This is a genomic window from Mucilaginibacter sp. SJ (assembly GCF_028993635.1).
Lineage (GTDB): Bacteria > Bacteroidota > Bacteroidia > Sphingobacteriales > Sphingobacteriaceae > Mucilaginibacter.
Genome location: NZ_CP118631.1, coordinates 6,052,589 through 6,167,931 on the forward strand (window position 1 = coordinate 6,052,589; position 115,343 = coordinate 6,167,931).

Sequence of the window (115,343 nt, forward strand, 5' to 3'; positions counted from 1 at the left end):
GAAGGCCCTGTTTGCATCAGCGGCTGCACCACCAGGGAGCAGATGTATGAGGACAATGCCAATCGCTGTATCCTGCTGTACATGGACAGCAGCGCTGAGCAGGACATGAAGATCATGGACTACCAGCGTAAAATGAGCGCCGGGCTGATCGACCAGCATGCAGAAAAGAAAGTTAGGGAACAGCTTAAAAACGTGCAGCGCCTGTTAAAGCCGGTCAGCGTTAAGAATCCTTACGCTCCCTATATGCAGCTACCGGAGGCTGTTTTCAAGCCACGCCGTACCATGTTATTGCTTTTGCTTTTTACCGAGACGATCACTTACTACCACCAGTACCAAAGGGAGCTGAAAACGGACGAGGATACCGGGGAGCAGTATATCGAAACCACTATAGAGGATATACAGGCCGCCTTTAGCTTACTGGAAACTACCCTGCTCAAAAAGAGCGACGAACTGAACGATGCCTGCCGGTCTTTCTTTGAAAGACTGAAGGCCTACCTGAAAGAACTGGACACGGATAGCTTTTACAGCAAGGAAGTACGGGCTGCGTTTCGCTTAAGCCCGAGCAGCCTGGGCCGTTACCTGTATGAACTGGAGCGGATGGGCTATATCAAGATCGCGCGGGGCAACCGCTATAAAGGCTATGAATATAAAATACAAAGCTGGAACGACCTGGAGAACTTAGCCAGCGATGCACAAAGCATGGTAAAATCCATCCTTGAAAACATCCAGTTAGTAACCCGTATCCCACCAGTACCCCAAAGCCTTAATGGGTTACATAAAATACAGCAGATCAGTGCAAAGGATGCAGTAACCCACGACTAACAGAAAATGCGAGGCACACTTTATAACCCGCTCTATATCCGGCTGCAGGCAGGCTTTACACAATGGCTGCGCATTCTCAACTTTGAACCGAGCAGCCCCCGCGATATGCCCAAAATCCTGACTGAGTTCCTGACCTGGCTGCAGGATCATGGCTGCCACCGCCCGCATGACGTGCAGCAGGAGCATCTGAAAAGATACATAGAACACTTGTACGAGCGGCCAAGCAAAACCGCAGCCGGAGCCATCAGCCTGAACTATATCCGCAAGCACTTGCAGGTGATCCGCAAGTTCAGCCGTTACCTCACCGAAAGCGGGCAGGAAAGCTTTAACGTAAAGCTGCGCATCAAAGGCAAAAGCACCAATGTCAAATGTATCCTGACACCGGCAGAGGTCAGCAGCTTATACGAGGCTGCCAAAGATGATACCCTGGGCCTGCGGGACAAAGCGATACTGGCCCTGTATTATGGCTGCGGCCTGCGTAAGAACGAGGGGGCGAACATCAATGTTAAAGACATCCTGCTGGATAAAGAACTGGTGTATGTGCGCAAAGGCAAGGGCTACAAAGAACGCTATGTACCACTGGCCGGAAGCGCCAAAGCTGATCTGGAGAACTATATCCTGTATGGCCGCCCGCATCTGGCAATAGATAAAAAGGAAGATGCTTTGCTGCTTAACGTTAACGGCACCCGGTTAAGCGGTCACATGGCCTATGAACGGCTGCAAAAGTTAAAAGCCATAGCGAAGATAAAAAAGCCCGCAGGCCTGCACACGCTACGGCACAGCATTGCCAGCCATCTGCTGCATTCAGGTATGGCCTTAGAGCAGATCCAGCGCTTTTTAGGGCATAGCAGCATGGAAAGTACGCAGATCTACACCCATCTAAAGCATGAAAACCAATCTTAGCGCGTTTGAAGAATACCTGATAGCGGAAGGCTTCGGGTCAGAAACAGTCTATCAGCATGTTAAATATGCAGGCCGGTTCCTGGACTGGCTGGCAGAAACAAGCCTGGCTTTACCGCAGGTGACCCATGCAGAAATGCTCGACTTTGCCGACCAGCTGAAAAAAGAAGATAAAGGCATCAACCTGATCAACCGCATCATGCTGGCGGTAAGCTATTACTTTACGTGGCTGCAGTACGAAGGTAAAGCCGGTTATAACCCTACGGCTGGTATCAGGCTGAAAGGGGCTATCCGGAACGTACCGCATGACCTGTTAACCAAACCCGAACTGGAAGCGCTTTACGAAAGCTACCCGGTAACAGATGAACGCACCCACCGCAATAAAGTGATTGTCGGCTTACTGGTTTACCAGGCATTGACGAGGGATGAAATCCATGCCCTTCGTGCTGAACACCTGAAACTCAGAGAAGGCAAAATACATATCCCTGCCACCGGCAAGCTGAACAGCCGGATACTTAGCCTTGAACCTCATCAAATCTTAGACTTGCAGGAATATATACTGGCGGTGCGGCCGAAGATACTGGCTGAACGTATGGCTGAACGTTCCGGCAGGAAACCGAATAAATACCAAGCTGTAGAAGATGTACACCGGCTCTTTGTCTCTATGAACGGGCAGGAAACGATGAAAAACAGTCTGCTTCACCTCAACTATGCACTAAGAAAAATAAACACCAGGTATAAACACGGGACGCAGATCAGGCAGAGTGTCATTACTGAATGGCTAAAGGAAAAGAACCTGCGGACCGTACAGTACATGGCGGGCCACCGCTATATCAGCAGTACCGAGCGTTATAAAACCAATAACCTTGAAGACCTGAAAGATGCGCTTAATAAGCATCATCCGTTAACTCTTTCCTAATCATCACATGGTCAGCCTATCTTCTGTTAAGCAACCCAAAGCGGAAGAAGACGGGCCTGTCAAGGGAACGTGGAATAAATGGCCTGGCGGGTCAATGCCTGCGGGTTTATGCCGCGAAAGTCCCTTTACTGGCCTGGCTTCGGAGGCTAACTTCGCTGTAACAGATGATAGGCCAACACATCCGCCACCGAAAAAGAACACCAACCAACGCCCTTGCAAATGAAAAACTATCGCTTATCTTTACCCTGCCTGAACGTTCTTTATGGCACTGAAAAAGTGCAAAGCTGAAAATCGCAGAAAATCCAAAAACTTTATGGCAGGCAATACGATTATGGCGCGAGGTTCTATGATCCGGTAATTGGACGTTGGACAAGTGTTGATCCACTGGCGGAGAAATATACCGGCATTTCTCCTTATAATTATGTTACAAATAATCCAATTAGGCGAATAGATCCAAATGGTAAAGATGTAATCTTTGACATAACGAGAGATAAAGACGGTAAAATTACAGGTGTCAAAATTAGAGCAACTGTTTATATAAAAGGTTCGGGTGCGAGTGCAGAGAGAGCCGGAGAGCTAACTAAAGCTGCTGCGAAACAATTTAAATCTAACAAAGTAGATGGTGTAAATATTTCATTTGATGTAAATTATCAATATTCGAATGATAAGCAGCGAAGTGATTTAAAGCATGGAGAAAACTTACTCACCTTTAGTGCAGAGCCAGAACATGATTCAGATGCCGATCCATCTAAAATTCGACGAAGTGAAGCAAACAACGACGATGGAGCAGGAAGCGGTAATAGCCCAGGAGATAATGGCGGAATTATCTATTCAAGTGGCAAGTCAAATTATACAGTATTGCATGAAACAGGACATCTGTTGGGCCTTAGTGATCAATACGTAGATGATCCTGTAGATAATGGAAATACATGGGCAAAAGGTTATCCAAATGATATTATGGCCGTGAATGGCGCTACGGGATTTAATAACAGCTACTACAGATCATATTTAAATACTGCCACATTCTTAAATCAAATGACACCTACAGTCTCTGATAACTTTATTTTAACGCCAAATACCAATGTTCGAGTACCTTATATAAATTCCAATAGTACAACTGCTAATTATCCTTATAGCGGGTTTGTAAACACAAATAATCGCATAACTATTCCATAAATACTATATGAAAAAGATATATATAATGTTGCTATTGTGTACGCTGGGATGCAAACAATCCAGTAAGGAGATCGATCCATTATCCTTTCAAAACCAGTGGGGTGTTGCATATTTCATATATCCAAGATATCCCACAGACGGTTGTAGTTATAAGGCATTTTTTCTCCCCTTGAAAAATGAAGTTGATATAGGAAACTTAACTAATACAGCTTCAATCTTTGATTTTGAATATCGACCGGGTATAAGCTTTAATACTTCTAACCCAATATTTTTGGATCAACTTAGATCAGCCAGTATAAAGAATATAATTCATATCAAAGGGAATACTGACCATATTGTGTTCTGGTCATTTGTGAAGCTAAAATATAGGATCAACATTGACAACATGCCGCAAATTAAGAATGACGATATAGGCAATGATACATTGACTTCGCCTAAATTAGAATTGCCTTTCCGTTATTATAAATTAAATAGGTCAATTACAATTGATACTGCCATTACAAAACAGAAATATTCCAATCCATGGAATAAACCTGATTTTAGAATGAAAATGAAACATTTCTATATGCCATGTTTTATATTACCTTACATTCGTTATTGATTCGATTCTCCACGGAAATTATGTTAAAGAAGGTGGTGTGGTAATTCCCGAAAAGAATATAGAAAAGGGTTTTTCAACGCATCAGGAATAACTGCAATATTTGAAAAGCATTCAAATGTCGACGGAACCTATACTTTATGATATAGAATCTATTTCCGATTAATATGAACATCATGACACTATAGATTGGAAACGTATTCACTGATTGCCGATTTAGAAATGAAGGTGATTTATTACTATACTAGTCGAAGGATGATTAATAAACCGGTTGCTATATGTGGCCTTTTGATGTGCTGATTTATCTCAAAAATGGAAAAACCGCCAATTTAATATTAGCCAAACATTATATTATGGAATCGTAATACGCGATGCTCGTACTAATCGGTATTTCAAGAACGATGAGATGGAAAACCTAATAATAACATTTCTAAAATACTGAAACTGGTTTAACTTTAACCAAAGCTCATCATCATGGGCTTTGGTTTTCTAATTGGAAGAGGAGCAGTTAAACAGGTTATCGAAATGCTGCATCTAATCTTACCACTCCGGTGGTATGCTTTATAGTATAGCGCTGGTTTGAATTAAGCCGAGTTTGGATTTAACGTGCTAAAGCAACATGCTCAAATTTCAAGTATGTATCTAAGCCTATCATTAAAAATGAGACAGGTTGAGTTATATGACTAAGAGGGGATTTATTGCACCATTGACTATTCGTTATGATGAAAAGCTCATTCTTAAAGATATCTCCAAACAAAACCATTCCATTGTTTATACAATCCCTTTGCTACCTCTATGATAGCTTTTTCTCCCAGGTTCACTTGCCTGGATGCTTCCTTTATACTTGGATATTTTTTGATCAGGTTTCCCTCAAGATCGTATTGCGCAACAGGTTTGCTGGTTGAATAGTTCTTTTTCCAACCGGACCTGTCGGCCGTTTTAAGATAGGGTAATACGCGGTCCCTTTGAACGGCTCGTTTTTGTTTTTCACTTTTGGTCACCAGCTTTAAATTTTCCGGGGAATTATTATATCCGTTATTATCTATATTGATCACATACAGGCCGTCTTTGCTGTAATCCAGCCGCGGATCGATAAAAGTTTTATAGATCAGCCTCCGGGTATTGAAATAATAAGCCCTGTTTTCGATGGTGAGGGTTACACGCAGGTCAATCATGGGCTCACCTGATACCAGGTTATTGTTTTTATGAACGGATTGACTTAAGATACGGCCCTTTACGAACTGCTTATACAACCGCGGGTGCGGAACGGTCCTGTCCAATGATTTTACCCTCCCCAGACTGGATGCCCGGTACGAACCTTCAAAACCCGGAATATCCTTCCAAACTTCGCCGGGCAAATCGGCTGTTGATTTATTGAGATAAATATGGTTAATATTTAAAACAGTCATATTAATTTTCCTGTGCTTTTATAAAGTCTATCTGTTAATTCTTATAAACAGATAAATCATAAATGGTCCCTTTAAAATACAATGATAAAAAGTTAAACAATTTCTGTTGCGTGATTATAGCAGAAGCATCTTTTGGGCAGAACATTTTTTTCTTTATAAAACAATCTAATTAACCTGTCGTGTCTATCTACAGTTTCATTTGCTTCTGATTGAAGGTAAATTTTAACCTTTATAGGGTTTTGTTTTAAAAAAAATAAATAAAAAAATTAACTATAACTATATTGAAAAATATTATTGTAAATTTTACACTTAAATATGTAACATTGGATATTAAACAAAATTATTGTGTATGGTTAATTTGTAACCAACCTAACAATATATAAGTTAAAACAGACCTAAAACCTATTTAGAAGGCCATGAAAAAACTTCTGCCTCTTATTATATTCTTAGCCATTTTTTCCGGCACGAATTTTTCAAATGCTCAGGCCACTTTACCTCAGGTTATCCCTTCTTCACCGGACGTATCCGCGCTGGCAAGGTATGCGGAAACCCCCGTTAGCTACAGTACTGGTGTTCCAGATATATCCGTGCCGATCTATAATTTAACCTCGGGTAAACTTTCGGTTCCGATCAGTATTTCCTACCATTCCGGCGGAATTAGGGTACGGGATATTGCAAGTATTGCGGGGTTGGGTTGGTCGCTTAATGCCGGAGGTATGGTTAGCAGGACTGTCCTTGGCCGGCGCGATGAAAGTAATGATTACGTAGCGCCATATAAAACGACCGACGACCTTCAAGCCGCACGAAACGCGGTAACCAATGATGGAGGGGCTACTAACCTGTGTTATTACTATCAGAATATGAGCAAGCTGAATTTTGAGACCCAAAGTGACCGGTATGCCTATAATTTTGGCGGTAAATCGGGGGTGTTTCGGTTTGACTGGCAGACAGGCGCTGTTCACCTTATCCCTTATGCGCCGTTAAAAGTCAGTAAGCTTTATTCGGGAACCCCTCAGACGCCGTTAAACCTGTATTACCTGATCACCGACGAAAAGGGCGATCAGTATTATTTCCAGACAGCGGAAACAACTGCTCAGAATGGCCTAAATCCTACAACAGCATGGAACCTGACCAAAATTATATCTGCTGACCAAAAGGATGAAATTGATTTTTATTATTCGACAGGTGAGATTTTTGTTCAAGTTTCGGAACAATGCAGGATGGAGAAGAGTGCAGGTAATTTAAATGGGGCACCATACAATATTCCACCGATCTCCAATTTTACAAGAACGCCAATCGGGAGCCAATATGCCCCGCAACGATTAGACAGCATTGTTTCCAAGACAGCATCAGTCAGGTTTAGTTACGCGGCAGATCGCCAGGACGGTCGCCAGATGCGGCTAACGAATATCAGTGTTTTCAGGAAAGGTACAAATGTACTGATCAGGCAGGCACAGTTAACACAGTCGTATTTCGGGACTTCCTCCGGTCATACCTTGCGCTTAAGATTGGATAACATAAAAATAGGAGGCACGGATGCAGCAAGCATGGAAAATTATTCGTTCGGGTACAATAACGGTGTAGGTCCCGGATATTATATCACCAATGGCTATGTTTTTCCGGGAGGCAACCAGTTCCCTCCTTATATTGCTGAAGACTACTGGGGCTACAGCGGACAGGGGAACGGCGGGATCCCGAGTGAGTTCTTAGGATTCTTGAATTCATCTGAACTGGCTACTTATGGCGGTAATAAAAACCCAGATTCGCTGGGGATGCAGATGGGAATCCTACAGCAAATCCAGTACCCCACTGGTGGAAAGACCGTTTTTACTTTTGAATCGAACAAAACCAGTGATCCTAATTTTTATCATTATCCCAGCCAAACCAATGCCAATAATAATATTATCGGTGGTTTGCGGGTAAAGACAATAAAAAATTACGATACCAATAATGTTTTAACTTCTCAGAAAGCTTTTACGTATGATGTTATCGGATCCCAACAGGAAATATCCGCCGTTTTGTTCCGTTATCAGCAGCCTGTTCATTATTACCGGACCGACGTATCAGGTAGTGGGTTAAGTGATCTGGGGGTACTTGCAAGTGATGTAGCAAGTTCTTCCAATGTTTATCCATTGACTGTAATGGGCTCGTCTCCGGTCATCTACAGCCAGGTAACGGAATATAATGGTACAACTACCGACAACACTGGCAAAACAACTTATACTTATTCGATTCCACCTGGAACTACCCTCGAGTCTACCAATATTTTAAGCAGCCCCAAATTTATCAATGAATTTACGATTGACCGGGGTACACCCAATCCTTTATTACAAACAAAAACTGTTTTCAAGAATGTTGGCGGTACCTATACAAAAGTCAGCCAGTTGGATAATTCCTATACCTACCTCAGGACTAACGAATTTTTGACTGGTATCAGGGTCGACCAGGAAATGACGTTTAACGACCTTAATGGCTATTATTCACCTGACCGATATGATACCCCGTATTTATGGGATTACCTGAATTCGTATACCTGGGAGGCAACCAAAGGGTATGAAGATATTCCATTACTAACAACAGAAATTGCAACTGACTATTCCGATTTAAATAATCCGGTAGCTCAGACAACCACTTATCAATACGCTAATTTAGATCATTTACAACCGACCAAAAAGACGGTTACGACAAGCCAGGGCAATGATACGTTTATAACAGATTATAAATACCCTGCTGACTTTTCATCCGGTCAACCTTACAGCGATATGGTCAATACGTATCACATTTGGAATCCGGTGATAGAAAAGCTGGATTCCAAATATGTGACATCCAGCAATACGACGAATTTCCTGCAAAGCTCAAAAACCGATTACCAGGTATTTAACAGTACCAATACCCAGATCTACCCGGCGCTTACATCGACAAAAGCCGGGAGTAACAGCTATGAGGCGCGAGTGCAATTTGGGGCCTATGATGATAACGGAAACATCCAAAGAGTATCCAAGTCGGGCGGCAGTTTGATTAGCTACCAATGGGGGTATAAAAAGAGCTACCCTGTAGCCCAGGTGCTGAACGCTGCAGAAAACGACATATTTTATGAAGGATTCGAAGAAGGTGCCGGGAACAGTTCTTTAGAGGACGATAAGACGGGCCATTACAGTCATACGGGATCTTATTCCAGAACGCTTACAGGATTAGATCCCGGAAACTATATATTGAGATATTGGCAAAGATCGGGGACTGTCTGGACGTTGATCGTGACTCCCGTTACCGTTAGCGGCACTACGTATACTATAGGTTCAAACCCTGCAATAAATGCCCAGATCGATGACGTCTGCTTTTACCCGGCATCTGCCCAAATGACGACCTATACTTATGATCCGCTTACAGGGATGACAAGCATGACCGATCCCAAAGGAATGGTGACCTTTTATGAGTATGACGACTCGCAAAGACTAAAAAACATAAAGGACAAAGACGGAAATATCGTTAAGCATATCGATTATCACTACCAGGGACAATAACAAGACCAGAAAATACAAGTATGAAAAGACTAACCTTACTCACAATTGTGTTCGTTTTTATATCGAACTACCTTTTTGCACAATGGACAACCAGCGGAAATAACGTTTATACCACCACTGTCGGCAATAGCGTAATCATTGGTGCTACAGCCCCAACGATAATCAATGCCTCTTCCGGGTTATTTCCGGGCGTGACACCCAAACAGGAAATCTTAACCGGAAGTTCAACCACCGCCTATTCTGAATTAGTGACCATTCGTCATAACGGGGTAGCAGTGGATGCATTGTCCCGCCAGTTAGGATTAGTTTTTAAACTTTCGAGTGAAAGCAGCACTGGGGAATCGGGCAAGATGGGGGGCATGCTTTTGGAAAGCAGCAATGGTTATGCGAACCTTCCGACACTGAGTTTGCTTACGAACAACGCCCGTAGATTAACGATAGATTACAATGGCAATGTGGGGATTGGTACAACAACTCCCAAAACCCTTTTGGACATAGGCAAAACATTGGGCCCTGGCGACGTGAGCGCCGTTTTGGCCCGGCTGTCAGAAGGTAATACTGCTGGCGGAGGAACGTATCTCGGCACGGTGGGCTATAACACTCAGTTGAGTGGTACGATCACCGATGTAACAGACGTGAAAAGTTTTGCAATTGAACACAGTTTTTACGGATCGACCAACAGCTCCATCAACTTTTTACGCGGTGGAAGTACGATTGGAGGAAGCATTTCTTTCAGTACCAATGACAATACGGAGAAAATGCGCATTTTATATAACGGGAATGTGGGTATTGGCATAACCCATCCGCAAAATAAACTGGATGTTAACGGTACGATACACTCTAAAGCAGTGTTAATCGATCTGAACGGGTGGAATGATTACGTATTCAAAAAAGATTATCGGTTGCCGCCATTATCAGAGGTTAAAGCGTATATCGACCAAAACCAACATTTACCGGAGATTCCGTCAGAACAGGAAATGATCAAAAAAGGGCTTGATGTGGCTGAGATGAACAAGCTGTTAATAAAGAAGGTAGAGGAATTGACACTGTACCTGATTGAAAATCAAAAAGAGATCAACGAATTAAAAACAAAGGTTTCTGTATTGGAAATCGGAAAAAAGTAACTTCAACATGAAAAAGATAATTTTTATTTTATCGCTGGCTATTATTTCTTCGGGAATAACGTACGCTCAAAACACCTTTCCTTCAACCGGAAATGTCGGAATCGGAACAAACAATCCTACCTACAAATTTGAAGTTCACGGGAATGATGGTGGCCAGGTTGCTGTTTTTGGGAACAACGGCAGCACAAACTTTGGCCTGCAAGGCTCGCTTTTTATTAAGTCTAACAGTTCAACCAGTACTGCCTCATTATCTTCGGGAGGAGCTAATTCTGGGTTAACATTTCTTACCAATAACTCCGGAACCGATTATGTGCGCATGCAGATCACTTCAACAGGAAATGTTGGGATAGGGACAACAACTCCGGGCTCCGACCTGACTATTACACGGAATGGGACCGGAATGAGCGTTAATGCGGGTTCCAGCGGATACTTTGGCACATTAGCCTTTAACAGAGAAAGTGCAACAGGTGCCATATTTAATCCGACGGGTAACGCTTTTCAAATCAATAATGGAAACGGGACTGACAAAAATTTACACATTCAGGTATATAGTGGGTCTGGAGCCGGAGTAAATCCAGATGCGTTAACCATTAATGGGACAACGAGCGGTGTTGGAATTAATACCGCATCAGTTCCTGCCGGATACCAGTTTGCTGTTAACGGAGGGGTTATTGCAACTTCGGTAACTGTTAAACTCTATACGGCCTGGCCTGATTATGTCTTCAAGCCGACGTATCAGCTTCCGTCATTAACAGATGTTAAGACTTACATTGATCAAAACCAGCATTTACCGGAAATTCCTTCAGAACAGGAGGTTGCTAAAGATGGTCTGAACCTTGGTGAGATGAACAGGTTGCTGCTAAAAAAAGTTGAAGAACTGACCTTGTATGCAATAGAGAATGAAAGAAAGGATAAGGAAAAGGACAAGTTGCTGGCGTCACTACAGCAACAGATCAACAGGCTGAATGAAAAACAAAATCATCGCTCTCGAAAAATAACCAAACCTTAAACGCATCAACCAATGCTGATGAATACCCAGACTTATCGCTGCTGTATCCGGAGCAACCGGATGCTTTTGTCACTATTTTTTTTACTCGTCGCCTTTTGCTCAAATGCTCAGACCTACCTGCCACCCCCCGCAACAATGACCACGGCACCAGCGGCGGGCTCCTATTACAGTTACAGCAGCATTACACTAAACCCGACTTTTAGCTTTACGGCAACTTCAGGCAGCAGCCTGAGCCTGTATATAGCCAATCCCGATTGCCAGCCATTGAACTCATCATTCAGTGCGAACCAGAATTATATCCTGACATCTATTCCCCGGATAAGTGGCTTTAAGAATGGGGGTACAGGGGCCAACACGGGAGATTTTGCCGGCCGGGGCACCTGTGAACTGATGCAAACGGTACAGTATTTCGATGGACTGGGCAGGCCCTTACAAACAACGCAGGTAAAGGGCTCACCCCAGGCCAAAGATATTGTTCAGCCTTTTGCTTATGATCAATACGGCAGAGAGGCCCAAAAATACCTTCCTTATGCAGCGACCACTGCTGATGGCAGCTATAAGAGTGACGGACTGGCAACCGGGCCAACTAATTTCTACTATCCGGGCGGTACCGCGGCATCCGGAAGCCAGCAAAGTAATGGAGTGGTTTATAACCCTGCCCCATATTCGTTAACCAACTTCGAGCCTTCACCCCTAAACCGGGTGGTGGAACAGGGTGCACCAGGTGCGGACTGGCAACCTGTATTGGGCAACACGACGGGGCATACAATGAAGCAGGAATATATCACCAACAACGTCAATGACTTTAGCGGAGCGGATACTACGTTGAGCAGGAAGGTGATCCTGTATAAGGCAGATATTAACACGGATCAGAGCCGCACACTAAACTACGGGAACACGGCTGGGAACTATTATCCGACCGGGCAACTGTACGTAACAATTAGTAAAGATGAGAACTGGAAGAGCGGCAGCGGCAACAGCAGAGGAGGAACTGTAGAGGAGTACAAGGATAAGGAAGGCCATGTGATACTGAAACGGACTTTCTTGTTTAGCGGCGGGGCATTGCAGCAACTGTCAACCTATTATGTATATGATGACCGGGGAAACCTTGCCTTTGTATTGCCACCAAAAAGCGGGGCTGATGCTGGCATCACCAGTGCAGGCAATTTAACCACGCTGAACAACCTGTGCTACCAGTATCAGTATGACGGCAGGAACCGGCTTGTGCAGAAAAGATTGCCAGGCAAGGATTGGGAATATACCGTATATAATAAGCTTGACCAGGTTGTGGCCACACAGGACGGGAACCAGCGTTTAACCAACCAGTGGATTTTTATGAAGTACGATGCACTGGGGCGTGTACTGTGGACAGGTACCTGGAACAATGGCGGCACGGCAATCACGCGAAGCGGGGTACAGGCGGCGGTAACCGGCTTTAGCGGGGCACTGTGGGAAAGCCGTCCATCGGGAGGGTATCCCACCAACTTAGCATGGCCAAAAACCGGATTCCAGGGTTCTTTAACGGTGAATTATTATGACGATTATACCTTTGGCGATTTTAGCTCGATGCCTGCGGCGTATGACTACCGGGCATCGGCAAGTGCGATGACTGGCGGATTGCTGACCTGTACCAAGACTTGGGTAACCGGCAGCGCCGCCGTATTGTATAAAGTGTTATACTATGATGATCTTGGTCGTTTGATCAGGACCTGTGCCGAACATTACCTGGGCGGAACAACTGCCGTAGCTAACTTTAATAATTATGATGTGATCGACAATAAATACGATTTCAATAATAATTTGACTAAAACAACGCGGCAGCATTTTACCATAGCTAATACGACTATTCCGGCAGTGACGATTCGGGATACGATCCTGTATGACCACATGAACCGTAAAACACAAACACTGGAATCGATCTGGAGCGGGAATAATACGCCGCCTGCCTATGTAGTACTCAGCAAGTTAGACTACAATGAGATAGGACAGTTAAAGAGCAAGGGATTGCACAGTGAAGATGGCGGAAACTCATTTTTGCAAACGGTAAACTACCGGTATAATGAGCGGGGATGGCTGCAATCATCCCAGGCCGGGCTGTTCAGCGAAAACCTGTATTATAATAAGCCTACCGACAACAGCTTTACTAACCAGTACAATGGTAACATTTCGGAAATGACGTATACGAAAACAGGATCATCGAATGTGGTATTCAAATACGGTTATGACCAGTTGAACCGGTTACTGAGCGGGACTTCGACAGGAGGAAGCACCATGGGTGAGCAGCTGACCTATGACCCGTTGGGCAATATATCGACTCTGATGCGTACCGGCCCGAACCCGGCAAATCTTGTATACACCTATTACAACAGCAATGCCAGCAACCAGCTACAAACGGTAACCAATGGCGGCGCGGCGTTCCGAAGCTACGCTGCTTATGATCCAAACGGTAACGCGCCAAGTGATGGCGGTAATAAAAACATCACCTACAACCTGTTTAACCTGCCGCAAACAGTAACACAGGGAGGCACAACACTGGCCAGCTATATTTATGACTGTACAGGCCAGAAGCTGAGCAATACTGGTAGCGATGGAAGATGGGATTATATTAACGGGATCGTGTATAATGGAACCACTATTGCGAATGAGACGATCGATTTTATCCAAACCGGAGAAGGACGTGTGGAACCCAATGGCAATTCATGGACTTATAGCTATAACCTGACAGACCACCTGGGTAACGTACGGCTATCGTTTTACAAAGATCCATCGGCAGGAACAGCCCGCCGGATCCAGGAGGATGAATATTACTCTTTTGGGTTGAGGAATGGATTATACAATAGTTCTAACAACAACCGCTATCTTTATAATGGCAAGGAGATTCAGACAGATCTGACAAACCAATACGATTATGGTGCAAGGTTTTATGATCCTATGATTGGGAGGTGGACGAGCGTAGATCCATTAGCAGAGAAGATGAGTAGATATTCAACGTATAATTATGGATTTGACAATCCTATGAGGTTCATAGACCCCGATGGAATGGGGCCGGATGATGTGATAGTACCCGAAAAATATAGAAAACAAATGGCCGATATACTTGCACAAACGTTTGGTAGCAATGCAAGTAATTTCAAATATGACGACAAAGGAAAAATGTCGTATACAGGGGATGTCACTCAACTAACTCCGGCAGAGCAGGGAGCATTTAATGAGTTGAATGGTTTAATGAGTTCATCAACAAAATATAACGTTGTTATTGAAGAAACATACACCTTCACACAGACAGATGGAACTGCGACAACGGTAAATACAGGTAATAGTGGTACCAAGGGGGATGCTGCTGTTTACCCGTCAGCTACAAAAAATGGAGAAGGTTATCTTATTTTAAATCCAAACCCAACTCAGGCAAATGTATTGGATGTAAAGTATGGTGAGAATGGCAACCAATTGCCTGCTAACTTTAGTGACATGCTTCAAAACGGAGGGAAAGGTCCTTTAAGGACTTTCACGCCATTTGAAAATTTCTGGCATGGTGTGGGACACGAAAGAGCGGGTGGTGCGGAGAATGGCGGCAAAGCAATGGAGGTTGAGAACCTGGGCGGAGCTGCCCACAAAAATGTGACCTATAACGCAGATGGATCAATTAAAACAATAACGGCAGCACCCATTGCTTCAAAGAATTATAATTTAGATCATCCTAAAAAACGTTAGAAATGAGGAGAATAATATCAGTTTTATTAATACTATGTTCGTGTTCGCCTGGTAAAGATTTTATTGTTTCGGAAAAGACTGATTACCTTGTTTATAAACATGATAGATATATTCAAGTAAATATAGACACACTTACTAAAGTTATAGATCCGCCTTCCATCAAAAAAATTTCTGTTAAAAACCTTAAGGAAGATACCATATATGTATTTTCAACTGTTTTAAGTAATTCGTCCATGCTGTATTCTTCCAAAAACATAAGTTTTCGAAATAGAGGGTACTATATAAATTCTTTTTATAAAAATTTTATGAACGATGCGTCTTACAGTGGAATCAAAAAATTTAATTTTATTCGAATTCCGCCTAAAGATAGTTTGATTATAAATATAGACGAACAGCGCATTCTCAAAAAGACGGCTAATGTGTCGAAGCATAAGTTAATAGGATTTAAATATTTGTATTTCGATAAGGTAAAAGGTCATGTAGAAGGAGGACTACATAATTTAAGTGAGTTCCCCTTAAAAGAAGCAATTATTTGGCAATAGTTATAAAGGGTTCTATAATTGATCAATATGATTATGGCGCGCGGTTCTACGATCCCGTGATTGGTAGGAATACAACTATTGACCCGAAAGCTGAATTGAATAGAAGATGGTCACCTTATTCGTATGGACTTAATAATCCTATTAGATTTATTGATCCAGATGGTATGGTACCAAGTGATTTTACTGATGAAGACGGTAATAAAAGACACGTCGAGGATGGTTCAACTGCTCAATATCAAGAAGTAGGTACCGGTGTTAGTAGGCATTATGAGTTTACAGGTTTCGATCAATCAAAAGCCAACCCCGGGATTCCATATGCGCCGCAATCTAATACAGTAAATTTAACAACAGCTATTCAAGAACAGCAGAACTTAAATGCGTCAAATACAGATTTAAATCCAATCCCAGGTGGAGCTACGTTTTGTAATTATGCTACACAAAATATATTAAGCACTGTTGCTTCGGCAACTAATAATTCATCAGGTCTTGCTATAACTGGTATGGCTAATAGTATGGTAGATCAAATGAATTGTAACACTGCTTTTATTAAAACAGATCAAGGTAATGCTCAGGCGGTTGCGGATAAGGGAGGCCTGGGCTTAGTCGGACTAATTGAACCTGGGCATGGTCACGTTGTAAGCTTCTCTGTAGGAAGTAATGAAGATAAAGGACAAATGGCAAACATTGGACGAACAAATGGATTCTTAAATATTAATCCGCAGGGAGATAAAGAACCGTCTGTATTCAGTGCTAAAAAGTTTGAGAATACACAATTCTTTATCTTAAATCCATCGATAACCCCGAAATCTATACCAACACCTGCTCCAAAAACGAACCCATTAAATCCTTTTTAGTAACTAATATGAAAAGAATCGCCTTAATAATCGTGATGATGTTCTTTGGAACTCATTTATTCGCTCAAACATCTGCTATTAGTAAAGATGAAATTATTGGCGTGTGGCAAATTAATAGCCCGCGAGTAGGTAATGGATACGCAGAATCCTTTAGCTTTTTTAAAGGCGGTACTTTCATCTATCAATATGACCCGTCGGATGACACGAGAAATATAACTCAACTGCAAGGGAAATATCAATTAGATGGCGAACGATTGATCCTAACTGTTACCCGTAGAAAAGAACGCATTGGTGGGAAAATAATGGCGGGTGCGGTTGGAACAGATGAATACTTGTTTGTTTTCGATAACGATAAAACAAAAGATGTAACAGAGGTATCACCAAAGCCTTTAGACCCATTCTTTATATCCAAAGTCCACAAGTTATCGGGTAAGATTGATTGTCTTATTAACAATAGGCATTACTATAAGGTATCGAGCGACCCAGATGCCATAAATCATCAATAATCCGTAAACATGACCAAAGCCCCTTAACCGGGGCTTTGGCTTTTAACGCCCGTAAGCTTTACGAGCTTTAGCATCACGCAAAAGCCCATCAAGCGCATATAAAATGCCATCCTTATCCTGCTCGGAGAGTTCGTTTAGATCATTCAACCGCTTAAGCATATCCGGGTCTTTTAAAACGTTGGTCGTATCAACTTCGCCCATCAGGTGGCCTACGGTAGTATCCAGCACTTTTGCAAGTCTGCCAGCTACCTCAATAGATGGCTTCATCTTATCGAGTTCATACTTACCGATAACGGTGTGTACGGTCTTCATGAGCTTAGCCAAGTCCTGCTGCGAAAGCTTCTTTGCTTCCCTGCATTCTCTTAATCGTTTGCCAAATGTGCTCATATCTTTTTTACAGTACACACAAATATACACAGCTTAAACAGTACAATAAAATCCTTTGGTGTATCTAAAAAGCATTGTTGTAAATCAATATTAATCCTAAACAGTTCAAAAAAAACTTAAAACATTGTATATTATAGTTTCATAAAATATATTTGCATCCTATAAAAATCAAATGCTCATTAATCTGCGATGCAAAAAACGGCTAAACTTATCACAGATAACCCGGAGCTGCTGTTTTATCTTGATGGCAAACTGCACATCACGGTATTGGGCGGCATCAAGCTGACGGGCTTCGACCGTTTAAAGGTAACCTTGAAACTGGTGAACACGGATGACAAGTTCAATGTGTTTCGTCATAGCCTGGACCTTTACAACAGCATCCAGACCGAGCAGCTGATCGAGAAATCAGCCTATGCACTGGACACCGGCACACGGGAGATCAGCGCGGCCATCACCGGGCTGACCACCGCCCTGGAAAACTACCGATCCGAACGTTTGGAGGCCATGAAGCCCAAACAGCCCGAAAAGAAACAGCTTACGGAAACTGAGCGTAAAGCTGCCATCACTTACCTAAAAAGCCATAATCTGTTAGACAGAACCAAACTGGCTATCAGCCAGAGCGGTATCGTCGGCGAAGAAACCAACGCCCTGATCGCCTACCTCATTTACACATCCCGCACCCGTGAAACGCCGTTACACCTGTTATGCCTCGGTGCCAGTGGCACCGGCAAGACCTGGTTACAGGAAAAGGTAGGCGAACTGATTCCCGAAGAAGATAAACTGGAGATCACTACGCTGAGCGTGAACGCCTTTTACTACTTCGGGAAGGATGAACTGAAATACAAGCTGCTGTTACTGGAAGATATGGACGGCGCAGAAGACGTGCTGTACCCGATCCGCGAACTGCAAAGCAAGCGCAAAATATCCAAAACGGTAACTTTGAAAGACAGCAAGGGCAACCCAAAAACCATCACCCTACAGGTGGAAGGCCCTGTTTGCATCAGCGGCTGCACCACCAGGGAGCAGATGTATGAGGACAATGCCAATCGCTGTATCCTGCTGTACATGGACAGCAGCGCTGAGCAGGACATGAAGATCATGGACTACCAGCGTAAAATGAGCGCCGGGCTGATCGACCAGCATGCAGAAAAGAAAGTTAGGGAACAGCTTAAAAACGTGCAGCGCCTGTTAAAGCCGGTCAGCGTTAAGAATCCTTACGCTCCCTATATGCAGCTACCGGAGGCTGTTTTCAAGCCACGCCGTACCATGTTATTGCTTTTGCTTTTTACCGAGACGATCACTTACTACCACCAGTACCAAAGGGAGCTGAAAACGGACGAGGATACCGGGGAGCAGTATATCGAAACCACTATAGAGGATATACAGGCCGCCTTTAGCTTACTGGAAACTACCCTGCTCAAAAAGAGCGACGAACTGAACGATGCCTGCCGGTCTTTCTTTGAAAGACTGAAGGCCTACCTGAAAGAACTGGACACGGATAGCTTTTACAGCAAGGAAGTACGGGCTGCGTTTCGCTTAAGCCCGAGCAGCCTGGGCCGTTACCTGTATGAACTGGAGCGGATGGGCTATATCAAGATCGCGCGGGGCAACCGCTATAAAGGCTATGAATATAAAATACAAAGCTGGAACGACCTGGAGAACTTAGCCAGCGATGCACAAAGCATGGTAAAATCCATCCTTGAAAACATCCAGTTAGTAACCCGTATCCCACCAGTACCCCAAAGCCTTAATGGGTTACATAAAATACAGCAGATCAGTGCAAAGGATGCAGTAACCCACGACTAACAGAAAATGCGAGGCACACTTTATAACCCGCTCTATATCCGGCTGCAGGCAGGCTTTACACAATGGCTGCGCATTCTCAACTTTGAACCGAGCAGCCCCCGCGATATGCCCAAAATCCTGACTGAGTTCCTGACCTGGCTGCAGGATCATGGCTGCCACCGCCCGCATGACGTGCAGCAGGAGCATCTGAAAAGATACATAGAACACTTGTACGAGCGGCCAAGCAAAACCGCAGCCGGAGCCATCAGCCTGAACTATATCCGCAAGCACTTGCAGGTGATCCGCAAGTTCAGCCGTTACCTCACCGAAAGCGGGCAGGAAAGCTTTAACGTAAAGCTGCGCATCAAAGGCAAAAGCACCAATGTCAAATGTATCCTGACACCGGCAGAGGTCAGCAGCTTATACGAGGCTGCCAAAGATGATACCCTGGGCCTGCGGGACAAAGCGATACTGGCCCTGTATTATGGCTGCGGCCTGCGTAAGAACGAGGGGGCGAACATCAATGTTAAAGACATCCTGCTGGATAAAGAACTGGTGTATGTGCGCAAAGGCAAGGGCTACAAAGAACGCTATGTACCACTGGCCGGAAGCGCCAAAGCTGATCTGGAGAACTATATCCTGTATGGCCGCCCGCATCTGGCAATAGATAAAAAGGAAGATGCTTTGCTGCTTAACGTTAACGGCACCCGGTTAAGCGGTCACATGGCCTATGAACGGCTGCAAAAGTTAAAAGCCATAGCGAAGATAAAAAAGCCCGCAGGCCTGCACACGCTACGGCACAGCATTGCCAGCCATCTGCTGCATTCAGGTATGGCCTTAGAGCAGATCCAGCGCTTTTTAGGGCATAGCAGCATGGAAAGTACGCAGATCTACACCCATCTAAAGCATGAAAACCAATCTTAGCGCGTTTGAAGAATACCTGATAGCGGAAGGCTTCGGGTCAGAAACAGTCTATCAGCATGTTAAATATGCAGGCCGGTTCCTGGACTGGCTGGCAGAAACAAGCCTGGCTTTACCGCAGGTGACCCATGCAGAAATGCTCGACTTTGCCGACCAGCTGAAAAAAGAAGATAAAGGCATCAACCTGATCAACCGCATCATGCTGGCGGTAAGCTATTACTTTACGTGGCTGCAGTACGAAGGTAAAGCCGGTTATAACCCTACGGCTGGTATCAGGCTGAAAGGGGCTATCCGGAACGTACCGCATGACCTGTTAACCAAACCCGAACTGGAAGCGCTTTACGAAAGCTACCCGGTAACAGATGAACGCACCCACCGCAATAAAGTGATTGTCGGCTTACTGGTTTACCAGGCATTGACGAGGGATGAAATCCATGCCCTTCGTGCTGAACACCTGAAACTCAGAGAAGGCAAAATACATATCCCTGCCACCGGCAAGCTGAACAGCCGGATACTTAGCCTTGAACCTCATCAAATCTTAGACTTGCAGGAATATATACTGGCGGTGCGGCCGAAGATACTGGCTGAACGTATGGCTGAACGTTCCGGCAGGAAACCGAATAAATACCAAGCTGTAGAAGATGTACACCGGCTCTTTGTCTCTATGAACGGGCAGGAAACGATGAAAAACAGTCTGCTTCACCTCAACTATGCACTAAGAAAAATAAACACCAGGTATAAACACGGGACGCAGATCAGGCAGAGTGTCATTACTGAATGGCTAAAGGAAAAGAACCTGCGGACCGTACAGTACATGGCGGGCCACCGCTATATCAGCAGTACCGAGCGTTATAAAACCAATAACCTTGAAGACCTGAAAGATGCGCTTAATAAGCATCATCCGTTAACTCTTTCCTAATCATCACATGGTCAGCCTATCTTCTGTTAAGCAACCCAAAGCGGAAGAAGACGGGCCTGTCAAGGGAACGTGGAATAAATGGCCTGGCGGGTCAATGCCTGCGGGTTTATGCCGCGAAAGTCCCTTTACTGGCCTGGCTTCGGAGGCTAACTTCGCTGTAACAGATGATAGGCCAACACATCCGCCACCGAAAAAGAACACCAACCAACGCCCTTGCAAATGAAAAACTATCGCTTATCTTTACCCTGCCTGAACGTTCTTTATGGCACTGAAAAAGTGCAAAGCTGAAAATCGCAGAAAATCCAAAAACTTTATGGCAGGCAATACGATTATGGCGCAAGGTTTTATGATCCTATGATTGGGAGGTGGACGAGCGTAGATCCATTAGCAGAGAAGATGAGTAGATATTCAACGTATAATTATGGATTTGACAATCCTATGAGGTTCATAGACCCCGATGGAATGGGGCCGGATGACGTTGTTTTGGGCGGGCCCGATAGGCTAAAAGCATTAAGCGAATTACAAAAGTCGGTAGCTGGTCAACTAAATTTAACAATGGACGCAAATGGAAAAATAGATTATGTGAAAAGCGCCCCCGATCTTCTTATAGGTTCCGATGCGAAACAGTTAATTTCGGCTATAGATGATCATTCCGTTGTAGTTAATGTTGACGCCACAAATCAAACAACTAATGCCGCAGGAGGAATAATCTTGGGATCTTTTTTAGGAAACACAGTTACACCTGCATCAACCCCCGGAGGCACGGCTACTGTTTCAGCTAATCAACAACTGAATCCAACATTGCTTGCTCTTACTGACGCCCCTTATGGACAAGATAAGGCTGGGGATAATACACTACACGAAGTCACCGAAGCTTATAAAGGTGCAAAGATCTCTCAATCTACTGGAGTATCAGCTGGCCCTGCTACAAAAGCAGATGAAAATAATCCCAATAGCGTTTATAGGAGGGCACACAATTCAGCTGTTCCTCAAGTCGGGGTAATAGACGCTATATTTTATGATCGATGGCACCAGCCTTCATCTTCATGGACATATAATGGAACACCTGTCAAGCTTGAAATATCGACTACTCCACCCAATAAACCCAAAACAATAATTCTCACAATTCCGTAAATTAGTTAATTATGAAATATCTATTATCAATTTTATTGTTATCGTATTTCGCCTGCCGATCACCAAAATCAGGGATTTCAAATCTTTGGACCTCCAGACCAAATGCTGACAGTCCTCTTTATCACGTTTACAAAATTGACTCTATCAATATGTATTATTTAATTTATGCAAAACGGGCTAACTTATATTACAAAATAGTGTCTCAAAAAAAAGAGCACATCAAGCTCGACAATAAGATTAAAATTTCAAATAACTATTCTTTTAAAATTCACTCTATATTGCCCGATATTAAAATTGGTGATAAGCTTATTAAATCCACTAACAGTTACATCTCCTGTTACTATTTTAGTGGATCAACAAAAATTTGCCTAGAAAGAGATTCTATTACAGATCTTTATGGCGCAGATAATATTATAGGATTGTACTACATACATAAATAAATAGACTGCAACAAGAAGAAACTGGGTTTTATGATTACGCTTCGAGCTGTAGGCGGTGGATTGCAGGTGGTCGGAGGTGTAGCAGGGGGTGTTGCTACATCATGGACAGGTGTCGGCGCTGTAGTAGGTGCAGTTGCGGTCGTACATAATGCGGATGATCTTCAAGCAGGGATAAGACAGCTTTGAATAGGAGAAGAAACTGAATCTCTTACTTATCAGGGGATAAAAGCTACAGCTAAATTAGCAGGAACAAATGATCAGACAGCCAGTTTAATAGCTACATTTTTCGATATTGGATTGAGTTTCGCTGGCGGTGGAGCAGGAGCATTTAAAGTGTTTAGTAAGGGCGAAAGGATTGCGGAATTTACTGTAGCGCAGGGTAAATTGGATTATGCCTTCGGAAAAGTGTTTGAAGGTGATTTACATAACATTCAACGCTCTGCTCAAAACTTAAAAGACTTAACTACTCTCGGGGTAAAGACTGAAAAATAATTGATTAAACTTATGGGTAAGGTCTTTGCTGACGGAGCTGAAGCGAGCTCAAAATCAAGTAGGTACGGAATAGGCGTGACAAAAGCCTTAAAACTTGGTAACTCAGGAACTGTCAATATAGGCTTCTTTTATGAGGCAGGTGATTTGTCAAAAAGTCCAAGAATGTCAACGATTATTCCAGAAATTGCCACTAAAATCAAGTAGAAATAACATTATGATTTTAAATGTTGTCGATAAACATACTTTTGATCAATCGGATTATCAGTGTGTTTTCAGTAATAAAAATACAGATAGACGCTATGCATTAGTGACTGAAGAAAGTAATTCATTTAAGTTTGCTTGGCGAAGTGATAAGGTGTCAGTTAACTTTTTAATGATCAAATCACACACTTATGCGGTTGGAATGGACGAGAACTTTGCAATAATTGATTTTAAAACAGACGAAATAGTTTTATATAAACATTTGGACTTTATATTTCACGAATTTAAGTTAGTGAACGATAGTTTGTTAATAGCTGGATAAAACACACCAAAATGACCCTATCCGGCCAGTTCAAAAAGGCCCCCTTTGCCAGTTGAAAGTATTATGGCTTTTTAATTTTATTGGCTTTATGTTGCCCTCTATATATCGTCGAACAACAAAATCACTGGTTGAATACCATGATTATTCGTCTTGGCTGGTATAGAATATTAACATTCATAATCGAAGTCCTACTTATCTCCTTTATCATGCCATTCAAATATGTAGACCAGATAAATGAGGCCTGGCAGAATAAACACAGATCCTATGAGCAGGCTTAAACCGCATCGTCTCCAAAGGCATTTTTTTTATTTAATCATTTTATTTTTAGTCGAAACGGGTAAAAAGCGCAGCTAAAATCAAGCCCGGCTATGTCGCTGGGTTTGCGAAAGATGTCCGGCATAAACGGCTGCCTCCCCAGAGGGTCCCCTCCAATTATTCCATTTCCTTTTGCCTGCTGCAGGGCTTTACGATTTGCTTTCTTTTTTCCCTTTTTCTTTTAAAAATAATCCACCAGGACAGGGCGACAAAAGAAGAGCAAACAAATAATTATTCATCATTTAAACATTAAAGAGTATGCTATTCACAGGAAGAATCACCGCTGACGCAGAAGTAACAGCGGTAAAAGGAGACAAGCAGGTCGTTAACTTCACCGTGGCCATCAACCAGAGATGGACGAACAAAGAGGGCGATAAAAAAGAAAAAGCAGCATTTGTTAACTGTGCTTACTGGCGCAATGCAGGTATAGCGGAATACCTCTCCAAAGGGGCAGTGGTTGAAATTTCAGGTTGGCTTGAAGCACAGGGCTACAAAACTAACGGAGGCGACATAAATGGAAGATTGATTTGCACCTGCGATAACATCAGGCTGTTTTCCGTAACGGCCAAAGCAGAGCAAAAGACCGGCAACCCGGAAAAGGCAAAAGCAGGCGCAGGTTCCGGTGGTGATGAGGACGATGATTTACCTTTTTAATCAGGCAATCATGAATGAACAATTTCAATTTTCCATCCATAGCCTGCTGAGCCAGAGAAGAGATGTCGTACACGGGCCTATGTCACCGATGCTTTTTGCGAGAGAAATGGCGGAATCTGTGGGTTTTCAATACAACCGGCTTGCGAGGGTTTGGTTTACTGATGAGCAGATCAACCAACACCGGGAAGATGGCGGACTGACAGGTCATGACACGCTGATCATCGGGGCGGTATACCCGAACGACTTATGGCTGAGCCTGTGGGTGGATTCAGGGGTTGGCGGTGTGCCTGTAGCTATGGTTTATCAGTCTGACGGCATTATTGATATCACCAATGTTTATCGCGAAGCGGGCTACGCCCGGAACCTCACGGCGGATGAAATCACAGAAATCTTTGATTCCATTTTTGCAGACCCCGGGCAGCTTAACATCAAAAGCCACGAATCTGTTTCAAAACCTCACACGCCTCCGGCTGAAGAAAACAAAGGATCATGAAAACCATAACATTGAATTTATACAGCTTCCCTGAACTGGATAGGGAAGCTAAAGCAAAAGCACTGATCAGCAACCGGGACTTAAACTTTGGGTTTGACTGGTGGGATAGCGAGTTCGAGGATTTTATAAGTCTATGCGGATACATGGGCATAGCGGTTTTGAAAGAAAGCATTTCTTTCCGAGGATTCTATTGTCAGGGTGACGGAAGCGGGTTTTCTGCAAAAGTGGATATACCCCGCCTGCAGGTCGCCATTCAGGAGCAGGCATGGAAAACGCACGCACCCATGCAGGAATTTCATTTGATGCCTGCTACTATTGACCTGAGGGTTATGCGCATTGTAGCTAAAGGGATATTGCCCAACGAACCGCAGGTTATTTGCCGGAAAAAGCAATTCGGCGTAGCGGTCGACCTTGGCATTTATGTCATTGACGAAAACGGAAAGGAACACCCTAACATCTTTGATGAACTGCAAAAACTGGAAGATTGGCTGAGAAGCGTTGCGGAAGTGCTTAACCGTCACCTTTTCGACAGCCTCGAAAACAGGTATGACTACCTGTGCAGCGATGCAGCGGTTGAGGAAAGCATGTTAAACAATGGCTTCCTTTTTACTGCCGATGGCAAGTCCGCCGGCTATCTCGATAAACTAAATAACATTTAAAGCAACACACCATTTTATGAAAACGAACTTTTTCAAAATATAGCCGAGATCAATGCCCCGGGCATTTGGAATATCGTCGTTCAGACGGACGACAAAGGCGGGTTTACCGTGTCCACGCATTTTACCGTTGAAGCCATAGGAGATGCAGCCTCCAAACAGATCAAACCCTTTGTGTCAAACGGAACTGCACAGGAATTTGATGACGGCTTTTTCGATATGCTCGAAGCCCCTGTTAAACAGACCTCAGGATTATTGCATAACATGGACGATTACCTGAAAGGGCTCGCCAAGGCTAAAGAACAATCCAAAATGGTGCAGGACAGCAAAAGTAAAATGCCCAAAGCTAAAGCTGATAATACAGCCGGGGAAAGCGGACAAGGCGATGTGGACAATGCGGAAAAGCGGAAAGCCTATACCGACCTGCTCCGGCGAATCGTAGAACTGGAAAGCCTCTGCAAATACGACGAAGCACTTGAAATCTTGCCCGCAATAGCCGATTACCCGGACAGGGAAGCGGAAATCACCAAACGCAAAACCGAACTTGAACGCAAGCGGGAACAGAAAAAGAACCTTTTATTTTAAACTTAACCGATTCACTATGTTACGTACAAACCTCTTACCAAGGATTTTTATACACAAGGAGAACGGACAGGAAATTCAACTGTCCGACCCGAATGACGATTTTAGCCCCGAAGCAGTGCTGAATTTCTATGCGCCTACTTATCCCATCCTGACCAATGCCCGTATTGTTGGCCCCGAAATCAAAAAAGATAAGATACAATACCGTTTTGAAAGCACGATGGGAACAAAAGGATAAGCCATGAAAACAACCATCATTAAACGAAAAGTAAACATTAACCCCAAGAACAGCCAATGGAAACTTTATCAGCAGTTCAAGAAACTTACCGCCAAACTGGATACGCTGCCCGGGGCAGGGGAGGTGCAAAACCTGCAGCACAAAAGCGCACCGCAGGATTTGATCGAAATGGTTTTCTAAAACACCGTTTTTTGCCATTCGATGGCTATTGCTTCAGTGACTGGCGCAAGGCGGAAGCCGGATTTTTTAAATCTGTAGCGCATATCTGCTCGTTGTATAAGATGGATAGGCCGGATGTTTCCGGCCTCCTTTTTCCTCAAAATATGAACGCTTGCTATCAGCAGATTGCTGACAAACTGGAACGGGACAAAGGGATAAATTGCCGGATCATGCAGGACGATACCCGCCCGGCCACGCTGGCGACAGCAAAACGTTTCGATACCGGATACACCATTTACTATATTCCGGTCAACGCAATTGCCCGTATCATGGCTACACCGGATTTAAAACCTTTATCTGATTTGCTATGCCTGATTTGTGCATACTTATACCAGGTGGTCAAAATCGATTATTACAGGGACTATTGTTACGTGCAATCTACGTACTCAACTATCGAAGACTGGATCAACGAAGACGATGAAGGGGAAGGCGAAGAATACCGGGATGAACAACTCCGGAAACTGGAATTGATAAAGAGTTTTGGCGATATGTTCCTGGCTATCATCAAAAAGCCTTTTAGCGCAAAAAACTTCCGTAAAGTAATGGTAGCTTATGGGCAAAGTTTCTGTTATGACACGTACTTCGCTAATGTGGCCGGGGAAATTGAAAAACTGGTCATAGATTACCCCAAACGTTCCATTTATGACAGCATCCCCAAAGGTTATTATGCCTTTGACGAAAGTGGCAATATCCATATTGAACAATACCTTTCTTTTTACTGGAGTGCCAACGACAGGTTCAGGGAAGTGTTTTTCGATATGGTCAATAATGACCTCAACGAAAGCGGCGAGCAGATCGAACCGCTTGCTCTCCAATGGTTCGATACCCCGCAGCAACAGGAACAGCACCACTTTGATTATGAACCAAGGCTTTTTGCCCTGATAGCCGAATTGATAGATTTTTTAACTGATTACGATTATGACAGCCAACATCACGAATAATTTCAGCCATACCTATACCCCCTTTAAAGCTTTACTTATTTATGCTAAAAGCAAGACTGATGAGGATAATCACTATGGAACGGACGAGGTATATGTCGAAAGCTATGACATCGGCAAAAGCGGGAGGCCGGTCAATGCACATCCGCTCTCTGCAAAGGAATCTATCCTTTTGGGTGATATCCTGAAAAGTGGTCAGGATGCACAAAACACCTTTCTGAAATGCAGGGGTATCATTCCGCCGAACGTACTCGCTATTAATACCGAAAAAGAGGGCTATGCGGTATGGTATACCCCGCCCATGGAACGCCAATTGTTTTTTATTGAAAGTCTCGGTATCCCCTCCGTCCCCGTAAAAATCCCGGCCATGATTTGGAAAGCAGGGCGCGAAAGCCTCCACCTGTTTGCTGTCAAAGGAAGCCGGAAGCCGAACCTGCAAAGCTTACTTCATCATGCGCCATACTTTAATATGCACCCTGACGGCCGTGTCTGCATGGGTTCTGTCCGCATTAACATCGAACCCGATACCTGCCTCGAAGATTTTATTTCGCTTTGGGAGCGGTATTTTTTTAACAGCTACTTCAGCCATACGATAGACGGAGGAAGCAAGGTCGCCGTCAATATCGTTCAGCTTTGGCAGGAACAGGGGCGAACCGGGCAGAAGTTCCCCGAAAACCATTTGGTAAAAATAAACCTCACACTTCAAAGAATACTATAATGAATAAGAAAATTAATACTACCCGAAAAATACCCGTACATATTGTTGATCCTGAACTATTGCAGCCTTTTAACCCGGTTATGGTTAACCTGATCGGGGCGGGAGGGACCGGAAGCCATGTGTTAACGGGCTTGATGAGGCTCAGCTTTATGCTGAATGAATTAGGCCACCCCGGACTCCATGTCCGGCTGTTTGATGACGATATCATCGAACATAACAACAGGCTGCGTATGCTTTTTAATGATGCAGAGGTTGGGCTTCATAAATCTGTTGTCCTCATCAACCGGATCAATCGGGCTTTCGGTCTGAACTGGAAAGCGGTAACTGATAAGTTCGATAACCAACTGGTCAAAGAGCTTCCCGAAATGGCCATGGCTGCCATTACCATCACTGCCGTGGATTCCGTAAGCGCGCGGTTTGAAATTGCCGCCATCTTGGGTATGGTATACAAATACGCTTCACACTCACGGAACAAACCAAGGTACTGGATGGACTTCGGCAACAGCCGTGATTCAGGTCAGGTGATTCTGTCAACTGTTGGGGAGGTCAAACAGCCTGAATCCGCAAGGTACGAAACACGAAGCGTTCTCCGCATGGTAACTGATGAGTTTCCCGATCTGCTGAGCGCGGGAGCGGAAAAAGACGCAGGACATAACTGTTCGACAGCTTCCGCACTGGAAGAGCAGGATTTATTCATTAATGCCTCACTGGCTTACCCCGGTGTGGAAATATTAAACAGGATGTTTCGGGAAGGAATGGTGTTTGACCGTGGATTCTTTTATAACCTCAAAGATCATCGCATGCACCCCCTCAAGGTCGCTTAAACTCACCGTATGGAAATAATAGATTTACATGGGAAAAAGATCGAGGTCACCGACCTGTCACTGGCTATTCTACAGGCAGACGATTTTCGGCATTATCAGCTTATTGGTTCCGACAAAATGGAATTTAATCGGAAACAACGAGTATATTGGGAGGATATTTATATTAAACTGTTGCTATTGGAACAAGCATTGGGCAACGAAAAAACAGATTACAAAGGGGATAATAATGATAACCTATAAGAAAGGAAATTTATTGAATGATGAGGCATTCGCATTGGTCAATACGGTTAATACCGTTGGCGTAATGGGCAAGGGTATCGCCCTTGCCTTTAAAAAGGCATTCCCCGATAATTACCTGCTTTACCGGGCTGCATGCCTCACCGGAAAGGTCTGTGTTGGCGAGCTGTTTATCGTCCCCGACAGCACCCTGCTGATGGGGCAACGGCTTATCATCAATTTTCCGACAAAAAAGGATTGGCGCGACCCCTCGGAATATGAATTTGTGGAGTTGGGGTTAGGCAAATTGCGAAACTTGATAATAAGCAATAAAATTAACAGCATAGCAATGCCTGCCCTGGGGTGTGGCAACGGTGGACTGGATTGGGAGAAAGTCAGGCCAATGATAGAAGGCGCCCTGGAGGGTTTGGATTGTGCTGTCTCCGTATATGAGCCGGGGTAGGAAATCGCGGCCTCCCTGCCACTTGCTGCTTTCATCTGCAACAGGCTTCCGGCGTTCAATGGTTGCCTGAATTTTGCAAAAACGATGCCGCTTTGGCCAATCTCGTTTTCGCAGAATACAGGCGGTTGGGAATTTATTCAGGGAATGCCCCTTTCAATCGTCTTTCAGGTTTTAAGAAGGTACACGAAAAGGATGATCACCATGTCTCCGTTTTAGGACCTATTCGTCCTTAAGGATAGATTTGTTTGTCGTAACGGTTCGCTGTCGTTTGACCGGAAAAGGCTCAGTGACAATATTTACAGCCTTTACTGTGTGGATTACGATGGAATCCGGGTCGATAGCTAAAGAATCCTTTCGGTCATCATGATCTTCGGAGAAAAAGCGTTTCATATCAATCAGAGATTTTTCTGAACTCTTGCCTGTATCGGTTTCTGTCGTCTGTTCAGGATAAATTTCATTGATCTCATACCGCATTTTCCATCCTTCGCCATCATTATACCCTGTGATTACATCGATTTGAGCCTCTTTAGGATGGGTTACAGGCTCGACTTTTGCAGCCTTATGAAACAATATGACGTTGACGGACTCACCTTCGACCTGGGACGAAGGAAAAATGATTCCGTCGTACATATTATGCCATTCCGTAGCCAGGTAATCTGCAATGGATTGCGTCAAGAGGTATTCAAATGACTGATCGTTGGGCATTACCGGCTGGGTCATTTTTGCACTGAGGCTCTTTAAAAACATCGCGCGGCTCAACTCATCTGCATAATCAGAATCAAAGATGCTGCCGTGAATAACCAATTTGGTGAGGGCATTCAGGTCAAGTAACTGTAACGGCCTGATAATCCTGAATTTGGCGATTGCAACCTTACTGCCAACTGCCGGGCGCACTTCTGCGAGAGAAAGTTTAGGATCATTTGAACCGTAAAATACAGAGATCCCGGGCGCATTCATTCTTCCTGCTACGGCGAATGCGGCAGGCGGGCAGCCCAATTCCTTGTCTGGCTTAGACAGTGCGGTCTTGAGTGCGGTATCCGATTGGAAAACACGGGCGCGGTATAGTTCTGTCATGCTGGTTCCCGGTCCTACTAAACGAAGCGGCGACTCGTCATCGAAGGTTTCCATATCGTAAACATTCCTGAATACGGAATTTAATAACTCGATGCCGGACCTGCTGAAATACCGGGATTCTGTCTTCAATATGCGCTCATATTCACTCCACTGGGTTTGCCAGTAACCGGCATGAGGTGGGATTTGTTCTACCCATATCTTGGTTGAATACTGTTGAAGTTCTCCCATATAGGCAAGGTTTGGATCATAATTATCCCGGTCTAAAATGGTCCGGATGTCCTCGGCTGCTTCTTTTGGAATGCCGGCGGCATCTCTGATTGCTTCGATAATTGGTTGCCCGTCCGGCCACTCTTCGGGATCTTCATCTGGATCCCATTTGCGGGTATAATGTTGGGAGAAAGCAATATCAACCCGAATCGCCAGGTCTCCAATAAAAATGCCTTTTGATCTGCGGCTGCAATATGCGCAAGTCACACGTTTGCCAGCTTGTTTAATCTCTCGTTTTAGATAAGGTTCGTCGATGCAGTGATAACAAATAGGTTTGTCGTCTAAATATACGTTGGCCAAAGGAGTATGTTTAATTGTTTAGGTTATTGTTATTCCGTGAATTTGTCTGCTTCATTTCAGATTTTTTTTATAATCATGGCATCCCCAGAATTCGGTTTAAACCGTTTATTTTTCTGATGGGAAGATCGTTCGTTTTCGTTTGTCGAGATCCATGTCCCAACTACGCTTCCTTGGATCTCCGGGATAACGGAAATATATTTCCTCATACGGCATTCCACCCTCCCCGTTAAATAAACAAAAGAAGTGAGGACAAGAAGTAAACTCATCGCCATCTCTTATGAAATTAACGATGTTGTGATAAGCAATTCGTCCTATTGCTTTTACAGGGATAACCTTATACTTTTCATTTTCAAGGCGTGGATCCAGAGAGTTCCATATCGGTTCCCAATAGCCGTCGGCGTTCATTATCACATAAGGGCCGATTCCGGCGGCGAGCCAGAATTCCAATCCATTATGGTAGGTGTTATAAAAGAAGGTTCGGAAAGAGGTATTGAAAATGCCTTCGGGAGTGCGGTTACCTGTACCGTAAGTCTCGTCATCTACAGAACGAATATAGGCATCTTCACTAATAAATTTGGAACTTGGATAATCCAGTAATGCCTGACGGTTTTTAGGATCCCTCACAAACTTGTGGTCGATGATGGCTTTTTCAAGTTTCGCCTTCATTTTAAGGCCTCTATTTAACTTTGTGATACTTTTTTGAGTTTCCCTTTCTTTTTTAATGTCAAATGCTATAGATAAAGCTTTGGGGTTTGCATAAAGGTGTGTTTCAAGTGTGATCGAAGTCCAGATTTCTAATTCCGGGACATTCAAATTAGTAGAATAACTTTTGATCAGGTCATGTTTCTTTTTAGACAAGTCACAGGATAGTATCAATAAAATCTTATCGGGCATTACGCTGTTTTGAAGAACTTTCTGCACCATTTCTTCAAGTTCCCCAGACGAAACCTGAACATGTCTTTTGCATTGGATAGCCCATGTTTTTTCGCGTATACCTTCTTGAACGACTCCACGGATGTCGATGCCTCCATCAGCTCCTGTTTTTCCAATATGCTCCAACTCTTTCCATTTATACATGTTGGACAAAAGCATGTAACATATCTCTTCGAATCTCAAAGGATCCAGGTCGGAAAAATGAAGCCGGTTAGTAGTCTTCGTTGGGTGCAAATTTTTGCTCATTAATTGGATTGTAATTAAAGGGTAAGTTTAAATCCCTTTATGAAGTGGTAGAAAAGATACCTAAAGATTTAATTGACTAATTGATATTCAGTTAATAAAAATGGCTTGAAGTCTTTTTCAATAGCTTCCGGATTGATAATATAAAACCGGTGGTTTTGCTTTGCACCGAAAATGAAAGCAATTTGCTGACCGGGCGGCCATGTTTTAAGAAATTCTTCCAGATAACGTTTATCATAATTAAGGTTGGCTTTGAATATCAGCTGACCCTTATCGTTCTGTAACAGTATATCCAATGTTACTTCTTTTACTTCAATCGCCGCGCTGATCTTTTGATCTATAAAATTATTCTTAAACAGGGAATAAGCTTTTTTGCAAAAGGTAGCATTCGCAAATGCTATTCCCAGTAACGCTGCATCACCTTGTTTTGGTGGCGCATTGAATTCTAAGCTTACCGCATAGTGCATTAAATCATCCAATTCTTCCATCTTCTGTAAAATAATTTTCAACTAATCCTTCAAGTTTTTCAAGGTCTATCGCATAAGCTTCTTTTTGTGCTTTTATTTCTTCGAGACCTGTGAGGCCAAGCAAGAAAGCAATCTTCCTTGTCAGATGTTTGGCAAGGTGGTCAACCGTTCCTGGTTTTAAGTGATAAAAACCGGTAATCAGTGTGCGAATAGAGGCGCCTAAGAAATACATGAAATGTTTGTTATTGATATCTGCAATCATGTCGGCCGCAGTTTCATATCGCTCATTTATCGTTATAAAATTGGGTACTTGATGATCATCCTTTTGTAAATGGTAAGTAAGCACGCGATCATCCTTCGTTGGTATATTTACTTTAGTAAATACCCGCTTAAAATCATTGAGCATAAAAATGTGCACCTTACAGAAATCTTGTTGACGCGGTTTATCTATAATCAATAATTCCGGAGCAGCCAGCAAAAATAGACTTTGAGCAATTCCCAGCTTTAAAGTGATCAAATCTTCTGTGTAAGCAATGATTTCAAGTTTAAATCCTCCCTCTAACCTGATAAGTAGAATTGACTCATGAACAATCTCCCTGGCATGAAAGCCAGCGAGATGAGTACTCAAAACTTTCAAAATAACTGTTAGACTTTCCCCGTCCATAAGTGATTTGGATTGTTCAATCAGGACCGCCAGGATTGCCCTTGCAAATCTGTTTTCATTCAGCGATAATGCGAACTCCAGCAAAAGGCTATTGAAATGTTTTTTGCTGGTTTTGAGGTTAGTCAGACAATACTCTAAATACATGATGTACTCGCGTATCAGGTTGGTTGGATTTGCCAGCTTTAAATAAGAGGATGTCAACAACTTGAAGTAAGAATGAATATCCAAAGCGTTCTTAGGGTCATTGATCAGGGCATTAAATTCATAAAATCCGTCATTTTGTAGAATAGTTGCTGAATCCTTAAATAACCTGTTTGCTTCATCATTCAGCCCCAGTTCCAAATACAAGAGTATCGCCTTTTGTAGTGTTCGGGATCTTTCCCTGGTAAAATCAGCGAGCGAGCTAAATGCTTCTGTGCTCAACGCATAATTGTCAGCTGAAGCACGGAGGTCGCCCATCTTTTGATAGATGCGGGCTTTGTCTTCGTACCCATGTGCAATTCCGTATTTATAGCTTATCTCCGTTGATTTTCGAATCGAAGCATCGATATGTTCGATAGCCTTGCCGAAATCTTTCTTTGAAGCCGAGATATCGGCAAGTATCCAATAAATTCTGGATTCATCTTTGATAAGATTAAGTCTGTTAGCGGCAATCAAAGCTTCATGATATACAATCAAACTTTCTTCAATTTCGTCTGCATCCCGAAGTACATTCGCATAATTAATAAGATTTAGAATGGCTTTATTTTCCAGCTTATAATGCTGACAAAGCATGACAGCCCGCTGGCCGTATTCTTTCGCTTTTGTATAGTTTCCGTTAACCCGGTTAACCGAAGTCAGGATATTTAATGCAATTAATTCCAGGTTAAATCCTGCCCCAAGATTACTGAATTCAAGTATTTTGTCGGCATATTGTACTGCAACTTCTTCGTAGCCACTAAGTTTTGCTAACGCTGAGGCCAGATTGATCAAGCTGGATAACATGCCAAATACATGGTCTTGCTTTTCAAACGACCGGTAAGCCTTTAATGAAGCCTTGGCTGCCTTTTCATTTTCATGAATATCCACGTATATTTTAGAGACATTAACCAGTAATTGTCCTTCGAAAGCCGGGCCAAATTGCTGTGAACGCGCCAATACTTTATCGGCAATTGCTAAACCTTCGTCCAATTTGCCGTCTTCAACCATTGATGTGGCTTTGTTCATTAATGACGCGTTATACCAGCTTCGATCTTTGAGTTTATTGAAATAAGACAGCGACTGCTCCTGATGATATTCTGCCTTTTTATTGTTATTGAGCATTTTGAAATTAAACGCAAGATGATAGTGCAGATACCCTTTTTCAAAATTGGTTTTTCGCAGGTCAAGCATTACGAGCATCACGCGTGTCGCAAATGTAAGATCTCCATCATTGATCAGTTGGTGAACGATATCATTAGCGATGTTTTCTAACGACTGTGGTTGATGATCCAGTAGTAAGTGCGCAGCTTGCAGTCCTTCGTTCTCTTTAAGGTAGTATTCACCAAGCGATTTTTGATATTGATTGATTAGCTGTGAAGAGGTCAGCTTCTCGACTATATATTCCTTAAATGCGGCATGAAATATTTCGAATCTATTATTCTCATTTTTGATGAGTGCGATCAAAGAGTTTATGAAATCGTCCGCTTCAGTGGGGAAATCGAATGGCAACATATCGACAATAACCTGTAAACCAAGTGGCTTATAAGAAAGAGCAATATAGATCAGGCAATGTTGCTGCTTGGGCGTAAGGTTTCCCCAAATTGCATGATGATAATCAATAATATTTTTCGGTAATGGATGGATCTGGTATTGCGTAAAATAATAGAGATATAATGGATTTCCCTGTGATGCTTCAAAAAGTTCATTAGTGGTAAGGACGTCAAGTGAAATTTGAGAGCCTTTAAGATATACCCTCATTTCCTCATAGGAAAAACTGGATATTCGAATTGGTTCAATCCCATTATTGATAAACTGGAATTCATTTCTTGAAGCATAGATAAAGCGGTTACCCATTTTTCTTAACGATAATAAACGGCTTACCACTTCCGGATTCGATTCGCAGTCATCAATCATAACAGTCTCATTGCTGCTCAACAGCAATCCTTGTAAAATTTCAAGCCCGGCCTCAGCGTCAATCAGTTTGATCAAAGGGAGGCCCGAAGCCAGATTGATTTTATTGACAAGATGGGCAACGACTGTTAATAACGATTTTCCTGCGATTGGCAAGTAAATTACGTTAGGTGTTCCGGTAGACAACTGGTAAAGTAGACAAGTTTTACCTACACCGGGAATACCGATTAATGGCAAGTCCATTTGCGTATCAAATCGCGCCTGGATGTCTTTGATGATCTGACGATCAATCAGGAACTTTTTTTGATTATCGGCGACAATGAAATCTAAATAGGATATTTTGAATTGCGCGGCAAGCGCCGTTTGGCTTTCTCTACTCAAAAGCTCAATATCTTCTGCACTACCTTTTAAATAAACGGTTTCGGCGTTAAACGTCCCTCCGTTTAAATCCATCCTGCCGATATTATAAATATCGCCTTTAGCATATTGGTCGCCAATATCCATGCTATTCTTTGTCGCGTTTATAGTCCCCCTGAATGTTGAATATGTTGCGGCCTGCATTCTGACTGCCGATATTAAAACCTCCTGAATTGCCCGTATTGTTGACAATGTTCAAATTTTCTATAGCCCCCTTGCTATCGGATAGCCATTCATTGACAACCTTTAATATCTGATCATCAAATTTTTGCCCGGATATCTCTTCATAAACTTGTTTCACTTCTTGCGTTATTTCAGCATCAGCAGTGATCTGTTTATTACAGAGCGCTTCGACGAAATTTTCACTATCATTTTCTTTTTTAAAGAAGGATCCCAGTTTTCTTTTTAATGCAGAAAAATCTAAAGACTTTTTAAGTATATCATAGCTTGCGCTTGCTATGATTTTACTGGCGATGTCTTCTTTATGAACATCCAGAAATGCATATAGTCCGGCTAAAATTGTTGTTGTTGCTATCATGTTATATTTATGGTTTTGATAATTTTTCTTTTAGGAATTTGACATCAGCGCGAATCTGTTTTTCGATGACCTGCTTGGTAAAATACCCGTTTTCGGGAAAGAAGCTATCGAACGATTCAAAAGTCTCTGCTAAATGGGTAATGATATCAAGGTCATAACCTGGTTTATTAATGTTGATTTTTGATTTTTCATCCTTTTTTAAACGCTCAAATAGGATCAGATTACAAATCGCCTGTGTGATCTGGTCATTGGTATAGGATTTATTTATGGTCTTGGTCACATTATTCAACCAATTTTCCGAGGTCAGTTTATCAAGTGTTACGGGGAAGAAATATTTAAGGTCATCTAAACGGTGTTTCAGAAGTCCTGGATGATCGGCAGGCATCATTGGACGTTTTTTGATGTCTTTTTTTCCTCCCTTTAAGTTCATATAAGCCATTGAATTCTTGGGTAGCTCATCTTCCTTGTAAAACGAAAACTCAGTTTTAACAAAATATTTTTCGCTCGGACGTATTTTGCCATCCTTCTCAAAAATGAAATACCTGACAACGATCCGGCGCCCTTCTACATATTTGGCCCTGAATTTTTTGAACATGCCGCTTTGATCTATGAGGTGGAGATTTCTTGAGGCAATGAAAGTAAGAGGGTCAATTCTGTCGATGATATGCTCCGGCACCATACGTTTGATCAGCATTTCCATATCTGGCGAAAGGACGATAGCATAATCTCCGTTGTTTAATTCGGTAAATTCCATGTTGATGGCTTTGCTATCGCCACCTGATTCTTCGTACCAGTGAATTAAACTGTCAAAGAACTTTTCAGCATGTGGTTCGTTCTCAAAGCGAAAGCCTATTTCAGTGGGTATTTCCTCTCCATCTAAATTGGGGTTAAAGTCATAAATGAATCCATTGAATTTTGCGGCCTGCAGTTCTTCCTGAAATGACATGTCGGAAAGCAAAACCATTTTCGGCTTGACGCCATAATCCATCCCAAAATTTCTAAGCATATTTTTAATATTATGCGGGAGAATTAAACGAATATGAAAACCGTTTAGGGCTTTAACTGGAGTGTGATATTGTTTAGATTTCGTCCCGGAGTTGACTCTGCACTAAGGTACATAATCTTTAATTGATTTGTCAAATGCGAAAGGGTCTAATCCTTTGACAGATATTAAAATTCTGGTAAGTTACCGCTCTTATAAAAGATCAGCTAAATCAATGATCAATGTGTAGCATCTAAATTTCAACTTCATTTATCCGCCGAATTCAAGACTTCGGCAGTTTTTAGTAAATAGCGAAATAGTTCGTATTCTACTTTGAAATTAAGCCTGGTCAATAAGTAATCACATCGCATATTGAGTATATTTTCTTCGTGAAGCATTTCTTTGCTTTTTCCTACATCCTGCTCATTAAGCATGGATATTAACTGCATATCTCCATCAACCGCGCACATTAACTTCTTGATGTCGTTTTCGGCGTTCCATCCTGGCGTGCATAATCTTAGCTCTGTAAATGTTTCAAAGGGAAACAAATCTATTTCGAATTCATTGGCTACTTTTTCACCGATTGTATCAATCGTCTCATCGGTATGTTGAGGAGATAACCTGACTAGCTCTGAAATACAGGAGATGTAGCTGATGAATTTGGATAGGCTGCCTTTCCATCTTGGACGCCACCAACTGGCGGTAAAAAAGTTTCCTAGTCCCGAAATATCATCTTTTTCTATTCGGCTATATATTTCAGTTATGGCAAAAATTGCGGGCATTACTTTGGGGGATCCCTTTTCAACTGAAAAAGCCATCAGTGTTGGAATGCAGAACAGCCCCCCGGAAATTCCAATTATCCTAGTGATGGCCTTAAACTCTTCTATGGTTTCGGCCTGTCGCAATTGTTCCATCAGGTAAAGCTCCTGCTCGCTGTTATTTTCACTATAACTATCTTTCAGCGTCTGAAGCAGAGCGACATATCTTTCGTGATCAGACATAGGTAGTTGAATTTTAATATATTATAAAGTTAATATATTAATAAATTTAAAGCGTGCCAATTTTAACGCAGGGTGATTAACGCAAGGTGAGCTGAGAACAAATAATGATAGTTTATTCATTGTGAGTAGCCAAAGTGATGCCCGTTTTCCAACAGGTGCCACTACAATAAATGGGACTTATCCGGGCAGAGACTACTGTCAAGACCATAGTCAAAATCTGCTTGATTTTCTTGAAATATAAATTATTCCTAAAAATTGTTATTGAAAAAGTAAACAGTTAATTTAAAGGTCTAAAAGCAACCTTATCATGAAAATAAAGACCTTAATCTTAGCTTTAGTTTTGTTATGGAGTTTCAAAACTTATGCACAAACGATTCCTTTAGGATTTACTAATGGTAACCGATATCCGATTAAACTGAAGTCATTTTCATTTACGGACACCAGCGGCAATATTTCGCAAAAGCTGGATGATGGAAAGACAAATTTTATGGCTGAGAACTATAAAAATTTGGCTGAAAGATTGAATAAACAGGCTAGTGAAAGGGAGGAGGAAATAAACGAAGAGTACCAAAAAGCTTTCGATGAACTGGATGGTTCAAAAGGAGTCGAAGTGTTGGAAGCCAACCGTAAATTACTCGATAATAAACGTGAACTTGATTTAAAAGAAGTTAACGAGTTAAGAAAAGCTGCTGAAGGATACCTTTATCTTGTAAAAACCTCCGGCTGGATACATGCTTTTTTTGTTACGAGTTCCGTTGATGCCGAGATGTTTTACAATGGAACAGTAGCTGACAGTAAAAGTAAGTTTCTTAATAATTCACTACTGTCAATCAGCTCTGACGGAGGTAAAGCTTCGATTTTTAACGAATTATATGCCGACTACATTGGAGCTGTTCGGGTGGGTTTCGGTGCTTTGATCAGCAATAAATCCAATTCTACTAATGACGCAAATCCAGATGAGAAAAAGGAGGACGCTGTTCAGCGTTTATTGGGCGGAGGTGGAAATGGTGTTTTAAATCTCAGTTATCCGATCATTGAGGCTAAACGAAATAATGAACTTTACTTCAAACTGATCGCAGCACCAAAACTTGCAGTGGATATCCCTAAGTTAGGAACTGATAACAATAAATATGCAGTCAATTATAACTTTGGGGTAGAAGGAGCGGTGTTCTATACCGGAGCTTTAAACATATTGACCTTTTATTCAAATTTTCGCTTTGCCAATGTCTCTGGAAACGGGCTTTTTTATGATAACCTGGCGAAGTCAGATAAAAAATCGTTTGGATTTAATCAGTTGAGTTTTGGTATGGCAATTACCTCAACTTTTCGCGTAAGCTATAATTATTACTTTGGAAGCAGCTACGTGAAGGAAAATTTCCCATCTACTTTTTCATTTACGATCATACCTAATTGATGTTTTAACCCCAATCCAATAATTCAATTTAACCTGTTTATCATGAAAAAAGTTATCTTTTTCATTGCACTTTGCTTTTTTGCAAGTCATAGCAATGCTCAACGAGTTGTATCATTTATGTTCTGTAAAACTAAAGACAGAAAGATTGGAACGTCAGTAAGTTTGAATTATACAAACATGAGGGACGAATTTCAGTTGATAGCCGGAGCTTTAGGCTATAGCTATAATGAAAATTCGGTAACGGGCTATGATTTTAATGTGGCTAACGTAAATTCAGTCATTGACAAAGCTGAGATAAGACCCGATGATATTGTGTTTGTATATTTTAGTACGCACGGGGCTAAAAGCAAATACGACAGCAATATTTTTCCTCAACTCGATGTTCCCGATTCTCTAATATCCGCGTTTAATAAACACCTGATTTTCCTAAAGAAAAAGCCTGCAGTACTGATCACGGTAATTGAGGCCTGTAGCGGTTTTCTTGACATCACACCACAAGAAGCATTTGTTTTTGAACAATTTGGAAATACTGATAGTAATCCACAGATTACACCAGACCAAAAAGAAAATGCTAAAAAATTGTTTTCTTCGGCTTGTGAAATCATTATTACAGCAGGGCAGCCGGGAAAAAATACCTGGGCGACAGCTAGTGGTTCGATGTTCACCAACTGTTTTTTACGCGCATTGAACGAATACCTTGATGGTGACCCTTCACAGAATTCAAAACTTACCTGGGCTAACGTGCTTGATAGGGCTAAAACGTATACCTCGGATATGACCAGCCAGACAAGTATTCATTACTGGCCAGTTTGGAAAATGCGGGATTGTAACACGTTAACGGAGCAATATCTGACCAACATAGAGACCGCTGAAAAACGAGATGTTACGTTTAATGTGGTTTCAAGAAAGAGGCTTCGCTTGCGCAATCCTTATGACGTATATTTAAGTATAACTAATAAATCTGGGCTGAAAATTGATAGTGTAACTTACTTTATGCATAAAACTATGCCTCATCCAACTATGAGCGTTACAAATGGCGCGAATAATTTTTACCTCAGTCTGGCAGTCTGGGGAACCTTTCCAATAAAAGCTAAGGTATACTTCCAAGATGGAAAAGTATTTGAGCTTTATAAAAACATAGATTTCAAAAATAGAGAAACAATTGAAAACTGAAATGAAAAAAGCATAGCATGGTGTGCCTGATATTCAATTATGGCATTGGCTTTGCCAATGAACACCAGAAGTTAATTCAATATTAGCCGGAAGGGCCGGAATAAATCTTTTTTATAGATTCTAAGTTCAAAGTCATGCTTCCTTTATTACTGTCCATATCTTAATCAATCTATAGGATGACTAAACTGACCAGCCGGGGACAATGTTTTGTATTTTAATTATTAGCTGAAAATCTTATCGAATTATATGATCCAAACCGCGAGCTGTTCGCTTGATACACTTTTTAATGGCAGGGTAAATTCAAAGCAGGAAGATGGTTCACTCGTTTCATTTTCGGGACGGCTGAATGTCCCGGAGTATCAGCGGCCGTATCTTTGGGGAAAGCGGGAAACAGACCGGCTGCTGAATGACCTTACGGAATATCTTCTGCAGGAATCTGATGAGCGCCCGGATTATTACCTGGGCAGCATTATACTCCACCGGAAAGGGGATAGTCTCAATATAATAGATGGTCAGCAGCGCTTAACGACGATAGCTCTTTTGTTAACTGCAATAAATATAAGCGAAGTCCCTGCCATTGACTACTCTTCTCCATCTTCGACGCAGCAGATCAGAGAAAACTATAAATATCTGCTCACACGGGCGGAAGAGTTCAGGCCACTATACTGGCGGATCAGAGAGCATGTAAATGTCACACTGGTTGTCACTGACAGAGAGGATGATGCTTACACATTTTTCGAAACGCAGAATACCGATGGTGTCCGTCTTTCCGGTGTCGATATTATCAAAGCCTATCATCTCAGGGCGATCAAAAATAGCTGTTCCCGAAGTCGGGCCGCGGTCAGATGGGAAAAGCATAATGAGTTAGATAAGGTTGCAATACTACTGCTTAAGGCTCGATACTGGAACTGCCTTAGGCCGAGGTCGGCACCGGGAAGAAATCAAAAAAGGGCGATAAAAAATGCTATCGTCGGCGAGTTTAGCGAAAGAACGCGAAAAGGACATCTTCCCGACGTTGGATTTGTCTTCGCAAAGGTGCAGTCGACCGGTAGCGGTATTCAAACCACTCTGCCGAATGTGTCGTTTGCGATCAGGCAACCCCTGAATGACGGGGAAAACCTGGTCGATTATATGGTTGCTTTCAGTAATCTTTACAGTGAAGTATTGCCATATAAAGACGGGGAATGGAAAGATCAGAGTTATGAAAGTTTTATCAACAGTATTATAAAGCCAGTTGACGGCACACTGTTCCTGAAAGAACTTTTCGAGATATCCCTACTTTGCTATGCTCACCGCTTTGGGACTGAAAAACTTTACGAAGCGGCGTTATGGTTGTTCCGGTGTACATACGAACCCCGCCTTAAAAACCCGAAAACGGTAAAGGAAGTATCTGTTCCCGAATTTCTCCGTGGCTATCCGGTCGTCGACATTATACTGAATGCTTTTGACCACCGCGAACTTATGGAGGAGCTTAAAAGCTTTAAAGCAACTGTAAATCACGAGAACCTAACCGGCAATACGGTTAAGCGCCGATATCTTCAGCGACTGACTGAGTTTTTCAAAATCAGCTTTCATCTCGATGCTGATGCTATTGATCCTCGTCTCAAAGAAGGGATAATTTCTTTAATACAATAATATGAGCCGTTTTAAGTCATCATTAATAAATATTGCGTTTTTTCAGGATCAGCAATTCCTCATTCCGGCTTATCAGCGTCCATATGTATGGGGAGATCTGCAGATTAAAAAAATGCTGAGTGATTTCTGGGAAACATTCAACAAGAATCCGGATGAGATCTATTATCTGGGAACCGTTGTTACCGCGAGCAGCGGTTATGAAGAAGAACTGATTGACGGTCAGCAGCGGTTCACAACGCTATGGCTTATTGCACTTGCGTTTGAACAGCTCGGCGTAAAAAGTGGTCTTTCATCTTTTTTAAAGGTTAAAAACAAAGTTAGACTAACATTTGAGATTCGGAGTGAAGTGCAGGAATATCTACAGGCGTTGATCGACGACCCGGTACGCACACAAACTTTTAAAATCCCGGGAGAGATCTTAAAAGAAAAACCTTTCCTAAGTGGCATAGCGCATGCTGGAGAGATCATTGTCAAAATGCTACCCCAATATTCTGCAAGCGGCCCGAATGACCGACTCCGGGACTTCGCTGAATATATTTCAACTAAGGTGTTTTTTGTAAAAAACACAGCTCCGGCTCATACAGACCTTAAAAAGCTGTTTACGACTCTGAATAACAGCGGCGTTCAACTGGAGCAGACAGATATCTTGAAATTACGACTCCTCGAAAAGATCAAAGTGAAAAAACTTCCTTATAGTAAAATATGGGAGTCCTGTGAAAATATGGATAACTATTTTGAACACAATGTAAAGGAAGCTTTCCAGCTAACTGATGGGCTGGTGCCAGATAATTTTGCGGAATATAAGGAAGATCTTTTCTTGCTGTCTTCAAATGATAACCCTCATGCAGCTACTATTAGAAAAGTCAGCCTGGCCGAGATACTAACAGCTCAGGATGAAACTCAAAATGTAAAGTCTGTTAAAACCCGGGATGGCCGCGAAGTAGTTTGCGAATCGATCATCACCTTTCCCCAACTGCTGTTGCATACGCTTAGGATCTACCTGCATAGGGAATGCGCTGATGATCTTAGTCTTCCCTTTCATAGTAATAATCTTTTAGAGTCCTTTGAAGTGATTACTGCTCCTGAAGTGATCACTTCAGAGGATGAAGATAAAATTAAGTGGTTCTTCCTGCTTTTGTGGAAAGTTCGGTATGTTTTTGATAAGCATATCGTAAAATGGGTAGAAAAGAATGGGGAACGACTACTTGGAAAGCGTCTTGTTACTTCAGAGTTGTCACGCGGCCCGATAGCAGAAAAAAATGCATCGTCTATGCTGCAAAGCATGCTTTATTTCACCGGTAATTACAATACGCAAATGTGGCTCAGCCCTTATCTGAAAAAGCTAATTGAAGAAAAAACAGAAACAGTGGAGTTGGAAATTATTGATGACTATCTCTCGCTTTCTTTATTGAGCGACAAGCAAGCCACCTGGAACCTTATGTCAGGGACTCCCTTAGCTGAAAAGCTTGACTATGCCAATTATCTCAATGGTGAGCTAGGTACTCATTTCAAACATTACTGGTTCTACAAATTGGAATATGTTTTATGGAAAACCTGGACGGATAGACAGCATCAGCAATTCAGGGATTATCGAATGACATCTAAAAACTCCGTTGAGCACATCTGCTCACAGAAAGATGAATACGGTACCAGGCTGTATGCACCGGATGGAAGGTTTCTGCTTCATACATTCGGTAACCTGACCCTGTTGTCGGTAGGGCAGAACTCCAGCTATGGAAACCAAGATACCGGAAAAAAATATATTGACCATCTGAAAAAAACGACTTATGATTCGCTGAAACTTGCCAGGTTTTTCGGACTCTGTGACAGGGATGTAACGGCAGAGAAAGTAGAAATTCATAACGAGGAGATGATTGCGTTACTTCACCGGCATTACGAAAAGTTGCTTTTGCCGCAAGAAGAAAACGATATAGCAATACCGACGCTGGAGGGCGAGGCATAATAGTGAAAGGCTGGCAAGTTTTTACCCAGCAGGAAGATGGCACAAGCCTCGGATAAAGCATTCCTGATAGAAAACCTCAAACCCTTGAAAATGTAATGTCTTTTTATCATAATTATAAAAAATCTGAATCTCTTGCTATGCGCATTGCTGCTATTTATATCCCGGGGGGATATCTGCCCCATGTCTTCGGTAAAGGGCATGCTGAACAGACTATAAATTTGGGAGGTCGGTTCCTTTATACGATTTCGGACTCTCAAATCACTGATGTAAAACTTAATAGTTTTTATCTGGACGATATTTTAAATGATAAAGTTTCGCTGTTCTCCTGTATCGTCGGCAGTAATGGCGGGGGGAAAACATCAATTCTTAAACTAATAACCAGCGACTGGAACTGTCTTTATGTTGTTGAGAATGATACGGATAAATATTGGCTGACCGAAAGTCCGGAAGATTTTCACAGGATTTATTACACGCCATATCTTAATGATGCAGCCTTTAACTCAATCCGAGCCAATGGAAAAGACTTGTCAAAGTATAGCTTGATCAAGAATGATAACCACGGTGATTCCGGACAGTTAGTGGATTTTCTGGAGGCGCATTTTTCAGAAAATATCAAGCGCTGGATCAAATTCAATCATTTCTTCCGAGGTCAGAATAAAACCAAGGTAACATTACCTACTTTCAGAAAGGTTATATTAAGTTTAAAGCACTTTGATCTGACCGTACAACAGCCTGACCGCTTTCATAATACGGCATACCAGCTCAGACCATCTATAAAAATAATACTTAAAAAGATAGAAGCAGAAGCAGCAGCGCAAGAAATTAAGGCATTGGAAGGATATGATCCGAGAGATCCGGATTCGCAACTGATTTATTTCCCAGTAAGATTTAAATATGATCTTTTTGAACTTTCCCTTGCAAAGCTGGTGTCAATATTTGAGCGGCAGGGAAACCAGTATCTGCAGGAAGGAATTATTCCGGAGGACTTTGAAGCACAGCTGGAAAATTTGGATGTGCGAAGTTCTATCGAATGGTTTCTGTTAAACGCCGGTGTGCATAGCGGCCAATCTAATTACTATCTTCACAAGCACGTTGGATTACTGGAACTCATTGACTACATCGTGTCGCTGATTGATCCGCAACGTACGACTGATAATTGGGGGGACATGATTATAGAAGAATCAGAGGCACTTCGGATCATAGAATTGTATGATGAATTCAATGAATCCTTCCAGAACGACTGGTTTGAAGTAGATTTTAAACCAATTTTTGGGTTCAGGCCGGACATCGCCGTAAGTTCAGGAGAACAGTCATTTTTGAATCTGTTCAGCACGCTTTATTATCACGCCGGTAATATCAGGGGCGGGATTGAAATAGATGAATACAATTATGACTCCCTGAAAAATGTTAAGGAAGATATCCTGATTTTACTGGACGAAGGAGATAACGCTTTTCACCCGCAGTGGAAAAAGGCTTACGTCAAGTACTTAAGAGAATTGGTTCCAATAATATTTGAGGGTTTCAGAATACAAATAGTTATCACCTCACACGATCCGCTAACACTTTCCGATCTTCCGAAAAACAACGTGGTCTATCTCGAGCGTATTGATGGCCGGACCCGCATCGGTAGTTCTTCCTTAAAAAGAACGTTTGGGGCTAACATCGCCGACCTTCTAAAGGACTCTTTTTTTATCCAGGACGGACAGATAGGCGATTTTGTTGCCGGAGAAATTGATGATCTCATTGAGGATATCCGAAATCGACAGATTTCAGCAACCCGGAAAAGTGAAATGGAGCGGATCATCCGGGTAATAGACGAACCAATACTGAAGTTTAAATTAGCTGAGATGTTATCGGAAGCATTGGGTGACAGGCAATTTGAGCTCGATCTTATCGATGAGGAGATTCGCCGGCTTGAAAGAAGAAGAAGGAGGGAAATCTGATGTTTTATATTGACCAGACAACCCCCGCGTTCTTAAACGCTAAAAATGAGCATTACAAGAATATCCGGTATATTATTAAAAAAAAGCTGTTGGGAAAGTATTTTACGGAGGTCCATCCTAAAGGGTTGACAAAGAGGATCAACCAGGTAAGTAAAATACATTCAGGTGTCAAAAGCTTTCTCATTGATGATAATAATTTAAAAGATGTCCTGATTGGCACTCCCGACGTGATTGACAAGATAAAAAACAAATTTACGACCGACAAGGAAAGGGACAGCCTTAAAAGACTTTTGAGGTACGACGCCTTTATTAAAACCGAGGAAGAAGATACATATAACTTTTATAACGGTTACCATTTAGCTGAAAATATGCCGATAGATACTTGTGTCTATTGTAACCGTCTTTATACTCACACCATTATAACAGATCAGCGTGATCTGATAGCCCGGCCCACATTTGATCATTGGTTTCCGAAATCAACTTTTCCTCTGCTGGCTCTTTCATTTTATAATCTGATCCCGAGCTGTAATGTTTGCAACAGCAGCCTCAAAGGATCTAAGACGATGGCTTTAAAAGATATTTTTCATCCTTACCTCAAGTATCCAAATCCGAAAAAGCAGATGGTCTTTAAATTTTCGTATACGCTGGAAGATCATCTGTTGGCGGAAAGCAAGCTGGATACTTTTAATAAATTCAGTGAGTCCAGTGTGAAGGCTATGAAACTTAGAGAGATATACCATGTTCACCGCGAAGAAATAAGAGAACTAATCTATCTGAAAAAAGCATATTCGGAAGGATATCTTTCGTCACTTCAGACAATTCTCAAATCCCCGTTAACTCGTGAAGAAATTTATCGTCTCGCTTTTGGGGTGTATCTGGAGGATGAGCAACTGATCAGAAGACCATTAAGTAAATTGAAAAAGGATATTTTGGATGAACTTGGGCTATTGACCTGATTATACATCCGGCTACATTGGAGCTGATTGATCAATTACAGGCTCCTCTACAGGACCTATACTAAATTGTTAAGGCCATCGCTATCATCAGCGGTCTGTCCCGGAACGCTGATGATCTATGAGATAGTACTTTATAAATAGATGTTTTAATAATATTGGGGGTGCAGGCATTAGTTCAAAAGCGAACCAGGCCCTTCGGGTGCTGCGCCCGGTACCAAAACCGGGATGCAGTTCGCTTTTGAACTTGCTGAACTTCTCTTTTCAATGGCTTTTGTGTTTAACCGATGCTTTCATTTGTCCTTTGCCTGAGGCGAATTTATACCTCTTCGGCTCTCAATGCCATGCAAGTGGCTTATAAAAAATCTCCACACCTCACTTCGCACGGGTAGTATTTTTTAAGCCAGCGTTGTTCGCCAGCCCAACGCGCAAATATTCTGCCTCTATCAAAGGCCAATTGAGGCTTTTGCCGAAATGATTTCAAAACACTTAAGGCAGAACAGGATGAAAAGAGTAGTTGATAAACACACCGTTGCCCACCTTTGGGCAAACCGCTCCCAAAGCGACGCACGCACAGCAACCGGGAATTTTTTCTTTGAAAGTGACCGGATTTGGTCATATGGCTCACATTTCCTAATAGGTTATCATACACAAAATGATAGGGGACACCGTGCGGTTATTATCACCCGCGAAAAAAACAGTAATACTACAAACGGGCAGGTAAATATCGTTTTAAGCGCTTCCAATCATTTAAAGCAACTGCGTGTGCCTGTGGCAGGAATGGATCATGAACAGCTTTTCGAGAAATGGTATGAAGAGATTAAGGGAATAGCTGGTAATCTACAGAGAGCAAGAAAGCCGGAAAGATATATTTCACAGATCAGATGCGTGTTTGATGACGCGGAGCAATATGCAGAATTTTATAGGTTGGATTTACCTGCAAATTTGGTAGAGGTAGGGGCGATTCAAAATCTAAGTCAGTACTCTGCCGTCATTGAAAAAGAAGCAGCCCTCAGAAAGGCAGAAGAGGAAAAAAGGTATAAGCGGGATTTTAAAATTCATCAGGTACAACTAAAGGATTGGCGAGCCTTCAAAACTAATTATATCAACAAGCGTATCGGCTTCGATTATCTTCGCTTTGACAAGGATACCAACAGGGTGCAAACTTCGCAGCGTGTCGAAATTCCTGAAGCAATCGCCAGGCGATTCTATCGTTTAGTTATAGAAACAATTGAAAAAGGGGGATGTACTGATTGCAACATGACACTTATGGATAGATACGAAGTTGAAGAGATCAACAAGGATTTTATAAGGGTAGGATGTCATAAGATAACCATGAAGGAAATCCGGGCGTTTATAAAAAAGCAAGGTTGGTAAGGTGGTATAGCCGGTTCGGATACGTCCGGGCCGGTTTTTCACGCGTTTACGAATTCGTATACCTTTCCAAGGCAGAAAAAACAGATTTCGGCGGCAATGGTTCAGCCATCGCCGCCGCGGTGTGAAGGTTATTCGATCCGATATTGTTGTCGTTTATAAATTTCATTTTTTGGTTCTATGTGAATTTTGTTACTTGAATGATTTTGAATTTTTTTAGATACCTCGTTATCAGAGATCCTTTGCGACAAAGAGCTGATCTTGATTGACTTATAATTTGATTTTTTGTAATTTTATTTAATAGTTTGCAACCGGGTAGATTGATCTTGATTTGTTATACAGAAGGAGGACTATAGGTTGGTTGCAGCCAATTTTCTGTTTTGCCTCCACTGTATTTTTGCGGTAGGTCAGCAGGTAATGATGATCAGAAAGATAGAGCATTCAATTTGTACACTTTTTTAAAATCGGCATGATTTTTAGGATTTGTTTTTAGCTTTGTATCCAAGGCGTACCTGCATTGAAACCAAACTCCACAATACGACGACTATGGTAGACGTATCAAAATTGACCAGTACATTTGATGATCTTGGAATGGATACATCCTTTGTTAAGCAGGCAAATCTTCTCGGGCTGCGTACTGTTGGGGACGCCTTAAGTGTCAATGTTGACAACTTGAAAAGAAACAGCGCGTTTACGTATATGTGGTATGCAGATCTGCTGAATTTTTTTAAAAAACACGATCTTTTAAGAGATTTTCAACGTAATCAGCTGTAGTTCGAAAGATTAAAATTAAGGTTGAGCCAGTTAATCATACCAATCAGTTCTCCTTTTAATTTTTGTGCCGTAGAAAAATCGACATCCGTTGATTTTTTTTGGAGATTGTCTGCCGAAACGTACATGGCGTTCGATGTATAAAAATGATCGGCAAAAAAAGAGAATAACTGCGCCTTGTGATCCTTCTGCAATATGCCTCGCTCAATCTGAAGGCGAATAAATAAACCTAATTGAGGTACTGATAATCCAACAGGAAATCTGCGGGCGGATCGCTGGAGTTCCTGGTCTTTAACGGTTGAGCGTTGTAACTTAAGTACTCTTTTTAGATAGACATATTGCTCGTCCAAATATTTTGACAATTCATCTGCAACTGATATTTTCCCACCACTTCTTTCGACAATGCCTGTGATCATAATGTAGGAAAGCCGCTGTTTTTGTGTCAGGATGTATTCGATCTGCTGGCGAACATCGGACGTCTCCTGAATTTGAGCTATCCATCTGTTAACGTAATAGACAAAAAATTCAGGTACCCTGAAATTCAGGGCGATCAACAAATCTGCAAGTTTATCGCTATCAAGGTCCTTTAGTTCCAGTGTATGTTTAACAACTGATTCCAAAAAACGATAGTCTGCCCAGGTTAAGCTTTTTTTTCTCAAATAGTCCGAAAAGGTGTGATCCAGAACTTCAGATAGGGGAGTGTCGTGAACCGCAGCGAAATAATTTGCGAGCTGGCCACGCCCGACCTTTAACTGCATTTTCACATCCGGTAAAGCAAATAGTGAAATTGGTACACCTTTATACAAGGGATGGAAGTAAAACGGCGCCAAAACATCTTCCAGCTTACTGCATGTATAGCGGTAAAATAGTCGAACTTGCTCCCTATCCGGTCGCCCGGTCCATAATTCGCTTAGTTTATACTTTCTAACACAATCAGAAAGAATTGTAACAATTCGAAAAATACTTTGCATATTTCTCGCGCTTGGAGGGGCTGCTGAATTCGTGTTTCGATCAATCAAAAACATTTGCAATTGCCCCGTCTTTTCTTTCACGAAATTTTTCCAGTTCTCAAAGTCCCGATCTGTCAATGAACTATTAAAAAGAATTTCCGGCCTGAGAGAATGTCGGATAAAACTGCTGAGCTGTTTAAGGGCTGCTGTCATCTACAGGTTGATTAGTTGATTATTTTATTCGGAAAACCTAACAAATTCCAAATTAAATATGATAAGCTTCGCACTCTACATACGTTGTATTAACTATTTTTTAATAAATAGTTAATACAATAATAAAGAATCAAAATAATATTTCGTTAAAAAGCAATAAATTTCTGCATGAAAAATATCAAATCACCGATATAGTAAATATTTTCAGGGTAAAATTTGTCAGAAATAATAAGAGATCCCGGAAATTTTTCTTGCGGGAAAGAGATATCAAGCGTTATTCGATTGCTCAGCATCGACATGATGCGGGAACATCAGGCGCATGATCTTATCAGGGGAAGCTTTCATTGCAGTGCTCAAAGCTATCATTGTCGACATCGTTGGATTCCCTTCGCCTCTTTCGATAGCCCCGATCTGTGACAACCCAATTTCAGAAATTGCAGCAAGCTCCAACTGGGTGAGGTGGCATTTTTTGCGCTCCTCCCTCAGCCATTCGGCGATTATCTCGCTCATCGTCTCATTGCTGCGTTCCCTCACATAGCTAAATTCCACTATAAAAGCGCGAAGCAACTACCGATATATCGGTGATTTTAATTATATTTACTTAACTAAAACGCAAACAAAAGCAATTAAACTCAGCAATAAAATGGAAGCGAAAAATACGGCGATCCTCAAAACTTTTATCTCAGAACTAGAATTCAGTAATGAATTCATCCTGCAAAGTTCAGCGATGGGATTTGAAACAATTGAAGAAATAACGGACATTTCGCCCGAACTGCTTATAAACTGGAAAGGTTTTGACTATAACTGGCTGGGAGAATTAATTCGCTTTCTTAGCAAACACCAATTATTAGAAGTATTGCAGCCACTACCGGGAAGTAGTCGCGGTTGATACGGTTTATCATACGCGTGAGGATGTCACGCATTTCTGCAGCCACTACCTGGCTCTTGCTATAAAATTCTTTGCTGATTCCACCCGCAGAAATTACACGCTGACGCTTAGAGGAACAATTTGTAGCAAAGAACTCAAAAATTTCCGTAAGTGCCATTTCACCGAAAATATGTTCCTTGGCGAAGAGACGAATTAGACATGCTAAATGCGCTACCGGGAGCCGGAAGGATAACTTTTGATTTGATTCCGGGGTTGAAGCTGTTTGAGCGACTGAAATTTCCAATGCTTGTAACTCCGATGTAAGCCAGTTGGTCAACATGGTGCTTAGTGAAGGCCAACGCAAGTCCAGTCGTAAGGTTTGCTTTTGCTGTTGATAGGGAATATGCAGTAATAATTGGCGGATCACCGAAATTCCTTCGTGACCTTCCAACTCGGCGAAATGGCTTTTTAACTTATCCTGATGAAATCCGAATAAATCCAAATGGTTAAAATTAAGCTCAATGAGTTTTTCAATCAGGGAGCCTGTTAGGTCTTCTTTTGTAGGCCCTGCCATAAAGAAAGACAGCCCCGTGATAAATTTTTTGTAGTAAGCAACATCCCTATACGATAACTGACTTTTATCGGGCCCGGAAATCAAGTTTAGATAGGACGCAATTGCTTGAGAAATTATTGGATCAATGTTAATACTTTGAATCCATTCCAGAAGCGCACCATGTTGGTTTATAATATCCAGGCAGACGCGGACTTTGTAAACATCGGGACAAGTAATAGAATCATCAAAATATTCGGAGAAATCTTCAAAAAATGCGTCTAATAATGCGAAAAAACTGGAGAAGATATCTTGCGGCGTGCTAATGGCGCCACCTGAGCATGGGGTAGGTCTGCTCAAGATATTTTCAGTTAAAAGTGTAAGTTGTTTGTCTAGTTCCCGAAGCTGGTAGCTAGTATACCTCCTCAACGCTGCATCGTTGCTGTTAGTGAAAAGCATCGAAGCCCAGGAACTCCTGGCTTCGATGCTTAGATCTTCAACATATCTGCCGACATCCATTACGTCAAATTCACTTTCGGTGTATAGCCTGATTTTCTTATGCATATTGTTCAGGGGTATGTTCATATTGAATGATTTTAACGACTGTACGGCAGCGTTGAATATTAAATAAAATGTGAAGTGGTTAAAATAGTAGTACAGAAATTTGTTGGATCACCTTGTGATGTAGCCTCCTTTCCTGCATTGAAAGAGAAATTCGCATTCTTAAATGTGTAAGGGTTGTTTACCCTGGCTTTTGGTAATTTGCTTTTTGTAGTTTTCATATTATTTAATTTTAGACTATATTATTATATTTATAGAAAAAAACTGGGTTTATTACATGAATAGCCCATTTTTTTACATTAAAATCTGATTCTACCTCCATTTGATAAATGTCCATAAATGAAAAATATAAAACTGCTTTGAACCACTCTGTGTGGTGGTTAGCATTTTATATTTATGAGGTTGGCATTTTTTATATGATCTCTGGCGCATTTCCGAATGCGAGTCAAAATCTTGTTTATTATGGAATTAACATCGGTCTATTCTATTCTCAAAAGAACATTTTGGACTTGAGTTTGGGTGATGCGCCCTTCAGGAAATATTGGAAACTTGTTTTGTATACAGCTATAGAGTTGGCTATTTGCATGATTATTAAACTCGGCATAGATTACATTTTTACCGATGGTAAAAGACAATTAAAACTATTTAAGGAAATGGCAGGTCTCGATATCTACCGTTCAGTTTTTTTTATGGGTCTTGCCTCGCTTTACTGGACTGCGTTGAACATACATTCTTTTCGCAAGAGAGCACTGGAAGCAGAGATAAGTCATCTGAAGTCAGCGTCAGAAAGTCAGGAACTTAAGTTACAATATGAGGAAGCACGCAACATTTATCTTCAGCAGCAAATCAATCCTCATATGCTTTTTAATTCGCTGAATTTCGTTTATAATACTGTGTACAAATACAATTTGGAAGCTGCTGACAGCATAGAGAAACTTGCTGAAATAATGCATTACACGTATCAGGAACCAGGAAACGATGGCAAGAAGTCCCTGGAGCAGGAACTTCAACAGATCGGAAATATGATCTCGATCAATCGGGTCCGCTATGATTACGACCTGGATATCCGGTTCAACACTGACGGCGACACAGCAGGGCACCGAATAATACCGTTAGTGTTGATGACGCTCGTCGAAAATATATTTAAACATGGCGATTTGAAAAGCAACCCCGTTACGATAGCTATGGATATTAGTCCCGTAGGTAAAATGACATTCTTTACTCAAAACTATAAAACAGCTTCAAATACATTTAACAGGTTAAAAAGCGTTGGGATCGAAAATATTCAAAAGAGATTGCAGTATGCTTATGGCACAAATTATTCATTGAAATTCGAAGAAAATAGGAACACATTCGAATCTCATCTAACGATATTTTTATGAAAGTTTGCATAGTTGATGATGAATTGCACGCAGTTCAACTACTCGAAAAGTTTGTCACAGATACACCGGAATTGGAACTTGACGGAGCATTTACTGACCCCTTATCAGCATTACCCTTACTAAACGGCAAGAATCCCCCTGATGTCGCATTTCTTGATGTGGAAATGCCTGGTTTAACGGGACTTGAACTCGGACAGTTGATCAGCGGTAACCATGTGAAGGTCGTCCTGGTTACCTCGTTCAATGAGTTCGGCCCCGAGGCCTTTGAAATCAACGCTTCTGACTATCTCTTGAAGCCAGTATCGTATGCCCGGTTCTACCGCTGTATCCAAAAACTAAATCAAAATAAAGAAAACTCAACTCAAGAAATCAAAGAACGATTGATATTGTTTGTTAAAGGAGGCCAAAAGGAGAATTATATCAGCATTGACGCCGATGATATCGTTCACATACAGGCTGCTTTGAATTATGTAGAAATATTCCATGACGGCACTAAAACGATCACTTATCTCACGCTAACTGAAATCCTCTCCAAATTACCGGCTTCAGCTTTCTGCCGTGTTCACAGATCTTATATTATCAACATCAACAAGATCAAAATAATTGACCAGGCAGAGATTGAAATGACTGACGGAAGAATTATTCCCATCGGTGAAAGCTTTCACGATAGTTTTTTCAACCGGATTGCCCCATTGATATTAACCAGCAAAAGGGGCCGCAGGGGTTGATATATTCTCGGCTCTGTTTATTCGCCCTACTTCATATTTGAAAAGGCAATAAAATATTAAGCCTTCGTGATGGCGCTGAGCCATATTAAACATGCGGTTAACCTGCATATGAAGCAGGTCTGCAAGTAAAATATGCCTTCGTTCGGACGACCAGGAACTGCTTGAACTGGATAGGTGCGCTATCTGGTTTATCAGATTGTTAAATAGTTCATTGGTGGAACAATCACAAGACGCTACTGCTTGACCCAATTGTTTTTGGTATTGTCTATATCTTCGGTCGAAACCTAATTTTAGTTCTTTTTTACCTCCAAACTCTTTGACAAAGCTCGCTGCCCTCCACTCAAAAAAACGCAATAACCCAGTCTCTAAGAAAATTTCGGTTAGCTTATAAATTACGCCAAACGCGGATAAAGGATCTTTCTGCAGAATATCAAGGTTATTGATTACCCATTCGCTGCCTGCTTGAAAATATTCCTCGACTGATTCTATCAGTTCCGGGCTATAACGTTCAACTTCCCGTTGGTAAGCATCACTAATGGCCGTACTGACCATACCCATTTCCTGGGCATTAGTAAGACTTTCTGATAACTGATCGGCGATTAAATGTAAAGCTTGTGAAGATCCAACCTTAACACGAACCCTTAAATGTGGATCAGGATCGCTGTACCTGATGAAAAACCAGGACTGGATGTTCTCCCGATGGCTGGATATCAACGGCCTGATCACCTCTGAAAGTACCTGGTCGGACACGAACTCTGTGCAGTATATTTTAAGATAAAGCCATTTTCTTCCCGGTATGAATAATCGCTGAATAGCTGGATGCACCATTGCCCCCGCGGTTTCAGGTGATTTAGTATAAATTTCGCCCTTTCTTTTCAATACTGCGAGAAATTGGCCAGCCAATGGATCTTTACCGAGGCGTACTGAATTATCCGGCACAAGATACTCTCGAATAATTGCAGGCTTAGTTTCTTTGAGACAATCCAAAAAAAATAAAGCCTCCTTGTCATCAGCCAGGTCAAAAACCAATTGCCTGTCGCTCAGGCCTAAAGTTACCATCCTGGGAATACCGCGTTTTTGCCTGAACAAGTGAAGCTTTCCTATAGATCTCGGTTGGGTAATTAACGAATTTACTTCTTCTTCGTCCAATTTCCATTTGGCCATCGATAATATCACTTTGCCTGAATAAAATCGCGGATAAAATCTGAGGTCTGGAAATACCCGCTCCGGGTCAAAAGTCAGATTGGCTTGTAACCCCTCAAATTGAAGATCGCATAACATTTGAAAAACAGCCAAATCGTTATGTTGGAAATTGTACGCGGTAGGAAGCCTGGGGATTACTCTTTTGCCCAACGTTTTTGATTCCAGAATAAGTTGATCACCATTCATCCAAACAACGAGATCTGACAGATTGATATGCTGTTGCCCGGTATCGTCAGGAAAAGTATTAATAGTGATCACAGAATCATAAACAGGTCTCCTCCTGTTGATGTTATCCGTATGTTCATCTGAAAGTTGATGGAGCTCTGCAAAAATAATGTCTGGATTCTGTCGTCCCTCGAAAGCGGCAATTTCCTTGCAAAACAATTCTATCTGATGATCGAATGGGGAGAATCGGCCTATAAGCGACGTGGCCGATGCGCCGCCAACATTGTCAAGTACGATCATGCCTTTGCTTTGGCTAAACAATACAGCAATGGTTTGGGGGATCTGGTGTTTCTCAGATGGTAACTCAAGCGACTGGTAATCTTCGGGTTTGATTTCAACCGGGTCGGACTCATTTCTATGCTGGTTTGAAATCCAGCATTTCATTAATGATTTATGAACCGGTGTCCAATCCAATTGTCTCGGTCTCCCGGCTGGTGATGAAAATGCAATATCCGCTAACAAAGCAGATTTGACACCCTGATGCAGCCCGCCGTAACCTACACCTGTATCCGGATCTATCGCCTTTAGCAGCGGAACTCTTTCATTATCGAACCTTTTTTTGAAGGCTTCTTTAAATTCTTTTAAAAAAGGGGTAGAATAAGGTATAACAAGGCGTCGGACTAAATTGATAGCCTGGCGTAACTCATTTTGAATTTCAGGGGAAACTCCGCCTGTAAATTGTGGTCGGGCCAGTGCACTGTAGAAATGATCATCTGAAACTTTCAGACCGCCTGGTTCACTAATGCTGTTCAATTCTGAAAATATGGATGGGAGAGGGGAAGGAGGTGGATATTTACCAAGCTTTACACGTTCCCAGAAGCTACTTACCGAAGCGAAATTTTTCAGGTTATTCCCAGTTACCGTATCGTTTGGAAGCGCATACAAGCTTCCTTCCATTTCCGAAATGAGCACCTGCTCTTCCAATAAAAAATTTGCATATTCTTCCGCTTCATTCCGGTCACAACCGGAGAGGTTTTGTATGTAAGAGACTATGAAAGAACGTTTTTGAATAGTATTGGCGAATGTTATGATCTCCCTGTTTAACTCTTCTGCATCGAGCTCGTTAACATCGAATCGCAGTTTACTTCCTTCTTCGCGGCTTGTTTTAATATACCTAAACACATTACCAACCTGGTAAATCGTCCTGTTGGCAATTAAACGAAAGTCCGGAGTAAGGGCCAGCATTATTTTGTCATAGTCCGCTTGCCAGCGCCTTGAGGGTAAAAGATGCACTATTGCGTGGTTGTTAGGGTCCAGCCTTATTTCTCCCGCGTTGTCCCATTTTACTAACGAGAACGATGCAAATGCTCCGAATGGTGTCGGCCGGAAGCTCATGCGGTTATAATACTTGTATAAGCTGAAAATCTCCTTTTCTGTTAAATTTTTGAACCTAAACGCTTTGTTTTCCAATATGCGATAGAAGGAAGGACTGGCCAGCCAAAGCGCATCCAGGAATGCCTGGTCAACCAGAATTTCCGGAAGGCGGCTGAGGGCGTATCGTTTAAAACTATAATATGGCGTTCTTAAAACAACCTGGTCATAAAATTCAAAGTTCTCATTATCAATCATATCAAATCATTGTTAAGGGTACTATACCCATTTGCCACTGTTTTGCTGTTTTTCCCGTCCATTACTTTGCTTTCAAGAAATTGGTGTAACTATGAAAACAGCAATCAAATCGTTAATTCCGGCACTATTGGCTATGTTGTTCATTTACGCGGCAGTTAGTAAACTGTTAACTTTTGCGGATTTTCGTCAACAGCTTTACAACCAAAACCTTCCGCACTGGCTCAGCAGCCTGTTGTTATACCTGTTGCCTCCCGCAGAAGTCGTCGTTGCCTGCCTGCTTTGCTTCAGACGTTACGTCATTTCAGGCTTGTGGCTCTCGCTTTTGCTGCTCATCGCTTTCACAGGCTATATTTCATTAGTTCTGCTGCACTATTGGGACCGTGTACCTTGCTCCTGCGGTGGGATACTTAGCCATATGTCCTGGGCCAGCCACCTCGCATTCAACTGGGCTTTTCTAATCCTGAATATCCTTGCTGTCTTCCTGCAATTATCCGATTCGAAACAGCATGTACAACTTACCGACTGATCTTACAGGGGAATGCCGAAAACCTGCGAAAAGAGTAGGCACATTAATCACCAAAGTTTTTCTGAATGCTTTTTGATCCAATAAAGCATTCCCACATCATGAAAGGCATGAAATTAAATTTCGCTGCTATCGCGGTATTATTAGGCACCGGTGCAGCATTCGCAACTTCAGCAAAACCGGCCGATGTAAAATGGCGCCAGCTATCAAATGGAAGTTACCAGCAGGTAACAGCTGCTTACACTTGTTCCGGAGCAACCGGAATTTGTACAGTTAGCTATCCAACCGGCCAGGATCCAAACATCGATAACAGCAATCCTGTATCGCAGGAAGCCGGAACCTTTCATTAATTTTCGGGACGACCGGCTTAAGGCCGGTCGTTTTGCCTTATTTTACCTTACCTGTCGTTTTGCTCTATGCCACTTCCCTTAATTTCATCAGGAGATATCGGCAAGACATACCGTTTATCTGATGGATCCAGTTGATAGGCCTTTCCGCCATATGACTTTGCTAACGTCTTTGCAAAACGTGAATCTTTATTCAGCCTTTTTAAATCATCCCACCGAAGCCCCCTGAATGCAAGCTCTTTGCGGCGTTCCGTCAAAACTGAACTGAGGATGTCAGGCGTGTTAGCCGTCGTCATCGCCTGAAAGGTTCCCGTCTTCCAGCGTGTTACCAACAATGTGTTCAAATCGGCGAGCGCGTCCTGGGCATTTCCTTTTCGGGCAAAGCATTCTGCCCTGATCAGGTAAAGTTCGTCTGTTGCAAGCCCTCCAAATAATTCAAGACTAAACCCGGTATATCTTCCTTTGAAGTAATTAGGATCATCCCCGCTGTAAAAAATTGTTTTGCGCAAATCCTTGGAATCATAAAGTTGATAGAGTTCGGGGCTTACGGTAAGGTTGGAGCTCAAGAACATTTGATAGGAATTTAAATGGTCATAAAGGATAACCTCGGGATTGTTAACTGCAGGCGAGGAAGGGAACGGACTGTCTGATGTTGCATCCAGCTCATTGTAATTCAATAATGTCGAATGCAGCTTCAGTGCTGCGGAAGCATAGTTTAAAGCATTATCGTTGTCTCCTATATTAAGATAAATCCTTGCTAGCAACGCATTTGCTGCCGCTTTGACCGGGCGGCTTTGATAAGGAGCGGTAGCAGGCAATAAATTCTCAGCTTGTTTAAGATCCTTGAGAACCTGGTCGTAAACCTGCTGCACAGTTGCCCGGCCTACTTTCGCATTCACATCAGAAACAAGCCTCAAAGGTATTCCCAAATCATTGGCCGACGAGGTCTTGTCATAGTGTTTGCTGAACAGCGTGACCAGGTTATAAAAAGCAAACGACCGCCAGAATAGGGCTTCACCTTCTGTTGTATTACGTGAATCTACCGATCCCTTGACTGGGTTTGCAGTCAGGCCTTCCAATACGATGTTGGAATAGAAAACTTGTTTGTAGGAAACATTCCAATCTAAAATTGCTTGCCCTTCATAAATATCCTTTTCCCAGAGATAAGCATTTTTCTCAATAGGGCTGCTGAAGGATTCGAGAATAACATCCGGAATTAGCGCTTCGTCTGCTGAGATCACTGTTAACCCCGGGCTTTGGTTGAATACCATAAAATTGTCCATCAGGGACTGGAAATCAGTAGGGGTTGCCGGTACAAGCAACGATTTATCCGGTTTCTTGCCCAGATAGCCGTTTTGGCAGGATGCAAAGCTGAACAGCAAAAGCATACTCAGCGAGGTTAGATAGGTTCTGATTTTATATGGTTTTTTCATTCGATAAGTGGTTAAATTGTTGACAAATGGTTAAAAATCCGCTTTGATTCCCAGGGAAAAGGTTTTTACCGGTGGATAAGCCGTTGTTGGGTAATCCGGATCAAATTTCGTTTTGGTCGCTTTCCATATGATCCCGAGATTGTTTGCATAAAAATAGACGGACATTTGTCTTACCGGCAGGCTTTTAAGGGCTACTTTATCCAATGCGTAGGAAAGGGATATATCCTGTAAGCGGATGTTGTCGCCTTTCTCGGCGAGCGCTGCTGAATAATTATAAAAATTATCCCTGCTGCTATTAAACCCGGCTGGCTGAGAGGGCACCTTCGTGCGGTTTTCATCGCCCGGATGTTGCCAGCGTTGACTATACAGGCCCGCATAATATCCCTGCCCGGTCAGGATGGAATTATATGCGATACCCGGTTGCCTGAAATAATACCCGAAGCGGTAAGTCACATTCGCAGATAACGAGAATTGACCGAAACTAAAGGTATTCCGAAGTGCACCATAAGTCGTTGGTCTCGCTGCTCCGATAAACTGGAGGCTATCTGCTGTGGATGAACTAATGATCTGCGCGTAGCTTTTACTTATTTTTCCATTAAGATATCCTTGAGGGTCACCGGTCTGCGGATCAAGTCCAGCCCATTTATAACCATACAATGCATAGAACGGGCGACCCTGCATAGGGAAAACCTGACTTTCGCTTAAACCCAGTGTACTCAGCGCATCCTGTTTGAAAGCGTAATTCGTAACCTTGTCGGTTACATGACTGAACAATAAAGTTGTTTGCCATTTGAAGTTGCCTGTAAAATTACGGCTGTTAATCGTCACATCTATCCCGCGGCCGCTCGTATTAGCGGTATTGCCTCGAAAAGTGCTTATACCGGTAGATGGTGCGAAAGCGATGTCTCCGATCAGATCGATTCCGCGTTTCCAATATGGCTCGATAGTGCCGCTAACCCTGTTGCCCGTTGTTTCAAAGTCGAGTCCGGCATTGATAACCCGGACGCGTTCCCAGCGCAGATCGGGGTTAGGAGGATTCCGGACCTGTGCATAAACTGTGTTTATCGGATTGCCGTCAAGATATTGCGCGGTGGTGTAGGCAGAAAGGGACTTGTTGACATTTCCGTTGTATCCATAGGTAAGTCTCAGTTTGAAATAGGGTAACCAGTCTAACCTGTAAAAACGTTCCCGGTCGATGTTCCAGCTTAACCCTGCTGAATACAACGGAACTCCCTGCTGATTGGCGTTCACCCCAAAAAGATTACTGCGGTCTCGCCGCACACTGGCCGAAAGGGTGTATTTATAGGCATAAGTATAAGCTGCGTTAGCATAATAAGAAATGTTCCTGTCGGTTAAATCCGTGAAGCTGTCAAAATAAGGGACGGGAACCTCGTTTCCGGGGGCAGCATATTGCGGAAAAGGCGTGATATAGTTAACTGGCAGCGCAGTTGCGTGCGCATCGTCGTAGCCATATTCGCGGTTACTGTTTGATACAGTATGGAGGCTCCGGATTTCATACCCTGCAATTGCATTGACTTGATGCTTATCTTGCCAGTTGCGGTTGAAATTGAATTGCCCCCGCAAGCTTTGGCTGGAAACGGAAATATTCGCTATATCCAGAATTCCGCCCTGGGGAATTCCGTATGTTAGTGCCCCGGTTTCATCCACCTGTGTATAGCTATTGATCAAATCCCTGGCATAGTAGGTATCCGCACCCTGCAGATTTCGTCCCGTGGTAAGTGTATGTCCATATTGATATAAAACGGAAGCCGATAAATCATTGGTGATTTTGTAATTCAACGCGGTGTTTAACCTATAGTCTGTCAGCCTAACCGTATTGTCGGCCAGTCGCAATTCATCAAGAGCACGATAGCCCCAGTCCAGCAGACCTGCGTTTTGCGCGCCATCGATAAACGCCAGCCTATGATCGTGGGCTATGGCGAGCGGATTTCCTGAGGCGTCCGCAAGCGTCGCATACGGGTATAAGGTATTGCCGGCACCGGTTTTCAGGCCAATCAGGCCTGTTCCGCCGTTGCCTTGCTGCCGGCTGCTTTCGGTCAAATAAAAGGCAGTCGTCAATTCCAGCTTTCTTTTCAGCATGGCTACAGTTTGGCTGGCGTTTAGGGTATAGCGCTGGTAGCCATTGGTTGTTAAATTCTCCCGGTTATGGTCATAGCCGCCTCCTACGAAAAAACGTTGATTATCACCGCCGCCACTCAGGTTTAAGGCGTATTGCTGGTTGATGCTTTTCTGATAGAAGTATTTTTGAAAATCATTCCGGACATCCAGTCCACGCAAAGCATCGATTTGCCGGTTCATTTCCTCTGTGCTAAGTTTACCGTCGCGTCCGGCAATCAATAATTCTACCACCGGGGTAAGGGCAGGATGATTATACCCGTTCTCCTGGTTTCTGTAATACCCTCTTGCAAATACCGTTTTTTCTACGTCGATAAAGTCCGAGGCCGACATGCGAGGTTGGTAAAATGCATTTGGTTTGTCGCCAACAGTCGTATTGGCATTGAACGACACACGCAATGGCTGTTTATAGGCTGCTTTTTTAGTAGTGATAACAATTACGCCGTTACCTGCCCGCGATCCCCATATTGACGCGGCTGCCGCGTCTTTCAATACGGAAATGCTCTCCACATCATTCGGATTGATATTATTGATATTGCCATCGTATGGAAAATTATCGATGACGATGAGCGGATTTGCATTGCCATAGATGGTGTTTTGTCCCCGAATGCTCAGTTGATTGGCATTTGCGGATTTTCCCTTGTTAAAAAGTAAACCGGGGGTAACGTCTTCCAACCTGTCAATAATTCCGGTACTTACACGCCGGTTTAATAGCTTGTTATCAACCTGTACGAAAGAACCGGTAGCCCTTTCGGCAGGTATCGACTGGTAACCCGTAGATACGACAACTTCTTTCAGCTCAGCAGCCGATGAGTTTAGCGTTATATACAGCGGTTGCCTTCCGTTTGACAGTACGTTAACCTCAAGAGGCGAATAGCCGATATAGGAAATGATCAACGTAACCTTGCCTGAGATTTTTATGGAGAAATCACCCGCGGTATCAGTTAATGCAGTCTGCCCTCCGTCCTTTACTTTTATCGTTGCCCCATGTAGCGGAACACCTGCTTCTGTTGCCACATGGCCGCGCACCGTTCTATCCTGGGCAAAACTGCGCAGCGGAATTATGGTGATGAGAAAGCTTATTACAAATAAGGAGGCGAAATATCCGCTACAGATTAACGGGGCCTGAGGCTTTCGATCTTTAATATTATTAAGCATTTGGATCTTCATTCGTTTATAGTTTAGGTATTTGTAGTTAAGGTTTTGAATTGGGCGCGTCACGTATTACCACCATTTCAAGGTCTGCAAGCCGCTCCTCGAAACGGAGGTCATATTTGGCCAGTTCCCGGTTCACTTCATCAAGTTTGGTCAGGTTCCCGGTGAGTTGCAGGTCCGCCTTATCCATATATCCCGTTTCGTCTTTAAGTGGTAATGGGTGATATTGCAAGGGTAATTGCATTCTGCTGATGAATACGCGCAGGTAGCAGTTGGTAAACCTGGCCCCGAACGCGTCCTGTTCCACGGCAGGTTTCTGGCCGGTTGATTTTAACTTGTCCATATTGGAAGTACGGACTAATGCGAGGCATTTCACCTTCCTTGTTTCTAATGACGCAGTGTATTTGGTAAAATGGCCACTTAATTTCTCCCTCAAAATCTGGTAGGATTTCTTTCTGAGGCTGTCGGGCAAAATAAGTTCAACACAATATCCATTGCCCTTTTTTAACCAATCCCTAAAGTCATCGCTTTTTAAATTCCCGGCAGTAAGCCCCGTCGTATCGACAACTTCAAATGCGATCTCTTTCGGTTGTTTTGAATATGCAAGAAGGTATAACTCTGGTATCGTTTGATTACGCGCGGTTATGCGTCTGTCTTCACCTTCTCCGTCTATCATGGTATTATTATAATACCCCCTGCCAACACCTGTGATGTATCCGCTAACTGCAAATGATACATCCGCGCTTTCTTCGGTAGGTGCAATCAATAGGTTCGAATCATGGTCGTAATTGTTAACTTCGTCTTCCTTCACTTTAAGGGAGGCATCGCCACCTTGCAGAAAACGGTTGATTACTTCATTGCTTAGTGCGCGTTGATCGGTAATAGCTTTGACGATGCCATCGGGCCCTATCCATACGAGGTGAGGCAGCTCTGAATGCGGAAACAATTTCCCAAGTTCAGTATCTCCCATAACACCCGGAAGTTGCTCTTTAATGCCGCGCTCTTTTGCAAGCCTGCCCAAAAAAGTTTCAACCTCCGTTTTGCTTTGATACGCTACAGGCATAATCTGTAGCTTTTCTTTATAAGCATCCTGAAGGCCGTTCATTTTCGATATCATGTCCACACAGGGAACACACCATGTAGCCCAGAAATCCAGGATCAATAGTTTGCCGCGATAATCGGATATACGGGCTTCTGATTTTCCATTATTGTTTGTCAATCCCTTGATGATGATATCAGGAACCTTGTCGCCGGGTTGAAGGCCGTTAATTTTGTTATAAAATGTATATGATTTATCCCTGGCGCTTGCGTTCAAAAAAAGGCAAAGCGCTGCCAGGAAGCTTAAATAGTGCTTCATGAAAAATGAATTTAAGAATGAAAAAATCCGAGGGTTTTACCTAACCTGCGATACCGTCACCACTTTCTTTTTCGCGTTTGCAAATGGGACAACGCGATGGCGGTTCATCTATCAAATCGTCAAGCGCTTCTACTAAAGCAATTAAATGATCAAAAAGGTCTGCAGCATCGTCGGCTGCTAATGTTTGTTGAGTGGTAAATTTAGGGTTACCGGCCATAACGGACATCGCTTTCCACAGTGAAACTTTAACTTCATCAGCAGGGTACTTACTAAAAAATACGCGTAGTACCTGATCAGGTGTGCGCACATTAAAATCTTTTAGGTCTACTACGATTCCGCTCATGATTGATTAAAAAAGTTTGGGTAAAATTAGGCAAAGCGATGCCAATAGAGGCAAATTACTTTGCTCTTGAATTAGGTAAAAAGAAAAATGAAACGGCAGCCGGCTCGATTAACTATTAACTGGGCTGCCGTTTCAATAAATCATTCGGGAGATTTGAAAATGTTTTTGATGGGGTCTTGAAGAGAAAAAGAGATAAGATTTTTATTAACATTCAAGACATATTGCCTTGCTTTTCCTAAAAAGTAAAGATTATTCAGTTCAAGATTGTTAAGAAATTTTTGCATACTCGTATCAATTTTGAATGAAAACGAGTCTCAATTTGGCAAAAGTATAATGGATGGACTTCACTGCTTTTGCGCAAGGTACCGCCAGGAACCCCTACCTTTTTACGGGTAGTCGACCACAAAAGACTTAAGTGAAGCCCATCCATTAAAATATACCTCAAAGATATAAATTTTCAGGAATGGGCGCTTTCACTTGCCTTCACGTGGTCGAAACTGGCGGTTTTAGACGTGAGACTTCGTTAGCGGATTAAATATTAAGATTGTTGTCGCTTTTTTCTAACTCATTATCCAAATGTAAGAAAATTAATTACTAAAAGTAGTATTTAATTACGATTAGTAAATAAAATATACAATAGGTAATTATTTTATGTAAAAAGGTAACTCTTCCAGACATTTAAATCAAAAAATCTACGATATGTCAATCTGGGGAGAGAATCGTGATATTGAATTAACAGTATTCGAACCGATAAAATACCTTTTCGAAAATCATGCGGTTAAACGCATGTACCAAATAAAAGAGCTGTTGCAAGGTAAGGTGGCATCAGCAATGGGAATTAATTCTGGTAGGTATGCGGCCAAATTAGCAAATCCCGAAAAATTTACTTTGTCTGAAATTCTTCGATTCTCTTATATCGTTGATGTTGATCCGAGTCTTGTAATTAATGTTATCCAAAAAGAGGCCGAAGTTCTAAAAGCAATAAAACAAAGGGTCAAAGCGGATATTTCGAAAATGTCATTTGATTAATATCCTTTTGTTGATTCAATGCATTTTGACAGGTTCATGTTAAATCAATTATTACTAAAAGAGAACACTCATTTGGCTTATATAGAACGTGTGAGAAATGCAGATCAATAATTAATCGACTCAGTTTGGCCAATTATTACAACATATGCGTTCAGTGCTAATGCTCAACGATATTTGATTTGAACCAAGAAATCATTCATCAACCAAATGAAGTCAATATTTATAAACTATTTGCCTATAATTATATAAATTATAGTTATACAGATTTACAGATTGAGCATTTTTCAACGTGATCTTCTAAATTAATAATATCTTTATTTTATAAATACTTATTCACATAGTGTGAATAGTTATTTTTACTTTTAAAGAAAGCCAAAACCGTATGAGGTCAGAAAATGAAATATTCGAAAATGACGATGATAGATTAGAACTGGACATTCCGAAGGAAGAACGATATCTGAATACGTCGTCATACGATTATTCCGTAGAATTTATAGTTTCAATGATGATCGGGGAAAATCCCAAAGTCATCTTAGAGGTTCCTTTTCAAAGACAGTACGTATGGAAGGACGATAAAGCTTCGCAACTGGTAGAATCAATAATAATGAATGTCCCGATACCTCCTATATATTTTGCAGAAGAGGAAGATGGAAGATGGTTAGTAATTGATGGATTGCAGCGACTGAACGCCCTTTTAAAATATTTTCAAAATGAGTATGGACTAAAGAAACTTGATATTTTGAAAGATCTTGAAAGGATGAAAATCAAAGATTTACCTCCGAAGGCAAAATCTCTTTTAGCCAATGGACAGTTGCGGGTGAATGTTATTAAAAAAGATAGCCATCAGGATATTAAGTATGACATTTTCATGAGACTAAATAAAGGTGCAGTAACATTAAATTACCAGGAATTAAGAAACTGCTTATATCGCGGCTCGTTAAACGATCTAGCTAAGGAAATTGTGCAAAGCAATAGCAATCTTCTTTCCATTTTAAATTTGAGAACACCTCAAAGCCGATTTCTCGATGTCGAATTTGTAATAAGAATATTTGCGATGCTGTCAAATTTGGATGTTGATGAAAATGGAGACTATTATTTAAAAGGATATACAGGACGACTCGTCACTTATATAAATAATTACATGAGCGTCAACAGAAAAATGCCAATTGAGTCAATTAAAAAGTTACACTCAACATTTAATGAAACTTTAAATAAAGTAGTGGTGGTGTTTGGCACGGATAAAGCCTTCAGAGATATTTCTGAAAATAAATCAAAGGTGAATAAAGCTCTTGCTGATTGTATAGTCTTAGCATTTTCTTTGTTTGATGAAGATAAATTGAAGGCAAATAAGGCAAGTATTCAAAAGCATCTTGTAAGGTTGCTAAATAATGATCAGAAGTTTAAGTCTTCCATTTCTTTAAGAACGTCAGATAAAGATGTAATGAATTATCGAATTGATAAATGGATTAAGACTTTAAAGGATGCCTTATGATTTTCTAGCAACTGATGATACTGTAAGATCATTCAGTGACATTGATTTGTTAATTAACTATGCTACAATAGAACGAGATAATGGCCACGAAGATAGGCGAAAGTTATTTCTAAAGCTCGCCATTGTTTCGTCTGTAACAAAATTTCAAGTTTTCATTGAATCGGTATTAAAAGAATATCTTTATCATTTAAAAAGTTGCCAAAAAAACTATTCAGAGGTTTCGATTCATTTACGCCTAAATGCTCTGAAACTGTATACTTCGTCAACTATTATACATAAAAACTTAGAAAACCCAGAGGGTTACAACAGGGATAAGTTAACAGAGGTTAAACGTTATGCTGATCAAGCGCTAAAAATCTGTAATGATAATTTAATTATTGCTGATGAAATCACGATAGAAACAAAATTCCCAATGGGAAAGACGGGGCTGTCAGAACTCTCCAAATTGTTTAGGCAAATTAATGGGGAGGATATCTTTGCAAATCCACCGTTCGATATTAATCGCCTAAATGAAATACTTGGGCGTAGGCATGCCATTGTTCACGAGGATTCAAATCCACAAGTTACTGAACAAACGGTCCAAAATTATAGAAATTACTTAGTGTTGGTTATCGAATACGTTGATCAGTATCTTGCAAATTATAAATGAATTTTGGGACGAAATTTTCGTTGATGAACAATATTATACCAAGCGATAGATTATAATTAGTGTAGAGAGGGGGGTGATAGATTATCGAATTTGGAATTTATGAAATATAAAAGATTTGATTAAAAGTCGAAGAGGGCAAAAGCTTCGACTGATCTAGCCCCCAATAATATCTACGTTAAAATCAAAAAGACTACTAAAACGTTGTCTATAATCGTTTGTAGTGCTTTTTACCATTACCTGCATTCCATTTTCGGAATATTTAACAACTTCAAAATTCATAATTTGCATTCCTCCCTCACCTAATTCAATTTTCCTTTGCAGTAGTTCCACATGATCATATTCGTCCGATTTTAAAAGGAGCGATTCCATTTTGTCAGGTAAGGTAATTGGCTGGTTATTATTCCGATGCCGGCACACCAGTCCATTGGGAAATTGCACTGGCAAATATTTATTTTCAATTAGCTCAACTAGCTTTTTAGCAAGTTTAAAATTCTCTTTTGTATAGGAAGCGTCGGCTCCTTCAAATCTTACATTAAATTGTTTTTCAATTTGCCGGAGGTTTTCAAAAAAGGTCAACAATGAAACGTGCGGTGTGATGTCCATTTTTGTTGTTGAGCCTGGAATTGTTGTAGTTACCCCTGCTCTGTTAATAATTACCTTGTGGCCCTCCAGGTATGCAACAATCAGCTTCTGGATTGTAACACATTTAATAACAGAGGGCAGCTTTTCAGGAGCTGTGAATTTTATCACTGTCTCATAACCCCGGTTTTTTTTCTTGTAAGTGATTTTTGCAAAAATTCCGAAACCCCAATATTCTGCCTTGACCTCATATCTATTTTTTTCAATATGTTTGAATTCAAACTCGACGTCATCTAAAGATATATCCTTATCCGGAACCTCAATACTACATCGGTGCTTCGCTGGTAATGAAATGATATGGAATGATGCAATAGTTTCTTTGCTTATGCCCATTTTGAAGCCTTCAATTACATGCTCGAAATGCTCTAATTTATCTGGACCTATTTTAATGGCCCCATTGTAACCTTTTTGTAAGTGTAGGATCTGCTTCGCGATTAGGGGATCATTGATGGTGAAATTTATATCATTCATCGTTTTACCATTACCTTTTCTGTGGAATTCAGTTATTTGCGGCTTGCCTTCTACCAAAGAAATACTCGATTCTATATCGTGAAATGAGGTATAGGCGTTATATGTTTCCTGAGATACCATTCCACTTTCTAAATCACCGGCAATATGCTCTTTCAAATAGACGTTAAGCTCAGTAAGAAACTGATCCGCGGTCATATCGATATATTCAATATGACGAGCCTCTAATTTTTTAATATATAATGGCGACCAATTTGGAGCAATTAAAAAACGCTCTTTACGATGTTCTCCTACAGATTTATCAATCAAATCAAACCATGACCATATATTGTCATCTTCAAAACCATAGGCCAAAAATACCTGTGTTTTTTTGGCGATCAAGCCTAATATAGCGGTCCACATCGGGTCAGCTTTATTAATATTATAAAAGCTTGCGTAGTCGTTTTCGGTGATAACAATCCTGTCAAGACTCTCAAGATCACCATGCGGCTTAAAAATTGCAGGTCGTGATGAATTAATGTAGGGGATATCTTTTGAGCTTCTGATAACGTCTGCCCTGCCTAAATAGCTGGTCTCTATCATTGAATCGTAATTAGTTGTCACGATATCCTTGATATGGGGGATCCGGCTTAATAAATCATGCAAGTATCTGTCAGTCGGCATTTTGCCAAATTCATCCCTTATAATCTGATTTAGCGCGTTCCTTGATCCATTCCTGAAGGTTACCAATGCGCTTGCAGTTTGTTTTAAACTGGCATTTGAGCCAAGTTGACTTTGTTCATCCGGGCTTAATGATTTAAATATTATTTCTTGAATTTTTTTACCGCTGGGGTAACCGGCATAAAGTGAAAAACCTGCTCCTATCCAAAGCGCAACATCCTCTTTTCTGATGGCGGTATATAAACTATGTAAACTCATCAATAAATAATAAACCTTTGAAGGTAGCTTATCTTTCTAATTATTTTAATAGTTGTTAATAATTAGCAGATTTCAACATTTTTCCGACATGTGTTCTGGAACCGAGTGTATTTTTCTATTGTCATTAAAGAAATATATTTAACTTTTGAGCTATATTGTCAATCTAATACTAAATCAATATCTATGAACAGAATTATTAAATTTTCACTTCTGCTTTTTTTCTTTTTAGGTGGCATTCAAGCCTTCGGGCAGCCAGCTGTTAAAATTAACAATGGCATCATTGTATTAGACGATAATTTTGTTGTGTATCGGGAAAAGAACTACCTCAAAACCATTGATAGTTTAGATAAAGTTTTGAAGAACAACCCAAAGGATACTTCTGCGCTATTTTACCGGGCATTATTCTATACCCGTTCTAACGACATACTTGCCAAGCCTTATCAGGTAGACCCCAAGGCATTAGCAGAACTTACCATCGCAAAAACATTTGTAGAAAGGGCACTGACCCTTAGTATGCAGGATTTTAAATTAAAAGTTCTCAGAGCAGAAATATTCGCTGGCTTATGCTACCGGTACAGTGGAGATGAATCCTGGAAATTTAAGCCATTAGAAATTACCGCCCGCAAAAAGTCATTTATAGAATATAAGACTAAGGCTAATCAATACTATGAGGAATTAGCCAAGGTAGATCCTCATAATGCCTATGATTATGAAAGAAGATTGGTCAAGTATGATTATCCGATAAAGTAAGGCGGTTACTCGCTCAATATGTTACTTAAGAATCCCCGGGGGGTAGGCTTGATTGTCTAAATGTTAATAGATTTTCTTTTTATTACTTTAACATTTTGGTTATAATTACGTATAATAATTTAGAATTCGAAGGGTTCAATGACCGATAACCGGATTATAAATTGTTATTTTGCAACCTAAACGATGGCAGCTGCGGAACAAATTAAAAGCCTGATTAAGTCTTTTGGTGATGGGGATGATACCCGTTTCTACGCAACCGCTATGCAGATTGCTGCCGCTGAAGCGCGCAAAGGGCACACCACCCTCGCCGACGATATAAAGAAGCTGATTGACAACGCAAAAACCGGCAAGAATAAAGCAGGTATTGTCCGTAATCTTCCCGTTAATGCAGCGCAAAAGGAACTAAACGATCTTTTGGAACTTGTTCATCCGGAGGTGAGGTTGGATCAAATGGTGCTCGCTCCGGGTATTGTTGCCTCCCTTAAAAGGATTTTACAGGAGCAGAACAAGCTCGAACTTATACGCCAGCATAACCTTCAACCCCGTAAAAAATTGTTGTTTACCGGTCCTCCGGGTTGTGGGAAAACAATGTCGGCCAAAGCATTAGCCAGTGAGCTGTCGATCCCGTTATTTATTATCAGGCTTGATGGTCTGATAAGTAAATTCATGGGGGAATCCATTGCTAAATTAAGGCTGATATTTGATGCAATGCACCAATTTAGGGCCGTTTATCTTTTTGACGAATTTGATAGTATTGGTACGAGCCGTACAAATAGTAACGAAGTCGGGGAGATCAAACGCGTGCTCAATGCATTTTTATTGCAAATCGAAAAGGATGATTCCAACAGCCTGGTTATTGCGGCAACTAATCTTCCGGAACATCTTGATCCGGCACTCTTTCGCCGCTTCGATGATATCATATCATATAAGCTTCCGGAAGAAAGGGAAATCCGATCACTCTATGACCTGCGTTTGAACGAACTAAACCTGATACAGGAATTTAATTTAGATAGAATTGCCCGCGAATCTTTAGGGCTTAGCTATTCGGATATTTCAAGGATATGTGAGGACCTGGCAAAAGAAGTGTTGATTTTTGGGATGAGTGAGGTTTCAGAAGAGCTATTCCTGGAAAATATCAGGCAGCGCAAGAAACCGTACTAAACCTTACAGCATATGCCAGAATTTTATCGTGATCACATATTACTTGTTGAGCACACAGAATCAATGCCCTACACTTCGGTTAATCAAGGCCGTAATCCCGTATTTCCACGCACTAATATTGATAGGGTAGAACAAGGTACCGCCGTCAGGGAAGCATTTCAGACTGCGGTTGCAGATTTTTTGGATACTGCACCGGACGATGAATTTATTTATGTCGTTTTTACCTCGGCAGCAGGCTTTCTGCTGGATCTTGATAAGATGAACACCCGCAACCATCGGGTAGCCAACTACAGGAAAATTAACGAAGACCCGGAAGACGAAACCTATGAGGCGACGGTATATCTCAATAAAAAAGCGATAGGGCAATTTTTGGGAAAAATTGAACAGTATATAAACGAAAATACCTGGGCCGGAAATCCTAAGAACCAAACGTTGATCGCAAATATTGACAAGATTAGGGCAGCAACTTTGAGAAGCTTTTGGATGGAACCGGAACTTCCCTTTCCGGGAACGCGGGAAGATATTTGGTGGGAGGTATGGCTAAGCCGCGATTTATCAAGAACGGCTGAGGAGCAATTAAAGGCTATTTATACAATATTCGAGTTGAGTGGCGGCTTTCAAATTGGTGCAGGCCGGTCCATTATATTTCCGGAAAATATTGTTTTTCTTGTAAAGGGGACGGGCTTAAATCTGGCCGTTACGCTACTTTATACAGACGAGTTGGCCGAATTACGTAAGCCAAGAAATACCGCTGATTTCTTTACTTATCTTGATAAACCTGAGCAGGCTGCCTGGATTACCGACCTATTAGATCGTTTAGTGATAGATAACGCGCAAAACCAAGTTTCCATTTGCCTGCTTGATACCGGAGTAAATATTTCGCATCCGTTATTAGCTCCATTGATACCGGAAGGGCACATTGATGCGATCAATCCTGCATGGGGAAATGCTGACAGTAATCGTTTGGGACACGGAACACCAATGGCTGGACTGCTGTTATACGGTGATTTAACTGATGTTTTAGGTGAATTTCATGAGGTTAGAATTTATCATCATTTCGAAAGTGTTAAAATCCTGGAAGGCGCCCAACAAAATGACCCGGAATTATTTGGCGCGATTACGCAGGAGGCCGTTGCACGAGCTGAAATAATTAATCCAAATTTTAAACGGGTTATTTGCATGGCAGTTACATCTGATCTTCTTGTTCATAGAGGACAGCCATCATCATGGTCCGCCGCAATCGATCAACTTTGCTTTGGTGAAGTGGATGAACCCAATACGCAAACTCTTTTTCTTGTATCTGCAGGCAACGTGCCACTTATCAGCAGAATTGATTACCCGGTTTCAAATCAAAATGCTACGATAGAGGACCCAGCTCAAGCATTTAATGCCTTGACTATCGGTGCTTATACCATCAAAGATAAAATTGATTTGGATGCTTTCCCCGGTGCGACACTTTTGGCGGAACATGGCGATTTATCCCCTTCAAGCACAACCTCATTGACCTGGTTTACAGAATGGCCACGCAAGCCTGACCTGGTTATGGAAGGCGGTAACCACGCAATGCATCGCGGAGGATTAATTGACCCTGATTCGCTCCAACTACTATCCACTGGCAAGGGAGGGTTGATGCGACCATTGTTCACCACATTTGGTGATACAAGCGGGGCAACAGCTTTAGCTGCAAAGTTTGCTGCTGAATTGTATACTATCTACCCGGATTATTGGCCGGAAACCATCAGGGCTTTAATGGTGCATTCCGCCGATTGGACACGCGCGATGACCGGAGGACACCCGGTTGAACACCTGCCACCGATGCATCGACAAGTCCTCGTTGCAAAGGTTGGATATGGCGTGCCTAATTTCCAACGTGCCCGTTTCAGTGCTAATAATTCACTTTCCCTTGTTATACAACGCACGTTGAGGCCATACAAATTCGAGGAAAGTCGCGTGAAAACAAATGAGTTTCATCTGGTCGATCTTCCCTGGCCAAGCGATATCCTCGCGGAAATGCAAAATGCTCCTGTTAAACTCACTGTAACCCTATCTTATTTCATCGAACCCAATCCAGGAGCACGCCAATATGGATTAGCAGCAAGTTATCGTTCACACGGGTTGCGCTTTAAAATGAAGGACACCTACGAAAGTGATGAAGGGTTTGCTGCCAGAGTAAGCAAGGCCGCAAGAGACGAAGACGAAGAATTTATTAAAGAAGGTGCTGAACACTGGATATTAGGCAATCAGGTCCGCGATAAAGGTTCTCTTCATAAAGATATATGGCTGGGAACAGCTGTCGAATTGTCTACCCGAAACAAGATTGCGGTCTTCTCAGTAGGGGGCTGGTGGAAAACCAGGAAGTTGCTGAAACGATATGACAATGATGTAAGGTATAGTTTGATAGTAACAATTGATACACCTGATAACGGAATTGATATTTATACGCCGGTTCAAATCCAGGTACCTGTTATTTTGTAGCTACCAGTCCAACCTAAAATTGTTATTAAGTGGCAGGCGTTTTAGTAATGTAGTTATTGGATTCAATAAAAATCGTCTGATTATTTTCCTGCCAAATATCCCTATGAAACTTTTTTTTACTTCTCTGGAATAATTCGAGAATACACTTGCCGGTATTATCTTTTGTATTTTTTCTTATTTGTTAAGTTATTGATTGTTAGTTATCTATTTCTTATTGGATGCGTTATAGACTTTAGCTTAGTGTAATAAACTCCTTGCTTTTTTGAAAGGGGGTGAAAGGTTTCTTTCACCCCCTTTCACTGTTTTAGTATTGTCGGTTTCCCTTGTTTTGTCACCGTAATCACTGGTAGCGTTGTCATTATGGCCATAACCAAACAGTCGAGTTCTCCAGCGATGAAAGTTATTTGAAAGGCAGGGACAAAACATTATCCGGATAGCACCCGGAAATTCCGCGAAGGTGAGCGTAAAGCCGCAACAAACCGAAAGCGCGGAGGCAGGCGCAAGCCCGGTTCGTAGAAGCCGACGTGAGTAGTCCCGATTCATATATACCGGCAGAACAGCAATCACGGGCTCGCTGCCCGCTGCCGGCACCAACTAATGTTCAAGGTTAATTATCAATGCTTAAAGATTAATTATGTCAAATTTACTAACTGCAAAGGAAATTAAGGAACAGCTTTCGCTTGTCAATCTTTTGGCCCGCCTGGGATTTCACCCTGTTCCGAAAAAAGGGAAAGAAAAAATGTATATCAGCATGATCCGGGATAATGACGTCAATCCTTCGTTTGCTGTAAATGATGACCTCGGTGTATGGTTCGACCATGGCATCGGCAAAGGAGGGAACATTATTGATTTCGGACTTATGTTCTGGAAGAACCTGGATTTTAATGGAGTGGTTAACAGGCTCCAGAACCTTTGCTCACCGGATGCAGTCCCGATTAGGGAGAAACGCCCGCGAAAGCAGACAAAAGCCTACCATGTAGTTGAACGGGTTAGACCGATCGGCAACCACCCGGCAATTACAGATTATCTTAAGAGCCGCGGCGTTTACGAAATCGCCAAGTTCTACCTCAGCGAGGTCTATTATTATATGGAGGACGAAAAGAACGCCCGAAAGCATTATTTCGCAGCTGGCTGGCTCAATGAACAACAATCGTGGGAAGTTCGCAATCGTTACTTCAAAGGTTGTATGGGGCATAAAGCCATTACATTTATTCCGGCTCATGAGAAAAATGCAGCCGTTTTTGAGGGTTTTATTGACTTTCTAAGCTGGCGATTTGAGAACCCAGATGCCTCGCATTCTATCATCGTATTGAATACGCTGTCGCTTTTAAAGCAGGGGATCAATAAGGCCAAGGCATTTTCTTCTCTTGATGTATATTTTGACAGGGACAAGGCGGGTGTTCTCGCGACCCGTGAGTTTTTGAAAGCCTTGCCTTATGCCACAGATCGTTCGAAAGTTTATGAGGAGTTTAATGACTATAATGACAAAATCAAGGCCCTGTTGAAGATTTCCGGACAAGATCATGAACGAAACCGTAGCGAAAGATCGCTCTCATCTAACGGATATGGCCGGTGATCCTAAATCCTTCTTGTTCCGATATCCAGATCACTTACAGGAGTTTGATCCGGAACCCTTCCACCTTACGAGCGTTCATTCAAATACATAAGCTTAAATTCCGTTGTTTTCGCAACGGCAAGATGTCTTTTTGTTTCACAAAAAGTCTCTTGCCCTTCCAGGGAGGATTTAAAAAATTTCGCGACTCAATTTTTCTATGGTTGACTTTAAGAAGCTGAACGGACGGCCGAAATTAGAGGAGGGGAGACGCACTAATTTCATTAATGTCAGATTCACTGATGATGAATATAAGGAGATAACCGAAATAGAGCAGCAGTTGGGCATTTCAAAGACAGAATTGATCAGGATGCGGATTTTATCCGATGCAAAACAGACAGTGATCAATGCTAAAGAACTAATTATATACCTGGACGCTGTAGGGGCTGAAATGGGGCGGATCGGCAACAACATTAACCAATTGGCTAAACACGCCAATACACTCAAATTAAAGGGAGCCCTTAATCCTATGATCATTGAACAGTTTAACCGCCTTTTCGAGGAATATATTCAAGTTCAGCAAATACTTGAGGCGGCACTTCGGAAGATCATCCGGACTATGGGAAATTAAAGATGTTCCCTGACTTAAAGGTGATGGCACCCAATGCCCCCATTTTTACAATCCATCCAAGCACATCCTATTTTAATGATCATTTTTGAACACATACGTTGTCCGCTGCATCGATACACTTTTTCCGTTAAGCCCATTCGTAATTGGGTGGAGCGCTCCTGTGAAGGAAATGTTCTGAATCTTTTTGCCGGTACAACCATATTACAAGTTGAGGAGATACGTAACGACCTTAACTCCGAAATGCCGGCTGATTTCCATATGGACGCACTGGAGTTCCTGCGGAGCTGGAAAGGCCGCAAGTTTCAAACGATCCTGCTTGATCCGCCCTATGCTTACAGAAAAAGTATGGAGTTATATAAGGGTATAGTTTGTAGCCCATTCAGGCAACTCAAAGATGCCGTTGCACTTTGCCTGGAACCGGAAGGTATTGTGATCACATTCGGTTACCATTCTATTGTAATGGGAAAGGGTAGGAGATTTAACCTCGAAAGGCTTGCACTCTTCAGTCATGGTGGGGCTATCCATGATACTATTGCCAGTATCGAAAGATTTTCTCCTTTGATAGAACCAGGAACTACTCGGGAATAGCGGTTATGCCGATGCGCTGACAATAAGATATACTGATAGACAGATCGCCTGTTATTCAGATACGCAGATCATCTGGTACTGAGTTCAAACAATACTAAGATATTCTGATATTACCTTACACTGGAACAAGGATGTCCTGATAGCCGGTTACTCCGGTATTCGGATACCAATGCAGCCAGAAACGCCGATAGCCAGTTATTAAGATATACAGATCATCAGGTATCCTGATCAAACGATACACGGGTACACCCTTATTACTTTATACAATTATAGGGATCACTCGTTTGCACGTTACTACTTTACAGAGATATGCGGGTATCAAGATGTTTGGATGCACGTTTACAAGATTATACCGATAGCCGGGTAAACTGATACACCGATATACGGTTATAGCGTTATTCTTTCTTCTCCAATCTGTCAACCTATGATCGCCCGCATTCTTGAAAAACCTTCCAGAACTTTTGCCGGCGTAAAATATAATACCAATAAGATAGACCGGAATACAGGAGAGTTGATGCTTATCGCAAATTTTGGAGCCATACAGGGACTTAGTAACCCGCGGCCGCGGGATCTGGCCAATTATCTGCTGATGCTGTCCGCTCAAAATAAGGGAATCAAAAAAAATACACAGTTTCACGCGGTCATTTCGGCTCGAGGACGAAACTACAGCAAGCAGGAATTGACAAAAGCGGCCGTGATGTGGCTAAAGGAAATGAAATATGGCGACCAGCCGTACCTGGTCGTGTTCCATAAAGATACCGATAATCACCACGTCCATGTTGTCAGTTCACGGGTAGGCAAGGATGGTAAACAAATCGACCGTGACTATGAACAGGTGAGGGCCGTCAGAAGCATAGACAAGGTTTTGGGTTACACCTTTGCCATGCAATACAGCTTCAGTACCCAGGCCCAATTTTATATGATTTTGGAGAACCAGGGTTTCCTTGGACGTGACTATATCAATGAAAAAAAGCTGCAGCAAAAAATAAGTTCCTATACACCCGATAAGGTAAGGATAGCAGAACTCAAAGAATTGTTAATTGCTCAGAAAACTTCACCGGATTTTGTGCAGCAGATGAGAACACAATATCAGATCGACCTGATATTTCATTCCGCCGAAGGGAAAAAACCTTATGGCTATACTGTTATTGACCATGCTACCAAACAAGTTTTTAAGGGTAGTGAAATCCTGAGCCTGAAATATCTGCTGGAGGATAATATGGATTTTGAATCCGCATACCAACAACCGGAAATTGATCTCCATGATTATCTGGGCCAGGACGCCATTACGTATTATTCTGAATATGTACCGGAATGCGTTTATATCAGGCCCGTCATGATTTCCGACGATATCGACGACCAGCAGGTGCTTGGCATGAAACGCAAAAGACAAAAGAAAGCGAGAACTAATACCCGATAAGGGATAAACCCATGAAGAATTATGATCTGTTTATTTGGCAACCAAAAGGGTGGCGTAGGAAAAAGCACGCTCACCGTCCTATCAGGGAACTACCTGAGCCTGGCTAAAGATTGGCCGGTAACCATTATTGATATGGATTATCAGCAATCCATATCCCAGAAATTTGAAAAGGCAAAAGTCCTGGAGAATGAAGAGCCTTATGATGTAATGGCCGCAACACTGGAAACTTTTCCATTACTGAGTAATGTACTGACTAAAAGCAAGAAGGATGCGATACTGATCGATTTGCCTGGTAAATTGGATGATGATGGGTTAATCCCTGTTTTTAAATGTGCTGACCTGGTGATCTGTCCTTTTTCTTATGATGAATTCACATTTGAATCGACTGTTTTATTTGCCGTTGTACTTAAAAAGGTCAATCCAAAAGTAGAAGTGGTTTTTATTCCCAACCGGATCAAAGCGAATGTCAAGTTTGAGATCATGAGCGAGGTGAACGAACAACTGTCCAAATTTGGCAAGATCACCGCAGCCATACCCGATCGTATTGACTTTCAAAGGATCACCACCTTTCAAACGCCCTTATCCCTTTACGGCGTAATCACACCTGTATTCGAAGAAATATTCGCCGACCGATTATGGAAAAAATAAAATCATTAGCAGACCAGCTACGTGAAAAAATGGTTAAACCGGGTGGCGGCTATCAAAGTATAGGGGACGAAGTCCATAAAAAGGCCACGAAAAAGGCAGATAAAATCATTGAATCCACCATACTCAAAGCCTTGATCGCCTATGATAACAGTAATAACAAAAACATGGTGCACGTCCGCTTTGATAAGCAAACCGCCGATATCATGAATAAATTTAAAATGGCGACTGGGGTAGACGTGACCAAATTCGTTGCCTTCGCTGTAAAGCATTTCTTCGATACCTATCCTGAATTGAAGACTATTATTAAACAGTACATACAAAACACAGACTTATGACCTGGATAAAATTTACACTATGGCTGCTTGGTATTTATACCAGTTATTATGCAGCCCTGATCATTTGGGATTGCCTGCGCACCAAACGCGGAGATACCGGAAATGATCAACATGAACTCACTTTTGTGGAAAATATTGAACCCATTAAATCACAAGTAGATGAATCTATTTTAAACGGAAAGGAATCATCAGTTGTTTTTTCAGGGGGTGTCAGCCTCAAGCAGATGTTCAACCTCGCCCGCGAAGAGTCGGTCGAGTACACCAAAGCCGTTAGTTTTTAGCATATGAAATTTTTCCTGACAGCCTGGTGCAGTTTGCTAACGATGATAGCGGTAGCTCAGCCCGGTATAACGGATGGTTCTTTGGCGCAGGCCAAACAGGACCTTTCTTCATCGTTTTTTTCAGCCTTTGATTTTGCCTTGGTATTGGCCCTTTTACTGGGCTGTATGGGGGCATTGAAAATATACCATAATTGGCAAATGGGCGAAAAACGCATAGATGCAGTAGTTGCTGCCTGGTTTTTCGCTGCCATCTTTATGATCCTTTCGGGTCCTTTTTTACGGGCATTGTTCGGAATCTGAATACCTGTTTTTTTTAATAATGCTTCTTCCCAAGAAGTAATAAAAGATTTCCGTCTAAATTATCTTCAATAATGACCTGCTATAGGTTTAACTGTGCAGTTAAATACTGCATTCCCTTTGGGTGAATTTTTAGGGGCGCTGTTCGTGATCTGAACGCTCTTTTACCATACATGACCATCTCCCTGGTGGCCTTAAAAGATCTCCGCCTTTATTTTTTCTCCCTTTTAATGTTTATAAAAACAAAAAAGTTATGGGCCGCAGCCCTATTGCTGGCCTTGTCTATTCCTGTGTTTGCGCAAAGCGGCGTTAACGGCCTGAACACAGCAACCTCCACCTTAAAAACCTACATAGCCCCGGTAACCAATATCACACTGGTGATCGGCGGTATTGTCGGTATCGTTGGTGCCATCCGTGTCTACTCGAAGTGGAACTCGGGTGACCAGGATATCAACAAAGAGATTATGGGGTGGGGCGGCTCGTGCGTCTTTCTCGTGGTTTCCGCGTTGGTGATCAAAGCTTTCTTCGGCTTATAATGGCCAGGAAGTATCCTGTATATAAGGGGTTGCAACGACCCCTTATATTCAAAGGCTTCAAGGGCAAGTTCATTTACTGGGGCTTAGCTTCACTTTTAGCGGGACTTGTTTTTGGGGCCTTAATCATGTCTCTGGTCAATATGTGGCTTGGCGCCATGGTATTGATCGGCTTTATTGTCGGTGGCCTGTTCTTCACTGCAGGCAAACAAAAAGGCGGCCTTCATTCCAAAAGCCGCACTTCAAACATTTACATCCTTAATCGTTATGGGCGTAAAAACCTTGTTTAGCATTCCCTATGCAGGAGTGGATAAAGATGATGAATACGATCTGCTTATAGGCCTTAATGGCGAATGCTCAGTCGTTATCGAATTAGTAAACCCCATTATCCGTTATTCCGCGTATCCAGCGGGATATGAAGAGTTTCACCATCTGCTCATCAATGTTGTTAAAATATTAGGCGATGGTTATCTCCTGCAAAAGCAGGATATCATCAGTAGTTCATCCTATAAAGGACCGCCTGCCACTGAATACCTTCAAAAAAAATATAATGCCCATTTCGAAGGGCGGGAATGTTTGAAGGTCTCTACCTATTTAACTATAACGCGCCAGGTCAAAAAGGGTGCGTTTTACGTTTATGATGCCCGTGTTCTACGGGATTTCAGACAGGCTATAGGTAAGGTATTGGACATATTGCCATCTGCAAAGGCTTTGAATAAAGGCCGATTGAACCAACTGGTATTACAACTGCTCAGCATGGACTTTGGCGGGTCCAACATTGTACTGGATAATCTTGCTCCCTCGGAAACCGAGATCAGGATGGGTGAAAGGTCAGTACGCAGTATTAGCCTCGTCAATATCGATAACATCGATCTGCCGCCCGATATTTCCACACACATTGAATTAAATGATAAAGAAAGTATGCGCGGGTTTCCGGTGGACTTCCTGTCGTTCCTGTTTAAAGTACCCGGTGTCGATGTGATCGTTTACAACCAAGTCATTGAAATACCCAACCAGGTTGCAACGCTCCGAAAACTGGAGCAAAAAAGGAAAAGACACGCCGGTATTCCCGATCCTGCCAATCAATTGTGTGTTGAGGATATCGACCTTCTGTTGAATGATGTCGCCCGAGAAAACCAATTGCTGGTCAATTGCCACTTTAATATCCTGGTAGCTGCACAAGCCAACGCTATCCAAAAGGCGGTCAATTTTGTAGAGAGTTCACTTTTTCAGCTGGGCATTATTCCAAGCAAAAACGCTTACAACCAACTGGAGCTCTTTCGCACTGTACTGCCGGGAAACGGAGTAGAGCTAAAGGAGTACGATTGGTTTCTTACCACTTGCGATGCGGCCGTTTGCTTCTTCTTTAAGGAATCACTGCCCAAAGATGAACCTTCCGATTTCCTGATCAGGTTTACCGACCGGCAGGGTATTCCCGTCGCGATCGACCCGTCTGACCTGCCCATGCGTACGGGGCGTATCAGCGCGAGAAATCGCTTCATTTTAGGCCCCTCAGGTTCTGGTAAGAGTTTTTTGACTTGTTCATTGATAGAAAGTTACATGATTTATAATATGGATATGGTGATCGTGGATACGGGCCATTCCTATTCAGGGCTATGTAAATATTATCAGGGCAAATACATCACGTACACCGATAAGAAGCCCATTACCATGAATCCCTTTCAGATCACTGAAGCGGAGTACAATGTTGAAAAAAAGGACTTTTTGTGTACGCTGATCGCCGTTGCCTGGAAAGGAGCTGAAGGGATATTCAGCCCCGTAGAACGGGATGTAATCGCAAACGTGCTCTCTGCTTACTATAGTAAATTCTTTGCCACCAGTGGAAAATTGAGCTTCAATACTTTTTATGAGTTCGCGTTGGAAAAAATACCGGAGATAAAAAAGGAAGAGAAAATTCCTTTTGACTTTGATGAGTTCAGGTACGTGCTAAAGAAATTCTACAAAGGTGGTGAGTTTGCAGCTATTCTGAACAACGAAACAGATAAATCCCTTTTTACCGAACGCTTTATCGTCTTCGAAATTGACAGTATAAAAGAGCACAAGGTTCTCTTTCCGCTCGTCACGCTCATCATCATGGACGTGTTCATCCAAAAGATGCGTTACCGTTCTGACAGGCGCAAGACCTTAATTATTGAAGAGGCCTGGAAAGCGATCGCAAGCCCGCTCATGGCGAACTATATTTTATACCTCTACAAGACGGTCCGTAAGTTTTGGGGCGAAGCCATTGTTGTAACGCAGGAGCTCGGCGATATCATCGGAAACGCCGTCGTTAAAGACAGCATTATCAATAACTCAGATACCATCTTTCTGCTCGATCAGACCAAGTTTAAAGATAATTATGACCAGATCGCCTCTCTGCTTTCGATTAATGAAACTGAAAGACGTAAGATTTTTTCCATCGGCCAGCTCGATAACACTGAAGGACGGGGAAGATTCAAAGAGGTCTATATCCGCCGCGGAGCAGTTGGGGAGGTATATGGCGTAGAGGTATCGCTTCACCAATACCTTACTTACACTACAGAAAAACCAGAGAAGTCGGCGGTAGAAAGTTATACCAACCGTTTCGGTTCTTACCCGGATGGCCTGGACGCCTTCGTCAGGGATTTTAAAGAAAGCGGTAAATCCTTATCTGCTTTCATTTCACAGGTTAATCAAAATCAACAATCATGAAGAACTACTTTATCAAATGGCCATTATTAGCTATAGTTTTTTTAATAGGCCGTTACAGTACGGAGGCGCAAACATTGACCGTCGACCCGGCTGTATCCGGAGCAATCGCTATCAACGCGGGTGTTATTAACGGTCAGTTGAATACTACTAATGACAAATTAAACCTGATTCAGAAAGGCCAGCTGGCCGTCAGCGGGCAACTTGTAATTGTCAACAACCTGCAAAATAAGATTTACCAGGGTTTGAGCCAGGTCGCATCAGTGATCAATAACCTGTCAACCATAAAAGAAATAGCAGAATGCGGTTCAGATATTATCAGTGATGTGGAGTCATCGGTAAAACTGGCCAAGTCCGACCCTGTATTATTGCTATTTGCAGAACAGGGTGCCTGGGACTTTGAAACAAGGGCCGCCATACTTGCCGCGGACGTCAGCGCATTTGTGCTGAAAGGCGGAAAAGATAATCTCATGGATTCCGGCGAAAGGGGGAAATTACTCAATCATATTGCCGATGAAATGCGCATCCTACGGGGAATCGCCTACGGCATGAGCCGGGCTATGTACTGGGCGAAGATCAACGGCATTTTTCGTTCACTTAACCCATGGGCCGAATGGCAAAACCAGGATATCAGGATTGCTAATGATGTTTTAACGAACGCTAAATACCTGAAGCAATGAAACACGAAGTCATTATGATCTGCCCGCCATGGAAACAGTACCGTATTTACAGAAGAGCGCACAGGATACTGACTGATAACATATCTCCCAAAATGCTGGAAGCCATGCAGGCCTTTCAGTTCCTGGGGGATTGCCTCGAACATCTTACGTCACCGGATCATATCGTTTTCATATGGGTTACCGAAAAGTTCACGGAGGAATGTAAAGATTACATGAAGCGTTTGGGCTATCAGTATCATCAGTATTTGCTATGGCACAGGCCAAAGTGGAAAAGGGGAGCCTCAAAAGAGGTGTTAGAATATCTGATGATTTATTATAAAGGCGATTTATTTTCATCGGCGATAACCTTCCCCGATCCCTTAAAGTCGCCATTTACAGCAAGGGTTAAAAACAGGAAGCATAAACCGGGGGATGCTTATGCTTTAATAGAAAGCTTATTCCCAAACAGATCCAAACTTCAGGTTTTTGGCTCCACATGCCGTCCCGGCTGGAATGTGTTCCAACATAAATAATGGAAAAAAAAACGCTTATGAAATTAATACTATTGACTGTGGCGATCCTGGTTGCTTTTGGCAACAAAGTCATAGCCCAGAAAAAAATACTCGACATTCCTGCCCTTCACCAACTGGTGGATGAATCCGAATCCGAAAACAAGCTGCAGGTGAAGGCAAAGAACCAACAGGCTTTAACAACAGCAAATGAACAGGCAAACCTGACCTTGTTGAGTAAAACAAAAGCCATGTACCGAACTTTACAACAGCGGTATAATATCCTCAGCACTGCTATTAATATTGCAGATATCGGTATATATGCTTCTCCGATGGTCAGCCGGATTATCAGCAACCAAGGCAAAATCGTACAATTGGTTCAGAAAAATCCGGCCTTAATTGTTATCGGATACCAATCTGCTTTGCAGTTTGTCACACAAGCGAAAAGCCTCATGGCCTATGTCACGGGCCTTTCCCTATCACTTGGAGACGTCAATCAAATGAAAGCATCCAACCGGAAAATGCTTTTTGATTATGTGATCTCTGAACTGAGCAATATTCAGGACCTGTCCGGCAATATGCTTAACATGATGCAATACTCCGGCCTGGCCTCACTGTTAAGAGCGGCCAATCCTTTTCAGAATTTTGTTGATGCGGATAAGTCTATCGGGCAGGATATTATTCAAAACGCTAAATACCTGAAACAATGAAAAAAAGAATCCCTGGCCTCCTTATACTTTTCGCCCTTTACTTTTCCTTTCCCTTAATTGCGCAGGAATACGTCATCGACTACCAGCATCTGATCGCGGTTTCGCAAAACGCTGCTGTAAGGAGTGGGGCGGAGCTTACTCATGAGCAGTATCTCGGCAAGATCAATAATAATATCAATGACCTTAATACCAATGTTGGCTCAGTGGTACTTGCCCAGACCATGATCTACGAAGGGCTTTCCAATGTAAACTCTGCCTTAAAGGATGGGCTTGCGGTCAAGAATATAGCTGTCATCATTGCCGATATGACCGGTTACATCAACCAAGCCCTGGTGATGGCGAAAAACGAACCGTACCTTTTGACATTTGCCGGCAATATAGCCGCCGAAATGCGGACAAGATCCCTAACGCTCGTTGGCGATGTTTCCGGTTATATACTTAAAGAAGGAAATAATGTCATGGCGGATTATAATTCCCGTGACCAGTTACTGCGCAAACTAATTACCCAACTGCAAATACTGGACGGATTAGCCTATGGTGCCTGGAAATCCATGTACTGGGCGAAACAGCGGGGCATTATCGCGTCAGCAACCCCATTTGCGGGCTGGGTCAATCAGGATAAAACCTATGTCAGCCAGATCATTCAGAATGCTAAATACCTGCACCAATGATGATGGCTCCGAGGGCGTGGTATGATCTCTGAATGTCATTTAAAATAAATTAATACATGAAAAAAGTTATAAATCTTATATTATTTACACTGATTGCTCTGATCCATTCGAGCTTCGGTCAGTCCTCCGTACGTGACCAAAGTGTACGTTACCAGGAAGAACGTATGGTTTATCTGCAATGGGATCAAAACAAGTTCACGCCGAAAGCAGGATTTCTTAGTCTCAATCCGTATTACTGGCTCACCTGGGGGGTGTTCCACCCCAGCTATCACAAAAAAGATCTGCGCCCACTGAGTGCGACGGGGCCGCAAACCCAACGGCTTGCGCTGGTTGGTGCCATGAATAATGCGGATAATAAGTACAAGCTGCAATCAGATACTGTCAGAAATACTGCGCTATCTGAAATAGCTAACCAGTCCGGTTTAATTTCAAGTACTGATCCTTTATGGCAATTGTATTATAGTAATGAGCTTAAACCCGTGCTGGATAATTCGGTGACCTCCATATTAACCGGTTTTTCGCCGCAGGTCAGCGCTAAACTGGTTTCTGAAGGTTTATATGACTGGTATAAAAATGAGCTGGACATGCTCAAAGAAAGAATCCAGGCTGCTCATTCTACTATAATGGATAGAGGCGCGCGTATCCTGGCCTACCACCGTTACCTGATGGAATACCGCCGGCTTGCAGGTGTATGGGCCATCCGAACCGCCTCGGCGCAAGCCACTTTAAATATGACCGTCCAGCAGCAAAAGTTAAAAGCTAATCAGGTGACGGTCAGCGAATGGACACCGCAGACAGATATCCAGATTGCAAAACAAGTTTTACAACATCTGCAATGAAGAAGAAAATAATTTTATTAATACTCCTGTGCTTTTGTATCACAGCATTATTTGCCCAAACGACAAGCACACCCGATAATGGCAAAACCTTACAGTTTTTACAGGGTGATGGTGTTTACGAGGAAGGTGTTATGGTGTTCTTAAAAGGGCTCAAAGAATCTGTATGGGCTCATTTTGCCCTGTTTATTGCTGATGCCAAAGCGCTTTCCGCGATTTTTATGATCATCTTTTTCGCTATTAAATCCTATGAGATGATGGCAGGAGATAAGCAGTTAGAGATCATGCCATTATTAAGACCTTTTGGTTTGGCCATGGTCATCTTATGGTGGGGACCATTCACCAGGATCATCGCGTTTCCAACAGATATCGTTGCTGGCCAAACAGAACAAATGTTTAAAAGCGAGCAAACCATTGTCAACAACCTGCGACTTAATCGCTCCAGCCTCATACTGGCCGTAGCCAATTCCCTGTACACCTACCAGGCACAAACCGAAGTTGCTGAAAAGGAAAGCGATACCTGGTATGGGCAGGCCTGGGATTCCGTGACCAGTACCGTTAAAGAGGGGATAAGCAGTGTGGTCTCTCCATTACTGGAATTAAAAAACCGGCTTACTGTGGGGATGCAGCTTTTATTTACACAGTTATTGGAACTGTTGGGGATATGGATATTGCGTTTAGCTGTCTACATCATCTTTATGATACAGATCATTTACTCTTCTATTCTGATTATGCTTGGTCCGTTTGCTGTAGCCGCCAGTATCCTGCCGGCTTTTCGCGATAGTTTCAGCACGTGGATCGCCCGCTTCATTTCGGTGAACCTGTACAGCGGTATTGCTTACCTGATCATGTATATCTGTGGATTGATGCAGGAATTTGCGCTGAAATCAGAGATCAGCAAATACACGGAACTGGTGGGCGCGGATGGAACGAACACCAACCTTCAAAAAATGGCCTGGTTTGCCGGCAACGGTATCCTTTCATTTGGTACCGTAATTATCGTATTCCTGATCGGCGCGATCTGTATGTTCACCGTTCCCAGTATCTCTACCTGGATCATCTCTACTTCCGGTATCAGCTCGGCTACTTCCACCTTTGCCCGCAGCGCGGGTACAGTAACCAGTATGGCGAGGAAAGCCGCCGGCAGCTTTTTTTAATCCGAACCTTTTTTCTTTGTTTCCTTCTGCTTTTTATCGGACCGCTCCATTGTTATGGGCGGCTTTTTTAATTAACAACCAGATTTATGATTATCAAAAATATCGAAGCCAAAGTAAGGCTGGCGACTTTCATCGCGGCCGGTAGCCTGTTGACCTCCCTGATCATTGTCGCCATGAATAGCCTGTATGCCTTTAAACTGGTATCCAATGCGCAAAAAAGCATTTATATACTGGATAATAATATCCCTATACTGGCGCGGCAGACGGATATACAAATAAACCGGCCCGCCGAATACCGGGCTGATGTAGACTTGTTTCATTCGTTGTTTTTTTCCCTGACCCCGGATGATAATTACATGGAATATCAAATGAAAAAAGCCATGTACCTCGTGGACGAATCCGGCATGCAGCAATACAATAATCTGAAGGAGAACGGTTTTTTCAACTCGATCCTTTCCTCCAGCTCGGTGCTAACCTTGCAAACGGATTCAATTGCTGTAGATATGCCCCGGCGCTATTTCCGCTATTACGGAAAACTTAAAATTGACCGGCGCAGCTCTACTGTGGTGCGTTCGCTCATCACCGAAGGAAACCTGAAGGATATACCCCGAAGCGACAATAACCCCCATGGTGTACTCATTACGAACTGGAAAACCCTGGAAAATAAAGATCTTCAAGATGTGGAAAAAAATACATTCTAACAGGGACCCTAGGGATACGCTGTATAGCGAGATACTTAAGGAATTTGCCCCTTATTTCACTATTGTCAGGAACATGGGGAAACGCCTGGCGGAGTCTTATCCTAAATTCCTGTTTGGGGCAATGATCTTCCTGATGGTACTGTCGTTCGTGCTCTCATTTACGGTTTTTCATAGTCCGGATAAAGCAAAAATAATTACTGTTAAAAAAGTTAACCCGGTAGAGGATGGCTTTGACCAGATCATGCAGGCGACCGGCAATATCCGGGAAACGCTGCGCCTCAAGAAAATAGTGGACAGTATTTCTGCCAAAAAACATTTGACAGGTGCCGACAGCGCCTTACTGGATAGTGCCCTTGACCGCCTTTCCAAAATTCACCAATCTCTCCAATAAAATGTTATGAAAATTGATTTTAAACAGCCCAAGTATGTGCTGCCGGTCATCTTATTGCCCTTTCTGTGCCTGTTCTTCTATGCCTGGCAGAGTGGTTTTTCCAAACCTAAGCAGGCGGTCAAAGAAACTATCGGACTGAATGGTTCAGTCGGTGCGGTTTCAGCTGATGTGCGTAAGAAACAACTGGCGGATAAACTTGATGCCTACAGGAACACCTATAAGGAAGCTGATGGTCTGACCGCGGTAAACGTGATCCCCAAAGAAAATTCAAGTAACCCAACGTATAATAATGATTATTCTGACCAGCAGAGAAAAAAGCTGGATTCCATTCAGCAGGCGATGAAGTTGCGGTTTAATACTGCTAATGATTCTAATTCCGGGCAGGTACCAGCTTCCGGAATTACGCATGACCGCCAAGTTGCTAAAGCGGTGGAGGAAATGAGTCGCCGCCAGGCTAACCAGGCTCGTGAAAAGGAAAGTACCCCAAAGGAAAACGATCCCATGGACGTTTTCAGGCAACAGATGGCCATCATGGACAGCATCAACAAACAGAATGACCCTGCCTACAAAGACGAATTAAAGAAAAAAGAGGCTGCCGATAAAGTAGCAAAACAAAAGGAAACCCAAATAAAACTGACGGTTGAAAAGGCAGATGCGGTGTCTGGTGACTTTAATACGGTTATGCCGGAAAAGCAACCTGCATTTATCAGCGCCGTAATTGATGAAAATGTAACCGGTTATGCCGGCTCACGCTTACGGATCAAACTGCTGGAAGATATCAAAGCCGGTAATAACCTGATCAAAAAAGGCACTTTTCTGTATGCTTTGATCAATGGATTTTCAGAGCAGCGGGTTACACTTTCCATTACATCTATTCTATATGATGGTAAGATCCTTCCGGTTAAACTGGATGTTTACGATATGGATGGTTTGCCCGGCCTTTATGTGCCCTCGTCCGCTTTTCGCGACTTTACCAAAGACCTGGGCAGTAACTCGGTACAAGGTGTCACGGTAGATGGCGGTTCCGGAAATAGCCAGTTCGTCATGAGCTCGCTCAGTAAAATGTTTCAGTCCACTTCCTCGGCTATTGCCGACTTGATCCGCAAGAATAAGGCAAAGCTCAAATACAACTCTTACCTCTATATCATCGACCCGGATGCGCTACAAAGTGCGCAGAAGCGCGAAAGTGTATCAGGCACCAGTGACCAACAATAACACTTACAAGAAACTAACATGAAAAAAATATTATTATTCATTGCATGGCTGCTGATCGCACATTCGCTTTATGCGCAGGATCAACTGCCGGTAATTTACCTGCCGGAAAACCTGACCATCCATTTTATTTCACCGGAACCTATCCGGTACGTGGATATTTCCACAAAAGACCTGATCGGCGACCTGCCGCTCAAAAATGTGTTGCGTTTAAAACTGCGGGACTCAGTTAAATTTTTTGCCGGTTCGGTCATCACCATAGCCGGTGAAAAATTTATTGCGCAATATCGGTTATTACCAGGCTATCCCGGCGTACCAACAGAAATAGAAATAACACCAGCAGCTATGCGGCCCCTGGACATTTCCGGTATCGGGCTTTCACAAAACCAGTTAAGGAGTTTAGCGCTCAAACTCGTAATTAAAAGTCTGGATAAACGTATCGAAAAGGTAGAGGCCTTTGGTATTCAAGGACAATTGAACCATGTCTACACCCTGGATGATTATATTTTCCTGGATATTTCCTATTGTAATAAAACTAACTTAAAATATGATATCGATGATTTCCGGTTTAAGGTAGACGATAAAAAGGTAACCAAGGCAGCTAATAACCAATCCGTGGAGATCAAACCTGAGTTTGTGCTGTTTAGTCCGCCCGCTTTTTCAAGGAACTACCGGAACGTATTTGTCTTTAAGAAAATGTCCTTTCCGGGAAATAAGGTGCTTCGTGCAGAACTCAGCGAAAAGCAGCTTTCAGGCCGTATTGTTACGCTAAGCATATCCTACCAGGACATCCTCGATGCGGATACGCTCCCCAACTAACCTTACACTTTATTTATGACTGATTCCGTAGCCTACGATTACGTAAAGCTTGTACTGGAAGAAGAGTTTCCGGCAACCTATCTGCGCTTCTCCGACCAGGGGATACTCCGCTACGAGCTGACCAATATCCTGGAAATATGCGCGCCCCTGATCAGGGGCTTGGACGAGGACGACCGCTTCTTAAAATATGAAGTGATCGGAACCATAGCAGATTATTTACAGGAGGTTTAGTATGGCATTTAATCCAGTGTAGAAACGCCGGTATTTATATAATGCTGATAATTCAACAAAATGAAAAAGACAAATGACTATAACGGCCCCTTTCCGGTTGTCGAACTGGAAGGAACTTCTTTTTATGTAAATGGATACCTGATGGCGCTTGTTGAGGTTGCGGACTCAAGTAATCAGATCACTATGTATGACATCATGTGCCTGGACGACCACGTCGAACTCTGGTATGATCCCCGTACTAAAAATGCTTTCGAAGGTCCCCTGGTTGGAATGCTGCCCGATAGGGTGAAGTTATTTTGGCTTTATCCCTTTGATGCTCTCGATCCGTTGGGTAAGAACGCCTGGATGGATGAGTTCCGCCCCGGTTGGCGGGTGCACTACCCTCTTGACTTGCCCGTTGTTCAAATTGCGGGAAAAGATTTCTTTATTGACGAAAGCCGGAACGCGTTTAGGGATACCGAAAACTATTGGAACCAGATCAAATTTGAAGACGTATTTAAGCATAATGGGAAAACCGGTGTTTATATCGACACAAAGGTGCTCCAGGTGCCGTTTCCGCATGAATTAAATCCCTATAACCCACCGGCTGTACTCCCTGAACATATCATTTTTGCAGAAGTTCCTGACGGACGGCATACCGCGTTTTTATTAGAAACATATAACAGTGCTCATCATACCCGGGACCCCGCTGCGCAAAAAGGACCGGACGGCGCGCAGGAGATGAGTCGCTAAGTCAGTTCACCTAACTGTAAGCCACCGGCTTCTGCGGGTGGCTTTTTATTTCAATCTGTTTTTAGTATGGAGGAAACACGTGAACAGCAAAAGCTTCACGGTTTTTTGCAGTGTGCCATCTATGTATCCGTTGGCCTGGAAGCTGCCATTTTTATTTATCATGACGCCCCTTTCTGGGGCATCTTTTTTACCCCGCTGGATAAGATCAGTCACCTGGTCATTTACTCGAAACTGATCTATAGTAAGCTGGCGACATTGGGCATTATCAGCCTGGTCAGCATCGGTACGCTGGCAAAAAAGGAAACAGACATAGACCCTAAAAAGCACATAGCTTATCCGCTTACACTCGGTCTGTTTTTGTTCTTCGGGAGCTTGGTTTTTCAGGGGCGAGCCTCACCGGTAGCGTTCGCCTATACGACCTGGTATGGCCTGTTGTACATAATCTGCTCTTTTCTGGGCGCCCTGCTCGTGAGCATGGCAATGGACAATATCTCAAAGATGATCACGTCCGGTTTAGGCAAGGATATCTGGAACACCGAAGCCGAGAGCTTTATGCAGCCCGTGAAAAAGGTGGATACCCCGTACTCTGTGAACATCCCCATGCTTTTCTACTATAAGGGCAAGGTACGGAAGGGATACATTAATATCTGCAACGTTTTTCGAAGCACGCTTATCATCGGAACCCCAGGATCAGGCAAAAGCTATAGTATCGTAAATCCTTTTATCCGGCAACTGGTAGGAAAAGGCTTTGCAGTCTGTTTATATGATTTCAAGTTCCCAGACCTCGGGCAGATTGCTTATTACCATTATCTTTTAGGTAAGCAGCAAGGCAAACTCAGGGACTTTTCCTTTCATGTTATTAACCTCAATGACATAGAGAAAAGTCGTCGGATCAATCCCTGGCGGGCTGATTATATCAAATCCCTGGCCGACGCTGCTGAAACTGCCGAAGCCCTGGTGGAAGCATTAAAGAAAGGAGATAAATCCGGCGGCAGTGATCAGTTCTTTACTCAATCCGCCATTAACTTTTTGGCGTCTTGTATTTATTTTATGAGCAAATACAAAGGTGGGATATACTCCAGCTTTCCGCATGTTTTAGCCTTGCTTAATCGCTCATACGAGGAAATATTCAACGCCTTAACCTCTGAGCCTGAATTGCGCTCATTGTTATCCCCGTTTATGACTGCCTACGATGCTAAAGCATTTAACCAGTTGGAAGGGCAGATCGGTACGCTCAAGATCTTTATCAGCCGTTTGGCGACCAAAGAAACGTTTTGGGTCTTTTCCGGCAATGACTTCGATCTGAAAATATCGGACAGGGAAAACCCAGGCATGCTGGTACTGGCCAATGACCCGAATACCCAAAATATCAATTCGGCGTGTTACTCAATCATCATTAACCGGCTCACCAAACTTATTAACACCAAGGGAAACCTACCCTCTGCATTGATCGTGGATGAGGTACCCACCTTATTCGTCCACCGCGTGGAAAATTTAATAGCAACTGCCAGGAGTAATAGGGTTGCTGTCCTTTTGGGATTACAGGAGTTGCCGCAATTTAACCAGCAATATGGGAAGGATACTGCAGCGACGATTACCTCGGTCGTTGGTACTGTGCTGTCAGGTTCCGTTCGGAACAAGGAAACGCTCGAGTGGCTGGAGCGACTTTTTGGCAAGTCTAAGCAGATCAGTGAGGGGCTGTCCATTGACCGTAATAAAACCTCTACTTCCCTAAATGAAAAATTGGAAGTATTGATCCCCGCAGGAAAAATCGCCTCGCTCAATTCAGGGGAATTAGTCGGGATGATCGCTGCCGACGCGCAGGAAAAGTTTACCGGGAAATTTGAAACATCAGTGGTCAATTGCCGGGTTAACCTAGATATAGATGAGATCAGGCGGGAAGAAAAGGGTTATAAACCTTTGCCTACCTTTTATGATTTCGGGGGCCAAATGGACGAAAAGCTTCGCCAGAATTTTAATCAAATCAGCCGGGAAATTCAGGAAATGGTAATGGCATTCAAGCCGTCTGTTTTACCGGTACAGGCTAAAATAAGTCTCAAAAATGATAGATGAACAGAATTTAAAAGGAACAGTGGTCATGCTGCATCCCGAAATGTGGGAAGCACATGCTGACAAAGAGGGGGTAATAGGAGAGATTGTAAAAGCTGATTTGGCACGAGATGATTTCTATGTTAAATACGGTGAAGGGACTGAATCACGTCTCCACAGCGCGGATGCCCTGATGATATTGCGCGAGTCAGACGATATCTATGAATATCTGCAGAATCATTCAGTAGACATCTCCCCTTACGATTTTAAAGATCTGAAGACAATCGCTCTTTTGGTGGATCGCGGGACGGCGAAACAAATACGGACCGCAATGGAACTGGTGCAGAAGAATGAAAATATCAGGGGGGCCAGTGTGAGCCCTCTTGACAAAATTATCGGCCTTCAGCAAAATAAAGGGCTGGATAGATAAGCACGGCGAAAGAGGCCTTTACCGACAATCAGTAGAATTATTATTTCAACAAAAATTTATTTCAACAATGATGAAACGGCATAGTACAATTGGCTCAACGGTCATGGTTAGCCCTGTCCTCTGGTCTTCTGATTATATGGGCAGGATCGGTACAATTGAAACCAGGGACTTTAGAGCGGATAAAATTGGGGTAAGCTTTGAGAATGGCGAAATGGATTGGTTTAGTTCGAAGAACTTGTTTGTGCTGAGGCCGGTTGGGGAACTCATTGAATTGGCAGAAAACAAGAAAGCGGGGCTATGGCCGCCAATCCCCGAAAATCTGCAAACCATTGCCCGCTTACAGGCCTCCGGATCGGATGAAAAATTAAAGCATGCTTTTGAAATGGTGCAGGATGATCCCGAACTCCATCGTTGGGCCACAATTCGCCTTAATGAGGTCATCAACATAGCCTCCCAGGAAAGAAACAGTAAGTCAAAATTTCAAACATTAAATACTATGGAAAATGAAAGTTCAAATGGAACTGTAGTTCTGGTCTTGCCGGATCTCAAAAATGATCCCGCGACGAAACGGGGACAGATCGGGGTAGTGACCTATGCCAGGTCTGCATATGAAAACTATGTACGTTTCCCGGAAGGAAATGAAGCCATTTACCCCGCTGAACAGGTGCTGAAACTCAAAGACAAACAGCAGATTTTAGACGACCTGACGAAAAACGGTTCATCAATGCCCCTTGATGATTTTAAGGCTATGTATAAGATCATGCTGCTACAGGAGAGGGGAACATCCCAGGCCTCGTTTTCGGCACTTGCCATTGCAAAAGATAATCCTGGCGTACGGCATAGCGTATTGGAATCCATTGACCCGGCACAAATACAAGATCTGGCCCAATCCCACGGCCGATGAAAGTGCTGATCAGCATTTGCTTGATCTGCCTGCCGCTCAAACATCTTACAATAAACTCTGATTTCGGCTACCGTGTCCACCCGCTTACCGGCCAATACGCCCTGCACGCGGGTGTTGATTTTAAGGCCCGGCATGACACTGTATATGCTATGCTTGACGGTATGGTTAAATCAACGGGATACGACGATGGACTCGGTATCAACATTCGCCTGAAACATGGCGATGTCGAATCCATTTATGGCCATTTGAGCCAGGTTTTAGTCGGCCCGCAAGACATGGTGAAAGGAGGTGATCCTATCGGCATTACCGGCGCCACAGGTCGGGTAACCGGAGAACATCTGCATTTCGCCATCTGCTATAGATACAAATACATTAATCCAATTGAATTTTTATATGAACTGCTAATTAAACAAGAAAATGAGCAAAAATTTTAAAGCACTTCCCATTCAGCTTTCAGATAAGCTGATAGCGGAAATTAAAGAGGGTAATTCCTTGTTTCAGAAACCGATAAAGGAAAACGGATTACCCGCATTCGTAAAGCCAATTAATCCTACGACAGGAAAAGGCTACAGTGCTATGAACGCATTGACTCTCGGAATGCAACGGCGTGACGACCCCCGATGGATGAGCGCAGATGCGGCCCGTTATGCCGGCAACTGGGTAAAAGAAGGTGAAAAAGGCACGCTGATCGAGTTTCCGAAAACCAGCGATATCCAGGCTATCCGTACCGCTGAGGGTAAAACCATCAAAGACGACAAAGGAGTTACCCAAACAAAAACCATTGAATTTGAAAAGCCGCAGCAGGGAAAAGCGTTCCTGTTCAATGCGGAGCAAATGAAGGATATCATGCCCCTGAAAGAATATCTTGCCAAACAGGAAGAAGGGCAATCCCTGTCACCTGTTGAACGCGCGGAAAAACTGATCGAAGATAGCAAGGCAGTTATTATCCACGGCGGCCAAGAGGCCTATTATGATAAGCTCAGGGATGCGATTTTTATGCCTGAAAAGGAAACCTTTGAGAACGAAACCAAATACTACCAGGCGGTAGTCCACCAATTGGCGCACTGGACAGGGCATGAGAGCCGTCTGAACCGCCCTATGGACGGTAAATTCGGCTCGCTGGATTATGCACGAGAGGAAATGCCTGCAGCCATTGCCGGCATCTTGATCGGCGGGGAACTCAAGATAGGCCATAACTTCGGACAGCACACTGCCTATATGAACAACTTTGCCAAAATCTTAAAGGATGAACCTTTTGAGATCGCCAAAGCTTCCAGGGAAGCACAAAAGATCGCTAATCTGCTATTGGGGGGTGACCTGAAGCGTGAACAGAAACAAAGTGTTGAAGTAACATTTGAAGAGGGGGACGAAATTGCACACCTCGATACGAGCTATAAAGTTTTAGAAGTCCGCAAAAACAAGAGCATCAAAGTAGAAGATGCCGATGGTGGCCGCAAGATACTGCAACCCAGCTATGGTCTGTATAAATCCCTGCTGGAGGCCAAAGCCAACCCAAGAGAGCCAGAAATGGAATTGAATGAGGGGCAAGGTCAAGCGCAGGAACAAAATTATCAAATGGAAAGGTAAATGAACCCGGTAAAGTATCACGAAGATGATCTCCCGATCGAGGATCTGGGGACCATCGGGCTGGCCGCAGGCGGTCAGCTCCTGATAAATGTCGATGATCTGAAAGCATTGCTTTCTGGTCGCCGCACTGGTTTATTAGAACTCCATGACCTGGAAACCGATAATGTCAAGATCAAATCTATTAATGCCAAGATATCGCTGAAGACTAATGAAAAAGGCAAGATAGACTTGCTGATCCATCCGATATACAAAAATGCTGAAGTTCCCGGTCTGTTGACCGATACCGAAGCCAGGCAACTGCAAAAGGGTGAAATAGGCAGCCTGCTGAGAATTACACTCGATAACAATGGTAAAAAAAAGGAAATGCTGGTGGAATACGATCCGGAAACAAAAGAGTTTATCGTTTCAGATACTGACAAGATCCTGGCTCCGGACATGGTTAACAACGAATTCCTGACACCCACGCAGAAAGAAAATTACCGCAAAGGCAAGGAAGTGGAAATAGCCGACGGGACCAGGTTCAACTACTCCGGCACAGACAGACATGGCATCCGTTCCAATAAGCTGGCACTGGTAGCCTCCGCTTTGATTGACGGGGGACTTTCCTATTTAGTTTACAGAGGACTAAACGCGCTATTTAATAAGAAACGAGATCAAAATGCCGCCGGGAAGCTGAGCCCCGGCTATTATCAGGCACTTAAAGACATCGAAAATCAGCATGGATTTAAACGGCAGGAATTTGAACAATACCAGGCCACTAAGGAAAGGCATCGGTGATGAATGCCCTCTTAACAAGGCTTGGAATTCCTGCAGAAATCCAAGCCTTTTTTTGTGCTTCTGACGATCTTCTATTTGACTATGGCGGTCAGCAGGAACATTATGGCGCAGGTTTTCACAAAATACCTACAACACCCAATCTGTGGGTAGCAGGGAATGCAACAGCGAATGAGGTCATTGTATCCTATTCGGCGATGGAAGCCATGGCCTTTATCGTAATTAACCGTGCACGTTATGCTAACCTGCAACAACTGGCGTTTGTCGCTATCGGCAACCAATTAAAGCAAGGCCAGGTAGACTGGCTCAGGCAAACTTTTCCCAAGCGAAGATTTACATTGCTGTTTGGTAAAGACGAGTTGGGCAACCTGACAGATATCAAAGTGGCAGCCGGTATTCGGAATATGTCGATTCATATTTATCATACCGGCCAAAGCCGTAAGGTGATCATAGATCATAAAGGCAAGCTCGTCATTTTTAAATACGGTGAGATCAGTCTGAATCGTTTTAAACAGGCTTTCCATATCCGGGACCGTATCCGCACGCGCAAACCAATCCAATCATTAACATTTTTAGACCAATTAAAATATGAGGCACAAGGATGATATTGTATTAAGGCCAGCCTGCCTTTTCGCTTTTTTGAAAGCCTCGCCTTTAATTTTATTGGCTGTCACACTTCTTTTTTTGGCCTGGTGGCTTTCTCCGTACTTTATTTTATTCAGTCTCGCTGCATGTGGTGCCGCATGGTATCGAATATTATATATCCGCAGCATCCGGTACTTGATTGCTGTAGAATATATCCGGATTTCCTACGGAATTTTCTGTAAGCGAATCGATCAGGCAGAGATGTTCAGAGTAAAAGACTTCATTATTACGCAGTCTTTCTTATTTCAGCTTTTCAAATTAATGAACCTAACGCTGATAAGCACGGATTACACCAATCTGATCATATATCTCCGCGGTGTTCCAGAATCAGATATCGTTGATATTATTCGCAGCAGAGTACGGGAAGCCCGCCGTCACAACAACGTCTACGAGTTTAATTGAAAAAAAGCTTGGCGCCTACTAAAGAAATTAGTAATTTTATGAATAGAAACCATTATGAAAGCTATAGTTCGAAATGTTTTGCTCGCCTGTTTAATTTCCACTTTTGCTTTTTTCGGAGCACTAGGAGGGAAGCAAACTAAACAATCTCTAACGATCAGGAAGGAAACTAAGCAACACAAGGAATTCATCACCGAACGGCAAAAGGAAACATTTGCTTGTTTATCCGTAGCATTTATAGCCTGGGGCTTGTGTTTTTGGCGATGTTCAGTTATTAACCGTAGGTTGAATGAAGAGCGGGAATATCAACGTAGATTCAATGAGTATATGCGCAATTCTTCGTTTAATCGTCATTATTGATTAAACATTCATTTGCAATACCTTAAAAGTTGCCGATTTCCCTGCACGCGCCCCTCTGCTGATAAGGGCTTTAAGGGATTTAAGTATATCCAAATTTTAAGGATGCAATTATTCCCTTTTTTCTTGATCGATATATAATCGAAAGATATCGGGAACCTTACTTTAAAATATTGGCAAAATATGGGTAGGAAAACTCAAGATAAGAGAAGTGTTACACCCGAAAAAGCGATTGAAATTTTGAAAATAAGCGGAACTACAGTAACTCGGGAGGAGGCAGTAATAATTTTGGATTTCATGTATAGATTAGCGAATTTATCGGTTGAACAATATTTAAAAATATGAAAGTTGTAGACATATATATCAGGGTAAGTACAGACGAACAAGCAGACAAGGGTTTTTCGCAAAGGGACCAGGAAGATAGATTAGTTAGATATTGCGAAAGAAATGGTTTGCACATCAGGAAAACCATGTTTGAAGATCATTCAGCGAAAACTTTCAATAGACCGCAATGGACAAGGTATCTATCAGAGCTTAAAAAGCAAAAAGGAAAGGGTGTAGACTTTATACTATTTACAAAATGGGATAGATTTAGTCGTAACACAGGTGACGCTTACCAAATGATATCAGTCCTTAGAAGTTTCGAAATAGAACCTCAGGCGATTGAACAACCTTTGAATTTGGAGATACCGGAAAGTAAGATAATGCTTGCCGTTTATCTTTCAACTCCTGAGGTTGAAAATGACAGGCGGGCATTAAATGTAACCCAGGGAATGCGCCGTGCGCGAAAAGAGGGGAAATACATGGGAGTTGCACCGCGGGGGTACGATAATAAAACCAGAGAGGACGGCAGTAAGCACATTGTAATAAACAAAGAAGAAGCATATTACATCAAATGGATATTTAAATCTATTTCAGAGGGGATTTTTGTTCCTGATCAAATTAGAAAATTGGCCAACGAGAAAGGCTTTGAGATAAGTAGAATGAGTTTTTATAGAGCGATACGAAATCCCGTTTATTGTGGATTGATTGTTGTCAAGGCTTATAAGGATGAGGAGTCTCAATTGGTCAAAGGGCTTCATGAGGCAATAATATCTGAGGCGTTATTTTATGATGTTCAGGATATTATTAATGGCAGGAAAAAGGTTTTAAGGGTGCAGGCGGTTAAAATTAATGAATGCCTTCCCCTACAGGGACTGCTGGATTGTGCAAGTTGTAAACGTCACTTAACAGGAAGTGCATCAAAAGGCAGAAGAGGGGGATATTACTACTATTATCATGCGCAGGCCGTTTACGGCTGTGGATGCAGGTTCCGGGCAGATAATGTTCATGAAGAGATTTTAAAGGACCTTAGGCGCTACATTCCCCTGCCTGGAATGAATCAGCTATACAAAACGGTATTACTCGATGTTTACAAAAATTATTCCGGGGGAGTAAAAGATGAAAGGAGGATTATTGCAGATCAAATTGGTGCCATTAATTTAAAATTGTCAAATGCCAGGGAACTGTTATTTGACGGAAAACTAGATTCTGATGATTTTGCGATTATGAAAAAAGAGAGTGAGGAGCGTATCAGGAGGTTAGAAGCAACTCTTACAGAGGCGAAGTTACAAAAATCGAACACCCAGAGCATTGATAATATGCTTTTGAAAGCCCTGGAGGCACTTTCCAGGATTGAGAATATATATTCAGATGGTGATGTATTAACGAAAAGGAGAGTGTTGGGTTCGATATATCGAGAAAAATGGGAAATTGACAAAAATGGTTATCGAACCCCCAAACTCAATGTCGCAGCGTCGCTAATCTATCAGATTAACAAGACGTTAGCGCATAAAAAAACGGGAAAGATTGCAAGCCATTGCGATCTTTCCCGTTTAGTACTCAGAGCGGGAATCGAACCCGCACTCCGTTTACGGGAACAGGATTTTAAGTCCTGCGTGTCTACCAGTTCCACCATCTGAGCAGGTGTCTAACCTTTTAAAAATAAAACCCTTCTTTTTATCAGGAAGGGCTTTGAGCGAAAGACGAGATTCGAACTCGCGACCCCGACCTTGGCAAGGTCGTGCTCTACCAACTGAGCTACTTTCGCATTGGTATTCTCCTCGCTTTGATCTGGCTTTCGTTAACCGGCTGCCTATCTCGTTTGCGGGAGTGCAAATATAGGCAGAAATGCATACTCTGCAAGGAAAAATTTATTTTTTTTGAAAATAGTTTATAACTCGCTGTTTTTCAAAATATCAGCTATCAGCTCAGCTTCGAATCCGCGGCCCATGGCATACTGCTGCAGTTTGTAACGACGCTTTAGCTCATTCTTTTCGGTTAAGGTAGTCGCTTTTTTCTGCAAGAGGTGAGTAAGAGCAGCTATATAATCATCCAGATCGATACTAAGAAAGGCCTTTTTGATCAATACATCGGGCACACGTTTAAGCTTAAGCGCCTGTTTTATTTTGATGCGGCCCCAGGCTTTCTGGTTAAATTTACTTTTAGCGTAGATCTGTGCAAAACGCTCCTCGTTAAGAAAATTGCCCTCTATCAATTGGCTTATAACGCGTTCAACAGCGTCAGGCCATAATCCCCACTCGTAAAGTTTGTCGCGTGCTTCCTGCTGGGCGCGCTCCTGGTAGGCGCAAAAGTGCTCGGCTTTTGCAAGGGCAACTTTCTCGTCAGTAATTTTAATTGATTTGGGCTGATCCATTTAAAAACCAAAATTCGTTAAAAATTATTCTATTTGTTTTAATATCTCCAAATTAGCAGCATGCCAACTAACACGTACGCCATAAGCGCTATAAAAAAGATCATCAAGGCAGATGGAAACATCGTTGAAGAATATGCGATCAGTGCGCTTTTTACCGATAGCCGCCGGATTAACAACCCTGCCGAAGGCTTGTTTTTTGCCCTGAGTGGCAGACGCAATGGCCATGAGTTTGTTGCCGAAGCTTATGCGGGCGGCGTGCGCAATTTTGTGGTAGAACATGGCCCGGAGTTTAATCTGCCCGGCGCAAACTTTTTGATCGTGCCAGATCCGCTGGCTGCCCTGCAAATACTGGCAGCCTATCACCGCAGCCGTTTTAAGCTGGAGGTAATTGGTATTACGGGCAGTAACGGCAAAACTATTGTTAAAGAATGGCTTTACCAGCTGCTTTCGGCCGATAAAAATATTGTACGAAACCCTAAAAGTTATAATTCGCAAATTGGCGTGCCGTTATCTGTATGGCAAATCAACAACCGGAGCGAACTGGGTATTTTTGAAGCGGGCATCTCCACCATAAACGAAATGAATAAGCTGGAAGCTATCATTAAGCCCGAAATAGGGGTACTCACCCACATTGGCCCTGCGCATGACGAGGGTTTTGAATCGCCCAAACAAAAACTCCTGGAAAAACTTGGACTATTCAAAAACAGCAGATTGCTGATCCACAATTACGATCAGCTGATCGGTTATGAAAAAGACATCGCGGCTAAAGAAACCTTTACCTGGAGCCGTAAATTTCGTGAGGCTGATCTGTATGTTTTCAGCGAGACGGTGATCTCCAAAAATTATTATTTCCGTGCACGGTACCAGGGCAAAGAAATAGAATGCCTCGTGCCTTTTACCGACCAGGCCTCGGTAGAAAATGCCATTACCTGCTGGGCTACCATGCTGGCTTTAGGTTATAGTGCGGTGGAGGCGGATAAGCGCATCGAGCGCCTCGCCCCGGTAAGTATGCGGTTAGAGTTAAAAAACGGTGTGAACAACTGTTCGGTTATTGATGATTCATACAATTCGGATCTGCAATCGCTGGAGATAGCGCTTAACTTTTTATCGCAGCAAAATCAGCATCAAAAAAAGACGCTGATCCTGTCAGATATTTATCAATCGGGCCTGCAGCAGGATGTGCTGTACAAACAGGTGGCCGAATTGATCCGGGCCAAAAAGATTGATAAATTTGTTGGCGTAGGGGAGGCCCTGCTCAGCCACCAGCAATATTTTGACATAGCCCAACAGCATTTTTATGCTGATACAGCCACACTGCTGCAACAGTTAAAAGCACTTAGTTTTAAAGATGAAACCATCCTGATCAAGGGTTCGCGCAGTTTTGAGTTTGAGCAGGTGAGCCGCGCGTTAGCCCAAAAAGCGCATGAAACCGTAATGGAGATTAACCTGAACTCCTTACTAAATAACCTCAACTTTTATAAATCAAAGCTTAAGCCGGGCGTAAAAGTGATGGCTATGGTAAAGGCTTTTAGCTATGGCAGCGGCACTTTTGAGGTTGCCAATATGCTGCAATATAATAAGGTTGATTATTTGGCGGTTGCCTATATTGATGAGGGGGTAGCTTTACGGCAGGCCGGCATTAACCTGCCCATCAAAGTGCTTAACCCCGAAGCTTCGGCATTTGATAAGCTCACCGAATATAAGCTTGAGCCGGTAATTTACAGTTTTGGTTTGTTAGATGATTTTGTGGGCTATGCTTCGGCGCAGGGCATTGCCGGTTACCCGGTGCATCTTAAAATTGATACCGGTATGCACCGACTTGGTTTTGAAAATTACGAGATCGAAACCCTGTGCGATATGCTGGAGGTTAACCGTTATGTACGGGTGCAATCGGTATTTTCACACCTGGCTGCAAGCGAAGCCCCGGAACACGATGAGTTTACTAAAAAGCAGATCAGGCGCTTTGAAAAGGCTTTTAAAGAAATAGAGCGCACGCTGGGTTATAAAGTGATCAGGCACATCTGCAATACTGCCGGCATTATCCGCTGGCCTTCGGCACACTATGATATGGTTCGATTGGGGATAGGTTTGTATGGGATCGATTCGTCGGTGCCGGAGTCTGATGCGGGTTTGCAGCCCATAGCCAGTTTAAAAACAAGCGTTGCCCAGGTTAAAAAGATTGGAAAAGGAGACACAATCAGCTACGGACGAAGCGGGAGCCTTGTTAAAGACGGGAAAATAGCTACGGTTCGTATCGGCTATGCCGATGGTTACCTGCGTGCCTTTGGCAAAGGCGTGGGTAAAATGCTGGTGAAAGGCACACTTGTGCCTACAGTGGGCAACATCACTATGGATATGTGCATGCTGGATGTAAGCGGCCTTGACGTGCATGAAGGCGATGAGGTGATCATATTTGATGAGCACCAGCGTATTGAAGAACTGGCAAAGCAGATAGGTACAATCCCTTATGAAATATTAACCAATATTTCGCAAAGGGTAAAAAGAGTGTACTTTTACGAGTAGAAATCAGGGGCTTAAAATGAACAGGTTAGCGCGGGCATTATTCAGGTATTTTGTAAAAGGGATGTTGGTAGTTGTACCGGTAGGTGCCGCTATTTTCCTGATGTACTGGGCGGTGGCCAGCATTGACAAGGCGCTTAACCTGAGTGATCTTTGGGTTGATAGAACCGGCAAGCATATGTATATTCCGGGCTTGGGGATCCTGAACGTGGTAGTGGTTATCATGATCATGGGGGTACTGGTTACCAATGTGATTACCGAACCCATTAAAGCCTGGTTTAAGCGCTGGTTTGCCCGTTTGCCCATCTTCGCGTTCCTGTATTCATCAATAAAAGATTTAACAGAAGCCTTTGTAGGCGAGGAGAAAAAATTCAACGAACCTGTATTGGTTGAAGTTAATGAGTTCGGTTTAAAAAAGATAGGTTTCCTGGTTCAGAAAGACCTGGCAAAGATTGGTTTACCAGGTGAAGTCGCTGTATACTTCCCGTATTCCTACTCGTTCGCGGGGCAGGTGATCATCATTGCTGCTGATAAGGTGAAACCGATGGATAAGAGTGCTGCCGACGTGATGAAATTTGTGATATCAGGCGGGGTGAGCGGGTTGGATTAACCCCTCTAAATCTCCCCCGGTAGGGAAGACTTTCTTAAAGCTCTCCTTTTCCGGGGAGGGTTGTGTGCCTCTATGGCAACACTTCCACCTCTTTCGAATCAACAACCCCGGCTTTCTTAAAACTCCTGATCGCCAAAAAAACAGCTATTAGCATTAAAACCGCGCCCAAAATATACGGAGCGCCCGGGAAATAGGTTGAAGTATTGCGATGGGTGAACAAATGAAATACCGAACTCATTAACAGCGGGCCGATGATCACTGCCAAACTACTGATACTGGTCAATGAGCCCTGCAATTCGCCCTGCTCTTTAGCTGATACCGTACTGGTGATCATACCCTGAAGTGAAGGGCCCGAAATACCGCCAAGGCAATAAGGTACCATAAAAACATACATCATCCAACCCTGGTTGGCAAAAGCAATAAGGGTTAAGCCGATGGTGTAAAATAGTAAGCCGGCTACGATGTTTTTTTCCTGCCCGAATTTAGGGATGGTGAACCTGATCAGTCCCCCTTGTATAGCTACCAGTACTATTCCGATAAAAAATCCTAAAAAACCGATGCTTTTTAATGACCAGTCGAACTTTTCGGTGACGTAAAAGGACAACACATATTCAACAGCTTTTTGAGCAATGTATACCAAAGAAAATGCGCCTATCAATCCGATTAGAGATTTATAGCGCGAAAGGTTGCGTAATGAGCTAACGGGATTAGCCTTCTTCCATTCAAAACGCCTGCGGTTTTTGATATTTAATGATTCGGGTAATACAAAATAGCCATACGCTGCATTCAGGAGTGCCAGACCGGCCGCCAGCATAAAAGGGAACCGCACATTTAATGCACCTAAAAAGCTCCCGGTGCCTATACCAATAATAAATCCGAGCCCGGATGCTGCCCCAACTAAACCGAAGTTTGCCGCCCGGTTTTTACCTGTACTAATATCGGCAATGTAAGCGGTTGCCGTGGTATTACTGGCGCCGGCAAAGCCTGCTATGGCGCGGCCAATAAATAACCAGGCCACAGTAGGAGCAAAGGCCATAAAAATATAATCTATCCCAAACCCAATAAGCGAACCTAACAATACCGGCCTGCGTCCGTACCTGTCGCTCAGGTTACCCAACAGCGATGAAAACAGGAACTGCATGGAGGCGTAGGTGAACGTTAAATAGCCGTTGTATTGCGCGGCGGTGCTCACATCTATATTGCCCAGTTTTTCAAGCAGCGACGGCATTACAGGGATAATAATGCCCAAACCAAGCACATCAATAAAAAGCGTTACGAAGATAAACCCTAAGGCGGCGGTATGTTTTTTTTTAGGTTTGGCGCTCATTAATAGTGATAAAGGTTTAAGCGGGTTAAAAGTTTTATTGCAGGTTGTTTTACGGATTGATATTTAATTTATACTTACGCTTTTGCTATTCTTCGCTACTGTTACCAACAACTTTATGCCCGGCTTAAATAATGCATTCATGATATTATCAAAACACGGGGATCGAAAATGATTGTTTGCGACAATACCAACAACGGCAGGTTGAGGGTGTTTATCTATCAATTTTATAATATGGGCGTTACCTGCGGCCCGGGCTTTCCGTTACAAGTCCTCGCTTTCCTGCGCAAGCCCAATCCACGCTCCGGGCTTTTCACTGCAATCCCTAACGCGGCTCCCGCTCATCGTCCCCTAAAATATATTTTAAACAGCATCACGGTTTTTTCTGGATTTCCCCTGATGGCTACGTGCAATGTCGTGGTTTTTGTTTAATCTCCCAATAATTTTCATCTTCCGAACACATATGACAACAATAGCAATAGCAAAGCTTTAGGCTTTGTGCCTGCTGCTTTCAGCTTTTATATAAAATCATCAATGCAATGTTGCCATGGCATCCACATCCTTTGCTGAGGTTTTCTTCACGTTTTTGAAATTACGGATAGCAAGCAACGCGCTTATCAACATCAGTATTGCACCTAAAATAAAGGGGGCTCCCGGAAAAAAGAAGGGCCTTTTATCATTGGTGAAATAATAAAATAAAGTGGTCATTACCCAGGGGCCAAAAATGGCGCTCAGGCTCATGAGGCTGGTTAGGCCGCCCTGCAGTTCGCCTTGTTCATTGGCGGGTACCTGGTTGGTCATGATGCCCTGCAACGCAGGGCCTGCAATACCACCAAGGGCATAAGGCACCATAAATGCAAACATCATCCAACCTTGAGTTGCCATGGCAAACAGGATAAGGCCGATGCTATATAGCAGCAAGCCAACCCAAATGCAACGTTCCATGCCCAGTTTAGGTAAGATCAGGCGCATCAGGCCGCCTTGTACCAGCGCTATCATCAGGCCTATAAAGGCAAGAGAATAGCCAACGGTATCCTCACCCCATTTAAATTTTTCGAAAGTGAAATATGTCCAAACGTTTTGTACGGCCTGCCCGGCAAAATATACCAGGAACAGTGATAATGCCAAACCCATAACTGAAGGGTATTTTTTAAGCTGCAGCAATGAACCCAGTGGGTTCGCCCGTTTAATATCGAAGGAACGGCGATGGGCGTCATCCAGTGATTCGGGCAGGATGAAGAAACCATAAATGGCATTCAAAAAGGCCAAACCAGCGGCAGCGAAAAATGGATATTGAACATCCATTTTACCTAACACACCGCCAATAGCAGGGCCAATGATAAAACCAAGGCCAAAGGCAACACCTATCATCCCAAAGTTTTGGGCGCGTTTTTCGGGAGTACTTACATCGGCTATATAGGCCGATGCAGTGGTAAAGCTTGCTCCGGTGATGCCTGCGATGGCCCGGCCTAAAAATAGCCACCATATGGATGGTGCAAAGGCAAGGAACAAATAATCAATGCCAAAACCCAATAAGGAACAAAGCAAAACCGGGCGGCGGCCATACTTATCGCTCAGGTTGCCTATCATCGGCGAAAACAGGAACTGCATTACCGAATACGCCAGCGTTAAAAAGCCTGCATACAACGAAGCTTCGCTCAACCCGGCGTGGATCAATTTTTCAATCAGTTTGGGCAGTACGGGTATGATGATCCCTAAGCCTACCACATCAATCAGTAAAGTGACAAATATAAAGCCTAAAGCTCCCTGGGGTTTATTCTTGGCGGACTTATCCATGGCGCAAAATAAATTATTAACGTTAATAATTGTTAAAATAATTGTATTTATAATAATTTGTATTTAACTTGAACTATATAATTAGTTAAACCTATGAAACCACACAAATCAATGCTACTGTTGCCGGCACTGCTGGCTGTGCAAAGTGTTTTTGCACAAAGTAACCATCTTACATTATCTGACAGTTATCCATCGGCAACCGAAAAGGTTAAAATTACTTATGATCCGGAGGGTACGCCTGTTGCCGGTAAAAAGGATATAAGCGCAGAGGTATATTACATTGATGGGAAGGATAACCCGGCAGCCGACATCGAACTAAAACCTAATGGCGCTTTACTTTCCGGCGATTTTACCATTCCTGCCGCAGCGAAAGCCTATTTTGTAAAGATTTTTAGTAACGGTGATATTGATAATAATAATGACAAAGGGTACGTATACTTAGTTTATAAAGATAAAAAACCTGTTCAGAGTGCTTATGAAGCAAAAGCGTACATATTGGCCAGCGGGGTTGGCAGTAATTTTGCTAAAATAAAAACCGATTCTGAAGAAGGCCTGGCTTTATTTAAGAAAGAATACGATACTTATCCGAACGGAGAAAAGCCCTATCAGTTTAATTACTACTTTGTATTGGCCAAGAAAAAGGATCCGGCTACTTCTGCCTTGTTAGAAGCCAAAGTTAAATCGCTTGAGAAAAGCACGGTAGAAAAAGACCTGATCCTGGCCGCTAACATCCTGAACTGGCGTAACAAAAAAGCCTCTGCCGATTCATTGGGAGAGATTATCAAAGCTAAGTACCCTAACGGCGAATCCGTAAAAAACGAGGCGGAATTTGCCATGATGCGCGAGAAGGATGTGCACAAAAAAGATTCGCTTTATAAAGCATATATAGCCAAATTCCCGGCTATGGCTACTGATAAAGGTTCTCGAATAGATTATATACGAGGGCAACTGGCTACCGGCTTTTTGACTGATGATAATACTGCTGCTTTTAATGCTTATGCAGCACAAGTCCAAAATAAATCAAGCATTGCAAACAGCTATAATAACATAGCTTATGGCTGGGCTCAAAAAGATGAGCGCCTTGATGAGGCCGAAAAGTTGTCAAAACAATCATTGGACATCGTTACTGAAAAAATGAAGCATCCTGAGGCTTCGCCGTTTATGTCGGTAAAGAGCATGCAAAAGCAAAACAAGGATGTATATAACATGTATGCTGATAGTTACGCGTTCATTTTATATAAAGAGAAAAAATATAATGAGGCCCTTAAATATCAAAAGGAGGTTTATACAGACAGCAAGGATAACGACCCGATCACCAACGAGCATTACGTACTCATTTTAAATGCCCTTGGCAAATATGCTGAATCAAAAGACGTGATTGAAGGCGCATTTAAGGCAGCTAAAGTTTCCCCGGCTTTAACAACCGAGTTAAAAAAAGCCTATGTGGGCTTAAAAGGCAATGAAGCAGGTTACGATCAATACCTGGCCGGTTTATCGGCTATTGCACAAAACAAAAAGAAAGAGGAGGTGGCTAAACAAATGATCAACGAGCCTGCTGCCAAATTTGCCCTTAAAGATTTTGCGGGAAAAACCGTTTCGCTGGCCGACTTAAAAGGCAAAATTGTTATAGTTGATTTTTGGGCTACCTGGTGCGGCCCTTGTAAAGCATCTTTTCCGGGGATGCAAATGGCTGTAAATAAATATAAGGATAATGAGGATGTGAAATTCCTGTTTATTGATACCTGGGAAAACGGCGATAATTATATTGATGGCGTAAAGAAATTCATTGCCGATAATAATTACACTTTTAACGTGCTGGTAGATGAAAAAGGCAGCGATGGCAGGCAATCAAAAGTGGTTTCACAATTTGGAGTAACCGGCATTCCAACCAAGTTCATCATCGATAAAAACGGCAATATCCGCTTTAAGGTTGTGGGATTTGGTGGTTCGGCAGAAGGGTTGGTAGAAGAAGTGAGCACAATGATTGACATGGCAAAAGCGCCCGTTGCCGCGGAGGTTGCTGCTACGCCAAAACAAAATATGAAATAGCTGATTGCAAACCTAAAACTATATCAAACAAAAATGCCGCCCTGCTGGAGCGGCATTTTTTTATTGTATTGCCTGTTAAAAGTTTGGTTTAAGCACGTATTTGTTATAGAAACGGGTGATGTGCTCAACAGCTTCTTCGGCGGTATCAACTACGCGGTAAAGGTTCAGGTCGTCGGGATTGATATTGTGCTGATCGTTCAGCATTTTTTCTTCAACCCATTTAAACAGGCCTTTCCAGTATTCAACTCCAACAAAAATGATTGGGAAACGGGCAATTTTACCGGTTTGGATAAGGGTGATGGCCTCAAACGATTCATCCATAGTGCCAAAGCCGCCGGGCAAAATGATAAAACCCTGCGAATATTTCATAAACATAACCTTACGGATAAAGAAGTAATCAAACTCCATGATCTTATCCCTGTCGATATATTTATTGTGGAACTGCTCAAATGGGAGTTCGATGTTTAAACCTACTGATTTACCGCCGTTTTCATAGGCGCCCTTGTTGGCAGCTTCCATAATACCGGGCCCGCCGCCTGATATTACACCGTAACCATGCTCGGTAAGCAGGCGGGCGGTTTCTACAGCCAGTTGGTAGTATTTGTTATCGGTATGCGTACGTGCCGACCCGAAGATGGATACGCATGGGCCAATTTTGGCCAGTTTTTCAAAGCCGTCAACAAATTCGGCCATTATTTTAAAGATCTGCCAGGAGTCGGTAACCTTAATTTCCTGCCAGTTTTTGTTCTCGAAAGCTTGTCTTATTTTATCTTCTCCGGTCATATTCTTTTTTTAGTCCGGAAGTCGGGGAGTCCAAAGTCCGGAAGTGTTTTTTTAGTCCGGAAGTCGGAACGTCCGAACGTCCGGAAGTTTTTATTCTATATTAATTAATGCAAAGTACAAAGAAAATTGATTCCGGTTTATTTGTTGTTTTACTTTTTAATTACCCGATCTCCGGGTTTTCCGATTTACGGACTTCCCCAACTTTCGGACTCGAAGTAACCCACAGCCCAATAAATGTAATTAATCCGTTTACAATGATGAGTTCGTTACCAAAAACATATCCGCCTAAAATTGATTTTGATTCGGCATTTAAAAAATAGCATATAGCAGGAGAGAGTATGCAAATGAAGGGTACCAGTTTATCCATTACCTGCCTGTTGCCTACAAACAGACCAAATGAATAAAGGCCAAGCAGCGGCCCATAGGTATACGATGCCACGGTAAATATGGCGCTAACCACAGCATCATTATTAATGGCGTTAAATATGATGATGGTTAAAAACATCAACCCCGAAAAAGCAATGTGTACCCAATGACGTACGGCCACCATTTTTTTGCTATTCACATCCTTGCGCTTGTTAAAACCTAAAAAGTCTACACAAAAAGAGGTAGTGAGTGCTGTAAGTGCCGAATCGGTAGTGGCAAAGGTGGCAGCTGTTAAACCCAGCATGAATATCATTGCCGGAACAAGCCCTAAATATTGCAGGGCGATAGTAGGGTACAGGTAATCGGTTTTGGTAACATTGATACCGTTTTTGGCAGCGTACATGTAAAGCAAAGCGCCTACGCTCAGGAAAAATATGTTAATGATCACGAAAACGCCAACAAAGCTGAACATGTTTTTTTGCGCTTCTTTGATATTTTTAAGGCTAAGGTTTTTTTGCATCAGGTCCTGGTCAAGCCCGGTCATGCCGATAGTGATAAACATGGCGCCTAAAAACTGTTTACCTAAATGCAGCTTGCTGCTCATGAAATCGTTAAAGAAGAATATTTTGGAGTAGCTGCTGTTTTTGATGGTTTCGGCAGCTTCAAAAATATTCATGTGCAGGCTCTGGCAAATAAAATATATCGACAGAAAAACAGACGTTACCAGGAAAAATGTTTGCAGGCTATCGGTAATGATAATGGTTTTCAATCCTCCTTTAAAGGTGTACGACCAGATGAGCAGCAAACAAATAAGCACCGTAACCGCAAAGGGAACATGATAGCTGTCAAAAATAAATTTCTGCAGTACGATAACCACCAGGTATAACCTAAATGCAGAGCCGATAACCCGGCTTACAAGGAATATAGCAGCAGCTGTTTTATAGCTCCAAACGCCTAACGCGCCTTCAATGTAGCTGTAAATGGATGTGAGTTTAAGCCGGTAATATAAGGGAAGTAATACCGTTGCTATGATGAAAAAGCCGGCAGCGTTGCCCAGCACAAACTGGAAATAGGCAAAATCATCGGTGCCAACCTTACCGGGAACGGAGATAAAAGTAACCCCGCTCAACGCCGTACCAATCATCCCGAAGGCAACTAAATACCATTTGGAATTTCGGTTGGCTACAAAGAAAGTATCATTATCCGAAGATTTTTTTGATGTAAGCCACGAGATGATTAGCAATACCAAAAAATAACCGATGATGAATGACAATAATACTCCTGGCGACATAGGTGTGTGTTTAAGTCGGAAGTCCGAAGTTCGGAGTCCGAAGATTTTTTGCAAAATACAAATACCTCCGTGAATTTGACAATCCTAAGTTTTCAAAAACTGCAAGTTCTTCAGGTTTAAAACTTTCATCCATTCGTCTTACTGACTTCCAGACTTCGGACTTGCGACTTAAAATTCTTACCTTCGCACAATGAATTTTTCGTCCAAATTGCTGGAAAATGCTGTAGCCGAATTTGCTAAATTACCGGGGGTAGGTCAGAAAACGGCCCTGCGTTTGGTGCTGCATTTACTTAACCAGGATAAGCAGGATGTTGAACGTTTCAGTACCGCTGTAACCAAACTTCGCAACGAAATACAGTTTTGCCGGGTTTGTTATAATATCTCTGATCAACCGGTTTGCGAGATCTGCTCATCGCACCGCCGCGACCACAGTCTTATTTGCGTGGTTGAGGATACCCGCGATGTAATGGCTATTGAAAATACAAATCAGTTTAATGGCGTTTACCATGTGCTGGGCGGCTTAATATCGCCGATGGATGGCGTTGGGCCGTCAGATTTGCAGGTGGATACCCTGGTCGAACGTCTTAAGCCAACAACCGATAATGAGGTTAAAGAAGTGGTTTTTGCCCTGAGCGCAACCATGGAAGGTGACACAACCTTATTCTATCTTCACAAAAAATTAAAAAATTTCAATATTACCATTACAACCATAGCTCGTGGCATAGCTTTTGGTGGTGAATTAGAGTACGTAGATGAGATAACTTTGGGCCGTTCCATAGCTACCCGCGTTCCGTACGAAAATTCACTATCTAAATAGCATGAAACTATCTATAGTTGTTGTAAGCCATAATACCTGCAACCTGCTCAGAATTGCCCTGAATGCAGCGGTCAGGGCCGCGCAGGACGTTAGTCACGAGGTTTTTGTGGTCGACAATGCTTCGGCTGATAAGTCGATAGCCATGTTAAATACTGAATTTCCGGATGTAAAGATAATAGCCAACGATAAGAACGAGGGCATGGCCCGGGCGTATAACCATGCACTTAAACTGGCTGCAGGCGAGTATGTTTTACTGGTCAATGCGGATACTATTACAGGCAAGAAAACCATTGAAAAAGCCCTTGAGTTTATGGATCTGCATACCGATGCCGGTGGTTTGGGGGTACGTATGATAACTCCTGAAGGCAAATTTTTGAAAGAATCAAAACGCGGGTTCAACAAGCCCTGGGAAACCTTTTTCAAACTAACCGGCCTGGCAAAACATTTTTCAAAATCAAGGCTTACCAGTCCGCAAAGTAAAGATTGGGTCGAAGAGTTTCAAACCTCCGAATCGGATATCATCAACGGTGCTTTTATGCTGCTGCGTAAAGAAGCGCTTAACCTGGTAGGATTAATGGATGAGCGTTTTCATACCTATGGTTATGATATTGATTATTCATACCGGATCAGGCTTGCCGGGTTTAAAAATTACTATTTCCCCAAAACATATATTATCAATTTTAACATACAAAACAAGGTTAAATTTAGCTGGGCACACATTAAGGAATATTATGGAGCGATGATTATCTTCGCCTCCAAATATTTATTTAAGGTGCCCGAACTTAAGGTGGAAGGCATCCCCCAGCTAATTCCTCCTTCGTATGAAGTTAAATGATAAAGTCGTAATCATCACCGGCGCCTCGTCGGGCATCGGGAAATCACTTGCTTATGAATGTGCCAGGCGCGGCGCTAATGTGGTACTGGCGGCAAGGCAATATGTTACCCTTTGCCAGCTTACCGAACAGTTGGAGCGGGAATATAAAATCAAAGCATTAGCAGTACAGTGTGAT

The 115,343-nt window shown here is 42.6% G+C and carries 109 protein-coding genes, 2 tRNA genes and 3 pseudogenes (2 of these 114 running past the window's edge); 88 read left to right on the forward strand and 26 right to left on the reverse strand.

All coding sequences use genetic code 11. From position 1 onward, the window contains the following. The 6 genes and pseudogenes from MusilaSJ_RS24775 to MusilaSJ_RS24800 form a co-directional block, all read left to right on the forward strand. Positions 1–822, forward strand: the 3' portion of a protein-coding gene (locus MusilaSJ_RS24775) for an MTBMA_p00010-related P-loop-containing protein (protein ID WP_274987444.1). 795 nt of this gene lie to the left of the window's left edge; only the last 822 of its 1,617 coding nucleotides appear in the window; its start codon lies beyond the left edge, outside the window; the stop codon is at positions 820–822. A gap of 6 nt (positions 823–828) precedes the next feature. Further along, entirely contained in the window at positions 829–1,725 is an 897-nt protein-coding gene (locus MusilaSJ_RS24780) for a tyrosine-type recombinase/integrase (protein ID WP_274987445.1), read from the forward strand. Beyond that, complete coding sequence (locus MusilaSJ_RS24785) at positions 1,709–2,641, forward strand: tyrosine-type recombinase/integrase (RefSeq protein WP_274987446.1); 933 nt, start codon at positions 1,709–1,711, stop codon at positions 2,639–2,641. Before MusilaSJ_RS24780 ends, MusilaSJ_RS24785 begins: the two co-directional genes overlap by 17 nt. A gap of 300 nt (positions 2,642–2,941) precedes the next feature. Then, positions 2,942–3,091 (forward strand): annotated as a pseudogene (locus MusilaSJ_RS24790) (RHS repeat-associated core domain-containing protein); the annotation flags it as partial. A gap of 238 nt (positions 3,092–3,329) precedes the next feature. Then, positions 3,330–3,545: a hypothetical protein gene (locus MusilaSJ_RS24795; RefSeq protein WP_274987447.1), complete on the forward strand. Its 216-nt coding sequence runs from the start codon at positions 3,330–3,332 to the stop codon at positions 3,543–3,545. A gap of 279 nt (positions 3,546–3,824) precedes the next feature. Then, positions 3,825–4,418, forward strand: coding sequence for a hypothetical protein (locus tag MusilaSJ_RS24800; protein WP_274987448.1), 594 nt, complete (start codon positions 3,825–3,827; stop codon positions 4,416–4,418). Between the two features lie 734 nt (positions 4,419–5,152). On the opposite strand, the gene MusilaSJ_RS24805 is transcribed toward MusilaSJ_RS24800, so the two are convergent. Further along, entirely contained in the window at positions 5,153–5,824 is a 672-nt protein-coding gene (locus tag MusilaSJ_RS24805; RefSeq protein WP_274987449.1) for an NUMOD4 domain-containing protein, read from the reverse strand. A gap of 416 nt (positions 5,825–6,240) precedes the next feature. Here MusilaSJ_RS24805 and MusilaSJ_RS24810 point away from each other — a divergent pair, with 416 nt between their 5' ends. From MusilaSJ_RS24810 to MusilaSJ_RS24840, 7 genes are all read left to right on the forward strand, one after another. After that, complete coding sequence (locus tag MusilaSJ_RS24810; protein ID WP_274987450.1) at positions 6,241–9,345, forward strand: RHS repeat domain-containing protein; 3,105 nt, start codon at positions 6,241–6,243, stop codon at positions 9,343–9,345. 20 nt (positions 9,346–9,365) lie between these two features. After that, entirely contained in the window at positions 9,366–10,469 is a 1,104-nt protein-coding gene (locus MusilaSJ_RS24815) for an autotransporter outer membrane beta-barrel domain-containing protein (protein WP_274987451.1), read from the forward strand. 7 nt (positions 10,470–10,476) lie between these two features. Continuing rightward, positions 10,477–11,478, forward strand: coding sequence for a hypothetical protein (locus MusilaSJ_RS24820; protein WP_274987452.1), 1,002 nt, complete (start codon positions 10,477–10,479; stop codon positions 11,476–11,478). A gap of 135 nt (positions 11,479–11,613) precedes the next feature. Next, positions 11,614–15,189 (forward strand): DUF6443 domain-containing protein, encoded by a 3,576-nt coding sequence (locus MusilaSJ_RS24825; RefSeq protein WP_274987453.1) that lies wholly within the window; start codon positions 11,614–11,616, stop codon positions 15,187–15,189. 2 nt (positions 15,190–15,191) lie between these two features. Beyond that, a complete protein-coding gene (locus tag MusilaSJ_RS24830) occupies positions 15,192–15,731 on the forward strand; it encodes a hypothetical protein (RefSeq protein WP_274987454.1) in 540 nt (179 codons plus the stop codon). Beyond that, the gene (locus tag MusilaSJ_RS24835) at positions 15,722–16,585 is read left to right on the forward strand and encodes an RHS repeat-associated core domain-containing protein (RefSeq protein ID WP_274987455.1); all 864 of its coding nucleotides are present in this window, start codon (positions 15,722–15,724) and stop codon (positions 16,583–16,585) included. The genes MusilaSJ_RS24830 and MusilaSJ_RS24835 overlap by 10 nt, the downstream gene beginning before the upstream one ends. 8 nt (positions 16,586–16,593) lie before the next feature. Continuing rightward, positions 16,594–17,091, forward strand: coding sequence for a hypothetical protein (locus MusilaSJ_RS24840; protein WP_274987442.1), 498 nt, complete (start codon positions 16,594–16,596; stop codon positions 17,089–17,091). Positions 17,092–17,133: 42 nt separating this feature from the next. Here the strand turns inward: MusilaSJ_RS24840 and MusilaSJ_RS24845 are convergent, their stop codons facing one another. Then, a complete protein-coding gene (locus MusilaSJ_RS24845) occupies positions 17,134–17,478 on the reverse strand; it encodes a helix-turn-helix domain-containing protein (protein WP_274987443.1) in 345 nt (114 codons plus the stop codon). A 189-nt stretch (positions 17,479–17,667) separates the two neighbouring features. Between MusilaSJ_RS24845 and MusilaSJ_RS24850 the strand changes: the two genes are divergently transcribed. The 19 genes and pseudogenes from MusilaSJ_RS24850 to MusilaSJ_RS24940 all read left to right on the forward strand — a co-directional run bounded on the left by MusilaSJ_RS24850 (position 17,668) and on the right by MusilaSJ_RS24940 (position 30,008). Continuing rightward, complete coding sequence (locus MusilaSJ_RS24850) at positions 17,668–19,284, forward strand: MTBMA_p00010-related P-loop-containing protein (RefSeq protein WP_274987444.1); 1,617 nt, start codon at positions 17,668–17,670, stop codon at positions 19,282–19,284. Positions 19,285–19,290: 6 nt separating this feature from the next. Continuing rightward, positions 19,291–20,187 carry a tyrosine-type recombinase/integrase gene (locus tag MusilaSJ_RS24855; RefSeq protein ID WP_274987445.1) on the forward strand — a complete coding sequence of 299 codons (897 nt, stop codon included), beginning with the start codon at positions 19,291–19,293 and terminating at the stop codon, positions 20,185–20,187. Further along, positions 20,171–21,103: a tyrosine-type recombinase/integrase gene (locus MusilaSJ_RS24860; protein ID WP_274987446.1), complete on the forward strand. Its 933-nt coding sequence runs from the start codon at positions 20,171–20,173 to the stop codon at positions 21,101–21,103. The genes MusilaSJ_RS24855 and MusilaSJ_RS24860 overlap by 17 nt, the downstream gene beginning before the upstream one ends. A gap of 354 nt (positions 21,104–21,457) precedes the next feature. After that, positions 21,458–22,237: an RHS repeat-associated core domain-containing protein gene (locus MusilaSJ_RS24865; RefSeq protein WP_446725124.1), complete on the forward strand. Its 780-nt coding sequence runs from the start codon at positions 21,458–21,460 to the stop codon at positions 22,235–22,237. 470 nt (positions 22,238–22,707) lie between these two features. Further along, positions 22,708–22,863 carry a hypothetical protein gene (locus MusilaSJ_RS24870; protein WP_274987456.1) on the forward strand — a complete coding sequence of 52 codons (156 nt, stop codon included), beginning with the start codon at positions 22,708–22,710 and terminating at the stop codon, positions 22,861–22,863. A gap of 111 nt (positions 22,864–22,974) precedes the next feature. Next, positions 22,975–23,169 carry a hypothetical protein gene (locus MusilaSJ_RS24875; RefSeq protein ID WP_274987457.1) on the forward strand — a complete coding sequence of 65 codons (195 nt, stop codon included), beginning with the start codon at positions 22,975–22,977 and terminating at the stop codon, positions 23,167–23,169. A 12-nt stretch (positions 23,170–23,181) separates the two neighbouring features. Beyond that, positions 23,182–23,373, forward strand: a complete 192-nt coding sequence (locus MusilaSJ_RS24880; RefSeq protein ID WP_274987458.1) for a hypothetical protein — start codon at positions 23,182–23,184, stop codon at positions 23,371–23,373. Positions 23,374–23,383: 10 nt separating this feature from the next. Further along, complete coding sequence (locus MusilaSJ_RS24885) at positions 23,384–23,692, forward strand: hypothetical protein (protein ID WP_274987459.1); 309 nt, start codon at positions 23,384–23,386, stop codon at positions 23,690–23,692. Between the two features lie 573 nt (positions 23,693–24,265). Further along, complete coding sequence (locus MusilaSJ_RS24890) at positions 24,266–24,661, forward strand: single-stranded DNA-binding protein (RefSeq protein ID WP_274987460.1); 396 nt, start codon at positions 24,266–24,268, stop codon at positions 24,659–24,661. A 10-nt stretch (positions 24,662–24,671) separates the two neighbouring features. Beyond that, positions 24,672–25,154 carry a hypothetical protein gene (locus MusilaSJ_RS24895; RefSeq protein ID WP_274987461.1) on the forward strand — a complete coding sequence of 161 codons (483 nt, stop codon included), beginning with the start codon at positions 24,672–24,674 and terminating at the stop codon, positions 25,152–25,154. Next, positions 25,151–25,813 (forward strand): DUF8835 domain-containing pootine, encoded by a 663-nt coding sequence (locus MusilaSJ_RS24900; protein WP_274987462.1) that lies wholly within the window; start codon positions 25,151–25,153, stop codon positions 25,811–25,813. Before MusilaSJ_RS24895 ends, MusilaSJ_RS24900 begins: the two co-directional genes overlap by 4 nt. A 36-nt stretch (positions 25,814–25,849) precedes the next feature. Beyond that, positions 25,850–26,395 (forward strand): annotated as a pseudogene (locus tag MusilaSJ_RS24905) (hypothetical protein); the annotation flags it as partial. A gap of 16 nt (positions 26,396–26,411) precedes the next feature. Then, entirely contained in the window at positions 26,412–26,630 is a 219-nt protein-coding gene (locus MusilaSJ_RS24910) for a PRTRC system protein C (protein ID WP_274987463.1), read from the forward strand. 3 nt (positions 26,631–26,633) lie between these two features. Then, a complete protein-coding gene (locus tag MusilaSJ_RS24915) occupies positions 26,634–26,810 on the forward strand; it encodes a hypothetical protein (RefSeq protein WP_274987464.1) in 177 nt (58 codons plus the stop codon). A 143-nt stretch (positions 26,811–26,953) separates the two neighbouring features. Continuing rightward, on the forward strand, positions 26,954–27,790 hold the full coding sequence (locus MusilaSJ_RS24920; protein WP_274987465.1) for a hypothetical protein: 837 nt from the start codon (positions 26,954–26,956) through the stop codon (positions 27,788–27,790). After that, positions 27,768–28,505, forward strand: coding sequence for a PRTRC system protein B (locus MusilaSJ_RS24925; RefSeq protein ID WP_274987466.1), 738 nt, complete (start codon positions 27,768–27,770; stop codon positions 28,503–28,505). Before MusilaSJ_RS24920 ends, MusilaSJ_RS24925 begins: the two co-directional genes overlap by 23 nt. Continuing rightward, the gene (locus MusilaSJ_RS24930) at positions 28,505–29,329 is read left to right on the forward strand and encodes a PRTRC system ThiF family protein (RefSeq protein ID WP_274987467.1); all 825 of its coding nucleotides are present in this window, start codon (positions 28,505–28,507) and stop codon (positions 29,327–29,329) included. Before MusilaSJ_RS24925 ends, MusilaSJ_RS24930 begins: the two co-directional genes overlap by 1 nt. Positions 29,330–29,338: 9 nt before the next feature. Beyond that, a complete protein-coding gene (locus tag MusilaSJ_RS24935) occupies positions 29,339–29,569 on the forward strand; it encodes a hypothetical protein (protein ID WP_274987468.1) in 231 nt (76 codons plus the stop codon). Continuing rightward, entirely contained in the window at positions 29,556–30,008 is a 453-nt protein-coding gene (locus tag MusilaSJ_RS24940; protein ID WP_274987469.1) for a macro domain-containing protein, read from the forward strand. The genes MusilaSJ_RS24935 and MusilaSJ_RS24940 overlap by 14 nt, the downstream gene beginning before the upstream one ends. A gap of 219 nt (positions 30,009–30,227) precedes the next feature. Here the strand turns inward: MusilaSJ_RS24940 and MusilaSJ_RS24945 are convergent, their stop codons facing one another. The 7 genes from MusilaSJ_RS24945 to MusilaSJ_RS24975 form a co-directional block, all read right to left on the reverse strand. Continuing rightward, positions 30,228–31,649: an RES family NAD+ phosphorylase gene (locus MusilaSJ_RS24945; protein ID WP_274987470.1), complete on the reverse strand. Its 1,422-nt coding sequence runs from the start codon at positions 31,647–31,649 to the stop codon at positions 30,228–30,230. 105 nt (positions 31,650–31,754) lie between these two features. Further along, a complete protein-coding gene (locus MusilaSJ_RS24950) occupies positions 31,755–32,828 on the reverse strand; it encodes a restriction endonuclease (RefSeq protein WP_274987471.1) in 1,074 nt (357 codons plus the stop codon). A 68-nt stretch (positions 32,829–32,896) separates the two neighbouring features. Further along, positions 32,897–33,313, reverse strand: coding sequence for a hypothetical protein (locus MusilaSJ_RS24955; protein ID WP_274987472.1), 417 nt, complete (start codon positions 33,311–33,313; stop codon positions 32,897–32,899). Next, on the reverse strand, positions 33,297–36,551 hold the full coding sequence (locus tag MusilaSJ_RS24960) for a tetratricopeptide repeat protein (RefSeq protein WP_274987473.1): 3,255 nt from the start codon (positions 36,549–36,551) through the stop codon (positions 33,297–33,299). Before MusilaSJ_RS24960 ends, MusilaSJ_RS24955 begins: the two co-directional genes overlap by 17 nt. 1 nt (position 36,552) lies before the next feature. Further along, positions 36,553–37,002, reverse strand: a complete 450-nt coding sequence (locus MusilaSJ_RS24965; RefSeq protein WP_274987474.1) for a hypothetical protein — start codon at positions 37,000–37,002, stop codon at positions 36,553–36,555. 7 nt (positions 37,003–37,009) lie between these two features. Continuing rightward, positions 37,010–38,008 (reverse strand): hypothetical protein, encoded by a 999-nt coding sequence (locus MusilaSJ_RS24970; RefSeq protein WP_274987475.1) that lies wholly within the window; start codon positions 38,006–38,008, stop codon positions 37,010–37,012. A 242-nt stretch (positions 38,009–38,250) separates the two neighbouring features. Further along, positions 38,251–38,985 carry a hypothetical protein gene (locus tag MusilaSJ_RS24975; RefSeq protein WP_274987476.1) on the reverse strand — a complete coding sequence of 245 codons (735 nt, stop codon included), beginning with the start codon at positions 38,983–38,985 and terminating at the stop codon, positions 38,251–38,253. A 307-nt stretch (positions 38,986–39,292) separates the two neighbouring features. Here MusilaSJ_RS24975 and MusilaSJ_RS24980 point away from each other — a divergent pair, with 307 nt between their 5' ends. The 7 genes from MusilaSJ_RS24980 to MusilaSJ_RS25010 all read left to right on the forward strand — a co-directional run bounded on the left by MusilaSJ_RS24980 (position 39,293) and on the right by MusilaSJ_RS25010 (position 49,443). Further along, positions 39,293–40,399, forward strand: coding sequence for a hypothetical protein (locus MusilaSJ_RS24980; protein WP_274987477.1), 1,107 nt, complete (start codon positions 39,293–39,295; stop codon positions 40,397–40,399). A gap of 42 nt (positions 40,400–40,441) precedes the next feature. Further along, positions 40,442–41,572 carry a pYEATS domain-containing protein gene (locus MusilaSJ_RS24985; RefSeq protein WP_274987478.1) on the forward strand — a complete coding sequence of 377 codons (1,131 nt, stop codon included), beginning with the start codon at positions 40,442–40,444 and terminating at the stop codon, positions 41,570–41,572. A 246-nt stretch (positions 41,573–41,818) separates the two neighbouring features. Beyond that, a complete protein-coding gene (locus MusilaSJ_RS24990; RefSeq protein ID WP_274987479.1) occupies positions 41,819–43,207 on the forward strand; it encodes a DUF262 domain-containing protein in 1,389 nt (462 codons plus the stop codon). Between the two features lies 1 nt (position 43,208). After that, positions 43,209–45,170, forward strand: coding sequence for a DUF262 domain-containing protein (locus tag MusilaSJ_RS24995; RefSeq protein WP_274987480.1), 1,962 nt, complete (start codon positions 43,209–43,211; stop codon positions 45,168–45,170). A gap of 95 nt (positions 45,171–45,265) precedes the next feature. Continuing rightward, a complete protein-coding gene (locus tag MusilaSJ_RS25000) occupies positions 45,266–47,113 on the forward strand; it encodes an AAA family ATPase (protein ID WP_274987481.1) in 1,848 nt (615 codons plus the stop codon). 89 nt (positions 47,114–47,202) lie between these two features. Further along, positions 47,203–48,069 carry a hypothetical protein gene (locus MusilaSJ_RS25005; protein ID WP_274987482.1) on the forward strand — a complete coding sequence of 289 codons (867 nt, stop codon included), beginning with the start codon at positions 47,203–47,205 and terminating at the stop codon, positions 48,067–48,069. A gap of 501 nt (positions 48,070–48,570) precedes the next feature. Further along, complete coding sequence (locus MusilaSJ_RS25010) at positions 48,571–49,443, forward strand: hypothetical protein (RefSeq protein WP_274987483.1); 873 nt, start codon at positions 48,571–48,573, stop codon at positions 49,441–49,443. A gap of 761 nt (positions 49,444–50,204) precedes the next feature. On the opposite strand, the gene MusilaSJ_RS25015 is transcribed toward MusilaSJ_RS25010, so the two are convergent. Both MusilaSJ_RS25015 and MusilaSJ_RS25020 read right to left on the reverse strand, forming a co-directional pair. Next, positions 50,205–51,374, reverse strand: coding sequence for a hypothetical protein (locus tag MusilaSJ_RS25015; RefSeq protein ID WP_274987484.1), 1,170 nt, complete (start codon positions 51,372–51,374; stop codon positions 50,205–50,207). 267 nt (positions 51,375–51,641) lie between these two features. Further along, positions 51,642–51,884, reverse strand: coding sequence for a helix-turn-helix transcriptional regulator (locus MusilaSJ_RS25020; protein ID WP_274987485.1), 243 nt, complete (start codon positions 51,882–51,884; stop codon positions 51,642–51,644). 133 nt (positions 51,885–52,017) lie between these two features. Between MusilaSJ_RS25020 and MusilaSJ_RS25025 the strand changes: the two genes are divergently transcribed. Then, positions 52,018–52,263 (forward strand): hypothetical protein, encoded by a 246-nt coding sequence (locus tag MusilaSJ_RS25025; protein ID WP_274987486.1) that lies wholly within the window; start codon positions 52,018–52,020, stop codon positions 52,261–52,263. On the opposite strand, the gene MusilaSJ_RS25030 is transcribed toward MusilaSJ_RS25025, so the two are convergent. Next, entirely contained in the window at positions 52,205–53,377 is a 1,173-nt protein-coding gene (locus MusilaSJ_RS25030) for a hypothetical protein (protein ID WP_274987487.1), read from the reverse strand. The genes MusilaSJ_RS25025 and MusilaSJ_RS25030 overlap by 59 nt on opposite strands. 38 nt (positions 53,378–53,415) lie before the next feature. Further along, on the reverse strand, positions 53,416–53,574 hold the full coding sequence (locus MusilaSJ_RS25035; protein WP_274987488.1) for a hypothetical protein: 159 nt from the start codon (positions 53,572–53,574) through the stop codon (positions 53,416–53,418). A 108-nt stretch (positions 53,575–53,682) separates the two neighbouring features. Between MusilaSJ_RS25035 and MusilaSJ_RS25040 the strand changes: the two genes are divergently transcribed. Together MusilaSJ_RS25040 and MusilaSJ_RS25045 are read left to right on the forward strand one after the other, a co-directional pair. Next, positions 53,683–54,735: a sensor histidine kinase gene (locus MusilaSJ_RS25040; protein ID WP_274987489.1), complete on the forward strand. Its 1,053-nt coding sequence runs from the start codon at positions 53,683–53,685 to the stop codon at positions 54,733–54,735. Beyond that, positions 54,732–55,463, forward strand: coding sequence for a LytR/AlgR family response regulator transcription factor (locus MusilaSJ_RS25045; protein ID WP_274987490.1), 732 nt, complete (start codon positions 54,732–54,734; stop codon positions 55,461–55,463). Before MusilaSJ_RS25040 ends, MusilaSJ_RS25045 begins: the two co-directional genes overlap by 4 nt. On the opposite strand, the gene MusilaSJ_RS25050 is transcribed toward MusilaSJ_RS25045, so the two are convergent. Further along, the gene (locus MusilaSJ_RS25050) at positions 55,434–58,460 is read right to left on the reverse strand and encodes a thiopeptide-type bacteriocin biosynthesis protein (protein WP_274987491.1); all 3,027 of its coding nucleotides are present in this window, start codon (positions 58,458–58,460) and stop codon (positions 55,434–55,436) included. The genes MusilaSJ_RS25045 and MusilaSJ_RS25050 overlap by 30 nt on opposite strands. Before the next feature lie 91 nt (positions 58,461–58,551). On the opposite strand from MusilaSJ_RS25050, the gene MusilaSJ_RS25055 reads away from it, so the two are divergent. Beyond that, a complete protein-coding gene (locus MusilaSJ_RS25055) occupies positions 58,552–58,986 on the forward strand; it encodes a MauE/DoxX family redox-associated membrane protein (protein ID WP_274987492.1) in 435 nt (144 codons plus the stop codon). Between the two features lie 107 nt (positions 58,987–59,093). After that, on the forward strand, positions 59,094–59,333 hold the full coding sequence (locus MusilaSJ_RS25060; RefSeq protein ID WP_274987493.1) for a DUF6520 family protein: 240 nt from the start codon (positions 59,094–59,096) through the stop codon (positions 59,331–59,333). Between the two features lie 47 nt (positions 59,334–59,380). On the opposite strand, the gene MusilaSJ_RS25065 is transcribed toward MusilaSJ_RS25060, so the two are convergent. The 4 genes from MusilaSJ_RS25065 to MusilaSJ_RS25080 are packed head-to-tail and all read right to left on the reverse strand — an operon-like array spanning position 59,381 to position 65,754. Then, positions 59,381–60,763, reverse strand: a complete 1,383-nt coding sequence (locus tag MusilaSJ_RS25065) for a RagB/SusD family nutrient uptake outer membrane protein (RefSeq protein WP_274987494.1) — start codon at positions 60,761–60,763, stop codon at positions 59,381–59,383. A 30-nt stretch (positions 60,764–60,793) separates the two neighbouring features. Continuing rightward, complete coding sequence (locus MusilaSJ_RS25070) at positions 60,794–64,069, reverse strand: SusC/RagA family TonB-linked outer membrane protein (protein ID WP_274987495.1); 3,276 nt, start codon at positions 64,067–64,069, stop codon at positions 60,794–60,796. Between the two features lie 25 nt (positions 64,070–64,094). After that, positions 64,095–65,411 carry a TlpA family protein disulfide reductase gene (locus MusilaSJ_RS25075; protein ID WP_274987496.1) on the reverse strand — a complete coding sequence of 439 codons (1,317 nt, stop codon included), beginning with the start codon at positions 65,409–65,411 and terminating at the stop codon, positions 64,095–64,097. Positions 65,412–65,451: 40 nt separating this feature from the next. Further along, positions 65,452–65,754, reverse strand: a complete 303-nt coding sequence (locus MusilaSJ_RS25080) for a hypothetical protein (RefSeq protein WP_274987497.1) — start codon at positions 65,752–65,754, stop codon at positions 65,452–65,454. 699 nt (positions 65,755–66,453) lie between these two features. Here MusilaSJ_RS25080 and MusilaSJ_RS25085 point away from each other — a divergent pair. The 3 genes from MusilaSJ_RS25085 (at position 66,454) to MusilaSJ_RS25095 (ending at position 68,924) form a co-directional block, all read left to right on the forward strand. Then, complete coding sequence (locus MusilaSJ_RS25085) at positions 66,454–66,783, forward strand: hypothetical protein (protein WP_274987498.1); 330 nt, start codon at positions 66,454–66,456, stop codon at positions 66,781–66,783. Positions 66,784–67,165: 382 nt separating this feature from the next. After that, entirely contained in the window at positions 67,166–68,275 is a 1,110-nt protein-coding gene (locus tag MusilaSJ_RS25090; protein ID WP_274987499.1) for a DUF262 domain-containing protein, read from the forward strand. Further along, positions 68,265–68,924, forward strand: coding sequence for a HEPN domain-containing protein (locus MusilaSJ_RS25095; RefSeq protein ID WP_274987500.1), 660 nt, complete (start codon positions 68,265–68,267; stop codon positions 68,922–68,924). Before MusilaSJ_RS25090 ends, MusilaSJ_RS25095 begins: the two co-directional genes overlap by 11 nt. Positions 68,925–69,077: 153 nt before the next feature. On the opposite strand, the gene MusilaSJ_RS25100 is transcribed toward MusilaSJ_RS25095, so the two are convergent. Further along, a complete protein-coding gene (locus tag MusilaSJ_RS25100; RefSeq protein ID WP_274987501.1) occupies positions 69,078–70,949 on the reverse strand; it encodes an SIR2 family NAD-dependent protein deacylase in 1,872 nt (623 codons plus the stop codon). A gap of 183 nt (positions 70,950–71,132) precedes the next feature. Here MusilaSJ_RS25100 and MusilaSJ_RS25105 point away from each other — a divergent pair, with 183 nt between their 5' ends. The 35 genes and pseudogenes from MusilaSJ_RS25105 to MusilaSJ_RS28170 all read left to right on the forward strand — a co-directional run. Further along, positions 71,133–71,699: a hypothetical protein gene (locus MusilaSJ_RS25105; RefSeq protein ID WP_274987502.1), complete on the forward strand. Its 567-nt coding sequence runs from the start codon at positions 71,133–71,135 to the stop codon at positions 71,697–71,699. 183 nt (positions 71,700–71,882) lie between these two features. Next, positions 71,883–72,860, forward strand: a complete 978-nt coding sequence (locus MusilaSJ_RS25110; RefSeq protein ID WP_274987503.1) for an AAA family ATPase — start codon at positions 71,883–71,885, stop codon at positions 72,858–72,860. A 12-nt stretch (positions 72,861–72,872) separates the two neighbouring features. Continuing rightward, on the forward strand, positions 72,873–75,335 hold the full coding sequence (locus tag MusilaSJ_RS25115; protein ID WP_274987504.1) for a S8 family peptidase: 2,463 nt from the start codon (positions 72,873–72,875) through the stop codon (positions 75,333–75,335). A 634-nt stretch (positions 75,336–75,969) separates the two neighbouring features. Continuing rightward, positions 75,970–76,911, forward strand: a complete 942-nt coding sequence (locus tag MusilaSJ_RS25120) for a DUF8464 domain-containing protein (protein ID WP_274987505.1) — start codon at positions 75,970–75,972, stop codon at positions 76,909–76,911. A 196-nt stretch (positions 76,912–77,107) separates the two neighbouring features. Beyond that, positions 77,108–77,518 (forward strand): plasmid mobilization protein, encoded by a 411-nt coding sequence (locus MusilaSJ_RS25125; protein ID WP_274987506.1) that lies wholly within the window; start codon positions 77,108–77,110, stop codon positions 77,516–77,518. Between the two features lie 147 nt (positions 77,519–77,665). After that, on the forward strand, positions 77,666–78,106 hold the full coding sequence (locus MusilaSJ_RS25130; protein ID WP_274987507.1) for a hypothetical protein: 441 nt from the start codon (positions 77,666–77,668) through the stop codon (positions 78,104–78,106). Between the two features lie 424 nt (positions 78,107–78,530). Continuing rightward, positions 78,531–79,526, forward strand: a complete 996-nt coding sequence (locus MusilaSJ_RS25135) for a relaxase/mobilization nuclease domain-containing protein (RefSeq protein ID WP_274987508.1) — start codon at positions 78,531–78,533, stop codon at positions 79,524–79,526. 21 nt (positions 79,527–79,547) lie between these two features. Then, positions 79,548–80,174, forward strand: a complete 627-nt coding sequence (locus MusilaSJ_RS25140) for a ParA family protein (protein ID WP_274987509.1) — start codon at positions 79,548–79,550, stop codon at positions 80,172–80,174. Next, a complete protein-coding gene (locus MusilaSJ_RS25145; protein ID WP_274987510.1) occupies positions 80,162–80,509 on the forward strand; it encodes a hypothetical protein in 348 nt (115 codons plus the stop codon). The genes MusilaSJ_RS25140 and MusilaSJ_RS25145 overlap by 13 nt, the downstream gene beginning before the upstream one ends. After that, positions 80,506–80,790, forward strand: a complete 285-nt coding sequence (locus tag MusilaSJ_RS25150) for a hypothetical protein (protein WP_274987511.1) — start codon at positions 80,506–80,508, stop codon at positions 80,788–80,790. The genes MusilaSJ_RS25145 and MusilaSJ_RS25150 overlap by 4 nt, the downstream gene beginning before the upstream one ends. A 3-nt stretch (positions 80,791–80,793) precedes the next feature. Then, positions 80,794–81,090, forward strand: a complete 297-nt coding sequence (locus MusilaSJ_RS25155; protein WP_274987512.1) for a DUF4134 family protein — start codon at positions 80,794–80,796, stop codon at positions 81,088–81,090. 170 nt (positions 81,091–81,260) lie between these two features. Then, positions 81,261–81,623, forward strand: coding sequence for a DUF4134 domain-containing protein (locus MusilaSJ_RS25160; RefSeq protein WP_446725125.1), 363 nt, complete (start codon positions 81,261–81,263; stop codon positions 81,621–81,623). A 125-nt stretch (positions 81,624–81,748) separates the two neighbouring features. Then, positions 81,749–81,910 carry a hypothetical protein gene (locus MusilaSJ_RS25165; protein WP_274987513.1) on the forward strand — a complete coding sequence of 54 codons (162 nt, stop codon included), beginning with the start codon at positions 81,749–81,751 and terminating at the stop codon, positions 81,908–81,910. Next, positions 81,888–84,311: a TraG family conjugative transposon ATPase gene (locus MusilaSJ_RS25170; protein ID WP_274987514.1), complete on the forward strand. Its 2,424-nt coding sequence runs from the start codon at positions 81,888–81,890 to the stop codon at positions 84,309–84,311. Before MusilaSJ_RS25165 ends, MusilaSJ_RS25170 begins: the two co-directional genes overlap by 23 nt. After that, complete coding sequence (locus MusilaSJ_RS25175) at positions 84,308–84,988, forward strand: hypothetical protein (RefSeq protein ID WP_274987515.1); 681 nt, start codon at positions 84,308–84,310, stop codon at positions 84,986–84,988. Before MusilaSJ_RS25170 ends, MusilaSJ_RS25175 begins: the two co-directional genes overlap by 4 nt. Next, positions 84,985–85,500 (forward strand): MT-A70 family methyltransferase, encoded by a 516-nt coding sequence (locus tag MusilaSJ_RS25180; protein ID WP_274987516.1) that lies wholly within the window; start codon positions 84,985–84,987, stop codon positions 85,498–85,500. Before MusilaSJ_RS25175 ends, MusilaSJ_RS25180 begins: the two co-directional genes overlap by 4 nt. Next, positions 85,500–86,186, forward strand: a complete 687-nt coding sequence (locus MusilaSJ_RS25185; protein WP_274987517.1) for a hypothetical protein — start codon at positions 85,500–85,502, stop codon at positions 86,184–86,186. Before MusilaSJ_RS25180 ends, MusilaSJ_RS25185 begins: the two co-directional genes overlap by 1 nt. Further along, positions 86,183–86,857: a hypothetical protein gene (locus MusilaSJ_RS25190; protein ID WP_274987518.1), complete on the forward strand. Its 675-nt coding sequence runs from the start codon at positions 86,183–86,185 to the stop codon at positions 86,855–86,857. The genes MusilaSJ_RS25185 and MusilaSJ_RS25190 overlap by 4 nt, the downstream gene beginning before the upstream one ends. Positions 86,858–86,913: 56 nt before the next feature. Further along, entirely contained in the window at positions 86,914–87,696 is a 783-nt protein-coding gene (locus MusilaSJ_RS25195; RefSeq protein WP_274987519.1) for a hypothetical protein, read from the forward strand. After that, on the forward strand, positions 87,693–88,850 hold the full coding sequence (locus tag MusilaSJ_RS25200) for a TraJ family protein (RefSeq protein WP_274987520.1): 1,158 nt from the start codon (positions 87,693–87,695) through the stop codon (positions 88,848–88,850). The genes MusilaSJ_RS25195 and MusilaSJ_RS25200 overlap by 4 nt, the downstream gene beginning before the upstream one ends. 86 nt (positions 88,851–88,936) lie before the next feature. Further along, positions 88,937–89,551, forward strand: coding sequence for a conjugative transposon protein TraK (gene traK / locus MusilaSJ_RS25205; protein ID WP_274987521.1), 615 nt, complete (start codon positions 88,937–88,939; stop codon positions 89,549–89,551). A gap of 73 nt (positions 89,552–89,624) precedes the next feature. After that, on the forward strand, positions 89,625–89,942 hold the full coding sequence (locus MusilaSJ_RS25210; RefSeq protein ID WP_274987522.1) for a hypothetical protein: 318 nt from the start codon (positions 89,625–89,627) through the stop codon (positions 89,940–89,942). A 6-nt stretch (positions 89,943–89,948) separates the two neighbouring features. After that, a complete protein-coding gene (gene traM / locus MusilaSJ_RS25215) occupies positions 89,949–91,157 on the forward strand; it encodes a conjugative transposon protein TraM (protein WP_274987523.1) in 1,209 nt (402 codons plus the stop codon). An 18-nt stretch (positions 91,158–91,175) separates the two neighbouring features. Continuing rightward, entirely contained in the window at positions 91,176–91,973 is a 798-nt protein-coding gene (locus tag MusilaSJ_RS25220; RefSeq protein WP_274987524.1) for a DUF4138 domain-containing protein, read from the forward strand. A 15-nt stretch (positions 91,974–91,988) separates the two neighbouring features. Continuing rightward, complete coding sequence (locus MusilaSJ_RS25225; protein ID WP_274987525.1) at positions 91,989–92,204, forward strand: hypothetical protein; 216 nt, start codon at positions 91,989–91,991, stop codon at positions 92,202–92,204. Positions 92,205–92,264: 60 nt separating this feature from the next. Continuing rightward, entirely contained in the window at positions 92,265–92,936 is a 672-nt protein-coding gene (locus MusilaSJ_RS25230) for a hypothetical protein (protein ID WP_274987526.1), read from the forward strand. A 66-nt stretch (positions 92,937–93,002) separates the two neighbouring features. Beyond that, positions 93,003–95,009: a type IV secretion system DNA-binding domain-containing protein gene (locus MusilaSJ_RS25235; protein ID WP_274987527.1), complete on the forward strand. Its 2,007-nt coding sequence runs from the start codon at positions 93,003–93,005 to the stop codon at positions 95,007–95,009. After that, the gene (locus MusilaSJ_RS25240) at positions 94,999–95,415 is read left to right on the forward strand and encodes a hypothetical protein (protein ID WP_274987528.1); all 417 of its coding nucleotides are present in this window, start codon (positions 94,999–95,001) and stop codon (positions 95,413–95,415) included. The genes MusilaSJ_RS25235 and MusilaSJ_RS25240 overlap by 11 nt, the downstream gene beginning before the upstream one ends. Before the next feature lie 67 nt (positions 95,416–95,482). Beyond that, the gene (locus MusilaSJ_RS25245) at positions 95,483–96,319 is read left to right on the forward strand and encodes a hypothetical protein (protein ID WP_274987529.1); all 837 of its coding nucleotides are present in this window, start codon (positions 95,483–95,485) and stop codon (positions 96,317–96,319) included. After that, positions 96,316–96,753 carry a M23 family metallopeptidase gene (locus MusilaSJ_RS25250; RefSeq protein WP_274987530.1) on the forward strand — a complete coding sequence of 146 codons (438 nt, stop codon included), beginning with the start codon at positions 96,316–96,318 and terminating at the stop codon, positions 96,751–96,753. The genes MusilaSJ_RS25245 and MusilaSJ_RS25250 overlap by 4 nt, the downstream gene beginning before the upstream one ends. After that, on the forward strand, positions 96,737–97,906 hold the full coding sequence (locus MusilaSJ_RS25255; protein ID WP_274987531.1) for an ArdC family protein: 1,170 nt from the start codon (positions 96,737–96,739) through the stop codon (positions 97,904–97,906). Before MusilaSJ_RS25250 ends, MusilaSJ_RS25255 begins: the two co-directional genes overlap by 17 nt. Then, positions 97,907–98,683: a DUF4099 domain-containing protein gene (locus tag MusilaSJ_RS25260; protein WP_274987532.1), complete on the forward strand. Its 777-nt coding sequence runs from the start codon at positions 97,907–97,909 to the stop codon at positions 98,681–98,683. After that, positions 98,683–99,285 (forward strand): hypothetical protein, encoded by a 603-nt coding sequence (locus MusilaSJ_RS25265; RefSeq protein WP_274987533.1) that lies wholly within the window; start codon positions 98,683–98,685, stop codon positions 99,283–99,285. The genes MusilaSJ_RS25260 and MusilaSJ_RS25265 overlap by 1 nt, the downstream gene beginning before the upstream one ends. Further along, a complete protein-coding gene (locus tag MusilaSJ_RS25270) occupies positions 99,269–99,727 on the forward strand; it encodes a PH domain-containing protein (protein WP_274987534.1) in 459 nt (152 codons plus the stop codon). Before MusilaSJ_RS25265 ends, MusilaSJ_RS25270 begins: the two co-directional genes overlap by 17 nt. Positions 99,728–100,422: 695 nt before the next feature. Beyond that, positions 100,423–101,424, forward strand: a pseudogene (locus tag MusilaSJ_RS28170) (recombinase family protein); the annotation flags it as partial. A gap of 535 nt (positions 101,425–101,959) precedes the next feature. Here MusilaSJ_RS28170 and MusilaSJ_RS25275 read toward each other — a convergent pair. From MusilaSJ_RS25275 to MusilaSJ_RS25285, 3 genes are all read right to left on the reverse strand, one after another. Beyond that, a tRNA-Leu gene (locus tag MusilaSJ_RS25275) sits at positions 101,960–102,044 on the reverse strand. Positions 102,045–102,097: 53 nt separating this feature from the next. Further along, positions 102,098–102,170, reverse strand: a tRNA-Gly gene (locus MusilaSJ_RS25280). Between the two features lie 123 nt (positions 102,171–102,293). Next, positions 102,294–102,776, reverse strand: coding sequence for a regulatory protein RecX (locus MusilaSJ_RS25285; RefSeq protein WP_274987535.1), 483 nt, complete (start codon positions 102,774–102,776; stop codon positions 102,294–102,296). 60 nt (positions 102,777–102,836) lie between these two features. On the opposite strand from MusilaSJ_RS25285, the gene MusilaSJ_RS25290 reads away from it, so the two are divergent. Next, positions 102,837–105,299, forward strand: a complete 2,463-nt coding sequence (locus MusilaSJ_RS25290) for a bifunctional UDP-N-acetylmuramoyl-tripeptide:D-alanyl-D-alanine ligase/alanine racemase (protein ID WP_274987536.1) — start codon at positions 102,837–102,839, stop codon at positions 105,297–105,299. A 16-nt stretch (positions 105,300–105,315) separates the two neighbouring features. Next, on the forward strand, positions 105,316–105,906 hold the full coding sequence (locus tag MusilaSJ_RS25295) for a DUF502 domain-containing protein (RefSeq protein ID WP_274987537.1): 591 nt from the start codon (positions 105,316–105,318) through the stop codon (positions 105,904–105,906). Between the two features lie 70 nt (positions 105,907–105,976). Here the strand turns inward: MusilaSJ_RS25295 and MusilaSJ_RS25300 are convergent, their stop codons facing one another. Next, positions 105,977–107,233, reverse strand: coding sequence for a TCR/Tet family MFS transporter (locus MusilaSJ_RS25300; protein ID WP_274987538.1), 1,257 nt, complete (start codon positions 107,231–107,233; stop codon positions 105,977–105,979). 528 nt (positions 107,234–107,761) lie between these two features. Then, positions 107,762–109,027 carry a TCR/Tet family MFS transporter gene (locus MusilaSJ_RS25305; RefSeq protein WP_274987539.1) on the reverse strand — a complete coding sequence of 422 codons (1,266 nt, stop codon included), beginning with the start codon at positions 109,025–109,027 and terminating at the stop codon, positions 107,762–107,764. A gap of 93 nt (positions 109,028–109,120) precedes the next feature. Between MusilaSJ_RS25305 and MusilaSJ_RS25310 the strand changes: the two genes are divergently transcribed. After that, complete coding sequence (locus tag MusilaSJ_RS25310; protein ID WP_274987540.1) at positions 109,121–111,076, forward strand: TlpA family protein disulfide reductase; 1,956 nt, start codon at positions 109,121–109,123, stop codon at positions 111,074–111,076. A 75-nt stretch (positions 111,077–111,151) separates the two neighbouring features. Here MusilaSJ_RS25310 and MusilaSJ_RS25315 read toward each other — a convergent pair whose 3' ends face one another. Together MusilaSJ_RS25315 and MusilaSJ_RS25320 are read right to left on the reverse strand one after the other, a co-directional pair. Beyond that, positions 111,152–111,859, reverse strand: coding sequence for an LOG family protein (locus MusilaSJ_RS25315; protein ID WP_090533093.1), 708 nt, complete (start codon positions 111,857–111,859; stop codon positions 111,152–111,154). Between the two features lie 160 nt (positions 111,860–112,019). Beyond that, positions 112,020–113,516 (reverse strand): sodium:solute symporter, encoded by a 1,497-nt coding sequence (locus MusilaSJ_RS25320; RefSeq protein ID WP_274987541.1) that lies wholly within the window; start codon positions 113,514–113,516, stop codon positions 112,020–112,022. A gap of 190 nt (positions 113,517–113,706) precedes the next feature. Here MusilaSJ_RS25320 and recR point away from each other — a divergent pair, with 190 nt between their 5' ends. The 3 genes in view from recR to MusilaSJ_RS25335 are tightly spaced (at most 1 nt apart) and all read left to right on the forward strand, a layout consistent with a single transcriptional unit that may run on beyond the window. Next, complete coding sequence (recR, locus tag MusilaSJ_RS25325; protein ID WP_274987542.1) at positions 113,707–114,333, forward strand: recombination mediator RecR; 627 nt, start codon at positions 113,707–113,709, stop codon at positions 114,331–114,333. Position 114,334: 1 nt separating this feature from the next. Then, positions 114,335–115,168: a glycosyltransferase family 2 protein gene (locus MusilaSJ_RS25330; protein ID WP_274987543.1), complete on the forward strand. Its 834-nt coding sequence runs from the start codon at positions 114,335–114,337 to the stop codon at positions 115,166–115,168. Beyond that, positions 115,155–115,343, forward strand: the beginning of a protein-coding gene (locus tag MusilaSJ_RS25335) for an SDR family oxidoreductase (RefSeq protein ID WP_274987544.1). Its footprint extends 627 nt past the window's final position; 189 of the gene's 816 nt are visible here — the first part of the coding sequence; it begins with the start codon at positions 115,155–115,157; its stop codon lies off the right edge, out of view. Before MusilaSJ_RS25330 ends, MusilaSJ_RS25335 begins: the two co-directional genes overlap by 14 nt.

Bases quoted from the DNA above. Each gene is read 5' to 3' on its own strand.
- MusilaSJ_RS24780 (WP_274987445.1), top strand. From the start codon at position 829: ATGCGAGGCACACTTTATAACCCGCTCTATATCCGGCTGCAGGCAGGC.
- MusilaSJ_RS24785 (WP_274987446.1), top strand. From the start codon at position 1,709: ATGAAAACCAATCTTAGCGCGTTTGAAGAATACCTGATAGCGGAAGGC.
- MusilaSJ_RS24795 (WP_274987447.1), top strand. From the start codon at position 3,330: ATGGAGAAAACTTACTCACCTTTAGTGCAGAGCCAGAACATGATTCAG.
- MusilaSJ_RS24800 (WP_274987448.1), top strand. From the start codon at position 3,825: ATGAAAAAGATATATATAATGTTGCTATTGTGTACGCTGGGATGCAAA.
- MusilaSJ_RS24805 (WP_274987449.1), bottom strand. From the start codon at position 5,824: ATGACTGTTTTAAATATTAACCATATTTATCTCAATAAATCAACAGCC.
- MusilaSJ_RS24810 (WP_274987450.1), top strand. From the start codon at position 6,241: ATGAAAAAACTTCTGCCTCTTATTATATTCTTAGCCATTTTTTCCGGC.
- MusilaSJ_RS24815 (WP_274987451.1), top strand. From the start codon at position 9,366: ATGAAAAGACTAACCTTACTCACAATTGTGTTCGTTTTTATATCGAAC.
- MusilaSJ_RS24820 (WP_274987452.1), top strand. From the start codon at position 10,477: ATGAAAAAGATAATTTTTATTTTATCGCTGGCTATTATTTCTTCGGGA.
- MusilaSJ_RS24825 (WP_274987453.1), top strand. From the start codon at position 11,614: ATGACCACGGCACCAGCGGCGGGCTCCTATTACAGTTACAGCAGCATT.
- MusilaSJ_RS24830 (WP_274987454.1), top strand. From the start codon at position 15,192: ATGAGGAGAATAATATCAGTTTTATTAATACTATGTTCGTGTTCGCCT.
- MusilaSJ_RS24840 (WP_274987442.1), top strand. From the start codon at position 16,594: ATGAAAAGAATCGCCTTAATAATCGTGATGATGTTCTTTGGAACTCAT.
- MusilaSJ_RS24845 (WP_274987443.1), bottom strand. From the start codon at position 17,478: ATGAGCACATTTGGCAAACGATTAAGAGAATGCAGGGAAGCAAAGAAG.
- MusilaSJ_RS24850 (WP_274987444.1), top strand. From the start codon at position 17,668: ATGCAAAAAACGGCTAAACTTATCACAGATAACCCGGAGCTGCTGTTT.
- MusilaSJ_RS24855 (WP_274987445.1), top strand. From the start codon at position 19,291: ATGCGAGGCACACTTTATAACCCGCTCTATATCCGGCTGCAGGCAGGC.
- MusilaSJ_RS24860 (WP_274987446.1), top strand. From the start codon at position 20,171: ATGAAAACCAATCTTAGCGCGTTTGAAGAATACCTGATAGCGGAAGGC.
- MusilaSJ_RS24865 (WP_446725124.1), top strand. From the start codon at position 21,458: ATGATTGGGAGGTGGACGAGCGTAGATCCATTAGCAGAGAAGATGAGT.
- MusilaSJ_RS24870 (WP_274987456.1), top strand. From the start codon at position 22,708: ATGATTACGCTTCGAGCTGTAGGCGGTGGATTGCAGGTGGTCGGAGGT.
- MusilaSJ_RS24880 (WP_274987458.1), top strand. From the start codon at position 23,182: ATGGGTAAGGTCTTTGCTGACGGAGCTGAAGCGAGCTCAAAATCAAGT.
- MusilaSJ_RS24885 (WP_274987459.1), top strand. From the start codon at position 23,384: ATGATTTTAAATGTTGTCGATAAACATACTTTTGATCAATCGGATTAT.
- MusilaSJ_RS24890 (WP_274987460.1), top strand. From the start codon at position 24,266: ATGCTATTCACAGGAAGAATCACCGCTGACGCAGAAGTAACAGCGGTA.
- MusilaSJ_RS24895 (WP_274987461.1), top strand. From the start codon at position 24,672: ATGAATGAACAATTTCAATTTTCCATCCATAGCCTGCTGAGCCAGAGA.
- MusilaSJ_RS24900 (WP_274987462.1), top strand. From the start codon at position 25,151: ATGAAAACCATAACATTGAATTTATACAGCTTCCCTGAACTGGATAGG.
- MusilaSJ_RS24910 (WP_274987463.1), top strand. From the start codon at position 26,412: ATGTTACGTACAAACCTCTTACCAAGGATTTTTATACACAAGGAGAAC.
- MusilaSJ_RS24915 (WP_274987464.1), top strand. From the start codon at position 26,634: ATGAAAACAACCATCATTAAACGAAAAGTAAACATTAACCCCAAGAAC.
- MusilaSJ_RS24920 (WP_274987465.1), top strand. From the start codon at position 26,954: ATGAACGCTTGCTATCAGCAGATTGCTGACAAACTGGAACGGGACAAA.
- MusilaSJ_RS24925 (WP_274987466.1), top strand. From the start codon at position 27,768: ATGACAGCCAACATCACGAATAATTTCAGCCATACCTATACCCCCTTT.
- MusilaSJ_RS24930 (WP_274987467.1), top strand. From the start codon at position 28,505: ATGAATAAGAAAATTAATACTACCCGAAAAATACCCGTACATATTGTT.
- MusilaSJ_RS24935 (WP_274987468.1), top strand. From the start codon at position 29,339: ATGGAAATAATAGATTTACATGGGAAAAAGATCGAGGTCACCGACCTG.
- MusilaSJ_RS24940 (WP_274987469.1), top strand. From the start codon at position 29,556: ATGATAACCTATAAGAAAGGAAATTTATTGAATGATGAGGCATTCGCA.
- MusilaSJ_RS24950 (WP_274987471.1), bottom strand. From the start codon at position 32,828: ATGAGCAAAAATTTGCACCCAACGAAGACTACTAACCGGCTTCATTTT.
- MusilaSJ_RS24955 (WP_274987472.1), bottom strand. From the start codon at position 33,313: ATGGAAGAATTGGATGATTTAATGCACTATGCGGTAAGCTTAGAATTC.
- MusilaSJ_RS24960 (WP_274987473.1), bottom strand. From the start codon at position 36,551: ATGGATATTGGCGACCAATATGCTAAAGGCGATATTTATAATATCGGC.
- MusilaSJ_RS24965 (WP_274987474.1), bottom strand. From the start codon at position 37,002: ATGATAGCAACAACAACAATTTTAGCCGGACTATATGCATTTCTGGAT.
- MusilaSJ_RS24970 (WP_274987475.1), bottom strand. From the start codon at position 38,008: ATGCTTAGAAATTTTGGGATGGATTATGGCGTCAAGCCGAAAATGGTT.
- MusilaSJ_RS24975 (WP_274987476.1), bottom strand. From the start codon at position 38,985: ATGTCTGATCACGAAAGATATGTCGCTCTGCTTCAGACGCTGAAAGAT.
- MusilaSJ_RS24980 (WP_274987477.1), top strand. From the start codon at position 39,293: ATGAAAATAAAGACCTTAATCTTAGCTTTAGTTTTGTTATGGAGTTTC.
- MusilaSJ_RS24985 (WP_274987478.1), top strand. From the start codon at position 40,442: ATGAAAAAAGTTATCTTTTTCATTGCACTTTGCTTTTTTGCAAGTCAT.
- MusilaSJ_RS24990 (WP_274987479.1), top strand. From the start codon at position 41,819: ATGATCCAAACCGCGAGCTGTTCGCTTGATACACTTTTTAATGGCAGG.
- MusilaSJ_RS24995 (WP_274987480.1), top strand. From the start codon at position 43,209: ATGAGCCGTTTTAAGTCATCATTAATAAATATTGCGTTTTTTCAGGAT.
- MusilaSJ_RS25000 (WP_274987481.1), top strand. From the start codon at position 45,266: ATGTCTTTTTATCATAATTATAAAAAATCTGAATCTCTTGCTATGCGC.
- MusilaSJ_RS25010 (WP_274987483.1), top strand. From the start codon at position 48,571: ATGAAAAGAGTAGTTGATAAACACACCGTTGCCCACCTTTGGGCAAAC.
- MusilaSJ_RS25015 (WP_274987484.1), bottom strand. From the start codon at position 51,374: ATGACAGCAGCCCTTAAACAGCTCAGCAGTTTTATCCGACATTCTCTC.
- MusilaSJ_RS25020 (WP_274987485.1), bottom strand. From the start codon at position 51,884: ATGAGCGAGATAATCGCCGAATGGCTGAGGGAGGAGCGCAAAAAATGC.
- MusilaSJ_RS25025 (WP_274987486.1), top strand. From the start codon at position 52,018: ATGGAAGCGAAAAATACGGCGATCCTCAAAACTTTTATCTCAGAACTA.
- MusilaSJ_RS25030 (WP_274987487.1), bottom strand. From the start codon at position 53,377: ATGAACATACCCCTGAACAATATGCATAAGAAAATCAGGCTATACACC.
- MusilaSJ_RS25035 (WP_274987488.1), bottom strand. From the start codon at position 53,574: ATGAAAACTACAAAAAGCAAATTACCAAAAGCCAGGGTAAACAACCCT.
- MusilaSJ_RS25040 (WP_274987489.1), top strand. From the start codon at position 53,683: ATGTCCATAAATGAAAAATATAAAACTGCTTTGAACCACTCTGTGTGG.
- MusilaSJ_RS25045 (WP_274987490.1), top strand. From the start codon at position 54,732: ATGAAAGTTTGCATAGTTGATGATGAATTGCACGCAGTTCAACTACTC.
- MusilaSJ_RS25050 (WP_274987491.1), bottom strand. From the start codon at position 58,460: ATGATTGATAATGAGAACTTTGAATTTTATGACCAGGTTGTTTTAAGA.
- MusilaSJ_RS25055 (WP_274987492.1), top strand. From the start codon at position 58,552: ATGAAAACAGCAATCAAATCGTTAATTCCGGCACTATTGGCTATGTTG.
- MusilaSJ_RS25060 (WP_274987493.1), top strand. From the start codon at position 59,094: ATGAAATTAAATTTCGCTGCTATCGCGGTATTATTAGGCACCGGTGCA.
- MusilaSJ_RS25065 (WP_274987494.1), bottom strand. From the start codon at position 60,763: ATGAAAAAACCATATAAAATCAGAACCTATCTAACCTCGCTGAGTATG.
- MusilaSJ_RS25070 (WP_274987495.1), bottom strand. From the start codon at position 64,069: ATGAAGATCCAAATGCTTAATAATATTAAAGATCGAAAGCCTCAGGCC.
- MusilaSJ_RS25075 (WP_274987496.1), bottom strand. From the start codon at position 65,411: ATGAAGCACTATTTAAGCTTCCTGGCAGCGCTTTGCCTTTTTTTGAAC.
- MusilaSJ_RS25080 (WP_274987497.1), bottom strand. From the start codon at position 65,754: ATGAGCGGAATCGTAGTAGACCTAAAAGATTTTAATGTGCGCACACCT.
- MusilaSJ_RS25085 (WP_274987498.1), top strand. From the start codon at position 66,454: ATGTCAATCTGGGGAGAGAATCGTGATATTGAATTAACAGTATTCGAA.
- MusilaSJ_RS25090 (WP_274987499.1), top strand. From the start codon at position 67,166: ATGAGGTCAGAAAATGAAATATTCGAAAATGACGATGATAGATTAGAA.
- MusilaSJ_RS25095 (WP_274987500.1), top strand. From the start codon at position 68,265: ATGCCTTATGATTTTCTAGCAACTGATGATACTGTAAGATCATTCAGT.
- MusilaSJ_RS25100 (WP_274987501.1), bottom strand. From the start codon at position 70,949: ATGAGTTTACATAGTTTATATACCGCCATCAGAAAAGAGGATGTTGCG.
- MusilaSJ_RS25105 (WP_274987502.1), top strand. From the start codon at position 71,133: ATGAACAGAATTATTAAATTTTCACTTCTGCTTTTTTTCTTTTTAGGT.
- MusilaSJ_RS25110 (WP_274987503.1), top strand. From the start codon at position 71,883: ATGGCAGCTGCGGAACAAATTAAAAGCCTGATTAAGTCTTTTGGTGAT.
- MusilaSJ_RS25115 (WP_274987504.1), top strand. From the start codon at position 72,873: ATGCCAGAATTTTATCGTGATCACATATTACTTGTTGAGCACACAGAA.
- MusilaSJ_RS25120 (WP_274987505.1), top strand. From the start codon at position 75,970: ATGTCAAATTTACTAACTGCAAAGGAAATTAAGGAACAGCTTTCGCTT.
- MusilaSJ_RS25125 (WP_274987506.1), top strand. From the start codon at position 77,108: ATGGTTGACTTTAAGAAGCTGAACGGACGGCCGAAATTAGAGGAGGGG.
- MusilaSJ_RS25135 (WP_274987508.1), top strand. From the start codon at position 78,531: ATGATCGCCCGCATTCTTGAAAAACCTTCCAGAACTTTTGCCGGCGTA.
- MusilaSJ_RS25140 (WP_274987509.1), top strand. From the start codon at position 79,548: ATGATCTGTTTATTTGGCAACCAAAAGGGTGGCGTAGGAAAAAGCACG.
- MusilaSJ_RS25145 (WP_274987510.1), top strand. From the start codon at position 80,162: ATGGAAAAAATAAAATCATTAGCAGACCAGCTACGTGAAAAAATGGTT.
- MusilaSJ_RS25150 (WP_274987511.1), top strand. From the start codon at position 80,506: ATGACCTGGATAAAATTTACACTATGGCTGCTTGGTATTTATACCAGT.
- MusilaSJ_RS25155 (WP_274987512.1), top strand. From the start codon at position 80,794: ATGAAATTTTTCCTGACAGCCTGGTGCAGTTTGCTAACGATGATAGCG.
- MusilaSJ_RS25160 (WP_446725125.1), top strand. From the start codon at position 81,261: ATGACCATCTCCCTGGTGGCCTTAAAAGATCTCCGCCTTTATTTTTTC.
- MusilaSJ_RS25165 (WP_274987513.1), top strand. From the start codon at position 81,749: ATGTCTCTGGTCAATATGTGGCTTGGCGCCATGGTATTGATCGGCTTT.
- MusilaSJ_RS25170 (WP_274987514.1), top strand. From the start codon at position 81,888: ATGGGCGTAAAAACCTTGTTTAGCATTCCCTATGCAGGAGTGGATAAA.
- MusilaSJ_RS25175 (WP_274987515.1), top strand. From the start codon at position 84,308: ATGAAGAACTACTTTATCAAATGGCCATTATTAGCTATAGTTTTTTTA.
- MusilaSJ_RS25180 (WP_274987516.1), top strand. From the start codon at position 84,985: ATGAAACACGAAGTCATTATGATCTGCCCGCCATGGAAACAGTACCGT.
- MusilaSJ_RS25185 (WP_274987517.1), top strand. From the start codon at position 85,500: ATGGAAAAAAAAACGCTTATGAAATTAATACTATTGACTGTGGCGATC.
- MusilaSJ_RS25190 (WP_274987518.1), top strand. From the start codon at position 86,183: ATGAAAAAAAGAATCCCTGGCCTCCTTATACTTTTCGCCCTTTACTTT.
- MusilaSJ_RS25195 (WP_274987519.1), top strand. From the start codon at position 86,914: ATGAAAAAAGTTATAAATCTTATATTATTTACACTGATTGCTCTGATC.
- MusilaSJ_RS25200 (WP_274987520.1), top strand. From the start codon at position 87,693: ATGAAGAAGAAAATAATTTTATTAATACTCCTGTGCTTTTGTATCACA.
- traK (WP_274987521.1), top strand. From the start codon at position 88,937: ATGATTATCAAAAATATCGAAGCCAAAGTAAGGCTGGCGACTTTCATC.
- MusilaSJ_RS25210 (WP_274987522.1), top strand. From the start codon at position 89,625: ATGGGGAAACGCCTGGCGGAGTCTTATCCTAAATTCCTGTTTGGGGCA.
- traM (WP_274987523.1), top strand. From the start codon at position 89,949: ATGAAAATTGATTTTAAACAGCCCAAGTATGTGCTGCCGGTCATCTTA.
- MusilaSJ_RS25220 (WP_274987524.1), top strand. From the start codon at position 91,176: ATGAAAAAAATATTATTATTCATTGCATGGCTGCTGATCGCACATTCG.
- MusilaSJ_RS25225 (WP_274987525.1), top strand. From the start codon at position 91,989: ATGACTGATTCCGTAGCCTACGATTACGTAAAGCTTGTACTGGAAGAA.
- MusilaSJ_RS25230 (WP_274987526.1), top strand. From the start codon at position 92,265: ATGAAAAAGACAAATGACTATAACGGCCCCTTTCCGGTTGTCGAACTG.
- MusilaSJ_RS25235 (WP_274987527.1), top strand. From the start codon at position 93,003: ATGGAGGAAACACGTGAACAGCAAAAGCTTCACGGTTTTTTGCAGTGT.
- MusilaSJ_RS25240 (WP_274987528.1), top strand. From the start codon at position 94,999: ATGATAGATGAACAGAATTTAAAAGGAACAGTGGTCATGCTGCATCCC.
- MusilaSJ_RS25245 (WP_274987529.1), top strand. From the start codon at position 95,483: ATGATGAAACGGCATAGTACAATTGGCTCAACGGTCATGGTTAGCCCT.
- MusilaSJ_RS25250 (WP_274987530.1), top strand. From the start codon at position 96,316: ATGAAAGTGCTGATCAGCATTTGCTTGATCTGCCTGCCGCTCAAACAT.
- MusilaSJ_RS25255 (WP_274987531.1), top strand. From the start codon at position 96,737: ATGAGCAAAAATTTTAAAGCACTTCCCATTCAGCTTTCAGATAAGCTG.
- MusilaSJ_RS25260 (WP_274987532.1), top strand. From the start codon at position 97,907: ATGAACCCGGTAAAGTATCACGAAGATGATCTCCCGATCGAGGATCTG.
- MusilaSJ_RS25265 (WP_274987533.1), top strand. From the start codon at position 98,683: ATGAATGCCCTCTTAACAAGGCTTGGAATTCCTGCAGAAATCCAAGCC.
- MusilaSJ_RS25270 (WP_274987534.1), top strand. From the start codon at position 99,269: ATGAGGCACAAGGATGATATTGTATTAAGGCCAGCCTGCCTTTTCGCT.
- MusilaSJ_RS25285 (WP_274987535.1), bottom strand. From the start codon at position 102,776: ATGGATCAGCCCAAATCAATTAAAATTACTGACGAGAAAGTTGCCCTT.
- MusilaSJ_RS25290 (WP_274987536.1), top strand. From the start codon at position 102,837: ATGCCAACTAACACGTACGCCATAAGCGCTATAAAAAAGATCATCAAG.
- MusilaSJ_RS25295 (WP_274987537.1), top strand. From the start codon at position 105,316: ATGAACAGGTTAGCGCGGGCATTATTCAGGTATTTTGTAAAAGGGATG.
- MusilaSJ_RS25300 (WP_274987538.1), bottom strand. From the start codon at position 107,233: ATGAGCGCCAAACCTAAAAAAAAACATACCGCCGCCTTAGGGTTTATC.
- MusilaSJ_RS25305 (WP_274987539.1), bottom strand. From the start codon at position 109,027: ATGGATAAGTCCGCCAAGAATAAACCCCAGGGAGCTTTAGGCTTTATA.
- MusilaSJ_RS25310 (WP_274987540.1), top strand. From the start codon at position 109,121: ATGAAACCACACAAATCAATGCTACTGTTGCCGGCACTGCTGGCTGTG.
- MusilaSJ_RS25315 (WP_090533093.1), bottom strand. From the start codon at position 111,859: ATGACCGGAGAAGATAAAATAAGACAAGCTTTCGAGAACAAAAACTGG.
- MusilaSJ_RS25320 (WP_274987541.1), bottom strand. From the start codon at position 113,516: ATGTCGCCAGGAGTATTATTGTCATTCATCATCGGTTATTTTTTGGTA.
- recR (WP_274987542.1), top strand. From the start codon at position 113,707: ATGAATTTTTCGTCCAAATTGCTGGAAAATGCTGTAGCCGAATTTGCT.
- MusilaSJ_RS25330 (WP_274987543.1), top strand. From the start codon at position 114,335: ATGAAACTATCTATAGTTGTTGTAAGCCATAATACCTGCAACCTGCTC.